At 67.3% G+C, this 87,982-nt stretch carries 94 protein-coding genes and 1 tRNA gene; 25 read left to right on the top strand and 70 right to left on the bottom strand.

All coding sequences use genetic code 11. From position 1 onward, the window contains the following. The coding region (locus ACTICP_RS04280) for an Hsp70 family protein (RefSeq protein ID WP_441889840.1) at positions 1 to 439 on the bottom strand (439 nt) is incomplete at its 3' end. Between the two features lie 184 nt (positions 440 to 623). Between ACTICP_RS04280 and ACTICP_RS04275 the strand changes: the two genes are divergently transcribed. Then, positions 624 to 1,241 carry a hypothetical protein gene (locus ACTICP_RS04275; protein ID WP_441889838.1) on the top strand — a complete coding sequence of 206 codons (618 nt, stop codon included), beginning with the start codon at positions 624 to 626 and terminating at the stop codon, positions 1,239 to 1,241. On the opposite strand, the gene ACTICP_RS04270 is transcribed toward ACTICP_RS04275, so the two are convergent. Beyond that, entirely contained in the window at positions 1,238 to 2,059 is an 822-nt protein-coding gene (locus ACTICP_RS04270) for an alpha/beta fold hydrolase (protein ID WP_441889836.1), read from the bottom strand. The genes ACTICP_RS04275 and ACTICP_RS04270 overlap by 4 nt on opposite strands. A gap of 17 nt (positions 2,060 to 2,076) precedes the next feature. Continuing rightward, entirely contained in the window at positions 2,077 to 2,538 is a 462-nt protein-coding gene (locus ACTICP_RS04265) for a DUF3817 domain-containing protein (RefSeq protein ID WP_441889834.1), read from the bottom strand. A 105-nt stretch (positions 2,539 to 2,643) separates the two neighbouring features. On the opposite strand from ACTICP_RS04265, the gene ACTICP_RS04260 reads away from it, so the two are divergent. Further along, positions 2,644 to 3,678 (top strand): hypothetical protein, encoded by a 1,035-nt coding sequence (locus ACTICP_RS04260; protein ID WP_441889832.1) that lies wholly within the window; start codon positions 2,644 to 2,646, stop codon positions 3,676 to 3,678. 26 nt (positions 3,679 to 3,704) lie between these two features. On the opposite strand, the gene ACTICP_RS04255 is transcribed toward ACTICP_RS04260, so the two are convergent. Continuing rightward, positions 3,705 to 4,277 (bottom strand): ATP-dependent endonuclease, encoded by a 573-nt coding sequence (locus ACTICP_RS04255; protein ID WP_441889830.1) that lies wholly within the window; start codon positions 4,275 to 4,277, stop codon positions 3,705 to 3,707. A 53-nt stretch (positions 4,278 to 4,330) separates the two neighbouring features. Between ACTICP_RS04255 and ACTICP_RS04250 the strand changes: the two genes are divergently transcribed. Then, positions 4,331 to 5,212, top strand: coding sequence for a helix-turn-helix transcriptional regulator (locus tag ACTICP_RS04250; protein ID WP_441889828.1), 882 nt, complete (start codon positions 4,331 to 4,333; stop codon positions 5,210 to 5,212). A 33-nt stretch (positions 5,213 to 5,245) separates the two neighbouring features. Here the strand turns inward: ACTICP_RS04250 and ACTICP_RS04245 are convergent, their stop codons facing one another. Then, entirely contained in the window at positions 5,246 to 7,546 is a 2,301-nt protein-coding gene (locus ACTICP_RS04245) for a LamG-like jellyroll fold domain-containing protein (RefSeq protein ID WP_441889826.1), read from the bottom strand. On the opposite strand from ACTICP_RS04245, the gene ACTICP_RS04240 reads away from it, so the two are divergent. Continuing rightward, a complete protein-coding gene (locus ACTICP_RS04240) occupies positions 7,484 to 8,080 on the top strand; it encodes a LacI family DNA-binding transcriptional regulator (RefSeq protein ID WP_441889824.1) in 597 nt (198 codons plus the stop codon). The genes ACTICP_RS04245 and ACTICP_RS04240 overlap by 63 nt on opposite strands. Before the next feature lie 11 nt (positions 8,081 to 8,091). On the opposite strand, the gene ACTICP_RS04235 is transcribed toward ACTICP_RS04240, so the two are convergent. After that, the gene (locus ACTICP_RS04235) at positions 8,092 to 9,300 is read right to left on the bottom strand and encodes an MFS transporter (RefSeq protein WP_441889822.1); all 1,209 of its coding nucleotides are present in this window, start codon (positions 9,298 to 9,300) and stop codon (positions 8,092 to 8,094) included. A 251-nt stretch (positions 9,301 to 9,551) separates the two neighbouring features. Between ACTICP_RS04235 and ACTICP_RS04230 the strand changes: the two genes are divergently transcribed. Both ACTICP_RS04230 and ACTICP_RS04225 read left to right on the top strand, forming a co-directional pair. After that, positions 9,552 to 10,403, top strand: a complete 852-nt coding sequence (locus ACTICP_RS04230) for a serine protein kinase RIO (RefSeq protein ID WP_441889820.1) — start codon at positions 9,552 to 9,554, stop codon at positions 10,401 to 10,403. Positions 10,404 to 10,505: 102 nt separating this feature from the next. Further along, positions 10,506 to 11,915, top strand: a complete 1,410-nt coding sequence (locus tag ACTICP_RS04225) for an MFS transporter (protein WP_441889818.1) — start codon at positions 10,506 to 10,508, stop codon at positions 11,913 to 11,915. Between the two features lies 1 nt (position 11,916). On the opposite strand, the gene ACTICP_RS04220 is transcribed toward ACTICP_RS04225, so the two are convergent. Beyond that, positions 11,917 to 12,471 carry a MarR family winged helix-turn-helix transcriptional regulator gene (locus ACTICP_RS04220; protein WP_441889816.1) on the bottom strand — a complete coding sequence of 185 codons (555 nt, stop codon included), beginning with the start codon at positions 12,469 to 12,471 and terminating at the stop codon, positions 11,917 to 11,919. 89 nt (positions 12,472 to 12,560) lie between these two features. Between ACTICP_RS04220 and ACTICP_RS04215 the strand changes: the two genes are divergently transcribed. After that, positions 12,561 to 13,358 carry a MarR family winged helix-turn-helix transcriptional regulator gene (locus tag ACTICP_RS04215; protein WP_441889814.1) on the top strand — a complete coding sequence of 266 codons (798 nt, stop codon included), beginning with the start codon at positions 12,561 to 12,563 and terminating at the stop codon, positions 13,356 to 13,358. 116 nt (positions 13,359 to 13,474) lie between these two features. Here ACTICP_RS04215 and ACTICP_RS04210 read toward each other — a convergent pair whose 3' ends face one another. Both ACTICP_RS04210 and dcd read right to left on the bottom strand, forming a co-directional pair. Beyond that, complete coding sequence (locus ACTICP_RS04210) at positions 13,475 to 14,023, bottom strand: hypothetical protein (protein ID WP_441889812.1); 549 nt, start codon at positions 14,021 to 14,023, stop codon at positions 13,475 to 13,477. 31 nt (positions 14,024 to 14,054) lie between these two features. Continuing rightward, positions 14,055 to 14,660, bottom strand: coding sequence for a dCTP deaminase (gene dcd / locus ACTICP_RS04205; RefSeq protein WP_441889810.1), 606 nt, complete (start codon positions 14,658 to 14,660; stop codon positions 14,055 to 14,057). Between the two features lie 71 nt (positions 14,661 to 14,731). On the opposite strand from dcd, the gene ACTICP_RS04200 reads away from it, so the two are divergent. After that, positions 14,732 to 14,805, top strand: a tRNA-Gly gene (locus ACTICP_RS04200). Positions 14,806 to 14,843: 38 nt separating this feature from the next. Continuing rightward, the gene (locus tag ACTICP_RS04195; RefSeq protein WP_441889808.1) at positions 14,844 to 15,059 is read left to right on the top strand and encodes a DUF2945 domain-containing protein; all 216 of its coding nucleotides are present in this window, start codon (positions 14,844 to 14,846) and stop codon (positions 15,057 to 15,059) included. A 6-nt stretch (positions 15,060 to 15,065) separates the two neighbouring features. On the opposite strand, the gene ACTICP_RS04190 is transcribed toward ACTICP_RS04195, so the two are convergent. From ACTICP_RS04190 to ACTICP_RS04180, 3 genes are all read right to left on the bottom strand, one after another. Beyond that, complete coding sequence (locus tag ACTICP_RS04190; RefSeq protein WP_441889806.1) at positions 15,066 to 16,226, bottom strand: MalY/PatB family protein; 1,161 nt, start codon at positions 16,224 to 16,226, stop codon at positions 15,066 to 15,068. A 78-nt stretch (positions 16,227 to 16,304) separates the two neighbouring features. After that, positions 16,305 to 17,831 (bottom strand): MFS transporter, encoded by a 1,527-nt coding sequence (locus ACTICP_RS04185; protein ID WP_441889804.1) that lies wholly within the window; start codon positions 17,829 to 17,831, stop codon positions 16,305 to 16,307. Positions 17,832 to 18,005: 174 nt separating this feature from the next. Then, positions 18,006 to 19,175, bottom strand: a complete 1,170-nt coding sequence (locus ACTICP_RS04180; protein WP_441889802.1) for a thiolase family protein — start codon at positions 19,173 to 19,175, stop codon at positions 18,006 to 18,008. Between the two features lie 223 nt (positions 19,176 to 19,398). Between ACTICP_RS04180 and ACTICP_RS04175 the strand changes: the two genes are divergently transcribed. Continuing rightward, entirely contained in the window at positions 19,399 to 20,196 is a 798-nt protein-coding gene (locus tag ACTICP_RS04175) for an acetoin reductase (RefSeq protein WP_441889800.1), read from the top strand. A 183-nt stretch (positions 20,197 to 20,379) separates the two neighbouring features. On the opposite strand, the gene ACTICP_RS04170 is transcribed toward ACTICP_RS04175, so the two are convergent. Genes ACTICP_RS04170 through ACTICP_RS04155 form a run of 4 tightly spaced genes read right to left on the bottom strand, consistent with a single transcriptional unit; the run spans position 20,380 to position 23,425 of the window. Continuing rightward, positions 20,380 to 21,087: a substrate-binding domain-containing protein gene (locus tag ACTICP_RS04170; RefSeq protein WP_441889798.1), complete on the bottom strand. Its 708-nt coding sequence runs from the start codon at positions 21,085 to 21,087 to the stop codon at positions 20,380 to 20,382. Further along, a complete protein-coding gene (locus ACTICP_RS04165; RefSeq protein WP_441889796.1) occupies positions 21,084 to 22,058 on the bottom strand; it encodes an aldo/keto reductase in 975 nt (324 codons plus the stop codon). Before ACTICP_RS04165 ends, ACTICP_RS04170 begins: the two co-directional genes overlap by 4 nt. Then, positions 22,055 to 23,017 carry a Gfo/Idh/MocA family oxidoreductase gene (locus ACTICP_RS04160; protein ID WP_441889794.1) on the bottom strand — a complete coding sequence of 321 codons (963 nt, stop codon included), beginning with the start codon at positions 23,015 to 23,017 and terminating at the stop codon, positions 22,055 to 22,057. The genes ACTICP_RS04165 and ACTICP_RS04160 overlap by 4 nt, the downstream gene beginning before the upstream one ends. Positions 23,018 to 23,050: 33 nt before the next feature. Beyond that, entirely contained in the window at positions 23,051 to 23,425 is a 375-nt protein-coding gene (locus ACTICP_RS04155; RefSeq protein WP_441889848.1) for a hypothetical protein, read from the bottom strand. A 57-nt stretch (positions 23,426 to 23,482) separates the two neighbouring features. Here ACTICP_RS04155 and ACTICP_RS04150 point away from each other — a divergent pair, with 57 nt between their 5' ends. Then, on the top strand, positions 23,483 to 24,880 hold the full coding sequence (locus ACTICP_RS04150; protein WP_441889792.1) for an IS30 family transposase: 1,398 nt from the start codon (positions 23,483 to 23,485) through the stop codon (positions 24,878 to 24,880). A gap of 138 nt (positions 24,881 to 25,018) precedes the next feature. Here the strand turns inward: ACTICP_RS04150 and ACTICP_RS04145 are convergent, their stop codons facing one another. Next, positions 25,019 to 25,654: a PDDEXK nuclease domain-containing protein gene (locus ACTICP_RS04145; RefSeq protein WP_441889790.1), complete on the bottom strand. Its 636-nt coding sequence runs from the start codon at positions 25,652 to 25,654 to the stop codon at positions 25,019 to 25,021. Here ACTICP_RS04145 and ACTICP_RS04140 point away from each other — a divergent pair. The 5 genes from ACTICP_RS04140 (at position 25,599) to ACTICP_RS04120 (ending at position 29,160) form a co-directional block, all read left to right on the top strand. Continuing rightward, positions 25,599 to 26,666 (top strand): tyrosine-type recombinase/integrase, encoded by a 1,068-nt coding sequence (locus tag ACTICP_RS04140; protein ID WP_441889788.1) that lies wholly within the window; start codon positions 25,599 to 25,601, stop codon positions 26,664 to 26,666. The two genes, ACTICP_RS04145 and ACTICP_RS04140, sit on opposite strands and share 56 nt — an antisense overlap. Beyond that, entirely contained in the window at positions 26,585 to 26,821 is a 237-nt protein-coding gene (locus tag ACTICP_RS04135; protein ID WP_441889786.1) for a tyrosine-type recombinase/integrase, read from the top strand. The genes ACTICP_RS04140 and ACTICP_RS04135 overlap by 82 nt, the downstream gene beginning before the upstream one ends. Further along, positions 26,818 to 27,756 carry a tyrosine-type recombinase/integrase gene (locus tag ACTICP_RS04130; RefSeq protein WP_441889784.1) on the top strand — a complete coding sequence of 313 codons (939 nt, stop codon included), beginning with the start codon at positions 26,818 to 26,820 and terminating at the stop codon, positions 27,754 to 27,756. The genes ACTICP_RS04135 and ACTICP_RS04130 overlap by 4 nt, the downstream gene beginning before the upstream one ends. Continuing rightward, positions 27,753 to 28,781: a tyrosine-type recombinase/integrase gene (locus ACTICP_RS04125; RefSeq protein WP_441889782.1), complete on the top strand. Its 1,029-nt coding sequence runs from the start codon at positions 27,753 to 27,755 to the stop codon at positions 28,779 to 28,781. The genes ACTICP_RS04130 and ACTICP_RS04125 overlap by 4 nt, the downstream gene beginning before the upstream one ends. Positions 28,782 to 28,851: 70 nt before the next feature. After that, on the top strand, positions 28,852 to 29,160 hold the full coding sequence (locus ACTICP_RS04120) for a substrate-binding domain-containing protein (protein ID WP_441889780.1): 309 nt from the start codon (positions 28,852 to 28,854) through the stop codon (positions 29,158 to 29,160). 56 nt (positions 29,161 to 29,216) lie between these two features. Here ACTICP_RS04120 and ACTICP_RS04115 read toward each other — a convergent pair whose 3' ends face one another. Further along, entirely contained in the window at positions 29,217 to 29,795 is a 579-nt protein-coding gene (locus ACTICP_RS04115) for a PadR family transcriptional regulator (RefSeq protein ID WP_441889778.1), read from the bottom strand. Positions 29,796 to 29,871: 76 nt separating this feature from the next. Between ACTICP_RS04115 and ACTICP_RS04110 the strand changes: the two genes are divergently transcribed. Further along, the gene (locus ACTICP_RS04110; RefSeq protein ID WP_441889776.1) at positions 29,872 to 30,813 is read left to right on the top strand and encodes a VOC family protein; all 942 of its coding nucleotides are present in this window, start codon (positions 29,872 to 29,874) and stop codon (positions 30,811 to 30,813) included. Between the two features lies 1 nt (position 30,814). After that, the gene (locus tag ACTICP_RS04105) at positions 30,815 to 31,777 is read left to right on the top strand and encodes a VOC family protein (RefSeq protein ID WP_441889774.1); all 963 of its coding nucleotides are present in this window, start codon (positions 30,815 to 30,817) and stop codon (positions 31,775 to 31,777) included. A gap of 26 nt (positions 31,778 to 31,803) precedes the next feature. Here ACTICP_RS04105 and ACTICP_RS04100 read toward each other — a convergent pair whose 3' ends face one another. From ACTICP_RS04100 to ACTICP_RS04060, 9 genes are all read right to left on the bottom strand, one after another. Then, complete coding sequence (locus ACTICP_RS04100; protein ID WP_441889772.1) at positions 31,804 to 32,001, bottom strand: tautomerase family protein; 198 nt, start codon at positions 31,999 to 32,001, stop codon at positions 31,804 to 31,806. A gap of 28 nt (positions 32,002 to 32,029) precedes the next feature. Next, positions 32,030 to 33,463, bottom strand: coding sequence for an aldehyde dehydrogenase (locus ACTICP_RS04095; protein ID WP_441889770.1), 1,434 nt, complete (start codon positions 33,461 to 33,463; stop codon positions 32,030 to 32,032). 85 nt (positions 33,464 to 33,548) lie between these two features. Further along, complete coding sequence (locus tag ACTICP_RS04090) at positions 33,549 to 34,547, bottom strand: ABC transporter substrate-binding protein (protein WP_441889768.1); 999 nt, start codon at positions 34,545 to 34,547, stop codon at positions 33,549 to 33,551. A gap of 66 nt (positions 34,548 to 34,613) precedes the next feature. Further along, entirely contained in the window at positions 34,614 to 35,408 is a 795-nt protein-coding gene (locus ACTICP_RS04085; protein WP_441889766.1) for an SDR family NAD(P)-dependent oxidoreductase, read from the bottom strand. Between the two features lie 9 nt (positions 35,409 to 35,417). Continuing rightward, a complete protein-coding gene (locus tag ACTICP_RS04080; RefSeq protein WP_441889764.1) occupies positions 35,418 to 36,251 on the bottom strand; it encodes an ABC transporter ATP-binding protein in 834 nt (277 codons plus the stop codon). After that, positions 36,248 to 37,132 (bottom strand): ABC transporter permease, encoded by an 885-nt coding sequence (locus ACTICP_RS04075; RefSeq protein ID WP_441889762.1) that lies wholly within the window; start codon positions 37,130 to 37,132, stop codon positions 36,248 to 36,250. The genes ACTICP_RS04080 and ACTICP_RS04075 overlap by 4 nt, the downstream gene beginning before the upstream one ends. After that, positions 37,129 to 37,944: an ABC transporter permease gene (locus ACTICP_RS04070; RefSeq protein WP_441889760.1), complete on the bottom strand. Its 816-nt coding sequence runs from the start codon at positions 37,942 to 37,944 to the stop codon at positions 37,129 to 37,131. The genes ACTICP_RS04075 and ACTICP_RS04070 overlap by 4 nt, the downstream gene beginning before the upstream one ends. Further along, the gene (locus ACTICP_RS04065) at positions 37,941 to 38,726 is read right to left on the bottom strand and encodes a 2-keto-4-pentenoate hydratase (protein WP_441889758.1); all 786 of its coding nucleotides are present in this window, start codon (positions 38,724 to 38,726) and stop codon (positions 37,941 to 37,943) included. Before ACTICP_RS04065 ends, ACTICP_RS04070 begins: the two co-directional genes overlap by 4 nt. A gap of 3 nt (positions 38,727 to 38,729) precedes the next feature. Then, positions 38,730 to 39,521, bottom strand: coding sequence for a 2-keto-4-pentenoate hydratase (locus tag ACTICP_RS04060; RefSeq protein WP_441889756.1), 792 nt, complete (start codon positions 39,519 to 39,521; stop codon positions 38,730 to 38,732). A gap of 67 nt (positions 39,522 to 39,588) precedes the next feature. On the opposite strand from ACTICP_RS04060, the gene ACTICP_RS04055 reads away from it, so the two are divergent. Further along, positions 39,589 to 40,395 (top strand): IclR family transcriptional regulator, encoded by an 807-nt coding sequence (locus ACTICP_RS04055; RefSeq protein ID WP_441889754.1) that lies wholly within the window; start codon positions 39,589 to 39,591, stop codon positions 40,393 to 40,395. A 57-nt stretch (positions 40,396 to 40,452) separates the two neighbouring features. After that, positions 40,453 to 41,097, top strand: coding sequence for a class II aldolase/adducin family protein (locus ACTICP_RS04050; RefSeq protein WP_441889752.1), 645 nt, complete (start codon positions 40,453 to 40,455; stop codon positions 41,095 to 41,097). 26 nt (positions 41,098 to 41,123) lie between these two features. On the opposite strand, the gene dmpG is transcribed toward ACTICP_RS04050, so the two are convergent. From dmpG to ACTICP_RS03995, 11 genes are all read right to left on the bottom strand, one after another. After that, positions 41,124 to 42,128 (bottom strand): 4-hydroxy-2-oxovalerate aldolase, encoded by a 1,005-nt coding sequence (dmpG, locus tag ACTICP_RS04045; protein WP_441889750.1) that lies wholly within the window; start codon positions 42,126 to 42,128, stop codon positions 41,124 to 41,126. Further along, positions 42,125 to 43,072 carry an acetaldehyde dehydrogenase (acetylating) gene (locus tag ACTICP_RS04040; RefSeq protein WP_441889748.1) on the bottom strand — a complete coding sequence of 316 codons (948 nt, stop codon included), beginning with the start codon at positions 43,070 to 43,072 and terminating at the stop codon, positions 42,125 to 42,127. The genes dmpG and ACTICP_RS04040 overlap by 4 nt, the downstream gene beginning before the upstream one ends. 78 nt (positions 43,073 to 43,150) lie before the next feature. Next, complete coding sequence (locus ACTICP_RS04035) at positions 43,151 to 43,840, bottom strand: PadR family transcriptional regulator (RefSeq protein WP_441889746.1); 690 nt, start codon at positions 43,838 to 43,840, stop codon at positions 43,151 to 43,153. Between the two features lie 32 nt (positions 43,841 to 43,872). After that, positions 43,873 to 44,736 carry an alpha/beta fold hydrolase gene (locus ACTICP_RS04030; RefSeq protein ID WP_441889744.1) on the bottom strand — a complete coding sequence of 288 codons (864 nt, stop codon included), beginning with the start codon at positions 44,734 to 44,736 and terminating at the stop codon, positions 43,873 to 43,875. An 8-nt stretch (positions 44,737 to 44,744) separates the two neighbouring features. After that, entirely contained in the window at positions 44,745 to 45,674 is a 930-nt protein-coding gene (locus tag ACTICP_RS04025) for a hypothetical protein (protein WP_441889742.1), read from the bottom strand. A gap of 20 nt (positions 45,675 to 45,694) precedes the next feature. Then, the gene (locus ACTICP_RS04020) at positions 45,695 to 46,228 is read right to left on the bottom strand and encodes a cupin domain-containing protein (RefSeq protein WP_441889740.1); all 534 of its coding nucleotides are present in this window, start codon (positions 46,226 to 46,228) and stop codon (positions 45,695 to 45,697) included. A 23-nt stretch (positions 46,229 to 46,251) separates the two neighbouring features. Beyond that, positions 46,252 to 46,992: an SDR family NAD(P)-dependent oxidoreductase gene (locus tag ACTICP_RS04015; protein ID WP_441889738.1), complete on the bottom strand. Its 741-nt coding sequence runs from the start codon at positions 46,990 to 46,992 to the stop codon at positions 46,252 to 46,254. A gap of 83 nt (positions 46,993 to 47,075) precedes the next feature. Next, positions 47,076 to 47,456 carry a CocE/NonD family hydrolase C-terminal non-catalytic domain-containing protein gene (locus ACTICP_RS04010; RefSeq protein ID WP_441889846.1) on the bottom strand — a complete coding sequence of 127 codons (381 nt, stop codon included), beginning with the start codon at positions 47,454 to 47,456 and terminating at the stop codon, positions 47,076 to 47,078. Continuing rightward, positions 47,404 to 47,844 (bottom strand): CocE/NonD family hydrolase C-terminal non-catalytic domain-containing protein, encoded by a 441-nt coding sequence (locus ACTICP_RS04005; protein WP_441889736.1) that lies wholly within the window; start codon positions 47,842 to 47,844, stop codon positions 47,404 to 47,406. The genes ACTICP_RS04010 and ACTICP_RS04005 overlap by 53 nt, the downstream gene beginning before the upstream one ends. 130 nt (positions 47,845 to 47,974) lie before the next feature. Then, on the bottom strand, positions 47,975 to 48,106 hold the full coding sequence (locus ACTICP_RS04000; RefSeq protein WP_441889734.1) for a hypothetical protein: 132 nt from the start codon (positions 48,104 to 48,106) through the stop codon (positions 47,975 to 47,977). A 237-nt stretch (positions 48,107 to 48,343) separates the two neighbouring features. Beyond that, positions 48,344 to 48,766: a PDDEXK nuclease domain-containing protein gene (locus tag ACTICP_RS03995; RefSeq protein WP_441889732.1), complete on the bottom strand. Its 423-nt coding sequence runs from the start codon at positions 48,764 to 48,766 to the stop codon at positions 48,344 to 48,346. A 23-nt stretch (positions 48,767 to 48,789) separates the two neighbouring features. On the opposite strand from ACTICP_RS03995, the gene ACTICP_RS03990 reads away from it, so the two are divergent. Beyond that, positions 48,790 to 49,170 (top strand): hypothetical protein, encoded by a 381-nt coding sequence (locus ACTICP_RS03990; protein ID WP_441889730.1) that lies wholly within the window; start codon positions 48,790 to 48,792, stop codon positions 49,168 to 49,170. 66 nt (positions 49,171 to 49,236) lie between these two features. On the opposite strand, the gene ACTICP_RS03985 is transcribed toward ACTICP_RS03990, so the two are convergent. From ACTICP_RS03985 to ACTICP_RS03960, 6 genes are all read right to left on the bottom strand, one after another. Then, positions 49,237 to 52,608 (bottom strand): hypothetical protein, encoded by a 3,372-nt coding sequence (locus ACTICP_RS03985; protein ID WP_441889728.1) that lies wholly within the window; start codon positions 52,606 to 52,608, stop codon positions 49,237 to 49,239. A gap of 72 nt (positions 52,609 to 52,680) precedes the next feature. Next, a complete protein-coding gene (gene manB / locus ACTICP_RS03980) occupies positions 52,681 to 54,114 on the bottom strand; it encodes a phosphomannomutase/phosphoglucomutase (protein ID WP_441889726.1) in 1,434 nt (477 codons plus the stop codon). Further along, positions 54,107 to 55,126, bottom strand: a complete 1,020-nt coding sequence (locus ACTICP_RS03975; protein WP_441889844.1) for a glycoside hydrolase family 130 protein — start codon at positions 55,124 to 55,126, stop codon at positions 54,107 to 54,109. Before ACTICP_RS03975 ends, manB begins: the two co-directional genes overlap by 8 nt. A gap of 102 nt (positions 55,127 to 55,228) precedes the next feature. Next, positions 55,229 to 56,113: a carbohydrate ABC transporter permease gene (locus ACTICP_RS03970; RefSeq protein ID WP_441889724.1), complete on the bottom strand. Its 885-nt coding sequence runs from the start codon at positions 56,111 to 56,113 to the stop codon at positions 55,229 to 55,231. Then, positions 56,110 to 57,072: a carbohydrate ABC transporter permease gene (locus ACTICP_RS03965; protein ID WP_441889722.1), complete on the bottom strand. Its 963-nt coding sequence runs from the start codon at positions 57,070 to 57,072 to the stop codon at positions 56,110 to 56,112. The genes ACTICP_RS03970 and ACTICP_RS03965 overlap by 4 nt, the downstream gene beginning before the upstream one ends. Before the next feature lie 19 nt (positions 57,073 to 57,091). Then, complete coding sequence (locus ACTICP_RS03960; RefSeq protein WP_441889720.1) at positions 57,092 to 58,396, bottom strand: ABC transporter substrate-binding protein; 1,305 nt, start codon at positions 58,394 to 58,396, stop codon at positions 57,092 to 57,094. Between the two features lie 213 nt (positions 58,397 to 58,609). Here ACTICP_RS03960 and ACTICP_RS03955 point away from each other — a divergent pair, with 213 nt between their 5' ends. After that, complete coding sequence (locus tag ACTICP_RS03955) at positions 58,610 to 59,701, top strand: LacI family DNA-binding transcriptional regulator (protein WP_441889719.1); 1,092 nt, start codon at positions 58,610 to 58,612, stop codon at positions 59,699 to 59,701. Between the two features lie 33 nt (positions 59,702 to 59,734). Here ACTICP_RS03955 and ACTICP_RS03950 read toward each other — a convergent pair whose 3' ends face one another. The 6 genes from ACTICP_RS03950 to ACTICP_RS03925 form a co-directional block, all read right to left on the bottom strand. Next, positions 59,735 to 62,050, bottom strand: coding sequence for a glycoside hydrolase family 3 C-terminal domain-containing protein (locus tag ACTICP_RS03950; RefSeq protein WP_441889717.1), 2,316 nt, complete (start codon positions 62,048 to 62,050; stop codon positions 59,735 to 59,737). Between the two features lie 67 nt (positions 62,051 to 62,117). Beyond that, positions 62,118 to 63,110 (bottom strand): MFS transporter, encoded by a 993-nt coding sequence (locus tag ACTICP_RS03945; RefSeq protein ID WP_441889715.1) that lies wholly within the window; start codon positions 63,108 to 63,110, stop codon positions 62,118 to 62,120. Between the two features lie 304 nt (positions 63,111 to 63,414). Further along, a complete protein-coding gene (locus ACTICP_RS03940; RefSeq protein WP_441889713.1) occupies positions 63,415 to 64,359 on the bottom strand; it encodes an SDR family oxidoreductase in 945 nt (314 codons plus the stop codon). 44 nt (positions 64,360 to 64,403) lie between these two features. Continuing rightward, a complete protein-coding gene (locus ACTICP_RS03935) occupies positions 64,404 to 65,159 on the bottom strand; it encodes an SDR family NAD(P)-dependent oxidoreductase (RefSeq protein ID WP_441889711.1) in 756 nt (251 codons plus the stop codon). A gap of 135 nt (positions 65,160 to 65,294) precedes the next feature. Next, the gene (locus tag ACTICP_RS03930) at positions 65,295 to 66,131 is read right to left on the bottom strand and encodes a tryptophan-rich sensory protein (protein ID WP_441889709.1); all 837 of its coding nucleotides are present in this window, start codon (positions 66,129 to 66,131) and stop codon (positions 65,295 to 65,297) included. 30 nt (positions 66,132 to 66,161) lie between these two features. Then, positions 66,162 to 67,475 (bottom strand): serine hydrolase domain-containing protein, encoded by a 1,314-nt coding sequence (locus tag ACTICP_RS03925; RefSeq protein ID WP_441889707.1) that lies wholly within the window; start codon positions 67,473 to 67,475, stop codon positions 66,162 to 66,164. 70 nt (positions 67,476 to 67,545) lie between these two features. Here ACTICP_RS03925 and ACTICP_RS03920 point away from each other — a divergent pair, with 70 nt between their 5' ends. Together ACTICP_RS03920 and ACTICP_RS03915 are read left to right on the top strand one after the other, a co-directional pair. Beyond that, positions 67,546 to 67,860 carry a DUF2470 domain-containing protein gene (locus tag ACTICP_RS03920; protein ID WP_441889705.1) on the top strand — a complete coding sequence of 105 codons (315 nt, stop codon included), beginning with the start codon at positions 67,546 to 67,548 and terminating at the stop codon, positions 67,858 to 67,860. 49 nt (positions 67,861 to 67,909) lie between these two features. Further along, entirely contained in the window at positions 67,910 to 68,557 is a 648-nt protein-coding gene (locus ACTICP_RS03915; protein ID WP_441889703.1) for a heme oxygenase (biliverdin-producing), read from the top strand. An 8-nt stretch (positions 68,558 to 68,565) separates the two neighbouring features. Here ACTICP_RS03915 and ACTICP_RS03910 read toward each other — a convergent pair whose 3' ends face one another. Further along, complete coding sequence (locus ACTICP_RS03910) at positions 68,566 to 69,957, bottom strand: ATP-dependent DNA helicase (protein ID WP_441889701.1); 1,392 nt, start codon at positions 69,955 to 69,957, stop codon at positions 68,566 to 68,568. A gap of 70 nt (positions 69,958 to 70,027) precedes the next feature. On the opposite strand from ACTICP_RS03910, the gene ACTICP_RS03905 reads away from it, so the two are divergent. Beyond that, positions 70,028 to 71,086 carry a hypothetical protein gene (locus ACTICP_RS03905; RefSeq protein WP_441889699.1) on the top strand — a complete coding sequence of 353 codons (1,059 nt, stop codon included), beginning with the start codon at positions 70,028 to 70,030 and terminating at the stop codon, positions 71,084 to 71,086. A gap of 18 nt (positions 71,087 to 71,104) precedes the next feature. Here ACTICP_RS03905 and ACTICP_RS03900 read toward each other — a convergent pair whose 3' ends face one another. The 19 genes from ACTICP_RS03900 to rhuM form a co-directional block, all read right to left on the bottom strand. Continuing rightward, positions 71,105 to 73,087, bottom strand: coding sequence for a cytochrome c oxidase assembly protein (locus tag ACTICP_RS03900; RefSeq protein ID WP_441889842.1), 1,983 nt, complete (start codon positions 73,085 to 73,087; stop codon positions 71,105 to 71,107). 181 nt (positions 73,088 to 73,268) lie between these two features. Continuing rightward, positions 73,269 to 73,556, bottom strand: a complete 288-nt coding sequence (locus ACTICP_RS03895) for an HU family DNA-binding protein (protein ID WP_194420988.1) — start codon at positions 73,554 to 73,556, stop codon at positions 73,269 to 73,271. Positions 73,557 to 73,927: 371 nt separating this feature from the next. Further along, positions 73,928 to 74,233: a 30S ribosomal protein S14 gene (rpsN, locus tag ACTICP_RS03890; RefSeq protein WP_441889696.1), complete on the bottom strand. Its 306-nt coding sequence runs from the start codon at positions 74,231 to 74,233 to the stop codon at positions 73,928 to 73,930. Between the two features lie 3 nt (positions 74,234 to 74,236). Beyond that, positions 74,237 to 74,407 (bottom strand): 50S ribosomal protein L33, encoded by a 171-nt coding sequence (gene rpmG, locus ACTICP_RS03885; RefSeq protein ID WP_298041383.1) that lies wholly within the window; start codon positions 74,405 to 74,407, stop codon positions 74,237 to 74,239. Beyond that, positions 74,407 to 74,643 (bottom strand): 50S ribosomal protein L28, encoded by a 237-nt coding sequence (gene rpmB, locus ACTICP_RS03880; protein WP_179409668.1) that lies wholly within the window; start codon positions 74,641 to 74,643, stop codon positions 74,407 to 74,409. The genes rpmG and rpmB overlap by 1 nt, the downstream gene beginning before the upstream one ends. A gap of 134 nt (positions 74,644 to 74,777) precedes the next feature. Continuing rightward, entirely contained in the window at positions 74,778 to 75,434 is a 657-nt protein-coding gene (locus ACTICP_RS03875; RefSeq protein WP_441889694.1) for a DNA-3-methyladenine glycosylase, read from the bottom strand. Next, positions 75,434 to 77,221, bottom strand: coding sequence for an Ig-like domain-containing protein (locus ACTICP_RS03870; protein WP_441889692.1), 1,788 nt, complete (start codon positions 77,219 to 77,221; stop codon positions 75,434 to 75,436). Before ACTICP_RS03870 ends, ACTICP_RS03875 begins: the two co-directional genes overlap by 1 nt. Continuing rightward, positions 77,211 to 78,005, bottom strand: coding sequence for a TIGR03943 family putative permease subunit (locus ACTICP_RS03865; RefSeq protein WP_441889690.1), 795 nt, complete (start codon positions 78,003 to 78,005; stop codon positions 77,211 to 77,213). Before ACTICP_RS03865 ends, ACTICP_RS03870 begins: the two co-directional genes overlap by 11 nt. After that, positions 77,998 to 79,044: a permease gene (locus tag ACTICP_RS03860; RefSeq protein ID WP_441889688.1), complete on the bottom strand. Its 1,047-nt coding sequence runs from the start codon at positions 79,042 to 79,044 to the stop codon at positions 77,998 to 78,000. Before ACTICP_RS03860 ends, ACTICP_RS03865 begins: the two co-directional genes overlap by 8 nt. Continuing rightward, positions 79,041 to 79,451 carry a Fur family transcriptional regulator gene (locus ACTICP_RS03855; protein ID WP_441889686.1) on the bottom strand — a complete coding sequence of 137 codons (411 nt, stop codon included), beginning with the start codon at positions 79,449 to 79,451 and terminating at the stop codon, positions 79,041 to 79,043. The genes ACTICP_RS03860 and ACTICP_RS03855 overlap by 4 nt, the downstream gene beginning before the upstream one ends. A 10-nt stretch (positions 79,452 to 79,461) precedes the next feature. Beyond that, complete coding sequence (locus tag ACTICP_RS03850; protein ID WP_441889684.1) at positions 79,462 to 80,352, bottom strand: metal ABC transporter permease; 891 nt, start codon at positions 80,350 to 80,352, stop codon at positions 79,462 to 79,464. Further along, positions 80,349 to 81,173: a metal ABC transporter ATP-binding protein gene (locus ACTICP_RS03845; RefSeq protein WP_441889681.1), complete on the bottom strand. Its 825-nt coding sequence runs from the start codon at positions 81,171 to 81,173 to the stop codon at positions 80,349 to 80,351. The genes ACTICP_RS03850 and ACTICP_RS03845 overlap by 4 nt, the downstream gene beginning before the upstream one ends. Continuing rightward, the gene (locus ACTICP_RS03840) at positions 81,170 to 82,216 is read right to left on the bottom strand and encodes a metal ABC transporter solute-binding protein, Zn/Mn family (RefSeq protein ID WP_441889679.1); all 1,047 of its coding nucleotides are present in this window, start codon (positions 82,214 to 82,216) and stop codon (positions 81,170 to 81,172) included. Before ACTICP_RS03840 ends, ACTICP_RS03845 begins: the two co-directional genes overlap by 4 nt. 245 nt (positions 82,217 to 82,461) lie before the next feature. Then, a complete protein-coding gene (locus ACTICP_RS03835) occupies positions 82,462 to 83,805 on the bottom strand; it encodes a dihydrolipoamide acetyltransferase family protein (protein ID WP_441889677.1) in 1,344 nt (447 codons plus the stop codon). A 117-nt stretch (positions 83,806 to 83,922) separates the two neighbouring features. Beyond that, positions 83,923 to 84,903 carry an alpha-ketoacid dehydrogenase subunit beta gene (locus ACTICP_RS03830; RefSeq protein ID WP_441889675.1) on the bottom strand — a complete coding sequence of 327 codons (981 nt, stop codon included), beginning with the start codon at positions 84,901 to 84,903 and terminating at the stop codon, positions 83,923 to 83,925. Continuing rightward, entirely contained in the window at positions 84,900 to 86,045 is a 1,146-nt protein-coding gene (locus ACTICP_RS03825; protein WP_441889673.1) for a thiamine pyrophosphate-dependent dehydrogenase E1 component subunit alpha, read from the bottom strand. The genes ACTICP_RS03830 and ACTICP_RS03825 overlap by 4 nt, the downstream gene beginning before the upstream one ends. 30 nt (positions 86,046 to 86,075) lie before the next feature. Next, positions 86,076 to 87,155 carry a histidinol-phosphate transaminase gene (locus ACTICP_RS03820; RefSeq protein WP_441889671.1) on the bottom strand — a complete coding sequence of 360 codons (1,080 nt, stop codon included), beginning with the start codon at positions 87,153 to 87,155 and terminating at the stop codon, positions 86,076 to 86,078. Between the two features lie 10 nt (positions 87,156 to 87,165). Next, on the bottom strand, positions 87,166 to 87,567 hold the full coding sequence (locus ACTICP_RS03815) for a type II toxin-antitoxin system death-on-curing family toxin (protein ID WP_441889669.1): 402 nt from the start codon (positions 87,565 to 87,567) through the stop codon (positions 87,166 to 87,168). After that, a complete protein-coding gene (gene rhuM / locus ACTICP_RS03810) occupies positions 87,554 to 87,811 on the bottom strand; it encodes a RhuM family protein (protein ID WP_441889667.1) in 258 nt (85 codons plus the stop codon). Before rhuM ends, ACTICP_RS03815 begins: the two co-directional genes overlap by 14 nt. Between the last annotated feature and the right edge of the window lie 171 nt (positions 87,812 to 87,982).

Below are 87,982 nucleotides of genomic sequence, written 5' to 3'. Positions count from 1 at the left end.
CGTTGATGATGCGCAGGACGTTGAGGCCCGCGATCTCACCGGCCTCCTTGGTGGCCTGGCGCTCGGCGTCGTTGAAGTATGCGGGGACAGTGACGACAGCGTCGGTCACGGTGTCGCCCAGGTACGACTCGGCGTCGCGCTTGAGCTTCATGAGGATGCGCGCGGAGATCTCCTGCGGCGTCCACTTCTTGCCGTCGAGGTCGAAGCTCCAGTCCGTGCCCATGTGGCGCTTGACGGATGCGACGGTGCGGTCGACGTTGGTGACGGCCTGGCGCTTCGCGGTCTCGCCGACGAGCACCTCGCCATCCTTGGTGTAGGCGACCACCGACGGGGTCGTGCGGAAGCCCTCGGCGTTGGCGATGACCTTCGGCTCGCCACCCTCGAGGACGCTGACGACGGAGTTCGTCGTTCCGAGGTCGATTCCAACAGCACGTGCCATGTGATTCTCCTTCTGGTTGAAGTGCGTAAGTGAAGATTGTGGGCGATTCAGAAACCTGAGTCGCGATGGCTCAACTGTACGCTCCCGTCGGAGCACTGTCAAATGAACTTGATATGAACTGACTCAACTTCTGGTTATCCACAAGCCGACTACGGATCTTTCGGAATCAATAGGCTCACTGACCATGAGAAAACAGCTGGCCCCGCTCGCAACCCTCAGTGCGCTCGTACTCATAGTGGCGCTGAGCGCATGCAGTGCAGAGCCGGGACCCGAACCTACCGCTGAAGCCAGCGCCCCGACTCTCGATTCGGTCTCCTTCACCGACGGAGCCACCTTGCCGCCCGACGCCGACGTCTCTTGGGGAGACGGCTTCGCCAACGACGACAACTGGGAGGAAGTCACGCACCTGACGGAGCCCGGGCGCTGGATGTACATCAACACCGACAGAACATGCACGGCGGCATTCGGCGGCGGCGCCCTGGGAAACAGCGCCGTCATGGACGATCGGGAGGCCAGCGATGCCGTGATCACCGCCGACGTGGGCGACGATCTGGGTGACCTCGACGGCCTGGTCACCGATGGGTACTTCCTCAAGTACGGATCAGAAGAGGCGCAGGTCGCCCATCGTCAGTTCTCCATCACCATCGACGGACTCGGCCGGTTCATGGCCGTACGCGCCTTCGCAGCCCTGGACTATTCCGTTCAGGTCATGGTGATGTGCGATGGTGTGGACGTGAACGCCGCCGTCCTCGACGTGCTCTCGAAGAACGTGATCTCCATCGAGCCCGAATCGCTCGGCTAGCGCTGTGACTCGAGCCAGCCGCTGACCTCGATGCCCAGTTGCGCCGGCGCATCGAGCGGGATCAGGTGCCCCGCCCCCTCGATGATCGCCAGCGTTGAGCCGGGGATCGACGACTGCAGGCGGTGCGCGCGATCGACCGGGATCCACGTATCGTCAGCGCCCCACACGACGTGCGTGGGTTCGTCGATCGTCGAGTACAGCGATTCGATCTCGTCGGTGAAGCGCTCGTCGGCTTGGGCGATCTGCCGATAGAACGCCGGTTGGCCGCGCTCACCGAGCCACGGTTCGACGAGCATCGCGAGGTCATCGTCACGCAGGCCGCGGTGGCTCGCGCCGCGGATATACGCCTCGATCGCACCGCGATGCACGGCGGCCGGCAGCTGCGCGAAGACATCCGCATGCTGCTTCACCAGGGTGAAGAACGGCGATCCCCAGGGGGTGAGCGCCACGACATCCACGAGACAGAGCGAACGGTAGCGTGCTCCGTGCAGCAGCCGTGCGCGCAGCGCGACGGCGCCGCCAAAGTCGTGCGCGACGACGTTCGGGCGGTCGAGCTGCCACTCTGTCAGCAGCGCGGCGAACAGCTCGCCCTGAGTGCCGAGATCCACGGCGTGCGCGGCATCCTTCGACGACTGACCGTACCCCGGCATATCCCAGAGATACACGGTGAAGCGCGTGGCGAGCGCCTCGGCGAGCGGCCGCCAGAGCGCCGACGACCACGGCGTTCCGTGCAGGAACACGACGGGAGGACCGGACCCGAACCGATCCCAGGCGACCGTCCGGCCGTTCCAGACGAACGTCTCTCGGAGGGTGTGCACCGGCATCCGCCTGTCGGTCACTTCCCGCCGGGAGGGCCGATGATCAGCAGGATCACGTACAGCGCGATCACGGCAACGGCGATGAGGACGACCAGCAACCAGGCGTGGTTGAGGAACCACCGCATCGTCCGGTCGTACCAGGTGTGATCCTGAGGGTGGTCGCTCGCCTCCAGGCGCCAGTACCCGCCGAGACGGCCCTTGCGGTGCAGCCAGATCTCCATCGGGATGGTCGCGTACGGCACGATCGCGCTGACCACCGCCAAGATACCGAGACCGATCGACCAGCGCTGGTTGAACGCGACGAGGATCGCGGTTGCCCCGTAGGAGAGGAACACGAAACCGTGGATGCCGCCGGCGATGGTCACCACGATGCCGGGCGCCCCGACGGCTCGGGCGATGAGACCTCCGATGAGGAGGGTCCAGGTGATCGCCTCGGCGATCGCGAGGACGCGGTACAGACGGGCAGGCGTGCGGAACATCGTGCTCCTTGTTCGACGGGCCCTACTACCGTAACCGTCGGGACCGACACTGCAGCGCCCGACATCGCCCGCTAGCCTGGGTGCATACGCCGCACGGAGGCCACCTTGACCCAGTCCGACATGCACGCGCTCGAATCGATGGGCGGCTTCCGTACGATGGCGCGCAACCAGACGCCGGTGAGTCGTCGCAGAAGCCGCATCTGGCCCGCCGTGACTCTGTTCGTCATTCTGGGCGTGCTGTTCGGATCGATCGGCGTGCTCCTGCTGGCGACGCTGGAGACGCCCTCGCCGACTATGACCGCGAGTGAGCAGTTCCTCATCGGCGGGCTCATCCTGCTCTTCGCCGCGCTGTTCATCGGACTCGCCGCGTCGCTCATCTGGACGAACCGGCGACGCCATCGGCGCCTGCACCGTGCCGCGCGGATGGGGATCGCGCAGGGGTGGCACGTCCGCCTCGAGGGCGACCCGCGCGAGCATGCGGCATCCGCGTTCCGCTCGGGCACCAAAAGCGGATCGTGGTTCGAGAGCCCGATGCATCTGCACGAGCCGCGCTACGTCGAAGTCGGCAACTACATCTTCGACGCCGGCCAGGCGGGGCGCGGGCGGGCCTCGGTCGGCTGGATCGGGGTCGAACTCGATCGCACCCTGCCACACATGTACCTGTTCTCGCAGGCCGGCCCGCGCCGCGTGCGGCCCTACCGCGTGCCGACCTTCGCAAAGGATCAGCGTCTCGAGCTCGAAGGCGACTTCAATCGCCATTTCCGTCTGTTCTGCCCGCGTGAGTACGAGACCGACGCACTGTATGTCATGACACCCGACGTCATGGCTCTGATGATCGACGAGGCGTCCGGGTTCGACATCGAAATCATCGACGACATGATGTTCGTCATCGCCCGCAGTCCGTTCGATATGACGGACCCGCGCGTGCTCGAGTTCGCTCGCCGCTTGGTCGCGACTCTCGGCTCCCGAACGGCGTCGCAGAGCGCGCGCTACGTCGACGAGCGCTCGTCCGATCCGGACTTCATCGATAGCGGAGGCGTCCGCCTTACGCGTCGCCGGCTTCTCGTGACGTTCGTGCCGGTGGTCGCCGCTGTGATCGCCGTCGCCGTTGTCGGCTGGCTCAGCGGCGTCCTCGGCTGAGCCGGCCGGGTTCCGCGGCCTCCTCGTCAGCTCAGGGACAGCACGGCATCCAACAATTCGGTGAGCGGGCGCGGCATCCGCTCGAGGGGTATCGCGGCGATCACGTCGGCGGCGAAGCGGGCTTTGCGCCCTGCCGCCGTGCCGGCGAACCGGTGCAACTGCTGCTCGAGGGAGCGATCGCGCTGCGCCGGCTGCCCCTGGAACACCCGGAAGCGCGTGAGTTCGCCGCGGGCCGCAAGGGTCTCGAGGACTACGTCGTGCCCGGCGGCACGAATCACCTCGTCTTCGAGATCGCGGTCGCATGCAAAGAATCCGATGCCGCGCAGGTCCGCCGCGGCGTCGTCGATCATCCCGGCATCTCGCAGCACGTCGGCGACGTAGCGCTCCTCGGCACCGTCGTAGAGGCCGAGCACCGGTCGCCGCCCAGCGGCCCGCAGCGCCGCCAGCTGCCGCCGCAGACTCGTGATCCCGCCGAGTTCGATGAGCTCGGCAGCATCCAGTCGCGCTGCACGACGGCGGGCCAGGGCGCGGAAGGCGAGGCTGTCGCTCCTGCCCTCGAACAGCACGGCAGCCCGCGGCGTCGCACTGCCGTCAGACATGGGAAGACCTTAGCGCCCGGAATACCAGAGGGCGGCGACCGGTTCCCAGAGTCATGAGCCTTGTCGCCACGCCCCCTCCCGTCGAAGTGCGGGATGATGCCTTGGAGCGGCTGCTGGGCGACATCGCCGTCAGCGTCCGTTCCCAGCACCGCATCCTCGCATCCGTTGACGAGGTGATCGCGCTCGAACCGGACGCGCTGTCGCTGATCTACGTACTCGCCGGTGAGGTCAACCTCCCCGGTGACGACACTCTTCCCCGTGCGTTCACCACCGGCGACGCGCTGCTCAGCTCGGGGCAGCGGGCGACAACGCTCCGCATCCCGGCCGGTTCGCGGGTGCTCGTGTCGAGCCTCGCCCTCGCCGCCACCGCCGCGCACCTTCGCACGCTGCTGCCCTCGGTCGCATGGATCCGCGGGTTCGACGACCTCGAGCCCGCCGCGGCCGCGCTCGCTCATCACATGGGCATCAAGACACCCCAGCGTCGCAGCGAGCGCGACGGCGACATGGTCATCTGCCGCATGATGGCGACGATGCTCGTGCAGTCCATGATTCGCGCGTGGGCAGCGATCGGTTGCGCGCCTGCTGGATGGCCGTCGCGCACGGGCGACCCGTTCCTGGACCGCGTGCTCGTTGCCGTCGACGATGACCCTGGTCGTGACTGGACGGTCGAGCAGATGTCTTCGGTCGCCGCCATGTCGCGGTCGGTTTTCGCGGCACGGTTCCACGCGGCGCTCGGCCGCTCGCCCGCCGGGTACGTCACAGAAGTGCGGATGAATACCGCGAAGCAGCTGCTCGATGCCGGCGGCGCTGTGTCCGATACGTCCCGCAGCCTCGGTTATACCTCCGACGAGGGATTCAGCCGGGCGTTCCGGCGGGCGACGGGCATGACGCCGTCCGTCTGGCGATCGACGCGACGCGCTCCCGTCGTCGTCTGATCGTCTCCCCGCCGGAGCGCGGTCAGCTGCCGGTCAGCCGCCGGCCCCCGCAAGGGTGAAATCTACGGTCATGGCATTGCCCGCCACGTCGTACACGACCAGCGTGTTCTCACCCGCGACAGCGCCGAAGGCTCCGGGAACCACCCCGTTGAGATCCGACCAGACGTCGTCCGTCAGATCCTTTTCGACCCCGTTGAGCGTGAGACGGTCAATCTTGCCCTCGTCGTGGAGCTTGAACGACACCTTGCTGTAGATGCCGTTTCGGCCGACCGTGAACTCCGCGCCAGTCTTGACCGTCACGGCGGGAGCCGTCGCATCATCAGCGGCAGCTGTCACCGTGAGGTCGCGCAGACGCCCGAAGTTGTCGAAGGAGCCGAAGCCGACTCGGCCGTCTCCGAACGTGTCATCGTTCGCTGTCATCAGCGGGGTGTCGAGCCCGTCGACGTAGACGGCGATGTCGCCGCTGTCCGCACACCGGACGACGCGGACGTCGTGCCACTCCTCGTCGGTGACCGCCGGCGGTGCGCCGACCGCGCCGTCCCACTGGTCGTCGATCCGCTCACGGTCGGCGTTATCGACCTTGAAGATGCCGTTGTGCGCGTAGATCGTGTTGTCCTGCGAGAGATGGGCGTAGTAGTACTCCGTGTCCGACTGCCACCCGAACACGAGGATCACGTCGCGGTTGTTCACAGAAGCCGGCTCGTCCAGTCGCACCTGCGCGCTGAGATCGAACGAACCGAGTTCCGGCCCGTCGGTGAGGACGGCGTACTCGAACGGTCGGCGGATGCCGTCATCCGGATTCGTGCCTGCCTCGGTGAGAACGACCTCTTCACCAGGAAAGTCCCACTTGTCCGGCGTCCGCGGCGCCCAGTCGTCCTCCGACATCACGTCGGTGATGACGGAGCCGTCCGGTGTGCACGTGGGCGGCGTCGGGGGCTCATTCGGCTGAACATCGAACAGCGCGTACTGCGCGGCCATCTGCTCTGGCGTCGGGACGGTATCGAGAATTGCGATGTCGTCCATCCGCCCATTGAACGGATTGGCTTCGCGCGTGTTCTGCGGGAAGCTCCCCCCGATCTTGATGCCAGCCGGGTTGGTGGCCGAGACAGACCCAGAACCCCACGGGTTCGACGCCGTGTACTCGCCCTCCAGCTCCTCGCCATTCATGTAAAGCTTCATCTCGCCCGCTGAGTAGTCGAAGGTGGCGGCGAGGTGTACCCACTTCCCCTTCTGCAGGATTTCGTCCCATGGCTTGTCTGCGGCGAAAGTCCAGGATGATCCGCCGTCGACACGGCGGCCGAGGGCAACGACCTTGAGCTCTCCGTCCACGGTGATCACTTCCAGCAGTGCGCGCACATCGTGCCCGTTGGAGTTGCCGGTGAGCACTCCGGCCAGGCCGATCGCGTTGTAGACGTCGTCCGGATTCTCCGTGCCCGAGTTCAACGCCGGATGGTCACCGGTCGGCTTGAACCAACCCATGACCGAGATCTTGTCCGTGTCTCCGAGGGCCGCCATCGACTCCACGCCCGCCGCGTCATGCACGCCAGCCTTCCAGTCATCATTCGATGAGGCGCCCGGGCTCATCTGTTGGGTCTGCAAGGCTTCACCGGCGCCGGGGTAGGCCCGGTCGGCGACACGCATTTCCGCCCCGCCGTTGACGAGTGAGATGTCCGTCCCCGACAGGCCCTGATCGGATTCCACCGTCGGGTCTGCCTCGGAAGCTTGATCGAAGTTGTGGTGGGTGACCAGATTCGGCGCAAGTTCCGGCAGGACGAACGGCGACGAAGGCGCTGCCTCACGCGCGCCGGTGACCTTCCAGATCTTGCCGTTCGCCTTTGACACGAGATAGAGCTCGCCATCGGCATCCGACCCGAATCGTAGGTCGACGCGCTTATCGCCTACCAAGTCCTGGAAGGTGGTCTCCTGCCCGTCGTCGAACACGCGCAACTGTTCGATCGTCGCGAGGTCGTCGATGTCTCCGTCGTTGCGCACCATCTCGTCCGCATTCGTCGACAGCACCCAGCCGCGCACCAGATCGGTGAACAGGTAGCGTCCCTGCAGCTCAGCGATCTCGCCGCGATAGACGAAACCTCCGTTCACCGCGACTCCGGCGTCACCGGTCTGCCCCGGATCGCGGTTGTGGTCGTACGCCGCGACCGGGTAGGTGAAGCCGTTCTCGGCGTCATCGTCGGGAAGCGGAAAGATCTGCCGATTATCGGCGAGGAAGGACCCCTCACGGACCGACCATCCGAAGTTGTCCCGGAGCAGAAGATGACCGATGTGCTCGCCGACTTCACGCTGGCCGGAGGGCGCGCCGCAGTCATCGGGCGTCATCACCTGCCCATCGATGCCGTACTGCCCGACAACCATCGCGCGGGAATCTCGGTCGGCCAGCACCTCGCAGAGCTCGGGCATCGACGCATCGGCATCGTGGCCGGGCCCATCGAACTCAACACCGTCTCCGATCGCATCGCGGGCCTGCGCGAGGGAGCAGGTGCCGCCGGCGCCGAACTCACCGTGGTCTCGAAGGCGTTCACCCGCGAGGGTGGGATCGCCGGCGCCCGAGAGCTGCGCGATCGTGATCTCACCGCGATCGTCGGCCTCAACGATGCCATGGCAATCGGCATCCTGAGCGAATTGCGCCAGCACGACGTCCGCGTGCCCGAGGATCTATCGGTGGTCGGGTTCGACGACATCGCCGTGGCGGGCGACGTCGCGCCCGCCCTCACGACCGCACGGATACCCATGTTCGAGATGGGTCAGCACGCCGTCGGGCTCATCCTCCGCCCCGCCAGCGACGAGCCCAGAACGATCACGACCGACCACGAACTCGTCGTCAGACGCTCATCCGGGCGTCCGCGGGAGTGAAACCCCACGTTTCAGACACGCACCCGATTCGACGCACCGAACAGCACAGCACCGGCCACCAGCGCCGCAGCCCCCAGCCCGTACGACGGCTCGACGCCGATGCTGTCGACGAGGATGCCGCCGACACCCGCCGCGATCATGATCGCTCCCTGGAATCCGACGACGACGAGGCTCCCGCCCGCCTCCAGGCGGTCCGGCATCCGGTGCCCGACCCAGGTGTTCACGACGATCAACCACGACGCGAAGAAGAAGCCCCACACGAACACCGCGATGCCGACGCCGAGCACGGTGCCCGACAGCAGGATGGTGGCGGCCACCGTGACAGCGATCACGGCCGGCGCGAGCACCGCGAACAGCCGGAAGGTGCGGTCGATGATCAGGCCGATCGTCAGGTTTCCGACGAGTCCGCCGATGCCGAAGAACGCGAGCAGCATGACGATCGTGCCGGCGTCGACGTCCGGCATCCGCTCCAGGGCGAGCCGGATGTATGTGTAGGCGAGGAAATGCCCGAGGACGATCAGCACGTGACCGGCGAGTCCGAGGCCCACGCCGGGGCGACGGAGGGTGTCCAGGAGGAGCCGGAAGCTCGAGACCTGCGCCGCCGGCACCGGCGGCAGCATCGTCCGCAGCGCGATGGCGAGGATGCCCGTGACGACGCCCGCCAGTGCGAACACGGCGCGCCAGTCCATCAGCTCGCTCAGCATGACCCCGACCGGAACGCCGGCGACCGTCGCGAGCGACGTGCCGGCCGAAGTGAACATCACGGCTCGTCCGAGCTTGTCGGGGCCCGCGATCCGTACGGCGACGGTGATCGAGATCGACCAGAACGTACTCAGCGCCGCCCCCAACAGGAAGCGGGCGAGCAGCACGAGAACGAGGTTCGGCGCGATCGCGACGATGAGATTGGATGCCGCGGCGGCGAGCGCCATCCACACCAGCAATGAGCGGCGATCCAGGCGCGGGAAGACCATCCCGACCGTCGGCGCGACGATGAGGCCCACCAGCGCCGTGACGGTGACGGTCTGACCGGCCTGCCCGGGTGTCACCCCGAGCCCGGCGGCCATCTCGGTGAGCATCCCGTTGGGAAGGAACTCTGCGGTGACGAGCAGGAAGCTCAGCATCATCACCACGACGAGGGCGCCGTATCGGATGCGCTCAGCGTTGTTCGTCGGAGTGGCCGTGCTTGTTACCGCGACGGGGATGGGCGCAGTCGATGTCATGGTTCTACGATCGCAGGAAGGCGGATGCTGCGCCCGACCGCTCGTCCACGGCATCCGACCGATCGTCCGACGTTGGACACCGAACTCGCCTGCACGTATGCTCGCTCCTGGACCGGGACGTTCCCGGAAGAAGTCTGCGAGAGAGGAGTTGTGACATGAACACTGTCATTGTCGCGCCTCTCGCCGACCATCTTCCCCTCGAGGCCACCCGCCGCTGATCCGCGTGTGGTCTCCCTTCCGGAGCAACCACCGTGACTGATCCTTTCGCGTCGTCCGACGCATCCCTCATTTTCGATGAATCCCTCGCCTTCGCCGATGTCGAACCCGGCGAAGACCAGCGCTGGTCCACGTGGCCGGCGATCACGCCCTCCGAGCGCGGACCCGAACCCTGGCCCGACTGGGTCGTGACCTCGGCCGGCGCGCTCGACACCGAGCTCGGCGTGCTCAAGACCGGCAAGGAGGCCGACGTCTTCCTGATCGAGCGCGCCGTGCCCGACAGCCCGGGAGCGCGCACGCTGCTGGCCGCCAAGCGCTATCGCAGCCCCGAGCACCGCAGCTTCCACCGCTCCGGCGCCTATACCGAGGGCCGGAAGGTGACCGACACGCGAGCCGGCCGCGCCATCGCGAGCAAGTCGGCGTTCGGCCGCGAAGTGGCGGCGGCCGAGTGGTCGTTCGCCGAGTTCGATGCCCTGAGCCGCATGTGGGAACTCGGCGCTCCGGTTCCCTACCCCGTGCAGGTGAACGGCACCGAGGTGCTGATGGAGTTCATCGGCACCGATGCCACGGCTGCTCCGCGCCTCGCCCAGGTGCGCGGTGACCGCGCGGCACTCACCGACTGGTACCGGCAGATCGTCGAGCTCATGCACATCTTCGCCGGCGCCGGCTACGCTCACGGCGACCTGTCGCCCTACAACCTTCTGGTGCACGACGATCGCGTGCGCGTGATCGACCTGCCGCAGATCGTCGACATCATCTCGAACCCGCAGGGGCTTGACCTGCTGCATCGCGACTGCGTGAACGTCTGCACCTGGTTCACCCGGCACCGCGTCGAGTGCGATGCGGAGGAGCTGTTCGCCGAGCTGATGGCGGCGTCGTACGGGTGAAGGCACGGCATCCACCAGACATGCACGGGCGCCGGGCGGCGCGCCGCTACCCGCAGTTCACCTGACGAGGCCAGAATTCGAGCATGACTGTGCCTGAGAATCATGACTGCGCCTGAGAGCGGTGCGGCTCCGCTCCCCGAAGCGACCACGAACAGCGGCGCTGTCGGCGTCATCGGTCTGGAACTGCGCGGCGAGACTCCGGCTCCGAAGAAGCAGATCTACTCGTGGGCGCTGTGGGATTGGGCGACGCAGCCTTTCAACACCGTCATCCTCACGTTCATCTTCACCGCGCTCTATCTGACGACCTCGCAGTTCCTTCCCGCAGAGATCGCCGCCCTCGACAAGGATGACCCGGTGCGCCTCGCGGCCGAGGCGGGGCTCGCGTCGGGGCTCGGTCTGGGCTCGACGATCGCCGGCCTCGCCATTCTGCTGCTCGCGCCGGTGCTCGGTCAGCGCGCGGATGCCGCCGGGCGCCAGAAGCTGTGGCTCGGCATCGGCACCGGCGCGCTCATCCTGTGCATGTTCGGCCTATGGTTCGTCGAGCCGACTCCTGCCCTGTTCTGGCTCGGTGTGGCGCTGATCTCAGCCGGGTCGGTGTTCGGTGAGATCGCCGCAGTGAACTCGAACGCCATGCTGATCGGGATCGCGAATCCCAAGACCGTCGGCAAGGTCTCCGGTCTCGGATGGGGCTTCGGTTACATCGGCGGCATCGTCGCTCTCGTGCTCGTCGTCATCTTCTACATGTTCGACTGGTTCGGCATCTCCGCAGACGGCGGCTTGCCCTTCCGCATCATCGCCGTCGGCTGCGCGCTTTGGGCGATCATCTTCAGCATCCCGATCTTCCTCAATGTGCCGGAGCCATCGCTGGGTCGGCCGGAGCGCAAGGTCGGGTTCTTCCGGTCGTACGCGTTGCTCGTGAAAGACGTCATCGGCCTGTACCGCTCGCCCGAGACGCGGCCGACCTTCTGGTTCCTGCTCTCGAGCGCCGTGTTCCGCGACGGCCTGGGCGGGGTGTTCGCGTTCGGTGCGATCATCGCCGGTCAGGTGTTCGGGTTCGAGTTCCTCGAGCTTGTGATCTTCGGCATCGCGGCGAACCTCATCGCGGGAATCTCGACGATCATCGCCGGACGCCTCGATGACCGGTTCGGCCCGAAGCGCATCATCCTCGTCGCGCTGGCGGCGATGGTGGTCGCCGGGCTCGCGGTGTTCTTCCTCGTGGATGCCGGGACCGTCGTGTTCTGGATCGGCGGCCTGCTGCTGTGCGCCTTCGTCGGGCCGGCGCAGGCGGCGTCCCGCTCCTTCCTCGCCCGCGTCACTCCGGCCGGACGGGAGGGCGAGATCTTCGGTCTGTACGCGACCACCGGGCGCGCCGCGAGCTGGATGGCTTCGGGAGCCTGGGCGCTGCTCATCGTCCTCACCGGCGCCACGGCCTACGGCATTCTCGGCATCGTCCTCGTGCTGCTGGCCGGGTTCCTGCTGCTTTTGCCAGTGAAGTCGCAGCGGGTGGGCTGAGTCAGCTCTCCCAGTTGTCGGCGAGCTTGTCGAGCAGGCGGGCGAGTTCGCTCTTCTCATCTTCGGTAAACGACTCGAGAGCTTTCGACAACGCCTCGCGCCGCTCACCGCGCATGCCGCGCGCTATACGTCGGCCCTCGTCTGTCAGCGCAATGCGGGTGCGGCGAGCGTCGTCGGGGTCGGCCTCGCGCTGGACGAGCCCGCGCTGAACGCCCTGCTGCACGAGGCGTGAGGCGCGCGGCTGGTCGACGCCGATCGCCTCGCCGAGAGCGCTGACGCTGAGCGGTTCGGATGCCGTGGCGAGAGCATCCAACATCCGGACGAGCGCCGGTCCTCCGAGGCGCCCGCGCGCTCCGCCCGCCCAGGGCGGGGGGCCGAACGCGGGTGCCCCGCGGAATCCGTGACCGGGCTGGTGCCGGCCGTGCTCATGCTGCGGGCCGTGCTCACCGTGCGGTCCGCCGTGGCCGTGCCCACGCGGCCCGAACGGGCGCCGCCCGCGCAGGCGGGACAGGGCGTGCGCGATGGCTTCGGCGGGGTCGGGATTCTCGGTGCTCACGCTTCCGACTTTACATGTGATTTGACATGCATCAGCATTGCATGTCACACTACATATACATGCACAGTTACAAGCAAAGGACTTTTCTCATGAACACCACCGATGACAATCAAGAGACTTCCCGCCCGTTCGGATTCTGGCTGAAGGCCGTCGACCGCCTGATGGCGGCCGAGTTCGCCGAAGCCTTCGAATCGTTCGGGGTCACGCGCCGCGAATGGCGACTACTGAACCGCGTCGCCGGAACCGTTTCCGACGATGCGCGCCCTATTCCGACGCACAAGCTCGACCGCCTCCTCGAACTCGGGTGGGTGACCGATGCCGATGGCACCTGGACCCTCACCGACGAAGGCCGCGAGGCCAAGGAGCGCCTCGGCACGATCGTCGACGGCATCCGCGCGAAGGTCACCGACGCTGTTCCGGCCGACGACCTCGCCACCACGATCGCGACGCTCGAGCAGCTCGCTCGCGCGTTCGGTTGGGACGAGAACACGCCGCTCCCGCGTGGGCGCGGTGGGCACGGTCACCGTCGCGGATTCGGGCGCGGGCCCCGTGGGTTCGGGCGCGGATTCGGGCACGGACCTCGTGGGTTCGGGCACGGGCGCGGCCATGACGGTCGTGCCGGTCACGGCTTCCCGGCCGGTCAAGGCTTCCACGCTGGCCCGGGCGGACACGCTGGCCAGGGCGCACCGGACTTCGGTGAGCGCCGCTTCGGCGAGCTCGTCGACTGCGGGCACGGTCGGCATCCCTTCGCCCACGGCGAGGGACACGGCAGGCACGACCGCGGTCACGGCGAGCACGGTCACGGCGGCCGAGCACGCTTCGCGCGTTTCGCGCAGGGAGCCTACGAGCGCGGCTTCGATGCCGGCTTCTCCCGGGGCCGCAGCTGACCCCCAGCCCATGCGAGAGGATTTGTGCCGGTTATGAACGCTCATAATCGGCACTTTCCAACTCGCACAGCGAGCCCAGCGGACCCAGCGAGCCCAGCGAGCCCGGCGAGCGCTCGTCAGCCGGGCACGCCCAGGAAGATCATGAAGCCGACGGCGGCGAACAACAACACTGTGAGGCCTCCGTATATGGCGACGGTCCAACCGCGGTAGCTCTGCCCGTCTGTGCCGCCCGCGGCCGGGCTGACGTAGTTCCGGGTCGCTTCGTCGCGCGCCGTCGCCGCGCGCGAGGCGGCCGCACGTGACTCTGCTTTCTGCGCAGCGGTCAGGGGCACAGCATCCTGCTTGTGTGCCGACTCCGACGTCCAGGTGTCATCGGGCGTCCACGTGCTGCGCTTGCGGCGTGTCGCGGCACCGGCTCCGGCATCCACCGACGCCGGGGGAATGACCGGCTCGGGGTCCGGCGGCGGCGCTGAAGCGAACTGGGGCGGCGGCGGCACTTCGAACTCCTCGATGGCCGCTGCGGCATCGGGAGTGGTGACCGTCTCCGGTGCCGGGACCGCGAACGGCTCGACATCCGACGCCGTGACCGGCGAATCGGGCGCGGTCTCGTTGGCGATGGCATCCTCGCCGGGGCTCTGCGGTTCTTCCGTGTTGTCGCCGCTCACGCTCTCGATACTACGTGTGGGCCCGGCGCGGTCAACCGCCGAGCGACCCCAGATCGGTATTGCCGACGTCGGTGCGGTGGAAATTCTGGAACGATCGGGATGCCGTCGGCCCCCGCTGGCCCTGATAGCGGTTGCCGTACGGGCCGGATCCGTACGGGTTCTCGGCCGGAGAGGTCAGGCGGAAGAAGCATAGTTGCCCGATCTTCATGCCCGGCCAGAGTTTGATCGGCAGTGTCGCGACGTTCGCGAGTTCGAGCGTGACGTGGCCGGTGAATCCGGGGTCGATGAAGCCCGCCGTGGAGTGAGTGATCAGGCCGAGGCGCCCGAGCGAGCTCTTGCCCTCAAGGCGCGCGGCGACGTCGTCCGGCAGCGTGACCTGCTCGAACGTCGCGCCGAGCGCGAACTCGCCGGGGTGCAGAATGAACGCCTCGTCGGGCTTGACCTCGATCAGATGGGTGAGGTCGGGCTGGTCTGCGGCCGGATCGATGAACGGATACTTGTGGTTGTCGAACAGGCGGAAGTACCGGTCCAGACGCACGTCGACGCTCGACGGCTGGATCATCTCCGGCGCTTCCGGCTGCAGTCCGATGCGGCCGGAAGCGAGTTCAGTCCTGATGTCGCGATCGCTGAGAAGCACGGGTTCAGCCTAATGGGGGTGATCGGGAGGGGCCGCGCGTTTGTTATGCTGGCCAGACGCCGCAAGGCCCCGGGACTGTAGTTCAATGGTAGAACTTCTGCTTCCCAAGCAGATAGCGCGGGTTCGATTCCCGTCAGTCCCTCCACCAACCGGGATCTTTGTATCCGAGACCGGAGGTCACATATGACGAAGCACTTCACCGTCGGCGACCATGTCGGCTGGAACTCCGAAGCTGGCCACGTCAGCGGTCGCATCGTCAAGGTGCACACGTCCGACTTCGACTACAAGGGTCACACGCATCGCGCGAGCGATGACGACCCGCAGTACGAGATCAAGAGCGACAAGACCGATCACATCGCCGCGCACAAGAGCAGCGCGCTGAAGCGCCTCTCCGACTGACCCCGGTTATCGCGCCGCGAGCGCCCGCCCGATCCGCTCCACGGCCTCGCGCAACACCGGCCGCGGGGTCGCGAACACGAAGCGGGTGAATCCGATCGCCGCCTCCCCGCACGCCGCCCCATCGGTCATCGCGACTCCAGCGTGCTCGCGGAACCATTCGCCGAGATCGCCCGTCAACCCAGTCTCGCGGAAGTCGAGCAGGGCGATATATGTTCCCTCCGGCATAGACACGTGCACGCCAGGGATCTCGGCCACGAGCTCGGCCAGTAGGCGACGATTCTCATCCAGATACGCCGTCACCTCGTCGAGCCAGGCACCGCCCGATGTGTACGCCGCGAGATTCGCGACCGCACCCGTCGTCGACGTGCCGTGTCCGATCCAGCCGTCGTCGGCCTCCCACCGCTCCAGCGACTCGGCATTCGAGAAGATGATCTGCGCGCACTTCAGGCCTGCGAGGTTCCACGCCTTCGATGCGGATGCCGCGGTGACCGTGTGCGCGGCGGCAGCAGGAGACACCGACGCGTAAGGGATGTGCGTCGCCGGGGCGTAGACGAGCGGCGCGTGGATCTCGTCCGAGAACACCCGCCCACCAGCATCCGTCACCGTCTCGGCGATGCGAACCAGCTCGTCACGGGTCGCGACCGTGCCGAGCGGATTGTGCGGATTGCACAGCACAAGCAGTTCAGCGCCGTCCGCGAATGCGGCGGCGACAGCATCCAGATCCATCGCCCACCGACCGCCCGACTGGATGCTCGGCACCTCGATGACCCGCCGTCCGAGCCGCGGGGGCACCGACAGGAACGGCATATATGCCGGTGTCGGCACGATGATCGCGGCGCCAGGTGCCGTGAAGGTCTCGATCGCGAACTCGAACGCCGCGATGACGTCGGGAACGAGCCGTACCTGATCGCCCGTGAGATGCCAGCCGTGGTGCTCGGTGTACCGGCGCGCGGTCTCCTCCTGCAGCGCGGTCGCCAGATGCTGCGGCAGGTACCCGGTGAGCCCGGCTTCCAGCGAACCGCTGATCGCCTCGGTGATGGCCGGCGCGAGGCCGAAGTCCATCTCGGCGACGAAGGCACCGATGGTGTCGGGGAACATCGTCCATTTCACGCTGCCCGCGGCCCGCAGGTCAGTCTCGGTGATCTCGTCGAACGGATGCTGGGTCATGCTGCTCCTTCGCGTCGTCCACCCATTCTTCCGGAGTTTTCGAGCCTCGGGTCGGCGGATTCGGGTCAGCGACCCCGGTCACACCGGCTCGGGGTTCTCAAGGCTCTCGGCATCCTCAGTCCCCTCCTTCACCGGCAGGATGACGTCGAGCGGCATCGTGCTCGTGTCGAGGTACTCGTTCTCGTCCTGGTCGGCGACGAGCTCTTTGGCCTCGTCCTTCGTCTCTACCGTCGGGAAGGAGCCGAGCAGCGGGCGCTTCGCTGTCTCCTTCATCGACAGCATTGCGATGCCGCCGAGTGCGGCGAAGAACATGATGTAGAACGCCGGCATGTAGATGTTGCCGGTCAGCTCGATCAGCGCCTGGCTGAACAGCGGCGTCGTACCGCCGAACAGCGACACCGCGAGGTTGTACGCGATCGCCATGGCGCCGAACCGGGATGCCGTCGGGAACAGCGCCGGCAGGGCAGATGCCGAGATCGCGACGTAGAACGCGACGGGGATCGCGACCATCGCCAGCGCGATCGTGACCGCCCACTCCTCGCCGATCTGCATCACCGTGAACGCCGGCACCATCAGCACGATGGTCGACACGACGGCGATGCCGTAGACCGGCTTGCGGCCGATGCGGTCGGAGAGCTTGCCGATCAGGGGAAGGCAGGCGCTCATCACGATGAGCACGGGAACGGTGGCGATGGCGGCCATGAGGTTGGAGACGCCGACCTCGGTCTCGAGATACGTCGGCATGTAGCTGGTCAGCGCATAGGCGGCCGTATTGGTCGCGGCCACCAGGGCGACGCCGATGATGACGACCCGCCAGTGGTGCCGGAAGATACCGATGATGCCCAGTCGTCCGAGCGGATCGGTGCCGTCCGCCGAGCGGGTGTCGGCCTCTTCGGCCTCGAATGCGGGGGTCTCGGGGATCCGCAACCGGAACCAGATCGCCACGGCCCCGAGCGGAATCGCGACGAGGAACGGGATGCGCCATCCGTAGTCGACCATCGCGCCGGTGCCCGAGATGCTCTCGGTGATCCAGGTGGTGATGGCAACGGTCGAGGCACCCGCGGCGAAGCCGACGTAGGAGCCGACGTCGAGGAACGAGGACCAGAAGCCGCGGGAGCGGTCGGGCGAGAACTCCGAAACGTACGTGGTCGCACCGGCGTACTCCCCGCCCGTCGCGAAGCCCTGCACCATCTTCAGCACGTACAGCGGGATGACCGCCCACAGACCGATCGCCTCAGATGTCGGCAGCAGACCGATGAGCGCCGTGGCGATCGCCATCATGGTCATCGTCAGGAACAGTACCCGCTGCCGACCGATCCGGTCGCCGAGCGGACCGAGGATGAACCCGCCGAGCGGGCGCACCAAGAACGAGATCGCGAAGCCGAACAGAGTCAGCAGCAGACCAAGACCGCCGGGCGCATCCTCCGTGAACACCTTCGTCAGCGTCACGGCCAGGTAGCCGTAGATGCCGAAGTCGAACCACTCCATGAAGTTTCCGACCACGGTTCCGGATATCGCGGTGCGCAGTTTGGACTTTTCGACGACGAGGACGTCGTCGACCTCGAGCCTCCTGCGGCGCGTGATCGCCTTCTTGCGGTTGGACATGCTGACTTCCCCCTATGCAGCGCGGCCGCCGTCCATGAAGCACGGCCTCTACCGAATCGAACGCGCTCAAAGTTATCCGGCTCATCCGGAAGCATCGCGCAGGTTGCCCGGCGTTCCCTGTGATATCGGGGTTGCGGTGGTTCAGAGCCGGGCCGATGCCCGTCGGTCGCGCTGTCAGCGTTCGAGAACGACGGCGAGGCCTTGTCCGACGCCGATGCAGATGGCGACGACCGCGATTCCTGTGCCACGGCGCCCCAGTTCATGTGCGGCGTGGCCGATGATCCGGCCGCCGGAGGCGCCGAGCGGATGCCCGATCGCCAGCGCCCCACCATGGATGTTGAGCTTGTCGGGATCAAGGTCGGGCCAGCCGCGCAGGCACGCGAGCGACTGCGAGGCGAACGCCTCGTTCAGCTCCACGAGATCGACATCGGCCCAGGTGCGTCCCGCGCGGGTCAGGGCCTTGTTCGCGGCCTCGATCGGTGCGATCGGGAAGTCGTCCGGATCGACCCCGTGCGCCCCGCGGCCGGTGATGCGGGCCAGTGGTTCGGCATCGAGGGCGCCCTCGGCGCCGAGCAGCACGGCCGAGGCGCCGTCATTGATCGACGATGAGTTCCCCGCTGTCACGGTGCCGTCATCGGCGAACAGCGCACGGAGCCCGGCGAGCTTCTCCACCGTCGACCCGTCACGGATGCCCTCGTCCCGGGCGAGCTCCGCACCGGCGACCTGCACGATCTCCCCGTCATACACACCCTCGGCCCACGCACGGGCGGCGAGTTCGTGCGAGCGCACAGCGAACGCATCCTGATCCTCGCGGCCGATGCCCCGCGTGCTCGCGGTCTGCTCCGCTGCCTCACCGTTCGATATCGTCCAGGGCGTCGGCAGCATCCGGTTCGTCATCCGCCAACCGATCGCCGTGTTCCACATCGTCTGATTACCCGTCGCCGGGTACGGTTTCGCGAACTTCTCGATCACGAACGGCGCCCGGCTCATCGATTCCACGCCGCCCGCGAGGATGACCTGGGCATCTCCGGACTCGATCGCCCGCGACCCCTGGATCACCGCCTCGACGCTCGACGCGCACAGCCGGTTCACCGTCACACCGGTCACGGAGGTCGGGAAACCTGCGAGCAGCGCACCCATCCGCGCGACGTTGCGGTTGTCCTCCCCGGCCTGATTCGCGTCCCCGAAGATCACATCATCGATACGCGCGGGATCCAGGCCCGTGCGCTCGATGGTCGCGCGCATCACGGTCGCTGCGAGATCATCCGGACGGATGCCGGCCAGCGCACCGCCCGCACGACCGAACGGCGTGCGAACAGCGTCGTAGATGTGAGTCGTGGTCATGAGAGCTCCAGCCCGATCTTCTCCAGAGCGTATCGCGCGGGTGCGGGTGCTGGCGGATGCTGCAGCCGGCATCCCGAGCTCACGGGTCGTCACTTTATACTCACAGGAATACTTTTGCTCGCTAACAGGTTGTCCATGAAGAGGCGGAAGCCCACCGGCATCCACCTCTTCACATCTCGATGACTCGCTCGCACAGACGGGCAGAAGAAGGAGAAGGATGACAATGTCAGAGAACACAGCTTCCGAGAACAAGGTCGCGCTGGTCACCGGTGCCGGGCAGGGCATTGGCCGCGGTATCGCGCTGAAGCTCGCATCCGACGGGTTCGATGTCGCGATCGTGGATCTGCCGTTCCAGGAGGAGAAGGCCGCTGGCGTCATCTCCGAGATCGAGGCGCTGGGCCGCAAGGCGATCTTCGTGGGCGCCGACGTCTCGAAGAAGGATGACATTGTCACCGCCGTCGACCGTGCCGCCGCCGAGCTCGGCAGCTTCGACGTCATCGTGAACAACGCCGGAATCGCGCAGGTGAAGCCCATCGAGGAGATCACCGAAGAAGAGCTGAACAAGATCTTCGCGATCAACGTCAACAGCGTCGTCTGGGGCATCCAAGCCGCGGCCGCCAAGTTCACGGAACTCGGCAAGAAGGGCCGCATCATCTCGGCCGCCTCGATCGCCGCCGTCAAGGGATTCCCCATCCTCGGTGCCTACTCGGCGTCGAAGTTCGCCGTCCGCGGTCTCACCCAGGCAGCCTCGCAAGAGCTGGCCGCGAAGGGCATCACGGTCAACGCCTACGCCCCCGGCATCGTCGGCACCGGCATGTGGGACGAGATCGACAAGCGCCTGTCCGAGATCAACGGCAAGCCGATCGGGCAGAACCTGAAGGAGAACGTCGAGAGCATCAGCCTCGGCCGCATCGAGACCCCGGAGGACGTTGCCGGAGTCGTCTCGTTCTTCGCCGGACCGAACGCCGCGTACGTCACCGGTCAGACCCTGCTCGTCGACGGCGGGATGCTGTACAGCTGAGGTTGAGGGGCTGGGCGGCGCGGCGGGGAGTGGCTTCGACTCGCTCCGCTCGCTCAGCCCGTTTCGTCTCGCTGCGCTCGCTCAACGACCCGCGGGGGCGGGCTGCGGAAGCGGGGGCTGCGGGGGCGGGCTGCGGAAGCGGGGGCTGCGGAAGGAGTACCGCGGGGCGGGTCGCGGGGGTGGTCAGACGGCGGCGGGCACGCCGAATGCGTGCCGTTCCTTGATCGCGGCAACGGCTGGAGACGAGAGGAACGCGAGCACGTCGGCGGCCTGAGCGGGCGAGGCGGATGCCGTCGCCACCGCCCCCGCGAACACAGTGTCGATCGCGCAGTCCTCCGGCATGACGCCGAGGATGCGCACGCCCGGCTGCCCGACCAGCTCGCTGAGCTGCTGGAACCCGAGGTCGACCTCGCCTTCGGCCAGCGAATGAGCCACCGGGATCCCCGGTTGCGCCCGCACGAGCCGGTCGCCGACCTCGGAGGTCAGCCCCCAGTCCTCGATCATCTTTACGAGCGCGGTTCCGCTGGGGCCGGTCGAGTAGCCGATTCGTGTTGCAGTGCGCAGCGCCTGACGCAGCTCTTCTGCCGAACCAAATGCCGGTCCATCGGGCCGTGCCGCCGGAACCCCCGAACCAGACGGCACGGCCACGGCCACCTGCGACAGCACGATCGGTACGACCGTCGCAGGGCACACATGCCCGGCATCCGCAAGTCGCCCGAGGGTCCCGGATGCAAGGAAGACGAGATCGAAGACTTCTCCGGAGGCGACACGATCAGCCGCGTCCACTCCCCCGACCGACTCGACGTCGAGCCGCGCGAGCCCCGTCGCAGTAGCTGTCTCCGACAGGTCGGCGAGCACGTGGCGCGTCGCCATCGACGAAATGGCTCTCACGCAGCATCCTCGAAGCTCTCGGCATCGACCTCGGAGGCGGGGCCGGGCGCGTAGCGCGGGCCGGCGACTGTAGCCGTGTTGATCAGCGAGCCTGCACGCTCGAGCAACGCGGCATCCACCGTCACCTCGAGCGCGGCGAAGTCCTCGCGCAGATGCGAAACGCTGGTCGTCCCGGGAATCGGAACCACATGGTCGCCACGCGACAACAGCCAGGCGAGCGCGAGCTGTGCGGGCGTGCATCCGGCTTCCGCGGCGAGCGCCCGCCACGCCGGGAGCAGTGCCGCGTTCGCCGGCCAGTTGTCCGACGAGAACCGCGGCATCGCGCGGCGGATATCCTTCTCCGCGAACTCCGAAGGATCACCGACGGAACCGCCGAGGAACCCGCGCGCAACCGGAGAGAACGCAACGAGCGCGATCCCGTCAGCCGCGGTGGCGGCCAGCATCCCGAGCTCGGGGTTGCGGCTCCACAGTGAATACTCGTTCTGCACCGCGGCGATCGGTGCGACTTCCTGCCCTTCGCGCAGTCGCGCGACAGAGACCTCCGAGAGCCCGATGGCGCCGATCTTCCCGGCATCCACCAGCGACGCCAGCGCGCCGACACTCTCGCCGATCGGCACGGTCTTGTCCCACCGGTGCAGGTAGTAGAGATCGATGTGGTCCACGCCGAGCCGCGAAAGCGAGGCATCCACTTGCCGCTGGAGAGTCGAGGGCCGCCCGTCGATGACCTTCACGCCGTCGACCATCGCCATGCCGCCCTTGCTGGCGAGCACGACGTCATCCCGTCGTCCGCGCAGGGCGTGCCCGACGAGCTCCTCGTTGCGGCCGCCGCCGTAGAGCGTCGCGGTGTCGAGATGCGTCACCCCGTCATCCAGCGCTGCGCGCAGCACCGCCAGCCCTTCTTCAGGAGACGGCGGGATGCCGTAGGCGTGGCTCAGGTTCATGCACCCGAGGCCCATGCGGGGAAGCTTCACGCGAGCTGCTCCTCCAGCTGTCCGAGCACGCGGTAGCAGTCGATGACCTGGCGCAGCGAAGAGTTCGGTTCGCGACCCTCGCGGATCGCGCTCACGAACTCGCGGTCCTGTAGCTCGATGCCGTTCATGCTGACGGCCACGTTCGAGACGTCGATCTGCTCCTCCTTGCCGGTGAACAGATCGTCGTAGCGGGCGATGTAGGTCGCGGTGTCGCCGATGTAGCGGAAGAACGTGCCGAACGGACCCTCGTTGTTGAACGACAGCGACAGCGTGCAGATCGCACCCGACTCGCTCTTGAGCAGAATCCCCATGTCCATGGCGATCCGTAGCTCGGGGTGGATCGGACCCTGGACGGCGTGCGCCTCGACGATCTTGCCCGCCTGGTAGGCGAACAGGTCGACGGTGTGCGCGGCGTGGTGCCACAGCAAGTGGTCGGTCCACGACCGCGCCTCGCCCTTGGCGTTGGTGTTCGTGCGGCGGAAGAAGTACGTCTGCACGTCCATCTGCTGCACGTTGAACTCGCCCGCGGTGATCCTGTCGTGCACGAGCTGGTGCGAGGGGTTGAACCGGCGCGTGTGCCCGACCATCGCGACCAGGTTCGCCGCTTCAGCCGCGTCCGCCGCAGCGAGGGTGGCCTCGGCATCCGCCAGCGAATCGGCCAACGGAATCTCGACCTGCACGTGCTTGCCGGCGGCGAGCACAGCCTGCGTCTGCGAGGCGTGGAGCCCTGTCGGGGTGGCGAGGATCACGGCATCCACGTCGTCACGCTCGAGAACGCCCTCGAGACCGACAACCGCGTTCGGGACGCCGTACTGCGCCGCGACCGCATCCGCCTTCCCCTGCGAGGTGGCGGCCACGACCGTCACCTCGGCGTCCTCGATGTTCTGAAGGCCGTCGAGGTGCTTCATGCCGAAGGCGCCGTTGGCGCCGACGACGGCGATGCGGATCTTGTCGCTCATTCGCTGTTCCTTTCGCAGTCCGGTATCAGGATGTCAGGCGTTCGCCACGGCCGCGGTCTCCGCGGGCTCGGGGGCGGACGCCTGGCCTGCGGGCTCAGCGACGTCCGCGTCGTCTGCGATGAAGTCCGTCTTGCCGACCGGGTTGCTCATGACGAGATGGCCGACAGCAGTGTTGGATGCCGGCACGTGATAGAACCGGTGATCCGTCGAGGGGTCCTCACCGCCGAACTGGTCATCCATTGCGCCGCGCGCGATCAGCCAGTCCACGAGTTCGATCCCCTCGGAACCTGCCTCATCGACGTACTCCATGTGCTGCCACTCGGTCAGCCCCAGCGGGTCTTCGATGAGATGGTCGAGGAATGCGTTGTCCCACTCCTCATTGATGAGCCCGGCGCGCGGCCCCTGCAGCTGGTGGCTCAGCCGTATTCAACCGGTCGTCGCAACACCGGCGAATCGGGGTATCGGATGAGCGTGTGGGACAAGCAGAAGCAGGTCCGGGCATATCGAGGGCAGATCGTGTCTCCTGGTCGGCCGAGCGTCGCGTGGCGGCAGGATCGGGTGCAGTTTTGGGTGGCGATCGCTGCGGGGAAGAAGACACGCGAGGCGGGGGCGGCTGCGGGTGTTTCGGAACCGGTCGCGCACCGGTGGTTCCGCGACGCTGGTGGAGTGAATCCACAATTGCCTCCCACCGTGTCTGGTCGATATCTGTCGCCGTCAGAACGTGAGAACATCGCGCTGTGGCGTGCGCAAGGAGCTGGCGTGCGTGAGATCGCCGGACGCTTGGGGCGTGCGCCATCGACGATCTCGCGGGAGTTGCGGCGCAATGCGTCCACGCGTACGTATCGGCTCGAGTACAAGGCGTCGACGGCGCAGTGGCATGCGGAGCGTCGTGCACGCAGGCCGAAGACCGCGAAGCTCGTCGCCCACGATGCGCTGCGCACTTACGTCCAGGACAAGCTCAGCGGCAGCCTCTTCGCTGCGGACGGCACACGGATCGGGCCGGTCGGGCCTGCCTGGGATGGGAAGAACAAACCGCATCGCGGGGATCGGGAGTGGGTGACGGCGTGGAGTCCACGGCAGATCGCCAAGCGGCTACCGATCGATTTCCCCGGCGATCCTTCGATGCGGATCTCGCACGAAGCGATCTATCAGGCCCTCTACGTCGAAGCGCGCGGAGGACTGGAGCGGCATCGGTCCTGGCATCTACGTCGAGGACGAACCAAGCGCATGCCAAGGGCACGGACCAGGCAGCAGGCGTGGGCTCACGTCACCGAGGACACGGTGCTATCGAAGCGTCCGAAGGAGGCAACGGATCGCAAAACTGCAGGGCATTGGGAAGGAGACCTCATCATCGGGTTGAAGCGCTCCGCGATCGCCACGCTCGTGGATCGGACCACTCGATTCGCGATGCTCGTTCATCTTCCACGTCAGGCCGGATACGGGATCATCCCACCACGGAAAAATGGCCCGGCGCTGACGGGGTATGGAGCGATCACGACGAAGAACGCCCTCACTGCGACGTTCTCCACGCTACCGGCGGCATTACGTCGTTCGCTGACCTGGGATCGCGGCAAAGAGCTCTCCGCGCACCGATTGCTTACGACTGAGATCGGGCTGCCGGTCTATTTCGCCGATCCGAAAAGCCCCCGGCAGCGCGGCAGCAACGAGCACCTCAACGGACTCCTACGCCAGTACTTCCCCAAGGGCACAGATCTCTCCCGGTGGAACGCGGCAGAGATCACCGCCGTCGCGGACGCGATCAACAACCGCCCGAGAGAAATCCTCGACTGGCGCACCCCCGCCGAGGCCTTCGAAGAGCTACTACGATCGACCCAACAAACAATCGTTGCGACGACCGGTTGAATACGGCCAACAACCGCAGGCTCCACGGTAGCCTCGGCATGGTCAGCCCCGACGAATACGAGGCGACCTACTACGCGGCCCTCACCCGAGAGCCGCTCCCCGCATAGAAGCGGCACAGAACCTGGGACGGTTCATAGCTCAGTCGTCGTCATCATCGGCAGAGGCCTCAAGCGCGAGCTCGTCCTCGAACGCCCGCGTGATCGTCTCTTCATCCGGCAGCGCCTTCTGCGTTTCCGGAGTGAGCTCGTACCTGCTCACCGCGACCGGCTGGGCAGCGCCAGCGAGCGCGTAACGGACGACAGTGTCGTTCTTGTCGGCGACGAGCAGGATCCCGATGGTTGGCTGGTGCTTCTCGGTGATCCGGAGGCGGTCGTCGACGAGCGCAACATAGAACCCGATCTGTCCGGCGTCACGTGGCTCAAACTTGCTGACCTTAAGCTCGATCACGACGTACCTCAACTGCTCGACGTGGAAGAACAGCAGGTCGACGTTATGCCGACCTCGGCATAATGTCGATTGTTCCGATTCTCGGATTATTCCGACGACTGCCTGACGGGCTCCTGGGGCATGGTGCAGCCACCTGTCTGGCTCGGAATAATCCGCATGCGCCTCAGAAGCCGACGGAACGGGTAGTCGTCGGCACCTTTCCGCGGGATTGTGGTGCGTGTCGCGACCGTCTTTGGAGCGGCCGCGACGCCGTCCGACAGGAGGTTGGGTCGTGAATGACGAACCATCTTGGGTTGCCGAGGGCGTGTTGGCAGAGGCCACGCGCATCGGCCTGGCGCCCGGCTCGATCCGGTACTACCGGAGCTGCTGCTGGACCGTGATGCGGTTCTCGCACAGCCGAGGAATCGATCAGCTGACCGAGCGGGCCGTGGAGGAGTTCCTCGCGGCAATGGATGATCGAGTGCGCCGAGGTGAGATCCACGCTGGGCTGCGATCGAACTTGGAGAAGATTGCCCGGCTGATGCTGGAGTTCCAGCGGACCGGCGCGGTCGTATGGAAACGACGAAGGCCAGCATCGAGCCTGAGCGCGTCTGCCACGGTGGTTCTCAGCGGCTTCGCTCAGCACGTGCAGAAGGAACTCGCGCCTGGCTCGGTGCGCGATGTGGTCAGTGAAGCCCGCGGATTCATGGGTTATCTGGACCGCGTCGGCCGTTCGCTCGAATCGGTCTCTGTCGACGATGTCCGAGCATTTCTCGTCGAAGCGAGGCCGCGTCACGCATCGGGCATGGGAAACACGGTGTGGGCCATCAAGCGGTTCCTCCAGTTCCTGAACCATCAGCGGCTGACCGAATTGAAGGTCGATGCCCTGCTGGCGCGGGTCGGGCCGAGACGGACGCGTGCGCTACCCTGCTTCACCCCCGAGGAGGCTGACCGGCTCGTCAGCGCGATCGAGACCGCAACCCCCCGCGGGAAGAGGGACTACGCGATGGTCCGGTTGGCGCTGTCGACCGGGCTTCGCTGCTGCGACATCGTGTCACTCCGGCTCAACCAGATCGACTGGCACAACGATGAGATCCGCCTGGTGCAGAATAAGACCTCGGCGCCGTTGACACTGCCACTGTCGGCGGACGCCGGCAACGCGATCGCGGACTGGCTCCTGCACGGAAGACCCGATAGCGATGCGCCCGAGGTATTCGTCCGTCTCTACGCGCCGTTCACGAAGCTGACCGGGCCAACGGGGGCTCTCATCATGCGCCGGTGGCTTGCCAAGGCGTGTCGCACCGCGCACATGACGGTAAGACGTCCCACGCGCTGCGGCGCACGACGGGCACCCGCCTGATCGAGTCCGGAGCCGAGCTGGCGCTGACGGCGCAGGTGCTCGGTCACGCCAGCATTGACTCCTCTCGACGCTACATCGCGCTGGCCGACGAATTCCTCCGTGACTGCGCCCTCCCTCTCGACAGCTTCGCCCTAGCGAAGGGCGCCCCGCGATGACCATCACGTTCAGCAGCGGCTTCGCCACTCACATCGAGGCGATGCTCCAGTGGCGCACAGCTCTCGGCTACTCCCGCCGCACACTCGCGTATCCGATGCTCAGCTTCGACCGGTATTGCGTCGCACACCCGCCTGGCGAGCCGATCCTGACCCGGGAACTGGTCACCGCCTGGTGTCAAGAAGGCGCGAGGGTTGAATGGCCTGCGTACAAGGGCCACGCGATTCGCGAGTTCGGCAGGTACCTGCACCTGGTCGGCGTGGAAGCATTCGTGCTGCCCGCGCAGTGGATCCGACAGCCCACCAGGAACCTGCCCCACATCTTCAGTGACAGCGAACTGGCCGCCTTCTTCGGAGCTACCGACTTGGTCACCCCCTCCGGGACCAGCCCATTCCGTGAGTACACGATCCCGGTGCTCTTCCGACTGATGCTGGGCTGCGGGCTGCGGCCCCAAGAAGCCCGACTGCTCCGCCGCCGGAACGTCGACCTCGGCGGCGCCATCGTGACGATCGAGCAGTCGAAACGGAACAAGGACCGCCGTGTCCCGGTGGACACCGGCATGGCCGACCTGTTGGCCCGGTTTGACGAGCTCGCCGATCTGCGCCGGCCCGGCCGGGAGTTCTTCTTCGAGGACCACCCAGAACAGCCCTACCCGGGCCGCTGGATCACGGCCCACTATCACCGCTGCCGTGATCGTGCGGGCGGCGTCGCACCCGGTTCCACGCCGTACACGCTGCGCCACAACTACGCCACACGCACCCTGACGCGATGGGTCGAGGAGGGCCGCGACCTCAATGTCTGGCTGCCGTACCTGTCGGCCTACATGGGTCACAACACCTACTCGACCACTGCCTACTACATCCATCTGCTTCCCGAGCGCCTGGCCGCAACCGGCCTGACGAGCGCGGCGGGCATCATCCCGGAAGTGACATCATGACCAATCCCACCGACGACTTCTACCGGCACCTGCGCGAGTGGTTCACCGTTTTCATGCCTCGGCAACGCGGAGTCAGCCCGCACACGATCACCGCGTGCCGCCACACCTGGAATATGCTCCTGGGATACGTCGCGGAGACCCGCGGGGTCCCACTCGAGCACGTGACGTTCTCCATCATTAACCGGGCCTGCATCATCGAATTCCTCGACCACATGAGGGCAACGCGTTCGTGGACCGCGACGACCTACAACCAACGGCTCGCCTGCATCCGGTCCTTCTTCCGCTACGCCGCTACCGCCGAACCGATCCTCGCCATCCACCTGGCTGACGTCAACGGCGTCCCGCAGCTGAAGACCACAGCGACCCCATCCGTCCACTATCTGACGACCGGCGCCGTCACGGCGCTGCTTGCCGCGCCCGATCACGCCACGAAGACCGGCCTTCGCGACCAGTTCTTCATGATCTTGATGTATGACGTCGCGGCCCGCGACGCTGAGATGCTCGCCCTGACCGTCGGCGATATCGATCTCAGGCGACTCACCGTCGACCTGGTCGGGAAGGGTGCGAAACCGCGGCGGCTACCTATCACCAGCGAGACCGCTGCCCACTATCGCCGCTACACCGAGGTGTTCCACCACGATCCCACCGCTGACCAGCCGTTGTTCTTCACCATCCACGGTCACCGCAAGACACGCATGTCCGACGACAACGTCGGCCGATTCGTTCGCCATCATGCCAGCACCGCCCGCGAGAGCTGCACGGAGATCCCGGAGAAGGTACACCCCCACATGCTGCGCCACTCCCGTGCCATGCACCTCTACCAAGCGGGCATGCCCCTGGCGCTGATCACCGAATGGCTCGGGCACACGGATCCCGAGACCACACTCATCTACGCCCACGCCGACACCGAGATGAAACGTCGAGCTCTCGCCAAGACCACCGTCGGCACCGCCAGTCCACCGGCCGTACCGATGTGGCACGACCGAGACGACATCATCCGGCGACTCTGCGGACTCACTACCTGACGGGCTGCGGATCGAGACGCTCGGAGCCTTCCCGTTTGGGCTGGACGGCGGGCGGGAGGCGGCCGCGCCGGTGCTCGCCTCGCGTGCGACGCTGGTGGTCGCGTTCAACGACCTCCGCGCCATCGGGCTGATCCTCGAACTCCAGCGGCTCGGCGTCTCGGTTCCGGACGAGCTGAGCGTCTGCGGCAACGACGATGTGTTCGGTGCGGACTTCATGATGCCGGCGCTCACCACGATCCGACCACCGCTCGAACGGCTGGGCGAGCTCGGCGTCACGATGGCGATCCGCATGCTCGACGCGCAGGCGCCCGAAGAGCACGCCTCGACCATGACGGCGGAGTTCATCGAGCGCCGCAGCCTCTGGCGCGCCCCTGCCTGACCCGGCGCAACAAGGCTTCGGCCCGATCCGGCACGGCTGGCTCGGCGCCGGGGACGTCAGTCGCGGACCGCTTCGATCATCGACTCTAGCCACCGCAGCCGCGCACGACCGGTCTCGACCAGACCGTTGAAGGCCGCGGCCTTGATGCGGGTGATCCGCTCGTGCTCGCTCGGATCGCGATTGCGCAGCCGGGCCCGGATCACCGGCGTCTTCCCCGCTGCGAGCGCATCGCGGTGTGCCTCCCACTCGACGATCCGCGCGCGCTCGGCCGCCCATTCGCCTCGGAGCACCTCCTCGGCTTCGGAGACGCCGACGATGTCAAGGAACAGTGCGTGCAGCAGCATCGGGTCGCGCACCGGCGGCAGGTCGTGCGCTTCGCTCACCCACCGGCGCAGTTCGCGGCATCCGTCGCCGGTGATGCCATAGCGGCGCTGGGCACGCCCATCGACGATGGCGTGCTCCCCCGCGATGAGCCCGTCGGCTTCGAGCTTGGCCAGCAGCGGATAGATCTGGCTCCGGGGAGCCGACCACACCCATCGTGCACTCGAGGCGAACCGCTGACCCAGCTCGTACCCCGTCATGGGCGTGGCCTCGAGGATGCCGAGAATCGCGAAGCGCAGGGACACGAGTGCCACCCTAGTATCACTTGTGACATATGTATATGTATACCTATACTGAAAGTACGCCACCTCCGACGAAGGAGCAATTGAAATGATCGAACTCGTTGACATCGGCTATGTCCGAAGCGGCGCGAAGGACGTCGATACCGCCGTCGGCTTCGCCCGCGACATCGTCGGAATGAAGTATCAGGGCGCCGACGACGGTGTCCACTACCTGCGCGCCGACAAGCGTCAGCACTGCCTCGCGTTCGTCGAGGGCGAGAGCGGAGTGCTCTCGAGCGGCCTCGTCCTGCGCGACGACAAGGCGCTGCACAATGCCGCCAAACACCTCGAATCCATCGGCATCCGCGTGCATCGCGGCACCGACGAAGAAGCGCGCAGCCGCCGCGTGACGGACTTCATCTCATTCGATGACCCCTGGGGCAACAAGTTCGACCTCGTGATCGGGCAGATGCACGACCCGTCGTTCCTGGAGCTGACGCGCGCATCGAGCGGTATCACCGAGTTCGGGCACTTGTGCGTCGACGCGAAAGACATCTACAAGGCGGCGGAGTTCTGGACCGAAAACTTCAACATCAAGGTGTCGGACTGGGTGCAGAACAACGCAGCGCTCATGCGCTTCAACCCGGTGCACCACACTCTGGCGGTCTTCCAGGGCGATGAGCCGGGCCTCTGCCACATGAACTTCCAGGTCGACGAGATCGACGCGATCTTCCGCAACTGGAACTTCCTCAAGGAGCACGACGTCGAGATCGAGCAGGGGCCCGGCCGCCACCCGCAGTCGGGCGCCGTCTTCCTCTACTTCAAGGGTCCCGAGGGCTTCACGTACGAGTACTCGTGGAACGTGCGGCTGATTCACGACGACGACGCCTGGATCCCCCGCACCTTCGATCCGACGATGTTCGGTGCGATCGACATGTGGGGCGGCAGCTCGCAGAAGCCGTCGACTCAGCGTCAGATCCTCACCGCCGACAACGACGCGGATGCCGCGGCCGTTCAGGCGCTGACCGAAGCGGCGCAGACACGCGTCTGACATGTCCGAGCCCATCTACGACGTGGCCCAGCTCGGCCACGTCGAGTTGCTGACGCCGGATCTCGAGGCGAGCGCACGATTCTTCACCGACACCTACGGACTGTTCCCCGTCGGTGAGACGAAGGATGCCGTGTACCTGCGTGCCTGGAACGACGACGTTCTCACGTCCCTGCGGCTGACCGCGACCACGCACCCGGGCCTGGGCCACATGGCATGGCGCACGACGAGTCCGCAGGCGCTCCAGCGCCCCGTGGACGCTCTGGAGGCGCGCGGCATCGAGGGCGAATGGCACGACGGCGATCTCGGCCACGGCGCCGCCTACAGGTTCGCCGGCATCGGCGGCCACGTGCAGGAGGTCTACTTCGAGACCGAGAAGTACGTGGCCCCGCCCGGCGAGGAGCCCTACCTGCCGAACCAGGCACAACGGTTCATTCCGCACGGGGCGGCGGCCGCGCACATCGACCACATCAACGTGCTGGTGCCCGATGTGGCAGCGGCGAGCGCGTTTCAGCAAGAGACGCTCGGCTTCAAGCTGCGCGAACGGCTGACTCCGGCCGGCGGCGACGAGGTCGGCGCGTGGCTGAGTGTCATGACGAAGGCGCACGACCTCGCGCTGACAAGGGAGCCCTCGCCCACAGAGGGACGCCTGCACCACCTCGCCTACGCGGTCGAGAGTCACATGGACGTGATCCGCGCAGCGGACATGTTCCTCCAGCTGGGCACTCCGGTCGAGTTCGGCCCGGCGAAGCACTCGCGCACGCAGGGCTTCTTCGTGTACGTCATCGAGCCAGGCGGCAACCGCGTCGAGATCTTCACCGACGGCATCCACATCTTCCAGCCGGACTGGGAGCCGGTGACGTGGACCACCGAGGCCGACGGTCGCGGCACGGCGTGGGGCACCCCGGTGCCGGCCACGTTCCACTCGTGGGCCACCCCACCCCTGGAGGCGTCGCTCGAAGTGTGAGGCGGCCCGCCCGCGCAGGCGTCTGGTCAGCTGCGGGCAGCCTTCTCGGCGAGCGTCTGCCCGCCGCTCAGCCACCGGTCCGTGGCGACCTCGTTCACGATCACGCGGATGCTCGGCTCCGGTGCGCCGATCGACTCGTGCGCCGCGGTGTGCAGCGCGGCCATGAGCTTGCGGATGTCCGCCTCGGAACGACCCTCGGCGATGTTTACGGTGATGAGCGGCATGTCGTTTCTCCTTGCGAGGTCGGGTGGATCAGTTCAGCTGCATGACGACGGCCTTGGGCTCGGTGAAGAACTCGCGGCTGAAGTTGCCGCCTTCTCGCCCGACACCCGAATCGCCCGCACCGCCGAACGGAGCGCGCAGGTCGCGGATGAAGAAGCAGTTCACCCACACTGTGCCGACGCGGAGGCGGCCGGCGACCTTGTGGGCCGTCGACAGGTTCTCGGTGAACATCATCGCGTTCAGGCCGAAGGGCGACGCGTTCACGAGCCGCACCGCCTCGTCGACGGTGTCGAACGGGGTCATCGACACGATGGGACCGAAGATCTCTTCGCGAAGGTGCGGGGCTTCTTCGGACAGACCCGAGATGACCGTGGGCGTGATGGTCCAGCCGTCGCCGAGCCGACCGGTGTCGATCGAACCGCCGGCCTGCTCGATGCTATCGAAGTAGCGACGCACCTTGGTGTAGTGCTCGTCCGACGACAGTGGACCGATCTGGGTGGAATCGTCCTTGGGGTCGCCCACGACCATCGCTTCGGCGGCGGCGACGAAACGCCGCTTGAACTCGGGCAGGATGCCGCGCTGCACGTACAGCCGCGAACCCGCCAGACACACCTGACCGGTGTTGGTGAACGCGGCATTGATCGACCACTCCACCGCGTTGTCGATGTCGGCGTCGTCGAACACGATGTTGGCGCCCTTACCGCCGAGCTCGAGGCTGACCGGCACGAGGTTCTTCGCCGCCGCAGCGGCGATGACGCGCCCCGTGTTGGACTCGCCCGTGAAGGTGATGCGGTCGATGAAGGGGCTCTCGGTCAGGGCCTGACCTGCGGAGTCCGGGCCGTAGCCATGCACGACGTTGAAGACGCCCGCCGGAATGCCGGCTTCGAGCGCGAGCCGCGCGAGGATCGTGGCCGACGCCGGGGAGTCCTCGGCGGGCTTGAGCACGACGGTGTTGCCCCACGCCAGGGCGGGGGCGACCTTCCAGCTCTCGAGCATCATGGGGAAGTTCCACGGCGCGATCGCCGCGACGACGCCCGCCGGGTCGTAGCTGGAGTACAGGTGGTGGCGATCGTCGCGCGGATACACGTCACCGGTGGCGAGCGCGGCGTGATCGGCGAAGAAGCGGAAGTTGGCGGCCGTCCGGGGCACGTCGTTGCCGAGCGCCTGCGCGTAGGGCTTGCCCATGTCGCGCGTGTCGGCGAGGGCGAGCTCTGCGCCGTTCTCGATGATGAGATCCGCGAACCGGTGGATCAGCGAGCGTCGCTCTTCGTGCGTCATGCGCGGCCAGGGACCCTCGTCGAACGCGTGCCGGGCTGCGGCCACCGCGCGGTCGACATCGGGAGCGCCGCCGAATGCCACTTCGGCCCACGGCTTCTGGTCATAGGGATCGATGCTCTGGAACTGGTGGCCGAGTGTCGACTCGACCTCGTGGCCATCGATGATGTGGCCATAACGCTCTGTCATGGGATTCCTTCTCTATCGTGCGGACTCTATCGTGCGGAAAAGTGTGTCCGGGGCGGCGCGGTGCCGCCCCGGACACACGTCGTTGTCAGGGCTGGAAGACGACGCCCGAGAGGTCGACGGCTGCGGGAAGCAGATCGTATTCGACCATCAGCTCGTTCCAGATCTCGAGCCCTTCGGCCGTCGGATAGCCCTCGACCCACGCGGGAAGGTTCATCGCCTCCACGACCTCGGGCTTCTGGTTGAACGGTGCGGCCAGGAGGATCTCCCGCGCCAGTTCGGGGTCGGCCGCGATGTCGGCGTTGCCCTTGGCCAGCGCCCGCGCGAAGGCCGCAGCCGTGTTCGGGTTCTGCTCGACGAACGACGCGAGCATGGCGACTCCAGAAACGGGGATGTCGGCGGTTGGGCCGGTGTAACTGGGCGCGACCTTCACCAGACCGGCATCGTCGCCGCCTGTCGCGAACGGCTCGACGAGCCAGATCGCATCGACGTTGCCCTGCGTGACCGCGCCGATCATGTCGGGGAAGGGGAGCTCGGTGAACGTGACCGTCGTCGTATCGACGCCCTCGGCGTCCAGCACCGCACGGATCGTCAGCTCGCCCGTGTTCTTCAGGCTGTTGACGGCGATGGTCTTGCCTTCGAGGTCGGCGGGCTCGGTGATGTCGGAGTCCGGAGCGGAGTAGATTCCCGCCGTTCCTTCGGTACCCGAGACGCCGAGGCCCACGAAGCGCAGCGGCGCGGCGTTCTCGTTCGCGAGGAACCACGACGGCCACGTCGCGAAGGACGCCTGGAGGTCGCCCGCGAGCAGCGCAGGCCCGAGGGCTCCGCCGCTCGCCGCGGGCTGGACTGTGACGGTGAGGCCTTCTTCTTCGAAGTAACCCTCGTTGACGGCCTGGAAGATCCCCGCGTGATCGACGACGGGGACGATGCCCACGGTGAGCTCGGTCACCTCGGGGGCGCCACCACCGGCGCTCGGCTCGGTCGTGGCGGCGGGTTCGGTCGACGATCCGCAGGCGCTCAACGTGAGCGCGAGCGCCGCGACGGCGCCCAGGATCGCGAAGCGTGACCGGATTGTGGTGCCTTTCATTGATTCTCCTCTTGCTGTGCCGTCACGATGACGGAGTTCGGGTGGTGAGGTGGTGTCTGTGGACGCTCACGCCGGATGCGTCGCCATTCCCCCATGGACGGCGAGCGCGCTGCCGGTGGTGAATCGCGAGCGTCGCGAGGCCAGGAAGACGATGGAATCGGCGATCTCTCGCGCGTCACCGGGACGCCCGAGCGGGATGCGACGGATGTTTCGGATGTGGTGATCCACGGCTGCCTCGCGTGACATGCCGTAGCCGTTCGCGATCGCGTCGACGAACCCGCCGGGGGCGTCCCACAGCTCGGTGCGGGTGGGGCCGGGACTGACCACGACTGCGCGGATGCCGCCAGGCCCGAGTTCCTGTGCGATGGCATTCGTGTACGCGACCAGCGCGGCCTTCGACGCCGCATAGTCCACCATCGCCGGCTCGGGTGCTCTGGCGGACGTGGATGCGATGTTCACGACCACACCGATGTCGTCGGCGAGCATCGGCGCGAGGGCCGATACGAGACGCACCGGGGCCAGCAGATTGGCCGCGAGAGTGTGCGCCCACCCGGCCTCGTCCACGCCCACGGCGGACGCGCGCGTGGGGGCGACCCCCGCGCAGTTGACGAGGACGTCGAACTCGCCCCATCGCTCCGCCACCGCCGCCGCAACCGCCGCAGGCGCCTCATCCACGACGAGATCCACCACTAACGCGGCGAACTCGGCGTCGGCGCCCAGCTCGGAGGCATCGCGAGGCAGAGTGCGGTCGACGCCGATGACGTCGGCACCCTCCTCGATGAACGCGCGAACGGTCTGCCAACCGATCCCGCTGGAGGAGCCGGTGACGACCACACGCGCGCCGTGCAGGCCGAGATCCATGCCTGCGCCCTACTCGCCGACGAGCGTCTTGAGGGCGTCGTCCGACATCCCGCCCGGCGCCGCATTGCGGATGAGTCGAGCCACTTCCCCCCGCAGATGGATGAACGCCGGGTCCTCTTTGGTGGAGATCTGGTCGCGTGGACGAGCCAGATCGATCTCGAAGATGGTCTGCACGACCGTCGGCGGCTTGGAGAGCACGACCACCCGATCGGCCAGGTACACGGACTCGTCGATGTCGTGCGTGACGAACAGGATCGTCATGTTGAAGTGGTCGCGCACCTCCAGCACGAGGTCTTCGAGCTCTTCGCGCGTCTGCGCGTCGATCGAGGCGAACGGCTCGTCCATGAGCAGGATCTTCGGCCGGTAGGCGAGCGCGCGGGCGATCGCGACGCGCTGCTGCATTCCGCCCGACAGCTGCGTCGGGTACCGGTTCTCGAAGCCCTCGAGACCGACGGCACCCAGTGCCTCGGCGACGCGCGTCGACACTTCCTCGGCGGGCAGGCGCAGGCGCCGCAGGGGGAACCGGACGTTGTCTTGCACCGTGAGCCACGGAAAGAGCGAGCCGCGGTAGTCCTGGAACACCATCGCCAGCCCGTCGGGAACGCCCGTGATCGGGGCGCCGTCCAAGTCGAGCTGGCCCCCGGTCGGGGCCATGAGTCCCGCCATGGCGCGCAGGAGCGTCGTCTTGCCGCATCCGGACGGGCCGACGATGGAGACGAGTTCGCCCTGCGCGACATCGAACGTGATGTCTTTGAGCGCGAGATGCCGCGTGCTGCCGGAACCGTACGTGTGCGTCAGCGCTTCCACGTCGAGAACGGGGGCGGTATCGACCGCAGAGGTCATGAGGTCTCCTTTCCACCGAGACGCTGCCACGTGAGGATGCGGCGCTCGACGTACGTAAGAATGAGGTTCAGGACGTAACCGATGAGGCCCAGCAGCGCGATCGCCGCCCACATGTCGAGCGTGAGGAACGTCCGCTGGGCTTGGATGAGCTGGAAGCCGATGCCGTTGGTCGTCGCCATCATCTCCGAGATCACCATGAGGATGATCGCGAGTCCGAGACTGGTGCGAACGCCCGCGAGGATCTTGGGAGCGGCCGCCGGCAGGATGATGCCGAAAAGACGATCCATCCATCGGATGCGGAACACCGACGAGGACTCGAAGGTCAGCGGCGGGATGGACCGCACGCCCTCGATCGTGTTGAGAAGGATCGGCCACACCGTGCCGAAGGCGATGAGCATGACGCGCATGGTGTCACTCACTCCGAACAGCAGCAGGAAGACGGGAAAGAGCGTGGGCGGCGGGATCGCGCGGAAGAACTGCAGGATCCAGTCGGTGTATCCCTCGAATCGTCGAGAGAGTCCGAGTGCCATGCCCAGGACGATCCCGAACACCACGGCGAGCCCGAAGCCCGCACCCATGCGCAACAGGCTGGGGATCACGTCCGACGTGAGGCCCGGGGGCACGGGCTGTTCCAGGCTCGGAAGCCACAGCTCGGCCATGCGCTGCAGGATCTTCAGCGGCGGCGGCCAGTACGTCGACGGCCAGACGGTGGCGACGATCTGCCAGAGTACGAGAAGTGCCAGGAGCACACCGAGGCTCAGCGAGAGCGACTTCGCGCCGGCGCGACGTTCGGCCCTGCGTGCGGCGCGATCGCGAGCCTTCTCGGCCGTCGAGTCATCGCGCATCGTGGCGGGGCTGTTCTGCCCATCGATGATCGTCATGAGTTGGATGCCTCCCGCCAGCGGAACGTCCGCCGTTCGATGAACTGGAGCACCACGTTGACCAGCACTCCGATCACGCCCGCGATGATCGTGGCTGCCAGGACGACGGCGGTGTCACCGCCCGCGGCCGAGATGCGCATGATGAACGAGCCGATACCCGTCGGCGTGCCTGCGAGCAACTCCGCGCTGATGGTCACGATGAGCGCGATCGAAGCCGAGATGCGCACGCCGGTGAACGCGAAGGGCGCCGCCGCCGGGAGCAGGACGCGGCCGATCAGCTCACCGGGGGAGGTGCGGAACGTGCGTGCCGTCTCTTTGGTCACCGGTTCGATGTCACGCACGCCGTACAGCGTGTTGAACAGGATCGGCCAGATCGAGGCGTAGACGACCAGCGCCACCTTCATCTCGGTGCTCAGCCCGAGGACGAGGACCGCAAGAGGAATGAGTGCGACCGAAGGAATCGGGCGAAGCATCTCGATCACGCCGCGGGAGCCCTCGTAGAGGAGCCGGAACGACCCCAGGAGCAATCCGGCGGGCACCCCGACCAGCACCGCGATGGCCAGACCGATCGCCCACGCCTGCATCGTGGAACCGATGTCGACGAGGAACGCGGGGTCTACGAGAAGGACCGGGATCTGCGCGAGGACCTCCGAGACGGGAGGGAGCACGGTCGTGGGGATCACTCCGGTACGCGAGAGGATCTCCATCACCAGGATGAGGACGACGACGCCCGTGATGCCTTGAACCGGTCGCGAGTCGAAGAACCTCTTCTTCGCGGCATCCGGAACCGTCGTGATCGACACCGTGCTCATGCGTCACCTCCGTGAACGCTCACGGTGACGCTGCCGAGCGTCGTGAACTCCACGGTGACGCTGTCACCCGGTGCGATCGGGACGGCATCCGTGAGGCCTCCGGTGAGCACGATCGATCCCGCAGGAATCGAAATGCCCCGCGCGCCGAGCGCGTTGGCGGCGAGCGAAAGAGCAGCTGCGGGATGCCCCTGCACGGCGGCACCCGTAGCGGAGTCCACGACCTGCCCGTTGACACGGAGCACGCAGGCTTCGTTCGCCAGATCGAGCCCCGCCACACCCACTGCGGTGCCGCCGACCGCGAAGTAGCTGCTCGACGCGTTGTCTGCGATCACGTCGGCGAGCGAGAACTTGAAGTCGCGGTAGCGGCTGTCGATGACCTCGAGCCCGGCGTGCACCGATGCCACGGCACGAAGCGCGGTCTCGGGAGTCACTCCCGGCCCGGTGAGGTCGGAGCCGAGGACGAACACGATCTCGGGCTCGACGCGCGGGTGGATGAGCCTGTCGTACGGGATCGGCACACCGGGGTCGAGGTGCATCGCGTCGGTGACCACGGCGGTCAGCGGAGACGAAATCCCCATGCGCTGCTGCTTCGCGCGCGAGGTGAGACCGAGCTTGACGCCGATGATCCGCTCGCCGCCGGCGACCTTGCGCTCGATGAGCGCGTGCTGCGCGCGGTAGGCGTCCTCGGGGGTGAAGTGCGGGAACTCCTCCGCGAAAGAGACGACGTCGGTGCGGTCGGTCTCGGCTGCCAGCAGACGGTCGACGATCTGATCGAAAGCCACGGTCTAGCCCTCCTCCGTGAATCGTGCGGTGACGGTGCCGAGCGGGCCGAAGTCCGCGGTGACCGAATCGCCGGCCGCCACCGGGACGGCGGCGCAGATCGAACCGGGCAGGACGACGGCGCCTTCGTCGAGCTGCGTGCCGAGGTCGCCGAGCCGATTCGCGAGCCAGACCAGAGCGTTCAGCGGCGAGCCGAGGACGGCGCCTCCCGCTCCGGTTCCGACGACGACGCCGTTCTTGGTGAGCGTGCAGCCGGCGGTCACGAGGTTGAGCTCATCGAGCCGCATCGGGCGGCTACCGAGCACCACGCCGCCGCTGGAGGCGTTGTCGGCGATCGTGTCGACCAGGCCGATCTTCCAGTCGGCGATGCGCGAGTCGATGATCTCGATCGACCCGAGCACGCAGTCGACCGCCCTGATGGCGTCGGCGATCGTGATGCCCGGCCCGGCCAGGGGGCGCGAGAGCACGAATGCGAACTCGGGCTCGACGCGCGGGGCGATGAACCGGCCTGCCGGGATCGGCGCCGAGTCGAGGAAGAACATGTCGTCGAACAGGTGCCCGTAGTCGGGCTGATCCACACCGAGCTGGCGCTGCATCGCGAGTGCGGTCAGACCCACCTTGTGCCCGCGGATCCGGCGGCCCTCCGCCTGCCAGGCGGCGACCTGAGCCAGCTGGATCGCGTAGGCGTCGTCGACCGTGAGGCCGGGCGTCGTGGCGCTCAGCGGCTCGATCGGCGCGCCTGTGGTGTAGGCGCCGGACAGCGCCGTCACGAGTGCGTTAATCGGCTGGTTGGACAATGTGACCTCGTCGTCTTTCGGACTTGCTGGTTTGACTATTAGGCGCCCGACGAACGACACTGGCAACGTGGATTCCACTGAATGGAACGCCGGCGCCATAACCCCTTCGAAGGACATGCCGGACTCGATGATCGGCCGCGTGAGCATGGTGCTCGACTGCTTCAGCGACGGCACGCCCGCCATCACCCTCGGCGAGATCTCGCGCCTCACCGGGCTCGCCAAATCGACGGCATCCCGCATCACCAACGAACTCGTCGACTACGGCTGGCTCGAACGCCACGGCTCGTCGCTCTCGCTCGGCATCCGCATCTTCGAGCTCGGACAGCAAGCCGCCCGGCCGCGGAGCCTGCGGCTGCTCGCGCTGCCCCGAATGGCGGAGCTGCGGCGCGCGACCGGCAACACGGTGCACCTCGCGGTGCTCGAGGAGACGACCGTGGTGTACATCGAGATCCTGCACTCGTCCACCTCGCCGCGTCTTCCGTCCCGGGTGGGAGGCCGGCTGCCGGCATTCGCCACCGGTGTCGGCAAGGCCCTGCTCGCCTTCTCTCCGCCCGAGGTGCTCGACCAGGTGGAGGCGCGCGGTCTCTGGAAGATCGGGCCCAACACGATCACGGATGCAGCCCGGCTGCGGCAGGACCTCGCCGAGATCCACGGCAAGGGCTACGCGACCGAGATCGAGGAGTCCGGGCCGGGAATCTCGTGCGTGGCGGCACCGATCATCGGCAGCGGGCGAAGCAGCCCGGTCGCCGCGATCTCGGTCTCGGGCTGGAGCGAGCGACTCGACGTCGACCGTTCGATCCCGATGGTGCGCGGCATGGCCACGGCCCTCAGCGACGAGGTGCGACGCCTTCCGCAACTCGGTTCCGCTGATTGACATCCGTCTCGGCGGTTCCGGCGTTTCCGGTTACCCTAGCCCGGACGATGGAGGCGTATGAACGACGATCTGACCACACAGCTGCGCACGGCCGCCTCGGCCGTGGCCGCGGCCGGCTTGAGCGACGCATTCGGACACGTGTCCGTCCGCGCGGGGGAACGCTCCCTGCTGATCACTCCACCGGTGCCCCTCGGCCGGGCCGGCGAAGCCCCGCCGGTCAGGGTGGACGTCGCGAGCGACGAGCTGCCCGCGGGCGTGCCGCTGGAGGGATGGATGCACCTTGCGCTGGCCGCCGCGCGGCCCGAGGTCGGATCGATCGTGCGCGCACAGCCACGTGCGGTCGCAGCATTCAGCGCCCTGGGCATCGCACTGCCCGTCCTCGGCGGCCACGGCGCGATGCTGCACGGCGTGCACATCCATGAGAGCTCGCGCCTGGTGCGCGACCGCGCCACGGCAGACGCGCTGGCCGAGGCCGCGGGCGCTTCTGGCGCGATCATCCTCCGCGGCAATGGGGCGGTCACCGTGGGAACGGATGCGGCACAGGCGGTCGCACGGATGTGGGTGCTCGAACGCAGCGCGCGCCTCGCGCTCGATGCGCTGGCCGCCGGAACCCCCCGGCCGCTGCCGCAGGACGAGATCGACTGGTGGGCCGAGCGGGCCGACGAGCTCCTTCCCCGGATCTACCGGTATCTCACCGACTGATCCGAGGAGGCGCTCGGCGCCGAAGGTCAGGCGCGGGAGGCGTCCAGCGCGATGTCTTCGATCATGTCCTCCTGCCCGCCGATGAGCTTCCGCTCGCCGACGGTCACGAGCAGATCGCGCGCGTCGAGGCCGTACTGCGCGCCGACGCGCTCGGCGTGACGCAGGAAGCTCGAGTACACGCCGGCGTAGCCGAGCGTGAGGGTCTCGCGGTCGACCTGCACCGGACGGTCGTGCAGCGGGCGCACGAGGTCGTCCGCCGCGTCCTGCAGTGCGAAGACGTCGGCCGCGACATCCCACCCCGTCAGCTTCGCGACGGCGACGAACGGCTCGATCGGCGTGTTGCCCGCGCCGGCGCCGTGACCGGCGAGCGAGGCGTCCACCCGGGTCGCGCCGGCTTCGACAGCGATCACGGAGTTCGCCACCGCGAGCGACAGGTTCTGGTGGGCATGGATCCCGATCTGGGTCTTCGGGTCCAGCACGTCCCGGTAGGCACGGACGCGCTCGCGCACGCCGTCCATGGTGAGCCGGCCCGCCGAGTCGGTGACGTAGACGCAGTCCGCGCCGTAGGACTCCATCAGCTTGGCCTGTGCCGCCAGGCCGGCCGGATCGTTCAGGTGCGACATCATGAGAAAGCCCGAGACGTCCATGCCCCACGACTTGGCGGTCTCGATGTGTTGCTGCGAGACATCCGCTTCGGTGCAGTGCGTGGCGACCCGCACCGACCGGATCCCGAGGTCGTACGCGCGGCGGAGGTCGGAGATCGTGCCGATGCCAGGAAGGAGCAACGTGGTGAGGACCGCCTTCTCGACGGCGGCCGCGACCGCCTCGATCCACTCCCAGTTGGTGTTCGAGCCGGCACCGTACGTCAGGCTGGATCCGGCCAGCCCGTCGCCGTGGGCGACTTCGATCGCGTCGACGCCCGCCGCGTCGAGAGCCCGGGCGATCTCAGCCGCCTTGGCAGGCTCGATGCGATGCGAGATCGCGTGCATCCCGTCGCGCAGGGTGACGTCCTGCAGGTAGATCTTCGTCATGCGACGACCGCCTTCCGCGTGGAGACCATCCGCTCGGCGGTACGCACCGCGGCGGAGGTCATGATGTCGAGGTTTCCGGCGTACGCCGGAAGATACATGGCAGCGCCTTCGACCTCGAGGAAGACCGAGATCTTCGTGTACGCGCCGGTGCGCTGAGCTTCGGGCACGAGCAGATCGACTGTGGAGTCCTGGTCGCTGAACTGCACGACCTGCTTCAGGCGGTAGCCCGGAACGTACTCGGCCACGGCCGCAACCCGGGCCTCGACCGCGGCTTCGACCTCGCCACGCTCCTGGTCGCTCAGGCGGTCGGTGATGAGGAGCACGGTGTCGCGCATGATCATCGGCGGCTCCGCCGGGTTGAGGATGATGATGGCTTTGCCTCGTGCAGCGCCGCCGACCTGCTCGATCGCGGCCGAGGTGGTCTCGGTGAACTCGTCGATGTTCGCACGCGTGCCCGGTCCGGCCGACTTCGACGCGATCGAGGCGACGATCTCGGCGTAGTGGACCGGGACGACCGAGCTGACCGCGCTCACGATCGGGATCGTCGCCTGGCCGCCGCACGTGACCATGTTCACGTTCGTCGCATCCAGGTGCTCGTCGAGGTTGGCCACGGGCACCACGTACGGACCGATGGCGGCCGGGGTCAGGTCCACCATGAGCTTGCCGTACGGCTCGAGCGCCGCGGCGTTGCGCCGGTGCGCGCCTGCGCTGGTGGCGTCGAAGACGATCTCGATCTCGTCGAACCCTGGCAGACCGATGAGGCCTTCCACACCTTGAGCGGTCGTGGGGATGCCGAGCCGTGCGGCCCGCGCCAGCCCGTCCGAGTCGGGATCGATGCCGACCATCGCCCCCATCTCGAGGACCTCGCTCAGGCGCATCACCTTGAACATGAGATCCGTGCCGATGTTCCCCGATCCGATGATCGCGACCTTCGTCTTCGCCATGCGTTTCCCTCTCGCGCTCGACGTGCGTTTGGGATGACTGTAACGACGGCTTTCAAGCGACTGGCTACGGGATTCCATTCAATGGAACGGATCCGGAGAGATCCGCGGCATCATCGCCACCGTTGTCTCCGAAGGCGGTGTCGCTGATCCATCCAGCGGGAGAACACCGTTCAATACGCCCCATTTCTCCTCGAAGCGATCCAGCCATTCCAGGGCATCACGGGCCCACGACATCTCGTTCTCGGCACGGGCGATGTCGCCGCGATAGGCGAGTTCGCGAACGGCCAGGGTCAGTTCGCCGTGCGCCTCGGTGGGTCGGCTGGCGATCCGGTGCTCGATACGCCGATGGCGGCGGCCGTCGACTTCGTCGAGGAAGGCGCGCATGGCGTCGCGGCGCTGCCGGTAGTGCTCGTGGTGCCGTTCGAAATGGACGCGCAGTGCCTTGAGGTCTCCGGTGTCTCCGAAGATGAGCTTGATCCGCTCGACGTCGCGATTGGCCGGGTACGACGGCGGCCCGCCCGCCCAGGAGTCGACCGCGCGGCGGCCCTCCTCGGTGATCGAGTAGATGCGCTTCTCCAGTCGTTCGCCGACGACGGTCGGAGCCGACTCGACGAGACCGCGCTCTTCGAGGTCTCTCAGCTTCGGGTAGATCTGACTGTGCGGTGCCGACCAGAACCAGTTGACGCCGAAATCCATCGCGCGCACGAGATCGTACCCCGACCCCGGCCCGGTGCTCAGCCAGCCGAGAATGACGTGCTCGAGAGACATGCTCGGATCCTAGGGCAGCCGCGCGGCGCGGCTCAGCACTGCCATGCGCCGGTCACGAAGTCCACGAGCGCGCGGTTGAACACGTTCGCGCGCTCGATCATCGACCAGTGCCCGCAGCCGTTGAGCACCAGCGCATCGGCGGTCGGGATCTGCCCGGCGAGCTCCCACGTGCGTTCGGCGGGGATCACCACATCCTGCTTGCCGTGGACGAGCAGCACCGGCAACGCCAGCCGCGCCAACTGCTCGGGGCGCAGCGGCAGGTCATGGCGATCCCGTTCGCGCGCCGCCATGACCCGGGCGAGCCGGCCGGTGCTCACCTCGTACTCGGCGATCTGCTGCCTGGCCGCGATCATGTCGTCCTCGAGCATCGACGGGTCGGTGACGAACTTGCCGAAGGCGTTCCTGAGGCCTTCGGTCGAGATGTCGGGATCGAGGTGCTGCGCGATCGCGGCGGTCTTGACGATCGCACCACCGGTGCCCATCGACACGATCCCCCGCAGCCGGTCGGGATGGTCGAGTGCGAGTTGCAGCGCGATCCAGCCTCCGAGCGAGTTGCCCGCGAACCAGGCCTGCTCGATCCCTAGGGCGTCGAGCAGGCGGAGCGCGTGCTCCCCCCACTCCCGGATGCCGAAAGCGGCGGTGTCGGGCTGCACGGTGGCTCCCCACCCGATCAGATCGGGGGCGATCGCCCGCACCCGACCGCTCACCGCGGGAAGGGTCCGCCACCAGTTGGCTGCGGCGGAGACCCCGGTGCCGGATCCGTGCAGGAAGACGACGGGCAGCCCCTCCCCCGCCTCGTGGTAGTGCGTCGTCTCACCCGGCGCGGTCTCGATCCATCGGTCCTCGAGGCCGAAGAATGCGGGCGTGCGGTATTCGGTCGTTCCCAGGGTCGGCATCGTGACCCCTACTGCTCGCTCGACACGACGCCCATGCCGGTGATCCAGCGGTGCACGGGCTCGTACCCGGTCCACGCGATGGATCCGCCCCAGGCGCCGGCGGCGGCCGCCCACGTGCGCAGCTCGCCCGCGCCGGGGCCCGCGGTGACCTCGATATTCTCCTCGTCGAGGCGGCCGAGCACGCTCGGGTCGGCCTGGATCCGCTCCAGGATGTCGCGATCCCACTCCTCGTTGACCTCACCGGACGCTTCGCCCTCGGCGAGCTTGAGGGCGGTGGCCTGGCGTCCTGCCTCGCGCTCCTCGACCTGGTTGCGCCCGTGGATCAGGAAGTCGCGCCACTCCGGAGTGATCGACGTGTCGAAGGCATCGATCGAGTTCGGCCAGTGCGACAGGCCGCCCGAGCCGATGACGAGGACGCGGGCGTCGAGGTCGCTCTGGGCGATGGCTGCGCCGACGGCCTGGCCGAACGCGTAACTGCGGGCGAAGGTCGGCAGCGGCGAGGTGCCGGAGTTCACGATGATCGGCACGATCGGGATGTCGATGGCGGGGTTCAGTCGCTGGTACACCTGGGTGAGCCCGTGGTCGATCCTCAGGTCGAGCGAGATCGCGGGGTCGAAGCCGCGGGCGGTCACGCCTTGGAAGATGTCCATGCCCAGCTGCGTCGCGACCGGCAGCTCGCCGTCGGGGGTGAAGTAGTCGCCGGCGCCCACGACGCGTTCCACGCCAATGCTGAAGGCGGGGAGCAGATCGTAGAAGACGCCGCGCGCGTGGTCGGGGCCGAAGATCACGATCGCGTCGGGCGCGAGCCGTTCGACGATCTCACGGGCCTTCGCGATGTACGACACGAACTCCGCACCGGGGTTGCCCGGCTCGGGATCGGGCTTGAGGTTCCACAACGGAGAGTGGGAGCTGCTGATGTTGCCGATGATTGTGGCCATGATGCGATTCCTTTCGGGGTTCAGTCCTGGACGGCGGTGCCGCCGATGAGCGTGAAGGCGACGAGTGCGGCTTTCTGGGTGCGGTTGGACCAGGCGTGGCGCGTGCCCCGCTGGATCAGCACGTCTCCGGGGTGCATCTCGCGCTCCTCACCGTCGAGCACGGCCCAGACGTCGCCCTCGATCACGAGCGCGTAGTCGAGCGACGGTGTCGCGTGCACCTGGTCGGACGGGCCGTCCGGCCGATCCGACCAGTCCGAGTCCGGCGGGAACTCGACGATGCGGAAGACCGATCCGCCGGCGGGAGGGTTGAGGCTCACCGGTCCGCTCACGCCGTCGTCGAGCGGGGCGTTGTTGTCGACGGGCACCTCGGCGTGCTGCCAGAAGTTCGTGACGACGAACGTCGGCGTGTTCGCGACGACCTGCACCGAGGGGCTCTCGCCGTCTGAGACGAAGACGGCCTTGCCGCTCTCGTCCAGACCGGTGACGAGCCGGCGGAACCTCCTGGTCGTCGGCGCGGGCGCCGCGCCCGAGAGGGTGACGTTGTGTTCGGCCATCTGGGTTGTGCTCCTTCTTCGATTCAGACCAGCGAGAATCCACCGTCGACGACGATCGTGCGTCCGGTGACGTACTTCCACTCGATGAGCGACTGGACGACCTCTGCGACGTCCTCGGGCTCGCCGACGCGGGCCAGCGGCGCCTTCTCGCGCCAGAACTGGTAGAGCGGCTCCCACGCCGGATCGCTCGTCCAGGGCGTCTCGACCAGGCCTGGGGCGACGGCGTTGATCCGCACCTCCGGGGCGAGCACGGGCCCGAGCAGCTTCACCAGGTGGTGCAGGCCCGCCTTGCTGACCGCATAGGGGATGCTGCTGCCGCCGACGTGAACGCCCGCCAGCGCGCCCGTGACGACGATCGCCCCGTCGCCGTTGGCGCGCAGGTGCGGCTGGGCCGCGAGGATCGTGCGCCAGATGGCGACGATGTTGTGCGTGAGGATGCGCTCCCACACGTCGTCGGTAACGGCGGCGAGATCGGAATGCGGGATCTTCGCCGTGGCACCGGCGGTGTACACGAGCGCGTCGAGGCGGCCGAACGCCGCCACCGCGGCGTCGACGACGACCGACGATGACGCCGCATCACCCATATCGGCGCGCACGTAGTGAGACCCGGGCAGGTCGGCGGCGATCGCATCGCCCGCGGCCTGCTCACGGGAACCCGTGATGACGGTGCGCCAGCCCGCTGCCGACAATCGGCGCGCAGTCTCACCACCGATTCCGCCGGTCCCACCGACGATCAACGCGACCTTGGCTTCGTTCTCCGGCATTCGACAACTCCTCGCATCGGATCTCACGATCAAACCATGTATCACCATACATGTTTCGCGAGACAATTCAAAGAAGCGGGGACTCAGCCCTTTGTGAACGGCAGCACGAGGCGAGACGGATGCCGCGCGTCACGGTACACCTTGTGGGTCACCGGTCGCCCAACGGGCAGGTGGAACGCGTCGGGCGGCAGCAGCGAGTTGTGCTCGTCTACGAAGGGCTCGTTGTTCGACAGCTCGACGGTCAGCCGGTGGCCGGGCAGCAACACCGCCGCGAACGGGTAGACCCGCAGCACGTACCCCTCGATCGCACCAGGCTCGACCGGCACCGCGCGCGTTTGCGGGTGGCACGGGTTGCCCTCGGCGGTGCGTTCGGTGTCGAGTTCGCGGTGCGACGCCTTGAGAAACCGGTGGTCAGCAGCTGGCGCTTGCCTTCGGGGCCTCGTCCCACAGCCGCAGGATGAAATTCGTGTCGTCCTGGTCGATCTCGGCGAACACGTGCGCCGCGCCGGTGCCGATCAGCTCGGTCGCCTCTTCGAACACGGGCGTCGACCAGATGAGCTTCTCGACCTTGTCGGTCACCGTGAGCGGCGCCTGGTAGAAGCCGTCCGCAGCGACGTGCTCCGCGGTCATCGACTCCGGCTCCGTCGACAGCTTGCCGCGCGGGCGCAGGTACAGCGAGCGGTACTCGACGTCCTTCGGCGGCCACTGCGCGCCGCCGACGACCTCGCGCGTTCCCTCTACGAAAACATTGAGCGCGGGCTCGTCCATGATCCCGTTGTCGATGCCCTTGATCCAGTAGTCGTACCAGCGGAACATCTTGTCGTGCTCCTCGATCCACGGGCGCGACTGCATAGGCGGGTACGAACCGATGTCGAGGCGCTTGGGACCAGTCCGCCCCGGACTCGAACGCTGCCCAGAACACCTGCTCTCGTGATGGATCGACCCGCAGATGATGGCGATCATCACGCCCGACCAACGCTTCTCAGTCCGGCACGCGACTCGAACGGAACCCGAGCGCATCGACCGCGTCACCGGTGCTCAGGCCGCTACGACGCAGCTCGAGGTACCGGTCACGCAGGAATCGGTAGCCGACCTCCTTATCGATCCCCGCCATCCGGGCGGATCCTACGCGCCAGATGAATGTACTCATCGTTGGTTTTGAGACACCTCGGCAGGACCGAGATGGTCACGCCCAGGCCGGATGACGACTGCAAACGGAGCGCGGCATCACCCTGTATTCGTCCTGGGTACGAGGGGCGAGGACGCATAGCCACTCGGGGCTCCGCTCGCGAACGACAGCAGCTCGTTATCCCGAGCCCGTCGATTGACTCGCCACGCCGGCGAGGGCAGTTCACGCTGCGATCGGAATAATCCGAGAATCGGAACAATCGGCGAAGAAGTCGTCGCCGTCGACATCGAAATGCACCTGGCGCCCAACGAACGCCAGGCCTGGTCCGAGTTCGCGCATGGTGTCGAGGATCCGATCGAGCATGCGTTGCTCGAGTTCTCGTTCGGAGGCATTGCTGTCGACTGCGAGGAACTGCAGTGCATACGGGTCCTTGGTGATCTCCTGAGCCTGCTCGGAATCGAGTTGGTCGAGCGCACCAGCGAAATTGCTCGGTGCAGCTGCCTCCCGCTCGTGTAAGCGAGTGGTGATCTGGTGCTGGAGTACCGATCTGGTCCAACCGTGATGAACGTCCTTCGCGGCGTACCAGTCGCGCAACTCTTGGTCGTCCAGTTTGTCGAGCAGCTCGATCACGTGCCCCCACGGCAATTGTCCAACGGGCCGTTGGACAATTGCGTCCTCGTCCGGCCAGGCCTCCGTCCATCATTCCCGCAGACGTCTCGTCGCTCGACAAGGCGCTCGACTACTTCTTCGGCGGCGCATTCACGGAGTCGAGCGATGAGGACGCCATCGTGCTCGGACTCGTCGAGATCGCACGGACCAACCCGCGAATCGCGGCAGTGCTCGCCGAAGCGCACCGCGCCACCCGAGCGAGGATCGTGACGCTTGTGGGCCAGGCTCATGCCGCAGCATCCCCCGAGCAGTGCGCGTGGGCGGCCGAGGGCATTCTCACCGCGGCCATGGGCAACGTGTTCCTCAGCGACTTCGACCGCGATTCCGATCGCACCGCCCAGGCGCGACGTGCGATCGAGGCGATGCTCAGCACGCTGTAGCGGTCTGCCCGAACGCAGTGCGGGGCCGGCGCATCAGCACCGGCCCCGCACTGCGGATCAGACCGTTCAGTCGTCCTGCGACCCCGCGGATCCGCCGGTCACTGCGGCGCTTCGCCGCCGCACGAGGGCCGTCCCCGCTGCGGCGAGAGCGAGAGCGATGAAGACGGCGAGCAGGATGCCGGACGTGTCAGCACCGGTGGTCGCCAGCGCTCCATCGTCATCCGCGGATGCGGAACCGTCCTCGCCGCCGGTGGATCCGGAATCCGAATCATCCGAACCACCTGTGCCGTCCGTGCCGTCGGAGCCGTCCGAGTCGTCGGCGCAATCGGCCCACGTGACGGACTTCCCGACGGGCGCGTCGATGGCGTCGCAGACGTCGACCGCCGCATCGCCGGCGAACCGGATCGAGGACCCGTCGATATCGACATCGAGCGACTCACCGAGATAGGTCAGGCCGCTGACCCCGCCCGTCGCGCCGTCGAGCCGGACGAACGTCGGGTCTCCGGCGTCGGTGCGAACCCCGTTGGCCATCATGACGAAGTCGATGTAGTTCGAGATCCCGAACAGCGATGGACGAACGCCTCGTGCCCCCACGGAATCCCCCGGTTCTCCGCCTGCGTAGTAGACCTCGGCGAACCACCCGCTGCGCACCATGTCACGGATGATGGCGTTGACCAGCACCGAGGCGCGGTCGCGCAGCTCCGGCTCGGACGAACCGGAGACGGGCTCCATGTCGAGCAGACCGTACGCGATCAGCTGGATGTCCGGCGCCTTGACGGCGAAGTCCCCCAGCCCTGCGAGCTGCTCGGTCTCGTCGTAGTCGGAGAGGAAGCGGTCCATCACCTTGACCATCGAGTGCTCGTCGAGCTGATCCATGACGAAGGCCGTCGAGGTGTAGAACGAGAACCCCGGACGAACCCACTGGCCGTCCTCGTTGCGGAACGGACTTCCCTCGGTGTCGTCCCCGAAGGGCACCTCGTCGCGCGACGCATCCAGATACACCTTCTGAACCGTGTCCCAGACCTTGCCGTCGGCATCCGCCCCGGTGGGGAAGAACCAGTCCGCGTAACTCGCACTGATCTCCGAGATGATCGACTCGTACCGCTCGACATCCGCATCGCGACCGAGCAGGTCGGCGATCTTGATCGCGAACTCGAGATCGTAGGCGAGCGAGGTGACGAACTCGCTGTCGCGCTCGTCGAAGTGGTTGTTCTCACCGAGCACCCACCGCATGTTGTAGCGCTCCCAGTTCAGGTGCAGCGCGAGGGCGTCGTAGATGCCCTCGAGCTTCTCGCGATCTCCGGTGACCGAGTAGAGGATCCACGCCGTCTGCGCCTTCCGCGACGGCAACGACTCACCGCCGAGCTCGCCTCGCGTGCCGTACTCCTCGTCGCTCGGTTCGGTCGCATCGGGACCGTCCTCGACCAGCGCCATCATGCCCTGGAAGGACGCCCAGGCGTTCTCGGGGTCCACGTACACCAGCTGCTGCATCCCCAGCAGGGAATCCCAGCTGGCGACGTTCTTCGTCCCCGGGGTGCCGTTCATCCACATGGATGGCTTGCCCGTGCCCAGTTGCGCGTACTCGTTCCCGGTCTCCGGCGTCGCCGGAAGCACGTTCATCTCGAGATTGACCCAGGCTTTGAACCAGAAGTGGCGCATCTCGTCGCCGGTCACACCCCCATCGGCGACGCGCTGGACCGAGAAGTCCTGCACCTGAGGCACGGACGCCAGATAGCGATCCCAGAACGAGGTCCACTCGTCGCGGTCGCCCGCCGGGTCCTGCGCAGCGGCCGCGGCACGCTGCTGCGACGCGGCGACGGCGTCATCCGTGACCCGCTGATCATTGACGGCGAACCCGAGTCCGATCGACGCGGTGCCGGAGTCGTCGGGCAGCGACGCGGCCCACGCGCCGCTTCCGGCAAGAGGCTCGGACGACCCGCCACCGGTGGAGAGCTCCGCCACGGATGCGCCGAAACGGATGTCGACGCCCTCCGGCAGCGCGAGCGAGAACGTCTCGTCCGTTCGCACGACCGTCAGCATCTCGCTGTCCTGATCCCAGGTGGCCGCACCCTCGTATGCTCCGGCGAGCGCCGCTGAGGTCGTGGCCGTCACAGTCCTCGAGAACGAGTCCTCGTCATGGAAGACATCAGCGGTGCCGATCGTGCCCTCGGCGTAGCTGCCGAGCGATTCGAGCGCCTGCGGATGCCAGGTGTTCTCGTACGAGCTCGCCGTCTGCAGCCAGGGCGAACCGGAATGGAAGGCCAGATCATCGAAGGTCGTGTGACCTCCCCTGCCGATGTGGAACAGCTTCACCGTGAACGTCTGCTCGCCGCTCCACCCCGTCGCGGCCTCGAGATCGTAGGTGAGCACGCCCGTCTGAGAGGTGTCCGGCTGCACCGTGACGTCATCGCCGCTGCCGGTGGAGAGCTTGAGCGCCCACTCGCCGGAGGTCTCGGCCACCCTGATGCTCAGCAGCCGAGTGCTGGCCAGGTCGACCGTGAAGCGCCGCTCGACGGCACCGAAGTCGTGCTCGCCCAGCCGCACCGTCGACTGCGCACCATCGGAGGAGATGCTCGCGGAGTACCCGGAGCTCTCGGCCGTCGCCCATTCCGTCGCGTCGTCGAGGTCGTCCACGAGTGCGTCCGACGCCCCGGCCCAGGGCAGTTCGCCGTCGTTGTGCAGCGCGATCGACCGCAACGAGACCGTGCCGCCCGGCTCGCCGGACTTGTTGACCGCATAGATCCTGATCGTGAGTCGATGCGGGCCGCTCGTCCAGTCATAGGCGTCGGCAAGGTCGAAAGTGACGGATCCGGTGTCCGTCGAGTCCGGCTGGAGTTCGGCCAGATCTTCTCCGTCGCCGTCGGCGACCTTCACGTTCCAGCTCGTGTCCGCGCTGAGGGATGCCACATCGACGGTCAGCAATCGCGTGTCCGAGATGTCGGCCACATCCACGGTTCGTGCGATGTGTCCCCACTGATTCGCGCCCTCCAGCGCAAGGGTGGTGATGCCGCCCTCCGACTCGGCGGCGACGCCCGAAGACGACCAGTCCTGCGCGTCGTCGAACGATTCCGAGAACGCGGTGCGATAGGCCGCGCCGTCGGGGCGCTCTCCGGACGTCGCATACGTCTCGAGCAGGCGCTTGTGGTGCAGCGCCTTGTCGTTCGCGTAGTAGCCGAGGTGAAGCGGCAGGGCAGGGCCGGAGGTCTGATCGAGTTCGCTTCCTGATCCGCCGGAATCGAAGGGGTTGAGCACGATGCGGGAGTCCGGGACCGACAGCCAGCGCTGCTGCGCCTCTGATCCGTCTGCGAGGTACGCAGTGCTCACCTCCTCCTCCGGCGCGGCCAGAGCCGCCGTGGGCGCGATCAGCGCACCGCCGCCGACGACGGCGAGTGCGGCGATGCCGGCGGTGAGCCGTCTCGCGTAGGGGCTGGATCTCATCTCGTGTCTCCTTACTTCGTTGTATGGGGCGCACGCACGGCGCTCTCGTGAAGCGGTGCGTCCGGTTGCGCGTCAGTGTCGACGCAACGCTGCGAGTGCCTTCTCTCGCCGCGCGTGCACGGCCTCGGTCGACGCCGCTTCGATGTTCAGCCGCAGGAGCGGCTCGGTATTGGATGGCCGGATGCTGAGCCACCACCGGTCTGCGGAGGCGATGTCGTCGTCCCAGTGCGAGATCATCACTCCGTCCAGTGTGTCCAGCTCGAGTCCGGAGGCGGGATCGTCGGCGCGGAAGCCGTCGATGAGAGCCCGCTGCGCGGCCTCGACGTCCTGCACGGGCAGGTCGATCTCGCCGGACCGCGAGTACGGGTCCAGTTCTCCGGCGACGACGGACAGGGGCCGGGTGTCCGTGGCGAGCGCGGACAGGACGTGCATCGCCGCGAGCAGCCCGGAATCAGCGCCGAAGAAATCGCGGAAGTAGTAGTGCCCGCTGTGCTCTCCGCCGAAGACCGCGTTCTCGCTCGCCATCAGCGTCTTGATGAAAGAGTGTCCGACACGGGTGCGGACCGTGCGGACGCCGTCGCGGGCGAGGACCTCGGGCACGAACCGCGACGTGATCAGGTTGTGCAGGACGACAGGCTGCTCGCCGTGCGCCCTCACGCGACGGGACTCGCGCAGGCCGATGAGAGCGGTCAGGACGGACGGATCGACGCGGTGACCGCGCTCGTCGATGACGAAGCACCGGTCGGCGTCGCCGTCGAACGCGAGTCCCAGGTCGGCGCCGCGGCGCACGACCTCGGTCTGGAGGGCCGCAGTGTTCGCCGGCACGATCGGGTTGGCCTCGTGATTCGGGAACCGACCGTCGAGCTCGAAGAAGAGCGGGATGATCTCCACCGGCAGCGCGGGCAGGCCCGCCGCATCCCCGAGGACCGCGGGAACCGTGAGACCGGCCATCCCGTTGCCGGCATCCACCACGACACGCAGGGGACGGGAACCGGCCAGGTCGACGAGCCCGCGCAGGTGCGCGGCGTAGGCGCCGAGAACGTCCACAGGTTCGCATCCCCCCACCGAGACGATGGATGCCGGGTCGTCGAGGAGTTCCTGTGCGCGCTGCTCGACGTCGCGAAGCCCGGTGTCCTGTCCGACAGGACGCGCACCCGGCAGGCACAGTTTGATGCCGTTGTACTCGGCGGGATTGTGGCTCGCGGTGAACATCGCCCCCGCGGCTTGCAGATGGCCGGAGGCGAAGTAGAGCTCATCGGTCGAGCACAGTCCGACGTCGTGCACGACCGCACCGGCCGCTCGTGCGCCTTCGGCGAAAGCGGCGGCCAGCTCGGGACCGGTTGAGCGCATGTCCCTGCCGACCACGACACTCGTTCGCGTCTCGACGCTGCGTACGACCGTCTCGACGAAGGCCTGTCCGATGACGCGTGCACGCAGCGCGTCGAACTGGTCTGGCACGACGCCTCTGATGTCGTATGCCTTGAAGATGTGCGAGAGATCACCCATCAACGCGTGTCAGCTCCGCAACGCCGATCTTCGAGTCCGCCATCCCGTAGAAGACGAATCGCCGATCGCCGATCTGCTCGATGGCGGTGGGGAAGACCACGTTCCCGAGGGTGCCGGTCATCTCATCGTCGGTCTCGGGCGCAAGCAACGGCTCCGAAGTGCGGGCGATGACCCGACTGACGTCATCCGCGTCCAGCAGCATCGCTCCGGCCGTGTAGCGGGCACCGTAAGCGAGCTCGAAGCCCTTCGTGTTCGCGCCGGTCACCCCATGGTGCAGCACGAGCCACCCCTCGGGAACACGCAACGGGGCGGGCCCCCCGCCGATCTTCGAGTCCTCGTAGGGGAACATGGATGCGGCCAGCTGCGATGAGTTCTCGACGAGCACGAGGGATGCGACGTCGCGCAGAGCGCTGTCGAGATCCACGAATCCGATCCAGATCGCGGGGCGATCGTCATCGATTCCCGCCGGGGTCGGAGCGCCCTCGCCGGGGCGGAGCCAGTCCAGATCCCACATCGGACGGTGCAGCACCGCGAGCGCCGGTCTTCCGTCCGGTCCGGTGACCGCCTCGGGGAAGAAGACGATGTCCTTGTTCGGGAACAGATTCAGATCGGTGTCGAGCTCCGGCTGATATGCGAAGCGGACCGGCCCGAGACGGCGCCAGTGGACGGTGTCCTCGGAGACCGCGAGTGCGGGTTTCGGGCCCAGCGGGCCGTACGCGATGTAGGTCATCACATGCAGCCCGAGCGGCTCGACAAAGGTGATCCGGGGATCTTCGACGCCCGCATTGGCAGCTCCGCGCTCCCACCCCTCATCGGGTTCGAGGACCACGCCCATCCGCTCGACGCCGACGGGCACGCCGTTCTCGATCACGACACGGGCACGGCCGACCCTGGAGACGTTGCCCTCGGCCACCATCCGCGGGAAGAGGTAGAGCTCGCCATCCTTCCCCCACGCGGTCGCCGGATTCAGAACGCCTTCGACCTCCAACGGATCACCGGGCTCGGGCGACATGATCGTGCCGATCCGACGCAGGTCGTAGGGCACGGCGACAGAGAGTTTTGTTGCGTTCACAGAGTCTTTCCTCGTGGGATCTCAGGGGTGGAGGCGCAGCGGTCAGCCCTTGACGGCCGACCCTAGATTCGCCGAAGTGAAGTGGCGCTGGAAGAGGATGAACAACACGACCGCCGGTATGGCGAGCACGCAAGCCCCGGCGAGAACGGCGCCCATCGGGTTGTCCTGGAACGTGGAGTTGGCCTGGGAGAAGTTGGCCAGGCTCACCGCGAGCGGCTGCATCGAGGCATCCTTGGTCACCAGGAAGGGCCACAGGAACTCGTTCCACGGTCCGATGAACGTCACGAGCATCGCGGTGAGCACCGCAGGGCGCACCAGGGGCACGGCGATGGTGCGCAGGATGGTGAACTCTCCGGCTCCGTCGATGCGCGCGGCGTCGAAGATCTCCTTGGGGATCTGCATGAAGTACTGCCGGAAGATCAGCACGGCGACGGAATTGACGGCGAACGGGAGGATCATGCCGACATATGTGTCCGCCAGCCCGAAGTACCGCACGACCATGACGTACAGCGGCACCATCAGCAACTGGAACGGGATCGCCTGCACGAGCAGGACGAGCGCGAATACCAGCCCCTGTCCGCGGAATGACAGGATCGACAGCGCATATCCGACGAGCAGTCCGAACACGAGAGTGCAGCCCATGACGCCGGCCGTCATGATCAGCGAGTTCCCCAGGGACTGCAGCAGATTCAGCGACTCATTGACATCGACGAAGTTGTCGAGGGTGAGATTGCCGGGCAGCGGGAGCAGGCCGAGAAAGCTCGTGTCACGCTGCTTCTGCAGCGCGCCGATGATCATGTAGTAGAACGGCAGCAGCGAGATGATCGCCCCCAGCACCAGCAACGCGAACCGCAGCCCGATCATGACGCGGGCGCCGAACGAGGAGCGGGCGCGCCCTGCGGGGACGGTCTCCGAGGTGGCGCTCATCGGTTCTTCCCTTCCGTCACGCGCCGGGAGGCGAGGGACAACAGCATCACGACGATCACGAGAACCATTCCGATCGCGGCTGCGATGTCGGGCTGGCCCTGCTGAATCCCCTTCTGGTACATCAGCAGCGAGGGCGTCATCGAGGCCCCGTTGGGGCCGCCTCCGGTGAGCAGATACGGCTCGGTGAAGATCTGCCCGGTCGTGATGATCGACAGCAGAACGACCAGCGAGGTGACCGGCCGAACCGAGGGCAGCGTCACCGAGCGGAAGCGCTGCCAGATGCCGGCACCATCCATCTCGGCCGCCTCATGCAGTTCGGCGGGGACGTTCTGGAGAGCGGCGAGGTAGAGCAGGATGAAGAAGCCCAGGTTCTTCCAGGTGACGTACACCGCGATCAACGGCATGATCAGCCCCTGGTTCGCGAGCCATGACGGGTCGGGGGCGAGATCACCGAGGAACTTGTTCACCACGCCGTTGCCGCTGAACATGAAGATCCACACCGTGAGGGTGGCAACCGAGGCCGTCACATACGGGATGTAGTACGAGACCCGGAAGAAGCCCTTCCAGTGGATGACCGAGTTCAGCCCCATGGCGAACACGAGCGCGAGCACGACCGTCAGCGGCACGTTGATGACGAGGAAGACCAGCAGGTTCAGGAACGACTGGCGCACCAGCGGATCGGTGAAGATGGTGGCGAAGTTGTCGAATCCGACGAACGGATGCTCGACCTGCACGCCCGGTGCGGTGAAGAAGAAGTCATGCAACGACATCCAGACGCCGAAGCCGAAGGGGACCAGGAAGACCACGACGACGAACAGGATGTACGGGCTGCTCAGCAGCAGACCGATCGGGTTCTCCCCCAGCCATCGCTGCAGGCGCCGTCCGCGCCGCGGGGACGGGGTGCTCTCACGCGCATCCCGTCCCCGCACGCGCACAGCCTCATTCCTGAGGGTGCTCATCTCGTATCTCCTCGGCTCGTCAGTCTGCGATCGCGTCGACTGACTGCGCGGCCTCTTCGAAGGCCGCCTTCAGATCACCTGATCCCGACTGGACGTTCTGACTCCAGGCGTCACGGAACACCTGCAGCTTCTCGGCGAGACCGCCCACCGTCGGGACGTCCACGGCGAGGGGGACTCCGGTGGAGAACGGTTCGAAGAACGGCTCGGACGCCAGGAAGTCCGCCGCCAGTTCGTCGACGTCGGTGCGCGTGGGGAACTGACCCGTGCCCTCGAGCAGGGCGAGGTCGTTGTCGTCGTTCGTGGCGAACTTCAGGAAGTCCCATGCGGTCTGCTGGTTCTCGCAGGAGCTGTACAGACCGATGTTCTTCGAGTCCGCGAACGTCGAGGTCTCGTCCGCGGCGGTGCCGTCGGAGGTGGGCAGGGAGACGACGCCGTAGTCCACCTTGCCGTCGAACTGCGCCTTGCCCCATGGACCTGCCACTCCCATGGCGGAGACGCCGTCGGCGAACGGACCCGCCCACATGTCTCCGCTGTACGCCTCGGCCGAGGAGTAGCCCTCGGAATAGAGGGTCTGCCAGAACTCCAGCGTCTCCAGGCCGGCTTCGCCGGCGAACGCGGCCTCCCCGTCCTCGATCAGCTGCGTGCCACCGGAGTTGGCGAGGAAGAACGGGTAGAAGTCGAAGTTGACGTTCGTGTAGTCCGCTGTCGCCGGCGGGTACAGGGCGTAGTCGGCCGCACCGGACTCCTTGATGGCCTTGGCCGCCGCGAGCACGTCGTCGTACGTTTCGAGCGCGGGGTTCTCGGGGTCGAGTCCTGCCTCGGCGAACACGTCCTTGTTGTAGTACAGCATGAACGGGTTGGTCTTCCACGGCAGCTGATAGAGGTCGCCGTCCGCGCTGCGGAAACCGTCGGCCGCACCACCGGAGCGGGAGGTGATGTAGTCCTCGGCGTCGTCGAATGTCTTCGACAGGTTGACCAGGCCGCCCTGCTTCTGGAAGGCCGGCACGGCCGAGGGCGCGGTGTTGAAGACGAGGCACGGAGTGTTGCCCGCGGTGATCGAGGCCGCGATGACGTCCTCAGAAGAGCTTCCGGCGGGGATCGCCTGCGCGGTGACCTGCTCATCGGGGTGGTCGGCGTTCCAGGCTTCAACCACCTGCTCCCCCCAGGCGATCTCCTGCTCGTTCGTCGAGTACCAGATCTCGATGGGGCCGCTGGTGAGCTCACCGGACCCTCCGCCGTCTGTGCTGCCCGAACTGCATGCCGCCAGTGGAACGGCGAGCAGCCCCAGCGCTGCCAGCGATGCGATGTGTGTGTGACGCCTCATTGTGTCCAACTCCCTTTCGGACTCGTGTCCGGTCGAATGTGCAGGGCGCGCATCGGGTCCACGAGCTCGACCTGGTGACGCACGGACAATCTAAACCGGTTCAGTTAAAGAGTCAAGCCAAGCCCGCCCAAGCACCCGCCACCCAAGAGAACAAAGAACGACCTGCCTCCGATCGTTACTAAACCGTTTCTAGACCGGAGCTATGCTGAAAGGATGACCCCCTCCGAAACCGAGGCAGCCGACCACGAGGCGCGGCCAGCGGACCTTGCCGGACGCCGTCCGACGATCGGTGACGTCGCCAGCAGGGCCGGAGTATCCAAGAGCGCGGTGTCGTTCGTCTTCAACAACAGGCCGGGGGTGAGCGCCGAGTCGCGCGAACGGATCCTTCAGGCGGCCGCCGAGCTGCGCTGGAGGCCCAGCGCCCGTGCGCGCGCCCTCTCGAGACGCAGGACGCAGACGGTGGGCCTGGTGATCCGCCGCGAACCCGAGTTGCTCAGTACCGATCCGTTCTTTCCGCAGTTCGTCGCCGGCGTCGAGGCCGGGCTCTCCCGGCACGGGTACGCGCTGCTGCTGCAGGTCGTGGCCGATGCCGCCGCCGAGAAGGCCGCCTACGAGAGGTTCGCCGACGAATCACGGCTCGAGGGCGTTTTTCTCACCGATCTGCTGATCGACGACCCGAGGCCCGCACTGCTCGCGTCTCTCGGGCTCTCCGCGATCGTCGTGTCACCGCGCGCAGCGGGCGAGACGGCGCACTCGATCGGCATGGATGACGGCGTCGGCATCCGACGAGCGGTTCAGCATCTCTTCGCCCTCGGCCACCGGCGCATCGGCCACGTGACCGGGGCGGCCGGCTATGTGCACTCCGAACTGCGCCGTCGATCGTGGGAACAAGCGCTGAGCGAGCTCGGGCTGCCTGCGGGACCGCTGGCCATGGCGGATTTCAGCGGCGCAGCCGGCGCACGCGCGACGCACGAGCTTCTGGATCTGCCCGAACCCCCGACGGCGATCGTCTACGGCAACGACCTGATGGCCATCGCAGGGATGGCGGCTGCGGCCGATCGTGGCGTGCGTGTTCCCCGAGACCTCTCGATCGTCGGATTCGATGACGTGCCATTGGCCGCATTCGTCTCTCCTCCCCTCACCACGGTGAAAGAGAACGTGGTGACGTGGGGCACGGCCGCGGCCGAACTGCTCGTCGCGACAGTCGAGGGCGGCGAAACCCCTGAGATCGACCTGCCGCACGTGGACTTCATCGTCAGAGGCAGCACGGCGAAGGTGCGATCGACCGAGCCGAGCGACAGGTAGCACGGCCGGTCGATCGCACCATCCCAAGAGGCCCTACTGCTGCGGAGCGTTGGCCATCGCGATGAGTCCGTCGATCATCTCGACACTCACCCCTTCGCCGTCGCCGCTGAGCGCGCCCATCATGCCGATGCGGCCGATGGGGAACGACTCCATCATCTTCGACATGTCGACGCCCTCCGGCATGATCGACGACGCGCTCTGATCGAAGTCGCCCATCGCCTGGGTTATCAGACCCTGCACGATGGGACCGGCGACCGGGTGACGCAGCACCTCACCCATCGACGACGTGCGCGACAGCGGCAGCGTGACCGCATCGCCGTCGACCGTCACAACGACGGACGAGCGGATGTCGCGGCTGGATGCGGCGACATCCAGCGTGTACTCGCCGCCTTCGACGACCCAACGATCGGCGCGGATATCCCAGTACGCGAGGTCTTCGCGGCGCACCCGCAGCGTGAGCGCACGAGTCTCACCCCGCTCGAGCGCGACCGACGCGAACGCCTTGAGCTCTCGCGGCGCCCGTTGAACGGTCGAGCCGGGCAGCGACGTGTACACCTGCACGACTTCACGGCCCGCACGATCGCCGGTGTTCGTGACGGCGACCGTCACCTCGATGTCGCCGTCCGCCGCTACAGCGGCCGAGGCATCCGCATATGAGAACGTCGTATACGACAGGCCGTGGCCGAAGGGGAACGCGACGTCGAGGCGGCGCGCGTCGTACCAGCGGTACCCGACGAACAGCCCCTCGCCGTAGCGGGTGTGGGAGAACTCACCGGGGAAGTCGAGGTACGCCGGGGTGTCTTCGATACGAGCGGGAACGGTCTCGGTGAGCTTCGCCGAGGGGTTGACCTCGCCGAACAGCACGTCGGCGGTGCCACCGCCCCCGGCCTGCCCTAGTAGCCACGCCTCGAGGATCGCCGGCACGCGCCCGGCGAACGGCAGCGCGACGACCGAGCCGTTCGAGAGCACCACAACCGTGTTCGCGTTGACGGCAAGCACGGCATCGAGCAGGTCGAGCTGTGCAGCCGGCAAGTCGATGTCGTCGCGGTCGTAGCCCTCGGACTCCAGCCGCGCCGGCAGTCCGACGAACACGACGGCCACATCGGCGGCGGATGCCGCGGCCACGGCCTCATCGCGCAGCGCAGCGACCTCGTCTGCTGCGACCTCGAGCGCGTTGCTGAAGCCGCGAGCGTATGCGACTTCGCCGGTGGCGAGTGCGCGGATCTCGTCGAGCGCGGTGTCGAGGCGGGTCGGATTGATCATCGACGACCCTGCGCCCTGGTAGCGCGGCTTCTCGGCGAACTCGCCGATGACGGCGAGCTTCGCGTCCCTCGCGAGCGGCAGCAGCGGTCCCTCCTTTGCTCCCGCTCCCTGCGCCTGTCGAAGGGGGTCGTTCTTCAGCAGCACGATCGAACGTCCGGCCGCCTCGCGGGCGAGTGCATGATGCGCGTCGACGTCGAGAGGGCCTGCGGCGCGGCCTGCTCCCTCGGTCGCCTTGCCCACGAGATCGAGCACGCGGCCGGCCGCAGCATCCACCACGACCTCGTCGAGTGAGCCGTCCTCGACCGCTGCGACGATCTGCGCGTCTGTGACGCCGCCGGAAGCCGGCATCTCGAGGTCCATGCCGGCGGAAAGACCAGGCACCCGCTCGTTCACGGCACCCCAGTCCGAGACCACGAGGCCCTCGAAGCCCCACTCGTCGCGCAGTACCTGCGTGAGCAGCCACGGATCCTCCGAGGCATAGACCCCGTTGATGCGGTTGTACGAGCACATCACGGTCCAGGGCTGTGCGTCCTCGACGACTCGCTGGAAGCCGCGCAGGTAGATCTCGCGCAGCGGTCGCGGGTCGACGTCGGACGAGGACCGCATCCGGTCGTTCTCCTGGTTGTTCGCGGCGAAGTGCTTGAGCGAGGCGCCGACGCCCTGGGACTGAATCCCCTTGACGAGGGCGGCGCCGAGCGCACCGGAGACGATCGGATCCTCCGACAGGTACTCGAAGTTGCGCCCGCACAGCGGCGACCGCTTGATGTTGACGCCGGGACCGAGCAGCACCGAGACGTTCTCGATCGACGTCTCGGTGCCGAGCGCCTCGCCGACGCGCTGCACGAGATCGATGTCCCACGACGAGCCGAGACCGACCGCCGGCGGGAAGCACGTGGCCGGCACGCTGTCGCCGATGCCGAGGTGGTCGCCGCCCTCGCGCTGCTTGCGCAGGCCGTGCGGTCCGTCGGTCATCATGATCGCCGGCACGCCCGCGCGGTCGATCGGCTTGGTGTACCAGAAGCTCGCGCCGCTGGTGAGCGAGGCCTTCTCTTCGAGGGTCAGTTCCGTCACATCGGGGATGCTCATCGGGTTCCTTACTGTGTTGAGTGGTGTTTTCAGGAGATGCTCGTCGTGATCGGCGGTGCGGATCGAGTCATCGCGTGGGCTTGATCGGCCAGACCGCCAATGCTCCCAGGATGCCGAGGATGATCGCGACGGGGAAGAGGCCGGCGTAGCCGAAGAGCAGCACGATCGCGCCGGCGAGACCTGGCGCGAGCGTCTGCGGCAGCGTCGCTGCGATGTTGACGACGCCGAGATCCTTCGCGAACGACTTCGCCGAGGGCAGCACCTCGCTCATGAGTGCCGTGTCGACCGCTTGGAACATGCCGAAGCCGAATCCGGCGACGAAGGTCATGATCATCCACGCGGTGAGGTCGGGCCACATCCACGGCAGCAGCAGCGCGAGGGTCACGACCAGCGCGGAGGCGAAGACGAAGGGCTTGCGCCGGCCGATCCGATCGGAGAGCGGCCCGGAGACGACTGTCGAGATGAGAATGCCGACGAGACTGAGGATACCCAGCAGCGGGATGACCTGCTCAGGATGCTCGACGCCGAAGTAGTCGGTGAGGAGGAACAGCTGATACCCGATGACCAGGAAGTATCCGGTGTACAGCAGAAGCCGCCCGGTGAACGCCCAGAAGAAGTCGGGATGCTTGAGGGGGCTCACCCAGAACGTCCGGAGGAACTCGTTGAGGCGGAACGGCTCGGGCTCGATCTTCGTGCTGGGGTAGTCGGGGTTCGCCACAACGAACAGCGCCAGGACGACCAGGGCGAACATCGCGAAGACGATGTAGCCCGCCGTCAGACTGTTGAAGAACAGGGAGCCGACGATCTGGCCGCCCAGCGCGCCGACCATGAGCCCGATGCCGGAGAGCGCGGCGAACGTGCCGCGACGTCTCAGCGGCACACGATCGGGCATGACGGCCGAGAGAGGTCCCTGGGCGAAGTTGTAACTCACCTGCACGAGCGTCCATGCGATGATCACGCCGACGAGAGAGTCCGCGAACGCAAGGCCGACGAGTGCGAGGCCTCCGGCGAGCGCCCCGAGCATCATCCACGGTGCGCGGCGACAGTTCTCACTGACCATCGCACGATGGCTCACCCACGTCTACGACGCAGACCAGCCGATCGGAATCTCCACCACTCCAGGGGACGTCACCGCGAGTCACCTCGGTCGCTTCAGGCTGACACGCAGAATACCGCCAAATCTGCGCGGCGAGCGCACACCATGGGAATGGTCACCGTCAACTCGCGTCGACGCATACTTCGTTGGTCACCATCACGCGAGGCGATCTGACCCGCCGGGTTCGCGCTGGCCCTCTATGGACACAGACCGAGCGCCCTATGGCCTGTGGTACCGACTCGCCAACCGCTGAGGGCCCGCCCCCGCGTCAGGATGCCGGGAACTCAACCCGAGCCAACCGCTCCGAGACATCCCAGATGCGCTTGGCGTCTTCGGCTCCGCGCAGACGCGAGTGCAGTCTCTGCTCGGCAGGCGCCCCTCCGAGGTGGCCGGGGCCGCTCGGCCCGTACAGCGCGCCCGGCTTCGCCGCCGGATCGGTCGCCGCCATGAGGTCGGGCATGCCCGCCGTCTCGACAGTGCCGAACAGGATGCCGCGCTCGGACAGCGTGCGGATGAGCCTGCGGCGCGGCGTCTCGCGAGAACGGCCGAGTTCCGGGCGGGCTGCCAGCAGATTGGTCGGAGCCACTCCGGGATGCGACAGGTTGCTGCTGATGCCCCAGCCGTTGGCCTTGCTGCGTCGATCCAGCTCGAGCCCGAACAGTCCGAACGCGATCTTGGACTGGCTGTACGCACGCGCGCCGTTGTACGACCGCTCCCAGTTCAGGTCGTCCCAGTTGATGGAGTTCTGGTCCGCCGCGACACTGATCTGCGAGGTCACCCGTGCACGCCCCTCCTTGAGCAGCGGCAGCAGGTGCGCCACGAGCGCGAAGTGCCCGAGGTGATTCGAGCCGAACTGCAGCTCGAGTCCGTCGGCAGTCTCCTGCCGTTCGGGCGGGGTCATCACACCGGCGTTGTTGATGAGGAGGTGAATCGGCACACCCTCATCACGCAGGGTCTCGCCGAGGGCGGCGACGGAGGCCAGTGACGAGAGATCGAGGTCGCGCAGCGACACGTCGGCCCCTGGAACGGCCTGCACGATCTTCGCCATCGCGGTGTCTCCCTTGCGGAGATTGCGGACCGGCATGATCACCTGGGCGCCGGCGCGGGCCAGGCGGGTGGCGATGCCCAGGCTCATCCCGTCGCTCGCGCCGGTGACCACGGCGCGCCTACCCGACAGATCCGGGATCCTGATATCGACCTTCTTGCGTGCCATCTTCTCGCTCCTGACTCTCGACTCGACCAAGGTTCTCGCGGATGCTATTGGACTGCGCCGCCGCTGACGAGCAGCGCCTGTCCGCTGACCCAGGCGGCGAGGTCGCCGGCCAGGTACTCGGCGGCGTCGGCGACATCTTCCGGAGTGCCGGGTCGCCCGCCGAGCGGCCGCATCCCTGCGTTGACCTGATGGAATTCGTCGCCCTCGGTGACCTGTGTGAACACACCCGCCCCGGCGATCACGGTCGGGAGAATCGTGTTGACCGTGATGTTCCGCGGGCCCAGCTCAAGGGCGAGCACCCGTACGAGCTGGCGCGAGGCGGTCTTGCTCGACGAGTACAGACCGGTGCCGGGTACGGGGCTCACCGTCGAACTCGAGCCGATGTTGATGAGCCGGCCGCCGTCTGTCAGCAGCTTCGCCGCCTTCTGCAGCGTGAAGAACGCGCCCTTGGAGTTGATCGCGAACAACCGATCGAACTGCTCCTCCGTCGCGTCGAGCACCGGTTCATCGACGATCTCGAGACCGGCATTGGCCACGACGATGTCGAGGCTTCCATACGTCTCGACCGCGGTTGCGAACAGCCTGTCGATCTCCGCCGGCGTCGCGATGTCCGCTTGCACGGCGATCGCGTCGCCCCCGGCCGCTTCGATCTCCTCGACGGTGCGGCGCGCATTCTGCTCGTCGCTCGAGTAGTTGACGACGACGCTCGCGCCCAGGCGTGCGTACCTCTGGGCGATCGCCTTGCCGACGCCGCGGGCCGATCCTGTGACCACCGCGACCTTTCCAGCCAGATCCGACATCTTCTTCTCCTCTACGAACTGTCTACGTGTGCATCGCTTACGTAGTTCAGGATCGCGCGAGCCCGCAGACCTAACCAGGGTCTGTCGATCCCTGGCATCGACCGGTTGCGCCGCCGAGCACCGGTCCCGACGGCGTCAGACGTTCGGTCCGGATTCCGCGGATGACGTCGGCAGGCGGCCCTGACCCGCCGCGAGCCTCTCTCGGAATCGCCACGCCGTGACCACGAGCACGATGATCGCGAGCACGACGGCCGTGGTGGCCACGACGGGCGCCTCGGGCCCGCCCGCCCATCGGCCGACCGCGATCCAGGACAGACCCCAGGCGGTCGCTGCGCCCGGCGCCCACCGCCCGCTGCGCCACGCGGTGAGGACAGCGATGATCCCGGCTCCCACGAGCGTGATCGTCCCGGGGACCCCGGGCGCCTGAGCCCATGCCGCGATTCCCATGTCGGCGAGCCAGGCGGCGAGGTTGGCCGCCGCGGCCACCGTCACCCACCCGAGATACAGACCGATGACCCCGTCGATGAGCACGGCCTCGGCGACGGTGCCGCGGCGTGGCCGCCGACAGGCCCGCACGAACGTCGCCAGCAGCACGGCCAGCAGGACCACGATGATCACGAACGATTCCGCGATCCGCCACGCGAGCACGCACACGATCCACACGGCGTTCAGAAGAGCGGATGCTGCGACGCCGTAGCCGACCGCCCGATGTCGCGGCTTCGCCGCCTGCGCCGGCACGAATTGCCAGAGCGCGTACGCCAGAAGGCCCAGGTAGATGACCGACCAGATGGCGAAGGCGAAGCCCGCCGGTGCGAGCACCGTGGCATCGGCGGCGAACGCTCCGCCCGCAGCATCCGCTATTCCCTGGCCGCCGAACAGCCCCGAGCCGAACAGGGCGGCGACCAGCGATCCGGCGACCGTCAGTGCGACGACGATCCGGCGGACGCGGTCAGACTTCTCCGTCTGGGACATGCCCCCAGAGTAGAGGCGAGTCCCCCGGGCTCACTCCGCCGGCAGCGGCGTGGCGCAGACCGTGAGGCCGTCGATGGATGCGCGGTACTGCTCCGCGGTGAACGGAAGCCCGAACTCCGGCGCGGTCTGCCCATCGGCGACGGGTGCCTTCGACGCGATCGCCGCGAGCTCCCAGGCGAGATAGGCCGCGGAACTGCCCCGGGTCGCGGAGTTGTTCAGCACGACCGCGACGGCGAAGCCGGTCTCGGGGTCGGCGTAGGCCGCTGTCGAGTATCCCGGCGTCCACCCATGCTGGCCCACAAGCGGGCCGACCAAGCGGGCACCGCCGGTCGCCTGATACCAGGTCGGCGCTTTCGACGACGCGGGCAGGGGCGAACCGAACTGATCGGGCTCGGCCCCGTCCTCCCGCAGACCCTGGCGTGCCGTCGCCTGCACGAACGCACCGAGGTCGTCGATCGTCGACACGGCACCCGAATCGGTGAATCCCGTACTGGAGGAGAGCACGGTGGTGTCGGCCTGCGCCGTGCAGTCGTAGCCGCCGTCGATCGCTTTCAGACGGTTGCCGCTGAGGGGGTTGTCGCCCGGTGCTGCCGCGGCCGGTCCGGGAAGCGACGTGGCCGCCAGATCCAGCGGGTCTGAGATGTACTCCTCGACGAGTTCGGATGCGGTCATGCCCGACGCGCGCTCCAGCGCGAGACCCAGAAGCAGGTAGCTCGCATCGGAGTCACGGTACGTCGTGTGCGGTTCGGTCCGGTCCTGCCCCAGCCCGAAGGATGCCAGTTCGAGCGGTGCCCACACGCGCTTCGGAGTGTTGGCCCAGGCGCCGCGCACTGCAGATTCGGACGATCCGATGCCGGCGGTGCCGTTGCACAGATCCAGGAGAGTGATGTCGCCCAGCTGGGCGACGCCGGAGACGTACTCGGGCACGGGTCCGTCGAGCTCGACGACATCGTCATCGGCGAGCGCGTACAGGATGTCGCAGGTCATCAGGCGGGTGACATCGCCGACCCGGAATGTCATGTCCGCGGTGACCGCGGTCTGATCCTCCACCGATTGCGTGCCGAGTCCGGTCACCCAGGTACCGCTCCACGGCACCCAGACACCGACGATCGCACCGGTCGCACCCGTCTTGGCCATCGCGTTCTCGACGGATTCCTGAAGCTGAGCCGCCGTCTCCTCCGGGAGCGCCTGCTCCACCTGATCCGGTGCGGTATATGAGAATGAACCATCCGATGAGCACCCGGTCAGCACGAGGGCGAGCGCGACGGCGCCCGCTGCGGCGGCGCGCAGACGGCGTGACGAGACAAGATGCATGTAGAAGACTCCCGGCGTGATCGGTCTCACCGATTCTAAGGTGCTCCGCTCGAAACACCGTGTGCTTCGATCCGCTTCGGGCAGACGTACAGTAAAGACCATGCCCCACATCTTCGACAGCGACGTTGTCGCGGCCATCCTCCACCACATGAATGACGACCACGTCGACGACAACCTGCTCATTGCTCGTGCGTTCGCCACGGCATCCGATCTGCCCATCACGGATGCTGTGATGACCGACCTCGACGGGGACGGCGGCGTCTGGCAGATCACCCGCGCGGGCATCGCGGAGGAGCTGCGCGTGCCGTGGCCGGGTGGCCCGATCGACGAGCGTCCGGCGGTGCGGCGCGAGGTCGTCGCGCTGTATGACGCGGCCTGTGGGAGGCTCGGCATCGAGCCGCGCCCGCACGCTTGAGGCATCGGGGGGCTTCCCGATCAGGTTAGGTTCCCCTTACACTGGGGCCATGGCTGAAATCCTCTCCTTCTCCGCCGCGCTCCGTGAGCGCTCGTCCAGCTCGCACTCGCGCAGCGAGCACGCCGGGTTCATGGCGGACCTGCTCAAGGGCGAAGGATCTCGCGAGGACTACATCTCCCTCGTCGCCCAGCACTACTTCATCTACGAGGCACTCGAGTCCGCCGGCGAGCGCATGCGGCGCGACCCGGTGGCGTCCGTCTTCATCAGTGACAAGCTCACCCGACTGCCCGCCCTGGAGGCCGACCTCGAGTTCCTCGTCGGCCCTGACTGGCGTGAGCAGATCGTTCCGCTGCCGACGACGGAGCGCTACGTCGCCCGCATCAACGAGGTCGGCGCCACCTGGTCAGGCGGTTTCGTCGCCCACCACTACACCCGCTACCTGGGCGACCTCTCCGGCGGCATCTTCATCGGCCGGATCATGCAGCGCCGCTTCGGCTTCGAGACCAACGGTGTCGGCTTCTATCTGTTCGACGACATCGCCGACCCGAGCGCATTCAAGGACGTCTACCGCGAGCAGTTGGATGCTGCTCCCTGGGATGACGCAGAACGCGAGCGCGTTATCGACGAGGTGCTGCTGGCCTACCGGTTCAACACCGAGCTGTTCGAAGACCTCGACCGAGCGCGCGTGGCGGCCTGAGGGCGGTTTCAGCTGCCGGAGACTTGCGGCGTCGACGACTGCCGCGCCTCCCAGGCCTCGCGCATGAACCGGCGAACGTCCTGATCGACGCGAATGTCGCTGGGCCGCAGTGGCCGTGACAGGTAGAGGCCGTCGAGCGCGGTCAGCCGCGACAGCGCCACGTACGTCTGCCCCGGGGCGAAGGCGCCGCCACCGAGGTCGATGATCGCACGGTCGTACGTCTTGCCCTGCGACTTGTGGATCGTCACCGCCCACGCCAACCGCAGGGGAAACTGCGTGAACTCCGCGATGACGTCGCGGCTGAGCGTCTTGGTGTTCTGGTCGTACGAATAGCGGAACCTCTCCCAGACCGCTGGCTCGACGTCGACGTCTTCGCCGTCGATCTCGACGCGCACCGAACCGCCGAGGATGCGTTTGACTGTGCCGATCGTGCCGTTGACCCACCGCGGCGGTTCGCCCGTCATCGAGACGTCGTTGCGCAGGAACATGACCTGCGCCCCCACCTTGAGCTTCAGGTCGGAGTCGGCCGGAAAATTGCCCTCGCCCCGGCCGAAGTCGCCGTTGATCTCGGCGCGGGCTGTCTGCTCCTTACCCGGAAGAGCTGCGAGATGGCGCCGATTGATGTTGTTGACGATGTCGTTGCGCGTGGCGAGGGTGATCATCGGGATCTCACCCGGTTCGGGATCGGGCGGCGTGCGCGTCCCCTGAGTGTTGAGCACCTCGGCGATCTCGGCGGTCACCCGTCCATAGCGCACGGCGTTCAGCATGGCTTTGAACCCGTCGTCGGACTGCCGATGGATCTGCACGAGCTCACGCACGTGCAGCGGTGCGCCGTGCCTGCCGAGGTCCATGAGGCCGTCGGCGTCGCCCATTGTCGCGCCCGCCCACACCTTCGCGTCGAAGAACCAGAATGAGCGGTAGTGATCCTGCACGTAGCGCAGCTCGTCACCGCGCGGGGGCACCGGTGCCAGCTGGTACGGGTCGCCGAACATGACGACCTGCACCCCGCCGAACGGCTCGGCCCGCCGGCCTCGCGCCTGGCGCAGCGCCCGGTCCATGCCGTCCATGAGGTCGGCGTTGACCATCGACACCTCATCGATGACGAGCGTGTCGATGGCGTTGAGGATGCGGCGGGTGGCGTCGTTCTGCTCGATCTCGCCCTCGGCGATGAGACCGATCGGGAGCCGGAACAGCGAGTGGATCGTCTGCCCCTCGACGTTGAGGGCGGCAACGCCGGTCGGCGCGCAGATCGCGATCTGCTTCTCGGTGTGCCACGCGAAGTACTGCAGCAGCGTGGATTTTCCGGTTCCGGCGCGGCCGGTGATGAATACGTGCTCCCTGGTGTCCTCGATGAGCCGGAACAGCTCCTGCTGTTCGACGGAGAGGGCGGGAAAAGACACGACTCTCATGGTACGTCGCATGGGCCGTCGTGCTCGGCACTGTCACAGCCCGTCCTTCTAGACTTGCCCCATGGATCAGGGCTCGACGACGCCCCGGCGCCGCCGGTTGTGGGTCGATCTGACCGCGCTCGCGGTCGTCGGCGCTCTGCTGATCGCCGCGCTCGGGGCGAGCGTGATGGGGCTGTATAAGGAGTTCTACGGCCCCGCCGCGTTCGTCACCCGCTACCTGGACATGCTCTCCACCGGGCGAGCCGCCGACGCCCTGCTCATGCCCGGGGTGGCGCTCGATCGCAGCATCCTCGAGGAATCGGGCATCGACGCGACGGCATCCGAGGCGCTGCTCCGCGAGGCGGCCCTCGCACCGCTGACCGACGTCGACGTCGTCTCCGAAGAGACGTCCGACGACGTCACCGCGGTCACGGTCTCGTATCTCGCCGGCTCCCACCAGGGCACGACCACGTTCGAGGTCGAGCAGGCCGGGTGGGCGGGAGTGACCCCGAACTGGCGGTTCGCGCAGTCGCCCCTCGCCGCCGTCTCGCTCACCGTGCTCGGTGCCGACAGCTTCGCGGTGAACGGCTTCGAGGTCCAGCGGGCGCAGGTTTCCGCGGCCGGGACCGCGTCGCCGGCAACCGATCCCGTGCCCATGCTCGTGTTCACACCCGGTCTCTACGCGGTGAACGTCGGCACCGCGATCTCGGCGTCGCCAGGGGTCAGCGTCCTCGCCGACTCGCCGCTCACGCAGACGCCGATCGAAGTGCAGACCGCGCCGACCGACGAGTTCATCTCGGTCGTGCAGACCCGCGTCGAGGAGTTCCTCACCGAATGCACCACGCAGCAGGTGCTGCAGCCCACGGCGTGCCCGTTCGGTCTCGAGGTGCAGAACCGCATCGTCGAGCCGCCGGTGTGGTCGATCACCGAGCAGCCCGCCGTCACCGTCGAGCCGGATGGCGGACAGTGGAAGATCCCGCCCACCGACGCGGTGGCGCACATCGAGGTCGACATCCAATCGCTCTACGACGGATCGATCGAGCACGTGTCCGAGGATGTGCCGTTCCGCGTCGACGGGACGATCGCGATCCTCCCCGACGGGTCGGCGTCGATCCGGGTCGGCGCTCCGACAGAGGGCTGACGCCGCAGCCTGCGCCCCTCAGCGGCCGCGCGCCGCTTCGCGCTTGTCGCGTTCTGCCATCTTCGCGAGCTTCGCGTTGTACTCCTCGAGCTCCGCATCGCCGGTTCGGTCGGCGTTGCGGTCGGTGCGGCGCTGCACCTTCGTGTCGTCGCGGCTCCACTGGATGGCGACCGTGATCGCGAGGATGAGCGTCGGGATCTCGCCGACCGACCAGGCGATGCCGCCGCCGATGTACTGATCCTCCATCGGCGTCGGACCCCAGGTGCGGCCCATCGCCCCGAACCACTCGGCGACCATGAGCCCCTCCTGCATCATGATCGCCAGGCCGAAGAACGCATGCATGGCCATGACGGCGATGAGGGTGATCAGACGCCCCGGGTAGGGCAGCCGGTACGGCACGGGGTCGATGCCGACCAGGCTCATCACGAACAGGTAGCCCGAGATGAGGAAGTGGATCACCATCCACTCGTGCCCGAGGTGCTCGTACATCGCCCACCGGACGAGGTCGGTGAAGTAGAACGCCCACAGCGAGACCACGAAGATCCCGGCCGCGACGAACGGGTGGGTGACGACCCGAGAGAACGGCGATTGGACGGCCCACAGGATCCACTCGCGCCCGCCGCGCGTGCCGTCGTCGCGCTTGTGGATGCTGCGCAGCGCGAGCGTGATCGGCGCCGCGGAGACGAGCAGCAGCGGTATCGCCATCGACAGGATCATGTGGCCCAGCATGTGCACGCTGAACAGGTACTCCTGGTACATGTTCAGCGGCCCGCAGGTGACCCAGACCAGCAGCAGCAGGCCCAGCATCCAGAACACGGTGCGGTGGATCGGCCAGCGGTCACCGCGCCGGTGCAGGCGCCAGACGGCGGCGAGGTAGAGGAAAGCGCCGAATGCGGCGGCCACCGCCCAGAGGATGTCGTAGTCCCACCCCGTGAACCACTTGTCGATCGTGAACTCGGGCGGCAGCGGCGAGCGGGTGAGGATCTCGGCGGGCGTCTGGCGCACGGCGGCCGTCTCCCCGACCGGCGGCGGTGTGCGGGCGAGGGCTGCGGCGGCGCCGGAGGCGAGCCCCATCAGCGCGACTTCGCCGAGCACCAGCATCCAGAACCAATTCGACGCGCGCGCCCCGTCCAGACGCGGGATGAGCCGCGTGCGGTACCAGGCGCCGAAAAGGCCCATGCCGCCGAGCAGCACGGCCTTGGCGATGATGATGAGGCCGTAGGGCGACCAGAGCCCTTCCCAGCTGCCCAGCCCCACCGTCGAGCGCACGACGCCCGAGACGGCGACGACGAAGAACGCGGCGATCGCGATGCTCGAGTAGCGGCGCACGAGCGCCTGCGGATCAACGCCCTTCATGAAGTGCAGGATGACCAGCAGCACGAGCCCGCCGAGCCAGACGGCGGCCCCGACGGTGTGCAGCAGGATCGAGTTCACTGCGGTGACGTGTCCGGCGAGCTCGCCCGAGTGCCCCTGCTGCGCCATCGGCAGGAGAGCGGCTACGGCGATGATCGCCGTGAGGAGAGTGGGCGTCCAGCTGCGCCAGGCGAAGGCGAGGATCGTGACGACCGCGCCCATGATCGTGGTGATGAGCCAGGCCTGGCCGAGCGGGAGGGCGAGCAGGAAGCGGCCGAGATCGGTGCCGAACTGCTCGCCGAGGCTGACCTGCGGGTTGAATGCGCCGAGGAACGTCAGAAATCCGGTGGCCGCGGATGACACCGTGAACAGAGCGGCGCCAATGGATGCCGTATCCATCGCGACGTCGAACGGCTTCTCGCCCGCGCGGAGGGCGAACAGAGCCAACACCATCGGGCCGATCATGACGGCGGCGCTGAGGTTGTTCACCAGCCGCGCGATCGGGATGCTCCAGCGGACGAAGTCGCCCGGGTCGCCCACAAGCAGAGGCGCTGCGCCGCCCCCGAACACGAGAGAGGCGACGAGCGCGATCGCCGCGGTTGTCGCCAGGATCAGGATGCCGGCGGCCCGGTACGACGATGCCGGCATCGTGCCGGGCGTCGCTGGCGTCGCCTCGCGCGCGGTGCGGGTGGTGTCGCGCGCGGGGCCGGAGAGATTCACCCCTCAAGCCTAAGCTCGCGCGGTCCCGGTTCTCACCGGGCGCAGAAACCAGCCCCTGGCACCACGAAGGCCGCCCCTCGCGGGACGGCCTTCGTGAAAGGAAGCGGTCTTACTTGACGGCAGCCTTGAGCTTGGAGCCAGCGGTCACCTTGACGCGCTTGCCGGCCGGGATCTTGATCTCGGCGCCGGTCTGCGGGTTGCGGCCCGTGCGGGCGGCGGTGTCGACCTGCTCGAACGAGATCCAGCCCGGGATCGAGACCTTGCTGCCCTTGGCAACTGCGTCGGACACCGTGCCGAAGAGCGAGTCGAGGACGCCCGAGACGGTGGCCTGGCTCTGGCCGGTGGCGGAAGCGATGCTCGCGACGAGCTCGGTCTTGGTGATGGACTTGTCAGCCATGTCATCCTCCAGCGACGGGTTCACGTCGCATAATTCGTGGTTCGGGTGACGGATGCCGCCCGTTGGTCGATCGACCGCCTCGAATGTACCAACCGACACCTGTTTTTCCGCGTCATTTCGCGGGTTTTGGGGTTTTATTGGGCGTGTCGAGTCACATCAGTCACTCCAGTCACAGGAATGGGCGTGTGCCGCGCGCTCTTGCGGATGTTGTCGCTCACCCGCTGGGGAGGAGAACACAGCGTGGGGAGGAGGATGCTGCGCCAGAACTCCTCCCCAGCGCGAGAACTCCGCCCGAGGCCGCGGCGGGCGCACGCCCCGGGCACACGAAAAGGGGCGAGGATCCGAAGATCCTCGCCCCTTTCAAGCGATGCTTACCAGCTCGACTTGGTCACACCGGGCAGTTCGCCGCGGTGGGCCATGTCGCGGAAGCGCACGCGCGAGACGCCGAACTTGGTCAGCATGCCACGGGGGCGACCGTCGATGGCGTCACGCGAACGCACGCGCACCGGCGACGCGTTGCGCGGAAGCTTCTGCAGGCCGACGCGGGCGGCCTCGCGGGCCTCATCGGTAGCGTTCGGGTCGACGAGCGTCTTCTTCAGCTCGGCGCGACGCTCGGCGTAGCGCTCGACGATGACCTTGCGCTGCTCGTTGCGAGCGATCTTGCTCTTCTTAGCCATGGATCAACGCTCCTCTCGGAATTCGACGTGCTTGCGGACTACCGGGTCGTACTTCTTGAGCACGATGCGGTCGGGGGTGTTGCGACGGTTCTTCTTGGTCACGTAGGTGTAACCGGTGCCCGCCGTCGAACGGAGCTTGATGATCGGACGTACGTCCTGAGCCTTCTTGGCCATTAGAGCTTCACACCCTTCGCCTGGAGGTCCGCGACGACCTTCTCGATGCCGCGCGCGTCGATCACCTTGATGCCCTTGGCGGACACGTTCAGGGTGACCTTACGACCGAGCGAGGGCACGTAGTAGGTCTTCTTCTGCACGTTCGGGTCGAAGCGGCGCTTCGTCCGGCGGTGCGAGTGCGAGATGTTGTGACCGAAGCCGGGAACTGCTCCAGTCACCTGGCACACTGCTGCCATGTGATTACTCCTTCATTACCGTGAGACCGGACGGCCTCACCCAAGATCCCTTGTCTGCGCGCCGCAGCCCCGAAGTCAGACTCAAGGACCGAGCAGCACACGAACTGCGCACAGGAGTGTGCGCAGACAAGGAGTCAGTTTAGCACGGCCTGGGCGTCAGCAGCACCGCGTCCCCAGCGGAACGCCGACACCGTCGGGTCGCCCTCGATCCAGAAGCGCCAGGGGAAGGCATCCGTCCCTGCAATCCCCGCGACACCGACCCGCGGACCGGAGACGACAACGACCTCTTCGGTGCCCCACCACAGCTCGGCGCGCGCGCCGTTCCACTCTGATCCGGCAATGGCGTCGATGCCGTCATGCAGCGGATGCCGCAGCCCGGACACCTGCCCGAATCGTCCCGGTCCGCGAGCGAGGTCGCGCCCGGCGCGACCCGAGCGGGATGCCGCAGCATCCGCTCCGTCGATAACCTCACCGGCGCGCAGCAGCACACCGCCGGCCGTACCTGCCGGCCCGCACACGACGTTCACGCACGAATGGATGCCGTGGCTGAGGTACACGTACAGATGACCCGGCTCGCCCCACATCGTGGCGTTGCGAGCGGTGCGCCCCATCCGCGCGTGCGAGCCGGGGTCGGGAACGTCGCCGGTGCCCTGGCCGTGATACGCCTCAGTCTCGGTGATGCGCAGCCGCACCTCGGTGCCATCGACGACGGTGCGCAGTTGGGCTCCGAGGAGCCGCGGCGCCACTTCGAGGGGCAGAGCCTCGAGGTCGGCCCTGACGGCCCGCTTCATCAGAACGACGGCGCCATCTGACACCACGACGCGTCGAACCCGGTGAGTGCGACGAGCTCCTCGCCGCTCCGCAGATCGAACAGGTGCGTCTCGAGCGTCTTCGGCAGCGGCACGAGCAGGTTGTCGTAGGCGTTGTCGGCGAGGTTCGGGGCGACAGTGACAGCCGCGTACTGTCCGCTCGGCGACGCGCACGCCTGCAGGATCGCATTGCCGGATTCGACCTCGAGCAGCGGCTCTGCGACACCCTCGTCGTCGACGCGGATGGTCGCCTGACCGGTGGGCAGGCCCCCCGCATCCCGAGCAACGACGTGGCGCAGCGTGCCACCGGGGAAAGGCGTGATCTCCGTCGCCGGGCCGAAGTCGGGGTCGGATGCCGCCAGCGGCGTCTCGGCCCCGTCGGCCAGATTCAGCTCGACGATCGTCTGATCGGCCCGCTCGACGACGGCGGTGTACGTTCCGCGCGAGACGCCGAGAAGCCGTGCCGCGAGTCCCATGCTCTGCGCACCGGCGTCGCCGGATCGATCATCCAACGACAGCGCACCGTCGAAGTCGATGAACAGCACGGCAGCCGAGTCGGGCACGAACTGCCACTCGGCGATACTCGCCTCTTCTCCGCCCACTTCGATGATCTGCGGCTCACCCTCGCCGCTGAGCAGCTGGGTCACGAGCACGCTGGCGCGCCCGCTGTCCTCAGTGATCTTCTTGTCCGAATAGGTGTAGCCGACCAGCCCGCCGCGCTCGGACACCTGTACAGAACTGACGAACCCGTCGCCGGGGAGGGGGAGCTCGCGCACATTCTCACCCTCGTGATCCATGACGAGGATGCGGGAACCATCGTCATCCTCGACCGCGACGACCAGCGAGGTCGACGTCGAACGGTAGTCGTTGATGCGCGGGTGCGCGAAGACGGGAACGGCCTTCTCTCCGCTGAGGTCGGTGCGGAAGATCGAATCGTCGTCGTCCGTGCGATTCAGCAGGAAGATCTCGGATGCCGGTGTCGTGAAGGTCGTCGACAGATCGGACGTCGGACCGCCGCCTTCGCCGGTGACACCCGCGACGCGGACCGTGTAATCGGTCGCGTCGTCGAGGGGGACGGTGAAGCGGATGCCGACGTTGCGGCCGGCGGCGTCGATGGTGAACGGCGCGGCGGGTTCGACGGAGACCTGCGACTCGTCGATCTCCTGCAGGGACTGATTCGCCGTGAGGATGACGCGGCTTCCCGAGACCTGGATGGCCTCGGCGGCATCGACCTGCACCTCGGATACGCGAGGGCCCTGGAAGAGGCTGACCACGCTGAGCCCGGCCACCACGACCACGAGAACACCGACGACCGCGAGGATCGTGTACAGGAAGCGGCGGTTCTTCGGGGCTGGTGGCTTCGACTCGCCTTCGGCTCGCTCAACCCGTTTCGTCTCGTCGCTGCGCTCCTCGCTCAACGACCCGCGGGTGGGATCGGGAGCGTCGTCGTGGTCGTTGAGCGGAGGCTGCGCAGCAGCCGCAGACGAAACGGGCTGAGCGACCGGAGGGAGTCGAAGCCGCTCCCCCTCCGGCGCACGCGGGATCTCGGGGGGTGTCGGCTCGGGGTTTCGACTCGCTGGCGCTCGCTCAACCCGTTTCGTCTCGTCGCTGCGCTCCTCGCTCAACGACCCGCGGGGAGGCTCCTTAGCGGGCTCGCGCTCAGCGGGCTCACGCTCTGCGGCTTCACGCTCTGCGGCCTCGCGCGCTGCGCGGGCCTCTGCCCGGGTGCGCGGTGGCTGCTCACCCGCACCGTGGTCCTCAGTACTCATACGGGTCCCCGGGCTCGTCGACCGCGACGACCGAGGTCGGCAGCACGCGCAGCGAGCCGTCGTCATCCGCCGTGACCGTACCGGTGACCTCGATCCACTGCCCGGTGCTGGTCACGTCAGCCCCGAACTCTCCGGCATCCATCGCGACCGGAACCGCAGCGGGCTGCGCATCGATCACGCAGTGGGTGATGATCATGCGGGTGAGGTTGACAGCATCCGATTCTCCCGGCGTCACGAACCCGACCAGGGTGACGGGTGCCCCGTCGTACGCCTCCGGGCGCGATGCGGTCGCGAACACGCTCGACCACTCGCCGATCCCGAACGTCGTCGTGTCGGCGACCCCGAGCGTGGGGGTGTCTGCACCGGCGAACAGGGTGCCCGAGCCCGCGGCATCCGTTCGCGACATCGCGAGCTCGACCGACAGCGACGCCGGCGGCAGCACGAGCGCGGCCGCGACGACACCGGTCGCGACAACGCCGGCCGAGATCGAGCCGACCGCGGTGAGGGTGCGTCGAGGGGCGTCCTCAGCATCCTCCGCCGGCGCATGATCGTGGCCATGATCGGATTCCGCGCCCAGCGGCAGCGTGAACGACCAGATCGCACCGGCGAGCACGACGACGGCTCCGGCGCAGGCGAACCAGATCGACTCGGGGCTGATGAACAGCGTGAGTTGCCCGGTGATGCCCAGGCCGATGGTGACGACGGCGATCAGCGTGGCGAGGCCGACGCCGAGCCACCGCGTGCCGACAGCGGACCAGAGCGACGTGGTGTGCGACTCAGCCAAAGACGTTCACCCCGATCCCGATCGCGAAAGCGCTCGCCAGCACCACGGCGACGATGCCGACCAGGGTGCGGGCGGTGAACGTGGTGCGCAGCAGCGCGAGCATCTTGATGTCGACGAGCGGGCCCACCAGCAGGAAGGCGATCAGCGCGCCCGACGAGAACGTCGATGCGAACGACAACGCGAAGAACGCGTCGACGTTGGAGCAGATCGCGACCGTCATCGCCAGCGCCATCATCGCCACGATCGACAGGACGGGATTCGAACCGATCGCCAGGAGCATGTCGCGCGGCACGAGCACCTGCACGGCTCCGGCGAGCGCCGAACCGATCACCAGCGCCGGCATGACCGCCCGCAGCTCGATGATGAACTGCGTGAGGCTGCGGCGGGCCGGGGTGCCGTGCTCGTGCGTGACCCGCTCGCACGTCGCGGTGAACTGCCGGGTGAGCATGGCGTCGGGGTCAGGGTGGCGGCTGTAGATCCAGCCGATGAGGTTGGCGATCAGATATCCGCCGACGAGGCGGGCGATGAGGATGCCGCCGTCGAAGCCGAAGGCGGCGTGCGTAGTGATGATCACGATCGGGTTCACGATCGGGGCCGCGACGAGGAAGGTCATCGCCTCGGCGGGTGCGAGGCCGCGCATCATCAGGCCGCGGGCGAAGGGGACGTTGCCGCACTCGCAGACGGGGATCAGCATGCCGAGCAGCGACAGCACCGCGCGACGCGCCCAGCCGGCCTTCGGCAACCAGCGGTGGATGAGATCCGGGGGCAGCCACACCTGCACGACGATCGAGAGCACGACGCCGAGGACGACGAACGGCAGAGCTTCGATGAGCACGCTCAGCGCGAGCGTGAGCCCGTCCTGCGCGCGGGTGGGCAGTCCGTCTGTGAACAGCGCCGGCGCGAACCGGTCGATGAGGAACAGCACGGCGATGACGACGACACCGATCCCGACGCCGATCCACGGCGAACGGCGGCGCGGCGGCGGCGCGCCGTGCCCAGAGCCTGCGGACGGGCGATGCGTCGCAGTCGCCGTGCTCACGCGTCCCCTTCGGCGGCGCGTCGGTTGGTGCACGGAGTGCACAGGCCGAAGATGTCGACGACGTGCTCGGCCGCGCTGAAGCCGTGCAGGGCGGCGGTGCGGTGAGCCCAGGCCTCGACGTCCTTCGCCTCGATCTCGACGGTCAGCCCGCAGGAGCGGCAGATCAGGTGGTGGTGGTGCCCCTCGGTGGTGCAGGCGCGGTACAGCGCCTCGCCCTCGGGGCTCTGCAGCGAGTCGGCGTCGCCGGATGCCGCCAGCCCCGACAGGGCGCGGTAGACCGTGGCGAGACCGATACCGGTCTTCTCGTCGCGGAGGGTGGCGTGCAGGGTCTGCGCGCTCACGAAACCGCGCGCGTCGGCGAGCGCATCGCGCACACGTTCGCGCTGCCAAGTGTTCCGTTGAGCCATGCCCTAGATTCTAGGCCGCAAGCGGTGTGTCGGGCCTGGGAGCCGCGGTCCGCCGCACCCGTCCCCGTATGCGCTGCGTAACCCAGCATCCGACGTAGATGAGGAACGAGATCGTTGTGATGTACGGGCTCACCGGCAGGGTGCCGGCGAGCGCGAGCAGGATTCCGCCGACCGCCGAGACGAAACCGAACAGCGCGGCCAGCAGCGGCACCGCGAGCGGGCCCGCCGTCAGCCGCATCGCGGCGGCCGCCGGCGTCACCAGCAGTGCCATGATGAGCAGCGCGCCGATGATGTGGACGCTGACGGCGACGATAAGGCCGAGCAGCACCATGAACGCCAGGCTCACGAACCGGGTCGGGATGCCGCGAGCGGATGCCGCGACGGCGTCGAGCGAGTCGAAGCGCAGCGGGTTCCACATCAGCAGCAGTCCGATCAGGACGACCACGCTGATGCCGATCAGCCAGCCGAGATCGGGGCTGGAGACCGACACGATCTGCCCGGTGAGCAGGCTGAAGCGGTTCGCGCTGCGCCCGTCGTAGAGCGACAGGAACAGGATGCCCAGGCCCAGGCCGAATGGCATGAGCACGCCGACGATCGAGTTGCGATCGCGCGCCTTCGAGCCGAGGATGCCGATGAGGATCGCCGCGACCAGCGCTCCGCCGAGGGAGCCGACGACGACACTTCCGCCGAACAGCAGGGCGGCGGCCGCTCCGGCGAAGGAGAGCTCGCTCACCCCGTGCACGGCGAAGGCCAGATCGCGCTGCATCACGAAGACGCCGACGAGGCCGCCCACGATGCCGAGCACGGCCCCGGCGATGATCGAGTTCGACAGCAGCGCGACGAGCGCGCCGTAGTCCTGGAAGGAGAACACGTCGCTCCAGTCGAACAGGGGGACGATCATGCGATGTCCTCGTCGTCATGATCGTGGTGCGGCACAGCATCCGGAGCGCCGACGACGACCAGCCGGTCGCCGGCGCGCAGCACGAACACCGGCGTGCCGTACAGATCGGTGAGCACCCGGCTCTGCAGCACCTCGTCGGGCGTGCCGAGCACGAATCGGCCGCCAGCGATGTACAGGATGCGGTCGACCCGGCCGAGGATCGGGTTGATGTCGTGCGTGACGAACAGCACCGCGGCGTCGCGCTCGCGACGCTGCCGGTCGATGATCTCGGTCACCCCGAGCTGGTTGGCGAGGTCGAGGTTCGACAACGGCTCATCGCACAGCAGCAGGGTCGGCTCATCGGCCAGCGCCTGACCGACGCGCAGCCGCTGCTGCTCGCCGCCGGACAGCATGCCGACCCGGCGATCGGCGAAGTCCGATGCCCCGACTCCCTCGAGCAGTGCGTCCACGCGGGCGCGGTCGCCGCGGCGCGGGATCGGGAGCCCGAAGCGGGTGCCGCTCACGCCGAGGGCGACGACGTCGCGAGCGCGCATGCTCGTGTCGGGCGGCAGGGGGCGCTGCTGCGGGATGTACCCGATCCGCGGATTACCGCGCCGGACGGGCTGACCTGCGACCCGGATGCTGCCGGCACTGAGCGGCTGCAGGCCGAGGATGGCTCGCAGCAGCGTGGTCTTGCCCGACCCCGATGGGCCGAGCACCGCGATGAACTCGCCGGGCTCGACGTCGAGGTCCAGGCCGGACCACAGCTCGTGCTCACCGCGCCGGAGCGCGGCACCGCCGATTTCGAGGACGGGAGGGCGCGCGGCGCCGCCCGCACTCACGAACCGAGTGCGTCAGCGAGGTTCTGAATCGCGTCGTGCATCCATTCAGAGTACGACGATCCGTCCGCAAGGAGCTCGGTGAACGCTACGACAGGGATGCCGGCGGCCTCTGCCGCCTCTTCGACACGTTCGGTTTCGGCACCGCCGGTCTGCGCGTTGGTCAGCAGCACGGCGGCGTCCCCGCTCTCGATGACATCGAGCGCGTCGAGGAGTGTGGCCGGGGCAACATCGGTGCCCTCCTCGACTGCCTCGGCGAAGCCTTCAGGGGTGAGATCGGTGAGGCCGGCGGCTGCGGCGATGTAGCCGGGCAGCGGTTCGGTCATGAAGAAACCGGCGCCGTCTGCCTCAGTCTTGATGGTCTCAAGCTCGGCTTCGGCCTCTTCGAGGTCGGCGATGATCTCGTCGGCGGCGGCAGTGAAGTCGGCGGCGCCGTCGGGGTCGATCTCTCCGAGCTCGTCAGCGATGCCCTCGACGACGTGGATCATCGTGTGCGGGTCGAACCAGACGTGCTCGTTGAATCCCTCGATGTGGTCGTGACCTTCGTGGCCCTCTTCGCCTTCGTGGTCGTGGTCGTGCTCTTCATCGTCGGCGCTGCCTTCCTCGGCGTGGGCTTCGTCGTCGGTGTGGTCGTGGGTTTCGGCATCCTCGCCGTCTTCATGCTCATGGCCCTCGTTGCCGGGGAAGTCGTGCGAGAACTCCGCCGCCGTGAGGACATGCGCGTCAGAGCCGTCGAGCAGCGTGTCGATGAACGCGTCATAGCCGCCGCCGTTCTCGATGACGAGGTCGACGTCCTGCACCGCGAGCCGGTCGCGCGCGGTGGCCTCGTAGGAGTGCGGATCCTGCGTGGCCGAATCGATGATCGTGGTTACCTCGACCCGGTCGCCACCGATCTGCTCGGCGAGCGAGCCGTAGATGTTCGTGGATGCCGTGACCTGGATGAGTCCGTCATCGCCGCCGTCACTGTCTGCGCCGGCTGTCGACGCGCACCCGGCGAGCACGAAGGCGGATGCGGTCAGGAGCGCTGCGGCACGGAGTTTCTGCATGCTCCGATAATACACGCTAATGATAACCATTCTCACGCTGAGCGGTCGGGTGATCTCGGCTTCGACTCGCTGCGCTCGCTCAGCCCGTTTCGACTTCGGGCTTCGCCCTTCGCTCAACGACCGGTCAGGTGCGGTCGTTGAGCGAGCGAAGCGAGCGGATGCGCGGGGCGTTGAGCGAGCGCAGCGAGCCGAAACGGCTTGAGCGAGGAGCGAAGCGACGAGTCGAAAGCAGCGTCACCCGAACCTCAGTCGACGAGCAGTGCGGGCTCTTCGAGGATCGAGGCGACGTCGGCGATGAAGCGGCTCATGCCGTCGCCGTCGATGACGCGGTGGTCGAACGACCCGGCGACCGTGGTGACGTATCGCGGGCGCACCTCGCCATCGACGACCCACGGCTTCTGGCTGATCGTGCCCATCGCCAGGATGCCCGCTTCGCCCGGGTTGATGATCGGAGTTCCGGCATCCATCCCGAATACGCCGATGTTGGTGATCGTGAACGTTCCGCCCTGCTGATCCGCCGGCGGCGTCTTGCCGTCGCGCGCCGTGAGGGTGAGGCGGTTCAGGGCGCGGGCGAGGTCTTTCATGCTGAGTTCCTGCGCGTCCTTGATGTTCGGAACGAGCAGCCCGCGCGGGGTCGCCGCGGCGATGCCGAGGTTGACGTAGTGGCGCACGGCGATCTCGGCGCCGTCGTCGGTCTCGACCCAGGCAGCGTTGACCATCGGGTTGCGGCGCACGGCCCAGATCACCGCGCGGGCGACGATGAGCAGTGGGGAGACCTTGATGTCGGCGTAGTCCGGCGACGACTTGAGGCGCTTGACGAGCTCCATCGTGCGCGTCGCGTCGACCTCTTTCCAGACAGTGACGTGCGGGGCCGAGTACGCGCTCTGCACCATCGCCGACGCACTGACCTTGCGGACGCCCTTGACCGGGATCGACTCCGTGCGCTCAGCATCCGCCCCGGTCTGCCGCGGCGTGGGTGCGATACCCCGTGCGAGACCGACCGGTGCGCTTGCCGGTGCCGGCACGATCTCCTCGCGCACCGCACCCCACTCCGGCGTCTCGATGTTGCGGAAAACGCTCGCCTGCGAGGCGTGCTTCATGACGTCGTCGCGGGTGACCTCGCCGTCGCCGCCGCTCGGGGTCACCGACGACAGGTCGACGCCGAGATCACGGGCGAGCTTGCGGATCGGCGGCTTCGCGATCACGCCGACCGAAGAGCGCACCGGGCGCACGGCCGGGCGACTGCGTCGCGACGTCGCACCGGCGCCGGTTCCGTAGCCGACGAGCACGGCTCCCCCGGCCTCCTCGGCTGCGGGGGCCGCGGGCGTCGCTGCGGCGGGGGCTGCGGCATCCGATTCGAAGGTGATGATCGGCGATCCGACCTCGACGGTCGTCCCCTCGCTCACCAGCAGGTCGCCGACGACGCCCGCGTGCGGGGAGGGCAGCTCGACGAGCGACTTGGCCGTCTCGATCTCGCAGATCACGTCGTTGATCGCCACGGTGTCGCCGGGGGCGACCTTCCAGGTGACGATCTCGGCCTCGGTCAGGCCCTCGCCGACGTCGGGGAGGTTGAAGTTCTGCGTGCTCATTGTGTGGTGCCCTTCGCTCGGGCGAGTCATTTCGACTCGCTGCGCTCGCTCAATGCGTTTCGTCTCGCTTCATTCGCTCAACGACCCGCTGGGTTCATTCGCTCGACCACCCGGTAATCAGTAGGCCATCGATCGGTCGACAGCGTCGAGGATGCGGTCGGCATCGGGCAGGAACGTTCCCTCGAGCTTCGCCGGGGGGAACGGCGCGTCGTAGCCCGACACCCGAAGGACCGGGGCCTCCAACGCGTAGAACGCCCGCTCCATGACGGTCGCGGCGATCTCGCTGCCGACACTGACGTGCGCAGGAGCCTCCTGCGCGTAGACCATCCGACCGGTCTTGCGAACCGAATCGAGAATCGGCCCGTACTCGACCGGCGACAGCGACCTCACGTCGACGACCTCGCAACTCGTCCCCTCGTTCTCGGCGAGCGCGGCGGCCTGCAGCAGCGTGGTGACCATCGCACCGTGCCCGACGAGCGTGATGTCGGTGCCGGTGCGCACGACGCGCGAGGCGTGCAGCGGTGCGGCGGATTGGTCGAACTCGACCTCGCCCTTCTGCCAGTACTTGCTCTTGGGCTCCAAGAAGATCACGGGGTCGTTAGATCCGATCGCCTCCTGGATCATCCAGTACGCGTCGTTCGGCGTCGACGGCGACACCACCCGCAGACCAGGGGTGTGCGCGAAGTACGCCTCCGGGCTCTCCTGGTGGTGCTCGATCGCCCCGATGTGCCCGCCGTACGGGATGCGGATCACGATCGGCATCGACACCGCGCCCTCGTGCCGGTTCGTGATCTTCGCCAGCTGCGAGGTGATCTGATCGAACGCCGGGAAGACGAACCCGTCAAACTGGATCTCGCAGACCGGTCGGAACCCCGCCATCGCCAGGCCGATCGCCGTCCCGACGATCCCGGACTCCGCCAGCGGCGTGTCCAGCACGCGCTTGTCGCCGAAATCGCGCTCGAGGTGCTCGGTGATGCGGAACACGCCTCCGAGCTTGCCGATGTCCTCGCCCATGAGCAGGACCTTCTGGTCGTTTTCCATGGCCTTTCGCAGCCCGGCGTTCAGTGCCTTCGCGAACGGCATCGTCTCGAGCGTCATGCCTGTCCTCCCTGACTGCCGGATGCGGGGCCGAACGATGCCTCGTACTGTTCGCGCCACGCGCGCTGCTCGTCCATCAGCGGGTGCGGGTCGCTGTAGACGTGGTCGAAGAGCTTGCTCGCCGGCGGGGGCCCGAGTTCGAGGGTGCGTACGCGCAGGTCGTCGGCGGCGGCTGCGCCCTCGGCATCCACCTCGTCGAAGAAAGAACCGGCAGCGCCTCTGCCTTCGAGGAACGCGCGCATGCGCGTGATCGGGTCGCGCTGCTCCCAGGACTGCTCCTCGTCGCTGGTGCGGTACTTCGTCGGGTCGTCGCTGGTGGTGTGCGCGCCGACCCGGTACGTCTCCGCCTCGATCGCGCGGGGGCCCTGGCCCGAGCGCGCCTCGTCGAGCGCGACCTTCGAGACCGCGTAGCTGGCGAGCACGTCGTTGCCATCGACGCGGACGCTCGGGATGCCGTATCCACTGCTCCGCTGGGCGAACGGCGCACGCGCCTGGGTCGAGACGGGCACCGAGATCGCCCACTGGTTGTTCTGCAGGAAGAACACCGTGGGGGCCTGGTAGCTGGCGGCGAAGACCATGGCCTCGTGCACATCTCCCTGACTGGAGGCTCCGTCGCCGTAGTAGACGATCACGGCCTCATCGTGGTCGGGGTCGCCAGTGCCGGATCGTCCGTCGAGGGTGAGGCCCATGGCGTAGCCCGTGGCGTGCAGCGTCTGCGAGCCGAGCACGAGCGTGTAGAGGCGGGTGTTGCCGTTGGCCGGGTCGATCGGGTCCCAGCCACCGTGCGAGACGCCGCGCATGAGCTTGATGATCCCCAGCGGATCGACGCCGCGGATGTGCGTCACGGCGTGCTCGCGATACGACGGGAAGAGCGTGTCCTGGGCGCGAGCGGCTCGGGCCGAGCCGACCTGCGCGGCCTCCTGTCCGAGGCTCGGGGGCCAGAGCGCGAGCTGCCCCTGGCGCTGCAGGTTGGTCGCCTGGTTGTCGATGGCGCGGATGACGACCATGTCGCGATAGAACTGTTCGAGCTCCGCATCGCTGATCGCTTCGATCAGCGGCAGATACTGCTCGGCGGCAGCGTTCGGCGCGTAACGGCCGTCCGCCTCCAGGACGCGGACGAATTCGGTCTCTGACGAGGTCACCGTTCTACGCTATCCGCTTCAAGCCGTCATTCACTGGAGGGGTGCCACAACGGATTGTGCGACCCGTAGGACCTTATCCACGGATTCATGCTCTCCGACGGATATGCGCATGCCGTCACCCGAGAACGGTCGTACGACGATGTCGGCGGCGTGGAACACCTGGGCGATCTCGTCGGTGCGGTCGCCCGTCGGCAGCCAGACGAAGTTCGATTGGCTGTCCGGCACGGCCCAACCCTGGGCCCGCAGGCCGTCTCCCAGCCTCGTGCGGCGCTCGACGATCACAGCGACGCGCTGCAGCAGTTCGTCCTCGGCTTCGAGGCTCGCGATCGCCGCGACCTCCGCGGCCGACGTCACCGACAGTGGGATGCCGGTGGCGCGCGCGCCGTTGAGCACCTGCGCGTGCCCGATGGCATAGCCGACGCGGAGGCCGGCGAGGCCGTACGCCTTCGAGAAGGTGCGCAGCACGACGACGTTCGGATGCTTCTCGAAGATCCGCTCGCCCAGGCCATCGACAGCGTCGGCGGCGGTCACGAACTCGGCATATGCCTCATCGAGAATGATGAGCATGTCTGCGGGGACGCGGTCTACGAACGCGGCGAACTCCGCGCTCGTGACGATCGGGCCGGTGGGGTTGTTCGGCGTGCACACGATGATCGCGCGGGTGCGGTCGGTGACGGCATCCGCCATTGCGTCGAGGTCGTGGCGACCATCGGGCGCCAGCGGCACCTGGATGCCGGTCGCGCCGGAGACGAGCACGAGCCCCGGGTAGGCCTCGAAGGAGCGCCAGGCGTAGATCACCTCGTCGCCGACGGATGCCGCGGCCTGCACGAGCTGGTACAGGATGGCGACGCTGCCGCTGGCGACGTGCACCTCGGCGAGACCGACCCCGTAACGGGTGGCGAGGCGTTCGCGCAGGCGGGTGGCCGAGGCATCCGGATAGCGATTGATCGGCGTCGTGCCCTGCAGCGCCTCGAGCACCGAGGGCAGGGGCGCGAACGGATTCTCGTTGCTGGAGAGCTTGAACGCGTCGGGGCCCGCCTGCTTGCCCTGCCGGTACGGCGCCAGCGCGGCGATCTCGGGGCGAATGCGGGGAAGGATCGGCTCGGTCACGAGTCCGAGTCTAAGCACCCTCCGCGATCATGCGCGTGATCAGGGCGATCATGAGGTCTTTCTCCTTCGGATCGCTCATCGCCACGAGCAAGGTGATTGCGGCGAGCGCATTGTTGTTGACGACCACGCCGTTCGAGCCCTCAAGAAGACCGTTGCGACTGAGGAACGTGACGAACAGCGCAGCGCCGCTGCGCTTATTGCCGTCGGAGAGAGGGTGGTCCTTGACCACGAGATACAGCAGGTTGGCTGCCTTCTCTTCAACACCGGGGTATAACTCATGCCCGGCGAAGCCTTGATAGATCGCACCGACAACTCCTGCCAGCGCGTCTCCACGTTCTTGTCCGAACAGAGTGTCCGACTCGAAATCATCCCGCACCTGAGCGATGACCGCGCGCGCCTCATCGAGGGTCAACGTCTGTCGACTTCACTCGGTAGCCGACCGACAGAATCATGTCGAGGTTGTAGTGCTCAACCTGGCGTTCTACTCGGCGATCACCTTCGATTCCAACTGTCGCAAATTTTGCGACAGTTGGAATGTCCGCGAGTTCCTCCTTCAGGGCATTGCTCACATGCTTACCGATGGTCTTCACGTCACGCCCGAAAAGCGCAGCAAGCTGTTGCCGCGTCAGCCACACCGTCTCAGCATCGGTGCGCACCTCCAGAGTCGTCTCACCATCGGGGCCGTGTACAAAGCGACCTGCGACGGCTGCTCGGGGTTCATAGCATCACGCTGATGGCTGCCACTGACATCGCGCAGCCGCCTCCATCCAGTTGTCGCAAATTTTGCGACAACTGCCATGGGCGAGGCGATCGTGCGAGACTGAATG

Origin of the sequence: Microbacterium sp. (assembly GCF_052102115.1) — a bacterium.
In the GTDB taxonomy this organism is placed as follows: domain Bacteria; phylum Actinomycetota; class Actinomycetes; order Actinomycetales; family Microbacteriaceae; genus Microbacterium.
Note: the sequence above shows the minus strand (reverse complement) of the source record. Positions and strands in the feature narration are given on the sequence as shown.

Excerpts from the sequence above, each read along its gene's own strand:
- ACTICP_RS04275 (WP_441889838.1), top strand. The coding sequence starts at position 624 with ATGAGAAAACAGCTGGCCCCGCTCGCAACCCTCAGTGCGCTCGTACTC.
- ACTICP_RS04265 (WP_441889834.1), bottom strand. The coding sequence starts at position 2,538 with ATGTTCCGCACGCCTGCCCGTCTGTACCGCGTCCTCGCGATCGCCGAG.
- ACTICP_RS04255 (WP_441889830.1), bottom strand. The coding sequence starts at position 4,277 with ATGTCTGACGGCAGTGCGACGCCGCGGGCTGCCGTGCTGTTCGAGGGC.
- ACTICP_RS04250 (WP_441889828.1), top strand. The coding sequence starts at position 4,331 with ATGAGCCTTGTCGCCACGCCCCCTCCCGTCGAAGTGCGGGATGATGCC.
- ACTICP_RS04240 (WP_441889824.1), top strand. The coding sequence starts at position 7,484 with ATGACCGATGTGCTCGCCGACTTCACGCTGGCCGGAGGGCGCGCCGCA.
- ACTICP_RS04245 (WP_441889826.1), bottom strand. The coding sequence starts at position 7,546 with ATGACGCCCGATGACTGCGGCGCGCCCTCCGGCCAGCGTGAAGTCGGC.
- ACTICP_RS04235 (WP_441889822.1), bottom strand. The coding sequence starts at position 9,300 with ATGACATCGACTGCGCCCATCCCCGTCGCGGTAACAAGCACGGCCACT.
- ACTICP_RS04225 (WP_441889818.1), top strand. The coding sequence starts at position 10,506 with ATGACTGCGCCTGAGAGCGGTGCGGCTCCGCTCCCCGAAGCGACCACG.
- ACTICP_RS04215 (WP_441889814.1), top strand. The coding sequence starts at position 12,561 with ATGAACACCACCGATGACAATCAAGAGACTTCCCGCCCGTTCGGATTC.
- ACTICP_RS04195 (WP_441889808.1), top strand. The coding sequence starts at position 14,844 with ATGACGAAGCACTTCACCGTCGGCGACCATGTCGGCTGGAACTCCGAA.
- ACTICP_RS04190 (WP_441889806.1), bottom strand. The coding sequence starts at position 16,226 with ATGACCCAGCATCCGTTCGACGAGATCACCGAGACTGACCTGCGGGCC.
- ACTICP_RS04185 (WP_441889804.1), bottom strand. The coding sequence starts at position 17,831 with ATGTCCAACCGCAAGAAGGCGATCACGCGCCGCAGGAGGCTCGAGGTC.
- ACTICP_RS04180 (WP_441889802.1), bottom strand. The coding sequence starts at position 19,175 with ATGACCACGACTCACATCTACGACGCTGTTCGCACGCCGTTCGGTCGT.
- ACTICP_RS04175 (WP_441889800.1), top strand. The coding sequence starts at position 19,399 with ATGTCAGAGAACACAGCTTCCGAGAACAAGGTCGCGCTGGTCACCGGT.
- ACTICP_RS04160 (WP_441889794.1), bottom strand. The coding sequence starts at position 23,017 with ATGAGCGACAAGATCCGCATCGCCGTCGTCGGCGCCAACGGCGCCTTC.
- ACTICP_RS04150 (WP_441889792.1), top strand. The coding sequence starts at position 23,483 with ATGAGCGTGTGGGACAAGCAGAAGCAGGTCCGGGCATATCGAGGGCAG.
- ACTICP_RS04145 (WP_441889790.1), bottom strand. The coding sequence starts at position 25,654 with ATGCGCGTGGCCTCTGCCAACACGCCCTCGGCAACCCAAGATGGTTCG.
- ACTICP_RS04130 (WP_441889784.1), top strand. The coding sequence starts at position 26,818 with ATGACCATCACGTTCAGCAGCGGCTTCGCCACTCACATCGAGGCGATG.
- ACTICP_RS04125 (WP_441889782.1), top strand. The coding sequence starts at position 27,753 with ATGACCAATCCCACCGACGACTTCTACCGGCACCTGCGCGAGTGGTTC.
- ACTICP_RS04110 (WP_441889776.1), top strand. The coding sequence starts at position 29,872 with ATGATCGAACTCGTTGACATCGGCTATGTCCGAAGCGGCGCGAAGGAC.
- ACTICP_RS04105 (WP_441889774.1), top strand. The coding sequence starts at position 30,815 with ATGTCCGAGCCCATCTACGACGTGGCCCAGCTCGGCCACGTCGAGTTG.
- ACTICP_RS04100 (WP_441889772.1), bottom strand. The coding sequence starts at position 32,001 with ATGCCGCTCATCACCGTAAACATCGCCGAGGGTCGTTCCGAGGCGGAC.
- ACTICP_RS04095 (WP_441889770.1), bottom strand. The coding sequence starts at position 33,463 with ATGACAGAGCGTTATGGCCACATCATCGATGGCCACGAGGTCGAGTCG.
- ACTICP_RS04090 (WP_441889768.1), bottom strand. The coding sequence starts at position 34,547 with ATGAAAGGCACCACAATCCGGTCACGCTTCGCGATCCTGGGCGCCGTC.
- ACTICP_RS04085 (WP_441889766.1), bottom strand. The coding sequence starts at position 35,408 with ATGGATCTCGGCCTGCACGGCGCGCGTGTGGTCGTCACCGGCTCCTCC.
- ACTICP_RS04080 (WP_441889764.1), bottom strand. The coding sequence starts at position 36,251 with ATGACCTCTGCGGTCGATACCGCCCCCGTTCTCGACGTGGAAGCGCTG.
- ACTICP_RS04075 (WP_441889762.1), bottom strand. The coding sequence starts at position 37,132 with ATGACGATCATCGATGGGCAGAACAGCCCCGCCACGATGCGCGATGAC.
- ACTICP_RS04070 (WP_441889760.1), bottom strand. The coding sequence starts at position 37,944 with ATGAGCACGGTGTCGATCACGACGGTTCCGGATGCCGCGAAGAAGAGG.
- ACTICP_RS04050 (WP_441889752.1), top strand. The coding sequence starts at position 40,453 with ATGAACGACGATCTGACCACACAGCTGCGCACGGCCGCCTCGGCCGTG.
- dmpG (WP_441889750.1), bottom strand. The coding sequence starts at position 42,128 with ATGACGAAGATCTACCTGCAGGACGTCACCCTGCGCGACGGGATGCAC.
- ACTICP_RS04040 (WP_441889748.1), bottom strand. The coding sequence starts at position 43,072 with ATGGCGAAGACGAAGGTCGCGATCATCGGATCGGGGAACATCGGCACG.
- ACTICP_RS04035 (WP_441889746.1), bottom strand. The coding sequence starts at position 43,840 with ATGTCTCTCGAGCACGTCATTCTCGGCTGGCTGAGCACCGGGCCGGGG.
- ACTICP_RS04030 (WP_441889744.1), bottom strand. The coding sequence starts at position 44,736 with ATGCCGACCCTGGGAACGACCGAATACCGCACGCCCGCATTCTTCGGC.
- ACTICP_RS04025 (WP_441889742.1), bottom strand. The coding sequence starts at position 45,674 with ATGGCCACAATCATCGGCAACATCAGCAGCTCCCACTCTCCGTTGTGG.
- ACTICP_RS04020 (WP_441889740.1), bottom strand. The coding sequence starts at position 46,228 with ATGGCCGAACACAACGTCACCCTCTCGGGCGCGGCGCCCGCGCCGACG.
- ACTICP_RS04015 (WP_441889738.1), bottom strand. The coding sequence starts at position 46,992 with ATGCCGGAGAACGAAGCCAAGGTCGCGTTGATCGTCGGTGGGACCGGC.
- ACTICP_RS04005 (WP_441889736.1), bottom strand. The coding sequence starts at position 47,844 with ATGCAGTCGCGCCCGTGGATCGAGGAGCACGACAAGATGTTCCGCTGG.
- ACTICP_RS04000 (WP_441889734.1), bottom strand. The coding sequence starts at position 48,106 with ATGGCGGGGATCGATAAGGAGGTCGGCTACCGATTCCTGCGTGACCGG.
- ACTICP_RS03985 (WP_441889728.1), bottom strand. The coding sequence starts at position 52,608 with ATGAGATCCAGCCCCTACGCGAGACGGCTCACCGCCGGCATCGCCGCA.
- manB (WP_441889726.1), bottom strand. The coding sequence starts at position 54,114 with ATGGGTGATCTCTCGCACATCTTCAAGGCATACGACATCAGAGGCGTC.
- ACTICP_RS03975 (WP_441889844.1), bottom strand. The coding sequence starts at position 55,126 with ATGTCGCCCGAGCCCGGTGATCCGTTGGAGGTCGAAGGCGTTCTGAAT.
- ACTICP_RS03970 (WP_441889724.1), bottom strand. The coding sequence starts at position 56,113 with ATGAGCGCCACCTCGGAGACCGTCCCCGCAGGGCGCGCCCGCTCCTCG.
- ACTICP_RS03965 (WP_441889722.1), bottom strand. The coding sequence starts at position 57,072 with ATGAGCACCCTCAGGAATGAGGCTGTGCGCGTGCGGGGACGGGATGCG.
- ACTICP_RS03960 (WP_441889720.1), bottom strand. The coding sequence starts at position 58,396 with ATGAGGCGTCACACACACATCGCATCGCTGGCAGCGCTGGGGCTGCTC.
- ACTICP_RS03955 (WP_441889719.1), top strand. The coding sequence starts at position 58,610 with ATGACCCCCTCCGAAACCGAGGCAGCCGACCACGAGGCGCGGCCAGCG.
- ACTICP_RS03950 (WP_441889717.1), bottom strand. The coding sequence starts at position 62,050 with ATGAGCATCCCCGATGTGACGGAACTGACCCTCGAAGAGAAGGCCTCG.
- ACTICP_RS03945 (WP_441889715.1), bottom strand. The coding sequence starts at position 63,110 with ATGGTCAGTGAGAACTGTCGCCGCGCACCGTGGATGATGCTCGGGGCG.
- ACTICP_RS03940 (WP_441889713.1), bottom strand. The coding sequence starts at position 64,359 with ATGGCACGCAAGAAGGTCGATATCAGGATCCCGGATCTGTCGGGTAGG.
- ACTICP_RS03935 (WP_441889711.1), bottom strand. The coding sequence starts at position 65,159 with ATGTCGGATCTGGCTGGAAAGGTCGCGGTGGTCACAGGATCGGCCCGC.
- ACTICP_RS03930 (WP_441889709.1), bottom strand. The coding sequence starts at position 66,131 with ATGTCCCAGACGGAGAAGTCTGACCGCGTCCGCCGGATCGTCGTCGCA.
- ACTICP_RS03920 (WP_441889705.1), top strand. The coding sequence starts at position 67,546 with ATGCCCCACATCTTCGACAGCGACGTTGTCGCGGCCATCCTCCACCAC.
- ACTICP_RS03915 (WP_441889703.1), top strand. The coding sequence starts at position 67,910 with ATGGCTGAAATCCTCTCCTTCTCCGCCGCGCTCCGTGAGCGCTCGTCC.
- ACTICP_RS03905 (WP_441889699.1), top strand. The coding sequence starts at position 70,028 with ATGGATCAGGGCTCGACGACGCCCCGGCGCCGCCGGTTGTGGGTCGAT.
- ACTICP_RS03900 (WP_441889842.1), bottom strand. The coding sequence starts at position 73,087 with ATGCCGGCATCGTCGTACCGGGCCGCCGGCATCCTGATCCTGGCGACA.
- ACTICP_RS03895 (WP_194420988.1), bottom strand. The coding sequence starts at position 73,556 with ATGGCTGACAAGTCCATCACCAAGACCGAGCTCGTCGCGAGCATCGCT.
- rpsN (WP_441889696.1), bottom strand. The coding sequence starts at position 74,233 with ATGGCTAAGAAGAGCAAGATCGCTCGCAACGAGCAGCGCAAGGTCATC.
- rpmG (WP_298041383.1), bottom strand. The coding sequence starts at position 74,407 with ATGGCCAAGAAGGCTCAGGACGTACGTCCGATCATCAAGCTCCGTTCG.
- rpmB (WP_179409668.1), bottom strand. The coding sequence starts at position 74,643 with ATGGCAGCAGTGTGCCAGGTGACTGGAGCAGTTCCCGGCTTCGGTCAC.
- ACTICP_RS03875 (WP_441889694.1), bottom strand. The coding sequence starts at position 75,434 with ATGAAGCGGGCCGTCAGGGCCGACCTCGAGGCTCTGCCCCTCGAAGTG.
- ACTICP_RS03870 (WP_441889692.1), bottom strand. The coding sequence starts at position 77,221 with ATGAGTACTGAGGACCACGGTGCGGGTGAGCAGCCACCGCGCACCCGG.
- ACTICP_RS03855 (WP_441889686.1), bottom strand. The coding sequence starts at position 79,451 with ATGGCTCAACGGAACACTTGGCAGCGCGAACGTGTGCGCGATGCGCTC.
- ACTICP_RS03850 (WP_441889684.1), bottom strand. The coding sequence starts at position 80,352 with ATGATCGTCCCCCTGTTCGACTGGAGCGACGTGTTCTCCTTCCAGGAC.
- ACTICP_RS03840 (WP_441889679.1), bottom strand. The coding sequence starts at position 82,216 with ATGCAGAAACTCCGTGCCGCAGCGCTCCTGACCGCATCCGCCTTCGTG.
- ACTICP_RS03835 (WP_441889677.1), bottom strand. The coding sequence starts at position 83,805 with ATGAGCACGCAGAACTTCAACCTCCCCGACGTCGGCGAGGGCCTGACC.
- ACTICP_RS03830 (WP_441889675.1), bottom strand. The coding sequence starts at position 84,903 with ATGACGCTCGAGACGATGCCGTTCGCGAAGGCACTGAACGCCGGGCTG.